Genomic DNA, 115,343 nt, shown 5'->3' on the forward strand with positions numbered 1-115,343 from the left:
AACGTTGCGCAATGATTGTAAAATAATCGCTTCGTTTAAACTATCCAGATTACTCGTCGGCTCATCCAGCAAAATGATCGGGGCATTATGTAAGAAAGCACGGGCAATGCCAATGCGTTGTTTTTCCCCATCGGAAAGATTGCCGCCCAATTCCGTCATTTTAGTTTGATAACCTGCCGGTAAGCTCATAATGAAATCGTGAATTGATGCCTGTTTAGCGGCTTCAATAATTTGGTCTTGCGTCGCAGAACGGTGCGCAAGGCGAATATTTTCTTCAATCGTGTCATTAAAAATATAGGTTTGTTGGGTTATATACGCCATATTGTCACGCAGGCTCGCCGTATTAATATCACCAAGCGATGTACCGTTAATGCAAATTTTTCCTTGTTGCGGATCGTAAAAACGCATTAAAAGCTTTAATAACGTGCTTTTTCCGCTACCGCTTCTGCCATGAATACCTAAAATGTGTCCTTTCTGTAACTGCAAATTAATGTCCGAGAGAATTGGTTCGTCACCATAAGTAAAACTCAGGTTTTCTACGCGAATTTCAGAAACATTGTCTAAATTGACCGCACTTTCTACCTCTTTTAATACGGGCTGTTCCGCCAACAAACTCAATACCCGCTCACCGGATGCCAAAGTTTGCAATAAATTACTGGAAAGATTACTCAAGGCAATAACCGGGCCGTAACTCGACATTAATAAAATCGTGCCTATCAAAAAATTGGCAAAATTGATTTCCTCTAAATAGAACAAAATCACGCCGGTAAATAGAATGATGATATTGAAGGCAGACACAGCTATTTCTGTATAAATTCGTACTTTGCTTTCTTGATCTTTAATTTTACGAAAAACCTTATCAATGGCTTGGCTACGCTGTTGGATTTCCTCTAAACGATTCTGCTCATAACCGAAAAGCTGAATTTCTTTCATGCCACGAATGCTATCGAGGAAAAAATCATTCATTTCCCCCACAAGTTCGCGATATTGTCTGCCGTCTTCACGGGCTAATTTAGTCGTGATGATCGGTAAAACCACGCCAATACAAAGATATGCAGCAAGCGCTATTAAGGCAAACCATAGGGAAAAATGAGCAAAGACCGCCACTAAAATAGCAGAAGTAAAGAAGGCAATCATAATCGGTGCAATGGTGTGAGCGTAGAATACTTCAAGCAGCTCAATATCATTTGTGACTAAAGATACAAGCTGACCTGCTTGTTTATCTTGCAATTTAACAAATGCCAGACGGCGTAAAGCGGAAAAGACTTTATCACGTAATAATGCCAGTAATTTAAAGGCAATATAATGACCGGACATTTGTTCTAAATAACGTAATATGCCACGGGCAACAGCAAGTGTGATAAGTGCGGTCAGAATTTGGGTTAAATTTAAATGCCCATTAAAACCAAGTAAATGAACCAACCCCATTGCACCCAGCACCATAATAAAAATCGCACTTAGAAAGCCGAGCGTTCCCATCGTAATGGTAAACAGCATAATATGGGCAAGCGGTTTGACCAAGCGGAGTAATTGCCACATCACTAAAAATCCGTTTTTACGCATTTGCCACCTCACTAATTTGCTCTAAAGATTTTTGTTGTTCGAACATTTCCGCATAGGCGCCACTTTCTGCCATTAATTCGGTGTGAGTCCCTTGTTCAATCAATCTGCCTTTATCCAACACATAAATATTATCTGCATTCACCGCGTTAGCAAGGCGATGAGAAATCATCACAATAGTTTTGTGTTGTTTAAATTGTCGGATAAATTTCAAGATCACTTCTTCGCTTTCTACATCAATATTACTGGTGGCTTCGTCAAAAATATAAAAATTCGCATTATGCAACAACGCTCTAGCCAAGGCTAAACGCTGAATTTGACCGCCGGATAAATTTGCCCCCCGGCTTAATAAAGGCATATCCAAACCGCCATTTTCACGCACAAAGTCGGCTAAATTGACTTGTTCCAAACATTGGTAAATTTGTTCATCGGAGGCATCGGTTTTTGCCATTTGCATATTTTCACGCAAAGAACCTTTAAACACATAGCTGCTATGGCTAACCAGTGAAACCTTTTCGTAAAAGGAAGTGCGGTTAATTTCAACGACATTTTGCCCATTAAATAAAATCTCACCTTTCTGCGGTTTGTAAAATCCCATTAATAACGATACCAGTGTGGATTTTCCACAACCGCTTTTACCGACAAAAACCGTGAGTTGATTTGCCGGAATCGTTAAATTCAAACCTTGAATCGCTGGTTTTTCCTCGGAATAGGCAAAATGTAAATCCTGTATTTCTACTTGCACATTATTTTTTGCAGCAAAACCGACCGCACTTTTTTGTATTTCTACCGGCGTATCAAGCAAAGTAAAAATCTTATCGGACGCGGCTTTACCGTTCATTGCCACATGGAAAAAAGAACCCAATAAACGCAAGGGAATAAAAAATTCAGAGGCGAGCAAAATAAATAAAATCACCCCCAAAATACTAATTTGATTGTCTTGATATTGCAAAAGTGCGGTTAAAATCCCGACTGCTGCGCCACCATAGGCGAGTAAATCCATTAATGAAACGGAATTGAGCTGCATTGTCAACACTTTCATTGTGATAGTGCGAAATTGTTCCGCTTCCGCATCCATTTGTTTGGCTTTATAGCCGTCATCTTGATAGATTTTTAGTGTAATCAAACCCTGTAAATTATCTAAAAAACTACTTCCCAGCCCGACATAGATCGCCCAATATTTCGCCAAGAGCTTTTTGGCGATTTTATTCACAGCAATAATAGACATTGGGATAAGCGGTACGCATACCAACAAAATTAACGCAGTCGGTGCATTAAAAAAGACCAAGAAAAAGAATAAGGTGAGGGGGGCAAGCAAGCTATAAAATAACTGGGGTAAATAACGCCCAAAATAGATTTCTAATTGCTCCACACCTTCTGAGGCAACCTGAATAATACTCGAAGTAGATTGTTGATTAACTTGATTAAGCGGCATTCCCGCCAATTTACGATAAATCAAACTGCGTAATTCATGCTTCACCCTTGTGCTGGCAAAATAAGATGCCTGTACGGATTTTTTACCGGCAAATACCCGCAGAGCCAGTGCAGCCAGCAAAATTGCGCCCAAACCAACCGCACTTGGTATGCGAAGATCGCCTAACAATGAGGCTTGTAAGATATATGAAAATACTACCGCCGTGACAATACCGCCGACTAAAGCAAGCCAGTTCCAAAGTACGGTAACTGCAATCCATTTTTTACTCTCCGCCACAGTATTAATCAGACGTTTATCTATCATCATAACGATTACTCCTAAAACGAAAATAAGTACGCCTAACAAAATGCGTACTTTCGGTATAACGATTTAAAAAATACTAGAAACGAATCTCAACGGAAGCGGCAAAGTTTCTGCCCGGTGCGTAGAAACGTTGAAGCCCATGCCCCTCACGGTCAACGGCATTTGTTGTGCTATGCGCATTAATTCCCCGTAACGCATCCCAAGTGTGGTATTTTTTATTAAATAGGTTATAAACGCCCGCACGCAACGTAATGCTATCCGTTGGGTTGTAATAACCGAATAAATCGGTAATAAAAGCGGATTTATTGAGATATTTGTAAGTCACAATTTCTTGTTTAAAATCATGCTCTTTACAGATAGAAGTGCCGAACCAATAATCAAATTCTTCTCGAACACAATATCGATTATTTTGAATCGTTTTTGCCTCTTTTGCTTTTTTACCGCCTAAATAAGTGAAACGGCTAAAGATTCCCCATTTCCCGTTCGGATCTTCATAATCTAACCCAAATACGGTTTTTATTGGTTGGATAGAGAGTAAATCGGTTCCGTTTGAAAGTTTACCTTTGCTATAACCTAATGAACCATAAAATTTAAATCCTTTTGGAATAAATGAAGCAACTTGATCTAAATTTAAGTGGGTTTTTATTTCAATGCCACTCACTCGCGCACGATCAACATTAACCATTTGTTGTTCCAAACTCTGAAATTTTTTCCCATAAGAATAAGAGGTAATAACACTCTCTTGTTCAAATAGGAAATTGTGATAGCGGGACTGATAAACACTGATATCAAATAATCCCACATCACTACGGGATTGCGCAAAAATGGTATGGCTAACGCTACGTTCTGATTTTAAATCCGGATTTGCCCGCCAAGAACCATAAGCATTTTGAAAAGTGAAATACATTTCCGATGCCGTTGGAATACGATAACCGGTGGAGAGCTGATAACCTAGTTTCCATATTTCCGTAACCTGAGCATTTAATCCAATAAAACCGCTCCAATTAGCAAAACTACTTGGGTTTAGTTCTCCACCTTCCAAGCAAGCTTTAGAACATTGTGCATTAAGGGCTTTAGGTTTTAATTTGGCATAGTCATAACGAATACCTAAATCAGCAGAAAAAATAGGATTCCATACAATGTGATCTTTTAAAGAAACGCCATACATTGTTGTTTTAACCGGACGTTGAATCGTGTACCAATCATCGCTTTCATAATTTTTCCCAATGCCGATTCTATCGTGGTTAATATTTTTAAATTCACGTTCACTGATATAACTTTTTAACGTGAGCGTATGCTCTCCCAATAAATTAAACGATAGACTTTCAAATTCTAGATTTGCACGTTTAAACTCGGTTTTCATTCTTCTGTCAAAAATTTCATCAAGTTCTTTTTCTTTCGTTAACCAGTTAGAACCACCTTTATAATTAACTGCTGCAAGATCCGTTTTTTGATAATCCAAATCCAGTTTCGCAAAAGCCAACCAATTTGATTCGGGAGCATAGGTATAATTCAGATTAATATTGTAGCGTTTATTTTGATCATCCGCTTCGCGCCAAGCGCCGCCATAAAGCGTATAACTACGTTCATCCGTATAACGGTTTCCTTTTTGACCATTTATCGCAAAAGCAATCCGATGATGATCATTAATCTGATAACCTAATTTCGCTAAATAACTATGAAAACGATGTGTTGACGGATCGGGGTGCTGACTTTCACTACTGTAATATAAATCCCCATCACCATTACTTTTCATTTCATGACCCGTACGTTGGGAATACATAAGTAATGCATCAAACTTATCACCAACATAACCTATGCCAAAAGTACGAACCCATTCACTATTTTTTCCGGCATAGCCACCACGTAATAGCGCACCAAATTTTTTGCCGGGCTTAACTATATCAATTGCTTCAAGTGTACGATAAGCCACAACGCCACCCAACGCACCGCTTCCTGAGTTAAACGCATCCGCACCTCTCACAATATCGATCTCACGAACTAATTCGGAATCAATCGATAAACGTGAACTATTAAAGTTGCCATAACGGGCATATAAAGAATTTTCTTCGCTATCCGGTAAATTAATACCATCAATGCTTATGCCAACTCGGTTCCCTTCAACACCTCGAATAGAAAAACCTTTCAAAAAACGACCGTTATCACTAATACCAACATCGGAGGTATAACGAACTAAATCTCGAGTATCGCGAATCAACTCTTTTTGAATAGTTTCTGTATTTTTGTGAATTACTGAGGATTGGGTTTGACGGGTTGAAACCAGTTCATCTTGAACTCTAATTTCATCTAATATCTCTTCCGCATTTGATAAATTAGCGCTTAGTAAAGACATACTAATAAACAATAGCTTATGTTTTCTCATCATCATTTTCTCATCATTATTTAAATGAGAATGATTATAAAGAATGAAATTAAATAAAAATAGATTTAATTGAGAATAATTTTCATTTTGTGATCTTTATCAAAAAAAACCGCACCCTATAAGAATAAAAGTGCGGTCATTTTTTTCCTGTTTTTTTGATTAAATATCAAGATTTGCTCTTAATGCATTTAATTCAATGAACTCACGGCGTGGCTCCACTTCATCGCCCATTAAGGTGGTGAAAAGTTGATCTGCTGCAACAGCATCTTTAATAGATACTTTCAGCATACGGCGGGCATTTGGATCCATCGTGGTTTCCCAAAGCTGATCAGCGTTCATTTCACCTAATCCTTTGTAGCGTTGCACTTCCAAACCTTTGCGAGATTCTTTCACTAACCATTCTACCGCTTGTTCAAAGGTGCGTACCGGCTGTACTTTTTCACCACGAGCAACATAGGCTCCGTCCTCTAACAAGCCATTTAATTGATTATTGAGTGAAACAATTTTTGCATATTCATTACCGCTCACAAAATCAAAGTTAATAAAGTAATCGTTATCTATACCGTGTTTACGAACAGTAATGATGGCTTCATAAATCTGACGTTCAGCATTAAATTGGGTACGCATCGTATATTGATGAGCTTCGGTTTCTTTTTCTTCCAGTTGTTGAATAAAAGATTTACCCCAATTTTCAACCGCACTTTCGTTACGCATCATCTCAATAGTAAGCGGAACTTGATAAATTAATCCTTGTAATAATGGCGTTGGATAATGACGACTTAAACGCACAATTAATTTTTGTACGCTGTTATATTCCGCCACCAATTTTTCAAAAACAAGGCTATTCATTGCCGGCGCGTTTTCACTGATATGCAACGCTGCACCATCAAGCGCAAGGGTTAGTTCATATTGCTCCATTTCCTCTGCATCTTTAATGTAACGCTCTTGTTTGCCTTTTTTCACTTTATAAAGGGGTGGCTGGGCAATATACACATAACCACGTTCAATAAGCTCCGGCATTTGGCGATAGAAAAAAGTGAGTAAAAGGGTGCGAATATGTGAGCCATCCACATCCGCATCAGTCATAATAATGATATGGTGGTAACGCAATTTATCCGGGTTATATTCATCACGCCCGATACCACAACCCAATGCAGTAATTAACGTTCCTACTTCTTGAGAAGAAAGCATTTTGTCAAAACGGGCTTTTTCAACGTTTAGAATTTTCCCTTTTAATGGCAAAATGGCTTGAGTCTTACGATCACGCCCTACTTTCGCCGAACCGCCTGCGGAATCCCCCTCCACTAAGTAAAGTTCTGAAAGCGCAGGGTCTTTTTCTTGGCAATCCGCAAGTTTACCCGGTAGTCCGGCAATATCTAATGCCCCTTTACGGCGTGTCATCTCACGGGCTTTACGTGCTGCTTCACGAGCCCGTGCCGCCATAATAATTTGATTAACAATGATTTTCGCATCTGCAGGGTTTTCCAATAAGTATTCCTGCATTTTCTCATTCATTGCCGATTCCACTGCACTCTTCACTTCAGAAGAAACTAATTTATCTTTCGTTTGCGAAGAAAATTTTGGGTCAGGCACTTTCACAGAAATAATCGCCACTAAACCTTCACGAGCATCATCGCCTGAAGTTGCAACTTTTTCTTTTTTCAATAAACCTTCATTTTCCATATAGCTGTTCAGGCTACGGGTTAATGCGCCACGGAAACCGGCTAAGTGCGTACCACCATCACGTTGTGGAATATTATTGGTAAAACAATAGACGTTTTCATTCACACCATCGTTCCATTGTAACGCTACTTCCACACCAATGCCGTCTTTTTCTGCAGTGAAGTAAAAAGGTTTTGGATGAATCGGGTTTTTATTTTTGTTTAAATATTCAACAAAGGCTTGAATTCCACCTTCGTAGTGGAAATGATCTTCCGTACCATCACGTTTATCGACCAAACGAATGGATACGCCAGAATTCAAAAATGAAAGCTCACGTAAACGTTTTGCCAGAATTTTGTAATCAAAGGTTGTGATGGCAAAAATATCCGGACTTGGCCAGAAACGCACGGTCGTACCACTGACATCAGTATCACCAATCACGGCTAATGGCGCTTGCGGTTCACCTAAATGATAGAACTGTTCATGCACATGACCTTGACGGCGAATAGTAAGCTGTAATTTGTCAGAAAGCGCATTAACGACCGATACCCCCACGCCGTGCAAACCACCTGATACTTTATAAGAGTTATCGTCGAATTTACCGCCTGCGTGAAGCACTGTCATAATCACTTCCGCTGCTGAAACCCCTTCTTCAGGGTGAATATCCACCGGAATACCACGCCCATCATCTTGAACAGAAACGGAGTTATCATCGTGAATAGTGACAATAATGTCAGAACAATGACCTGCCAATGCTTCATCAATCGCATTATCCACCACTTCAAATACCATATGATGTAATCCCGTGCCATCATCGGTATCACCAATATACATCCCTGGGCGTTTACGGACGGCATCAAGCCCTTTTAATACTTTAATGCTGGATGCACCATAGTTATCGGTTGTGGTCGTTTCTGACATAATTAATCTCTATTTTGTAAATGAAAATTGGGCGGGATTATAGCAAAAAATGGGCTAATTAGCGAATAATAACCAAAAAGGCAATTATTCTAAAAATCTGTTCCTTGAGGTGAAAATTATCCCGTATGATATTCTTTCAATTTACCAATCACATCTGCCAATAAAACAATGAGGTGATAGGTTAGATCGACGGCTTCGCAAATGGTTTCTTCGCGATCCTGAACCGTGTCAGCCAAGTCGGTTTACTTTCTTCTTCCCCGACTTTTTGCACACTCCATTTTATGCCTTTCATGTACAGCTGAGTGATGTAGGAAATTTGCGGGTCAGTCCCTTTGTAACTGGCTATCAGTTATACTAATTTAATGAATAAAACCTAATCGGGTTCTGAAGTTTGTTCAAACGGATGAAAATAGCTCTCTTTACCTACATGACAGGTTTCACAGACTGACCAACAAGAATGAACAGGCTGCTATTATCACAATCTAAGCTCATATCCACTATTATAAAATCTCATAATAACTTTTTGATTCACTATTCATTTCTCCAATTTTTCAAATAACAATCCTTGCTATGCTAATTTATTAAACTCAGGAGCAAGAATTTTTCATCTAAGGATCTAACAAATTGTATAGCTAAACTTTCGTGCAAAAGAATCACTAAATAACCGATTTGGGCATAGATCATAGGTTTCAATAGCAGGTGTGGTGATTTCTATAAATAAGATAAAAATACCGGTAAGGTGGACTGTAACGGCATGACCAATAGCTTTTTTCTCTAATAGAAATGAACTTTTAGAGATAAATTGTATTTTTCATGTTAAAAAAATGTGAAATACCTCATATTTTTGAAAGAAAACGATTGCGCATATTGGTGCACAAGTATATGTTGTCAGGGTTATTGAATAAAAATAACACAACATCTTACTAAATTTTCTACAATCCACGATAAGAGGGCTTTACAATGAAAAAATATTCCACTCTTTCTCTTGCTGCATTATTAGCAATGGGCACATTCTCTGCTCAAGCCGCAGAAAAATTTGTCACCATCGGTACAGGTGGACAAACCGGTGTTTATTATGTGGTGGGTCAATCAATCTGCCAATTAGTAAACCGAGATACGGCAAAAACCCAAATTAAGTGTAATGCCCCTTCTACCGGTGCGTCTGTTGCCAATTTGAATGCGATTGCGGCAAATCAAATGGAAATGGGGATCGCCCAATCCGATTGGCAATATCACGCTTATAACGGCACAAGTTCATTTGCCGGCAAGAAAAATGATAAATTACGTGCTGTTTTTTCTATTCACCCTGAACCTTTTACGCTAATGGCCCGCGACGATTCGGGGATTCAACAATTTGATGATTTAAAAGGCAAACGTGTCAATGTGGGCGATCCGGGTTCCGGTACGCGGGCAACAATGAATGTGATTTTAGCCGCGAAAGGTTGGACGGATAAAGAATTTAAAGTCGCGTCAGAATTAAAACCGGCAGAAATGGCATCGGTAATGTGTGATAACAATTTAGACGCGATTACTTATAATGTCGGTCATCCGAATGGGGCGTTAAAAGAAGCGGCGGCTTCGTGCAATGCACATTTAGTGCCGATTACCGGTACGGAAATTGACAAATTGGTTGCTGATAATCCGTATTATGCGAAAGCAACCATTCCGGGCGGTTTGTATAAAGGCACGGATAATCCGGTGGATACCTTTGGGGTGTATGCAACTTTAGTGACCTCCTCCGATGTGGATGCGGACAGTGTTTATGCCATTGTTAAAGCCGTTTTTGACAATTTTGATCGCTTTAAACGTCTCCATCCGGCATTTGCTCATTTAAAACAGGAAGATATGATCAAAAATGCGCTATCCGCACCATTACATGAAGGCGCAGTACGTTATTACAAAGAAAAAGGCTGGTTAAAATAGCCGAGCATATTAAATTTAGGCTGGTGTTATCCTGCCTTTCCTGTTTTAATCGGTAATATTTATTTTCGGAGGTTTTATGTCGGTAAAATCTGAAAAATCGGATTATGACGATCTGCAAGATATGGTTGCATCTAATGATGCGGGAGGACGAAATCCAAAAGGCTTAACCAAAAATTTAATTATTGTTACGGCTATTTTGTGGTCAATCTTCCAGCTTTATTACACCTCGCCATTTCCATTTTGGTTGCAAGAAGTGATCCGCAGTTGGGGTTGGGAATGGAATGTGGTAGTTGATGATACCAAAGCGCGTTCCATTCACTTAGCTTTTGCTCTATTTCTGGCTTACTTGGCATTTCCGGCGTTTGCCGCTTCTCCAAAACACCGTGTTCCTTATCAAGATTGGTTGTTTGCCGTTTTAGGCGCATTTTTAGGGGCATATTATATTTTCTTTTACGAGGGATTAGTTACCCGTTTCGGCGCACCCAATACATCGGATATTATCGCCGGCTGTTTAGGGATTATTTTGCTACTGGAGGCTTGTCGGCGTAGTTTGGGATTACCTTTGGTTATTATCGCTTCCGTCTTTTTACTGTATAACTATTTCGGACAATTTTTACCGACAGATTGGATTATCAGCCACCGTTCAGGCTCACTTTCTCAAATAGTCAATCAGCAATGGGTAACCACAGAGGGCGTATTTGGCGTGGCATTGGGCGTTTCCACGAAATATGTGTTTTTATTTGTCTTATTCGGTGCGTTACTGGATAAAGCTGGTGCGGGCAACTATTTTATAAAAACCGCCTTTGCCTATTTAGGGCATTTACGCGGTGGCCCGGCGAAAGCAGCTGTCGTATCCTCAGGCTTAACCGGATTAATTTCCGGTTCATCTATTGCCAATGTGGTAACGACGGGGACATTTACTATTCCGATGATGAAGCGGGTCGGCTTTTCCGCCGAAAAAGCAGGCGCGGTTGAAGTCGCCTCCTCCGTAAATGGGCAGATTATGCCACCGGTTATGGGTGCTGCCGCCTTTTTGATGATTGAATATGTGAATATGCCGTATAGCCAATTAATCACCCACGCGGCGTTACCGGCATTAATTTCATATATAGCCTTGGTTTATATCGTTCATTTGGAAGCCTTAAAAATGAATTTACAAGGTTTACCGAGAACCGATCCACCTAATCCGATTTTAATCGTTTTATTAAAAATATTGACCGCACTTTTAGTTGTCATTGGCTTAACCGGCGTGGTTCATTTTGGTTTAGGGTGGATTAAAACCGTTGCGCCGAATTACGCTTTCCTTATTGTTTGCGTATTGCTTACAGCGGTTTATTTATTACTTATCCGCCGAGTCGCAACATTTCCTGATTTGGAAGTCGATGATCCTAATGCACCGATGGTCGCACTGCCATCAGCCAAACCGACGGTGAATGCAGGGCTGCATTTTCTCATTCCCGTCGTGGTATTAATTTGGTGTTTAATGGTGGAAATGTTATCGCCGGGGCTTTCCGCATTCTGGGGAACAATGGCGCTTGCGGTGATTTTACTCACACAAAAACCGCTGCTACATTATTTCCGTAAGCAACCGATTAACTCCTCGCTTTTCATTGAAGGTGCAAAAACCTTAATCGACGGATTAGAAACTGGGGCGAGAAATATGATTGGTATCGGCATTGCAACGGCAACCGCCGGAATTATCGTCGGCGTGGTTTCTTTAACCGGATTTGGCGTACAGCTATCCGGCATTATTGAAGTGTTGTCGATGGGCAATATTTTATTAATGCTGATTCTCGTCGCCATATTCAGTTTGATTTTGGGAATGGGATTGCCGACAACCGCTAACTATATTGTTGTTTCCTCATTAATGGCATTGGTTATCGTTGAAGTCGGTAAACAAAACGGGTTGATTGTGCCACTCATCGCCGTGCATTTATTTGTATTCTATTTCGGCATTATGGCGGATGTAACCCCCCCTGTTGGATTAGCCTCATTTGCCGCTGCCGCAGTTTCGGGCGGAAATCCGATAAAAACCGGAATGATCGCGTTCTTTTATAGCCTGCGTACGGCAACTCTTCCTTTCTTGTTTATTTTTAATACGGATTTATTGTTACTGGATGTCGGTTGGGTAAAAGGAACCCTAGTCGCGGTGGTTTCGACATTGGCTATATTGGCATTTACCGCAGCAACGATGAATCATTTCTTTGTGAAAAACAAATGGTGGGAAACGGCACTATTAATTTTGGGCGCATTTGTCATTTTCCGACCGGGCTTTTTTATGGAGTATATTTCACCGACTTCTCATCATATTGAGCCGTCATATTTAGTACAAGAGCTGGAAAAAACACCGGTAGGGCAAAATCTACTGCTCAAACTATCGGGAATGAATCCTTACGGTAAACAAATCGAATTTTACTCACAACTTTCCGTGCCACAGGGAGAAACAGGCGAACAACGTTTGCAAAATCTCGGTTTAACCCTGTTGCATACACAGGAAAAAATTGAGGTGGACGGAAAACAAATTGATAAAGTCGTGATTGATATGGTGGAAACGGATTCTCCGGCGGCAAAAGCAGGGTTAAATTGGGATCAAACCATTATTGATATTTCTTTACCACTTGTTTCATTGGAAAAAGAATGGATGTTTATTCCGGGATTAATGATAATTTTCTTGGTTGGCTGGAATCAACGAAGAAGAGCAAAATCTTAATAGAAAGTTCGGTCATTTTTGAATGTGTTTCAATTAATATTAAGAATGTCCGCCATACTGATGAAAAGGATAAATTATGTATAACAAATTACTGCTCGCCATTGATCTGAACAATCCAAAAGGTTCAGAAAAAGTAGTTGAAACAGCATTACGCTTGGTTGAACATCATCCCAATGCACTATTTCGTGTCGTTACCATTGTTGAGCCGGTAGATGATAGCTTTATTTCCGCTTTCCTACCAAAAAATTTTGATAAATCCCTGATTGCAGAAGTGAATAAAGCGTTACACGATTTTACCGCCAAACATTTTCCGGCAAATGCTAAGGTGCAACACATCGTCGCACACGGCACAATTTATGAGGAAATTAATCGAATTGCGGAGGAAAAATCGGTAGATTTAATCATTATGCTTGCCAGTAGCAAGCCTCACACGAAAGGGTTAAGTAATAATACCCGACGAGTGGCAAAATATGGGAACAAACCGATATTGATTTTGAAATAACAAAAATCCCTGCCTGAAATACTCACGCAGGGATTTTTATATTTATTAGAATCCTAATGTTTTTCCATCAGGATTACGAGGGTCGGAATAACCATAGAAGCCACCGTCGCGCGCTTGAATAATTTGCACTCGTCCCATTGGAGCTTTTAGCTTGATTTTATGTCCTTTAGCGGTGAGTAATGCGAGGGTGTCGGGGCTAATACCTTCCTCAATGCGTAATTCATCCGGTAACCATTGATGATGAATTCTTGGCGCAACAATTGCTTCCGCAGGGTTCATATTATGGTCAATAGTATTAGAAATACTTTGTAGAACCGTCGTAATAATTCGAGCCCCACCCGGACTACCTGTCACTAGCCAAGGTTTATTATCTTTTAGCACGATAGTCGGTGTCATTGACGAAAGCGGACGTTTTTTCGCTTCAATTGCATTTGCATCACCGCCGATTAAGCCGAATGCATTGGCCACTCCGGGTTTAGCAGAAAAATCATCCATTTCATTGTTTAGTAAAATGCCAGTTCCTTCAGCAACAATACCGCTACCAAAATTCAGATTTAGTGTATAAGTAACGGCAACGGCATTACCGGCGTTATCCATAACCGAATAGTGCGTGGTTTGATCACTTTCATAGGGTTGAGGTTTACCGGGCTTAATTTCCGTTGCAGGACGGGCATAATTTTCCCTAATATTTTGAATTAAGGATTTAGCATAATTTTTTGAAGTTAAACCGGATACGGGAATCTTCACAAAATCCGGATCACCAAGATATTCGGAACGATCCGCATAAGCCAATTTCATTGATTCAGCTAAATAATGAATAGTTTTTGCACTGTTTGCACCGAATTCATCAAGCGGATAATTTTCCAACATATTAAATAATTGCACTAAATGGATACCGCCCGAGCTTGGTGGAGGCATAGTTACAACTTTATAACCGCGATAATTCCCCACGATCGGCCGGCGCTCAATCGCTTTATAGTTGCGCATATCTTCAAGGCTGATTAAACCATTATGTTGCTTCATTTCTTGTACGATTTTTTCCGCAATTTCTCCCTCATAAAAGGCCTTAGCGCCTTCTTTAGCAATGAGTTTTAAAGAATTAGCCAAATCTTTTTGGATTAACAGTTCACCGGCAGCTAAAGTGCGGTTGTTTTTAAAGAAGATTTTGCGGCTACTCTGCCATTTACCTAACACTTCTTTCTCCGTATCAAGTAGGTTGGCAAGTGTTTGGCTGATAGGAAAACCTTCCTCCGCTAACTTGATTGCTGGCTCTAACACTTTATGCAAAGGCATTGTTCCCCATTTTTTTAAAGCCAGCTCCATCCCAGCTACTGTACCCGGTACGCCGACAGCAAAATGTGTAAACAATGATTTACCGTCTTCAACTTGCCCGTTTGCATCCAAATACATATCACGAGAGGCTTTTAATGGTGCTGTTTCTCTAAAATCAAGGGCTAAATCCTCCCCTGTTTTCTCATTATGCAATACCATAAAACCTCCGCCGCCGATATTACCGGCATTTGGTAGCACAACGGCCAACGCAAATCCGACGGCAACTGCTGCATCTACCGCATTACCGCCCTGTTTCAGTATTTCAACACCGACTTTAGTCGCAATAGCCTGTTCTGAAGCTACCATGCCATTTTTCGCATAGATAGGTTGGAAAATATCGGTACTGCTGTCATAGCGTGCGGCGGTATTTGTGGTTAGCCCAGAGTTACTTGCCCAACTGACTTGAGAAAGGCTAATTACAGAAGTAAATAACCCGGCAAATAATATTTTTTTGAACTGCATTTGCATATTTTATCTCCTTTTTGATGAATAATTCATCAACAAGACTATGCTTTTATTTACCCAAATACAATAAAAAATTTCACGCAATATTAACAAGTATAAGAGAATAAACGTTGAGAAGAGAGTTATTAAAAAACTTGTGCTACCCCAGATAATTAATAAATTTTTTGTTTATCCAAATGAGAAACAATGAAGCCTGATAGCATTGTTTATAGCGATTTCCATCGAAGGTATGATATGCTTAATATGAGAAAATTTAACCATTTTCGCATTAATCGCAACATACACTTTGTCGAAAACAAAATCACATTAAAACAGGATTAATAATTTTTAGCATCAAGCAAAACTGCATTTAAAGAAGTTTAAAGGTATTTCTCAAAGCTCATTTTGAGTATATGTGTGATGGAGCGTGAACAGCGTACTAACAATAGGGACTTAAACTGCTAGTTAATTTTAGTCGTTCAAGACAGTCCCTATTTTTAAAGTTATGAGTAATGCAAAAACGCATTAAATTTTAACCGCACTTTTATTGTTACTAGCTTCTCAAAATATTATAAATTTCGAAATCTTTGCGATCCAAATAATGAGTAGATTGAATTTTACGAATAGTGCGTGATTTCCCCCTAATTAATAGGGTTTCAGTGGTAGCAAGATTGCCTCGACGGGAAATTCCTTTAAGTAATTCGCCGTGGGTAATACCGGTGGCAGCAAACACCAGATTATCATCACGAACAAGATCTTCTAATTTTAATATTTCATTCACTTTAACGCCTAATTCTTCACAACGTTGAATTTCTTCTGCAGCAATTTTTCGATTTTCTTCCGTATCACCTTTCACCTCATGATGGGGAACTAAACGTGCTTGCATATCGCCACCTAATGCTCGAACAGCCGCTGCGGCAGCAACACCTTCAGGCGCCCCGCCAATGCCATAAACCATATCCACTTCAGCATCGGGTAAACAGCATAAAACGGAAGCCGCAACATCGCCATCCGGAATTGCCATAACACGGACACCTAAATCATGCATTTGTTGAATAATGACATCGTGGCGAGGCTTAGCTAGCACCATTACTGTTAGATCGGATAAGGATTTTCCTAAACGTGAAGCGGTACGACGAAGATTTTGCTCAATAGGTAAATTGAGATCAATCATTCCTTTGACTTCCGGCCCTACCACAATTTTTTCCATATACATATCCGGTGCTTTTAAGAAAGTTCTTTTTCCTCCGGCAGCCAATACAGAAATGGCATTGGATTGTCCCATTGCCGTCATGCGTGTGCCATCAATGGGATCAACAGCAACAGAAACAAGCTCCCCATTACCGGAACCGACTTTTTCACCGATATAGAGCATAGGGGCTTTATCAATTTCACCTTCTCCAATAACAATTTCACCATCCATATGAATAAGGTTCAGCATATAACGCATTGCTTTCACTGCCGCCTCATCTGCGGCATTTTTATCACCACGTCCAAGCCAAGTATAAGCCGCTAATGCAGCGGCTTCCGTAACACGAGAAAATTCAATAGCCAATGCACGATTCATTTTTATCTCCGTTGTTATTCCAAGCAAAAAATCGTGCTATTCTAACACTATGCAAACGTTTGCATAATAAATTTTTACTGAAGGCTTTAAAAAGAAAAGTGAAGTGGGTACAATAAAGCCGTTTCGGACGTTATTTTAAAAGGAAATCACTATGTCATTAGAAATCTTAAACCAGCTTGAAGATAAAATTAAGCAAGCGGTAGAAACCATTCAATTACTTCAACTTGAAGTAGAAGAATTAAAAGAACAAAACGGTCAATCTCAGCAAACTATAGAAGCATTACAAAGTGAAAATGAACAATTAAAAAATGAGCACCGTAACTGGCAAGAGCATATTCGTTCATTACTTGGTAAATTTGACAATGTATAATCATATCAAAGGCTTAGTTTTCTAAGCCTTTTTCTTTGGGTAATATCAACTATGAAAATTTGTATTCTTTCGGGCAGCACCCTTGGTACTGCAGAATATGTCGCTGAACATTTGGAAGATTTTTTAAAAAAACAAGGATTTTTAACCGCACTTTTTCACGGCGCACAGTATGATGAGGTGATTAATGAGCCTCTGTGGTTGATCGTCACTTCTACCCATGGTGCAGGTGAAATCCCTGATAATTTACACCCACTTTTCGATCAAATAATGCAATCCGATCTCGATCTTTCATATTTGCGTTTTGCCATCGTTGGTTTAGGTAATTCAGATTATGATACTTTTTGTTATGCCACAAATCATATTGAAAAAATTCTAACGCAGAAAAGTGCGGTTAAACTTTGTGAAACCTTGAAGATTGATGTACTAAATGTTGATGATCCTGAACACTATAGCGAAGAATGGCTCCCTAAATTTATTCAAACACTCTAAGTATTAAGGAAAATAACGATTATCTTAAAATCATCGTTTTATTATCTGTGGATAACTAGAGAAAAACCTGTCAAAAAGCTGTATTTTATCACTGAATAATATCTAATTTTTTCTTGTCTGTGGATAACTAAGCAAATTATCCACAATAAATACTGATGATGTTTACCATTGATCAACATATTTCAATGAGATCTAACTTATTCATTTATAAAGCTAAAAAGATCTTATTCACAATCTAAAAGGATCTTAATAGTAACAATAATAAGATCTTTATCTATAAATAGAGATCTTATATTTACTACAAGAACCATTTTCGATCTTTTTATCCATATCATTTAGGATCAAATTTCTTGCTTTCAAGCAAAATCGAATTTTTGTAGAATAGCACGCATTTTAAGATCCGAATAAAATAGAGAAAACCAATGTTTTATACTGAAACTTACGATGTGATAGTAATTGGCGGTGGTCATGCCGGAACAGAAGCGGCATTAGCACCTGCCCGTATGGGATTAAAAACCCTTTTATTAACACATAACGTCGATACTTTAGGACAAATGTCTTGTAATCCCGCTATTGGTGGGATCGGAAAAGGTCATTTAGTGAAAGAAATTGATGCGATGGGTGGATTAATGGCACATGCCGCGGATAAAGCGGGGATCCAATTTCGTACGCTAAACAGTAGTAAAGGTCCTGCTGTGCGTGCAACTCGTGCGCAAGCAGATCGTGTGTTATATCGACAAGCTGTCAGGATTGCATTAGAAAATCAATCTAATTTAGACATTTTCCAGCAGGAAGTGACCGATATTTTGATCGAAAATGATCGCGTTAGCGGTGTCATGACTAAAATGGGATTAAAATTCCACGCGAAATCAGTCGTTTTAACTGCCGGTACTTTCTTAGCAGGTAAGCTCCACATTGGTTTGAAAAATTATGAAGGGGGACGAGCAGGTGATCCTGCTTCAATGACTCTTGCAGAACGTTTGCGTGATCTCGGTTTACGTGTTGATCGTCTTAAAACAGGCACACCACCCCGTATTGATGCCCGTACGATCAATTTTAATATACTCACCAAACAGCATGGGGACGCCGTATTACCGGTGTTTTCATTTATGGGATCTGTTTCGGATCATCCACAACAAATTCCTTGTTATATCACCCATACAAATGATCAAACTCATGAAGTCATTCGTAATAATTTGGATCGTAGTCCAATGTACACCGGTGTGATCGAGGGGATCGGACCTCGTTATTGTCCATCTATTGAAGATAAAGTGATGCGCTTTGCGGATCGTAATTCTCATCAAATCTATTTAGAACCGGAAGGATTAACCAGTAATGAAGTTTATCCAAACGGTATATCAACCAGTCTTCCGTTTGATGTTCAAGTGAAGATCGTTAATTCCATGAAAGGCTTAGAAAATGCCAGAATTATCAAACCGGGCTATGCCATTGAATACGATTATTTTGATCCACGTGATCTAAAACCTACTTTAGAAACTAAAGCAATCTCAGGATTGTTTTTTGCCGGTCAAATTAATGGAACGACCGGGTATGAAGAGGCGGGCGCACAAGGATTACTTGCAGGGATCAACGCAGGACTTTATGTGCAAGAGAAAGAAGCATGGTTCCCACGTCGTGATCAGGCCTATATTGGCGTGTTGGTTGATGATCTCTGCACGCTAGGGACGAAAGAACCTTACCGGGTATTTACTTCTCGTGCAGAATATCGCTTATTACTGCGTGAAGATAATGCAGATATTCGTTTAACACCGATTGCCCATAAGTTTGGTTTAATTGATGAGGCTCGCTGGGCCCGCTTTAATCAAAAAATGGAAAATATTGAGCTTGAACGTCAACGTTTGCGCAGTATTTGGTTACATCCTCGCTCGGAATATTTAGAAGAAGCCAATAAAGTGCTAAGCAGTCCGCTTGTACGTGAGGCCAATGGGGAAGATTTATTACGCCGCCCTGAAATGAATTACGAGATTTTAACCACCTTAACCCCTTATCAACCGGCAATGGCTGATAAAGAAGCGGTGGAACAAGTGGAAATCGCCATAAAATATCAAGGTTATATTGAACATCAGGAAGAAGAAATCGAAAAACAAAAACGTCATGAAAATACGGCAATTCCACCACAATTTGATTATTCCAAAGTATCGGGCTTGTCTAATGAAGTCCGTGCCAAATTGGAGCAACATCGTCCGGTATCTATCGGGCAGGCAAGCCGGATTTCGGGTATTACCCCGGCGGCAATTTCAATTATCTTAGTTAATTTGAAAAAACAAGGAATGCTGAAGCGAGGGGAACTGTAAAATCAAAAAGTGCGGTTGAATTTTTGCTTATTTTTATGACGAAATAGCCCTTTCGTGAAAATTAATTTGGGGATAGAAAAATGCCTTTAACTTTTAGTAAGTAAAGGCATTTTTGTTTGTAAAAGTGGAATTATCCACTCAATAGAAACTAGAATGTGTAGTTGACACCTAAGCGGTATTCACGACCACGAGCAGGCAGATCCCCACGTTGACCGTGAGCGATATAAAGCTTGTTAGCGATATTATCAATTGCAAAATTGACATTCATTTGATCATTATTGAATGGTTTCCAATTTAATGTAATGTCTGTGACATTATAGCCATCTTTGCCTTTATCTGCGCCGGTTTTTAATGTTCCGCCTGTGATAAAGTAATTATCGGATGCTTTGACTTTTTCTACAATGCGATGATGTACGCCAATTTCTAAATTTGGTTGTTCAAAGCGATAGCTTAAAGAAGCAGTCCAAGTTCTACCGATTGCAGAAGCATATTCAGGATTACCACTTAACAGGCTAATTTCTTGAGGTTGTCCCTGACGATTTGTTCCCCATCTCGTTTGTGAATAGAAACGAGGTTTACTGTGTGCAACACCGATACGAGCGGTAAAGCCATTATTATGGTATCCCGCATTTAACTCATAACCACGATTTTTAATTTTACCTGCATTGACTATCTCCTGCGCATCATTGCCATGATTATCACGCCCGTTAGTTGTACCTAGTGCATCTTTAATATGTTGCCAGAAATAGCTCCCATCGAAACTAAATGTACCGTCATTATAATTAAAGCCAATCTCAGTATTGCGGGCTTGCTCTGCTTTAGTGTTATCGCCAATTGTAACAATACTGCCGCCACCATGAGACATAATCGCATCGTGCATACGTGGGCTACGGGTGGCATAGTTATGGCTTGCACTTAAGCTTAAGTGTTCAATAGGTTCATAAATAATTCCCACACTTGGATTGAACGCACCATCATGACGTTTCTTACCATCCATCGCTTTAAAGTTAAAATGATCGTAACGCAAACCAGTTGTTAAGATAATTTTGTCAATAGGCGTTGTAATGGCTTCAATATAAATACCTGTGTCTGTTTTTTCCTGATTAACAATTTGAGGACTAAATTTAGCGTGAGGTTTCACCTCTTGATGACGATAATTGATACCGTATTTGAGTAATATATTTTCATGAAGTGAGGAATCAAAATTAAGATTTGCACCATGAGTCACCACTTTTGCTTTCGTTGAACCACTATTTCGATTACCGCCAGCATAGCCGTTACCTTTATCATCTGCAGACCAACGACTATGAATTAAACGATAAACATTCGCTGTTGCTTCTTGTGCAAATCCTAAATTTTTACCTGTCCATTCTAAGTTAGTATTAGTGACAGACATTTTACGGTTAGTAGGTGCTTGTCTTGCTGCGTTTAAACGAGGATTTGACTCATCAATAGGGAATTCTTCACGCACTGTGCGTTCACCTTCGTGTTGTTCATTTAAATGGCTTAACACGAAACGCTGATCACCAATAGTTGCACCTAATTTTACTAAATAGCTCATTTTATCAAGTGCAGAATTAGGAACACGATTTGAACTTGGATTTGCTCCGCTTTGATAATTTTTACCGCCTCGATAATCACTCTCTTTTACACGATTACCAGCTATGAGCGCATCAAAAATTTCACCCTTACCAAATACTGAAGCATTATAGTTGTGAGCATAGTTAGTACTTATGCCTCCACCTATTTTTGCTCCAATGTTTTTATTGCTTTCTTTCAATAAATCTAGTGCATCTAAAGTTTTCGCAACGATTGCACCATTGGTTTGCCCGATACCTGCTGAAGCACTTCCCGCACCTTTTTGTACAGAGACTATTTTTACTAAGGCAGGATCAAGCATATGACGCCCTTGGTGATAATGAATTTGACTATCTGAGTAGGCATTATCAATTTTGACATCAATAGAATTTTGTCCCATACCACGAATATAAAGGAATTGGGAGGTGCCGTTACCCCCTCCTAAACTAATGGCTGGTTCGTATTTGAATAATCCTCGCAAATCGGTTTCAGTGCTTTCATCTTTTAGTTTAGTCGTAACAACATTGCTTTGCACTTTTAAACCTTGATTGGTTGTAACAACGACTGTATCAAGTGTTTCAACATCATTATTTTCTGCTGAGGCATTGCCTACGTATAATGCACCCATTATTGCAGTAGTGAGAGGAAGTAATTTGAGGTTTCTCATTTAAGGTTCCTTTTAGTTAACTTAATGATAATAATTATCATAATTATTGTTAATATTGTATTAAATGTCAACTTCATAAATTAAATAAAATGTACAGGAATAAAGGAAAGCAGATATTTGAAATAGTCTATTGGATAGTAAAGGAGAGAAAACGAAAAAAGACATAGAATAACAACCGCACTTTCAAGTAGAATGGGGCATATTCTTACATAGAGAAGTAATCATCAATGAAAACAAAGCTAGATCGATTGCTTATGCAGGCAAATATTCAACTAAGCGATCAACAAAAACAGCAACTAATTGATTTCGTCAATTTATTGAACAAGTGGAACAAAGCTTATAATTTAACCTCAGTGCGTGATCCACAAGAAATGTTGGTAAAACATATTTTAGACAGTCTTGTAGTCAGCCCTTATTTGCAGGGGGAATTTTTTATCGATGTTGGTACAGGCCCTGGTTTACCCGGTTTGCCCTTGGCAATTGCGAATCCGGATAAACAATTTGTTTTGTTGGATAGCCTTGGTAAAAGAATTAGTTTTATTCGAAACGCTGTGCGTGAGCTAAAATTGACAAATGTGACGCCAATATTAAGCCGTGTAGAAGAATATCAACCCAATGAAAAATTTGATGGCGTATTAAGTCGGGCATTTGCTTCACTTAAAGATATGACAAATTGGTGTCACCATCTTCCGAGAAAAAATGGATATTTTTATGCATTAAAAGGGATTTATCACATCGAAGAAGTTAAAGAATTGAATGATAAATATACCGTGCAACAAATAATACCATTACAGGTTCCGGAATTAGTGGGTGAACGACATTTAATCATTTTGCAGTAAATCGTTACATTTTTGTAAATTTTTTTCAAAACTGTGATTTAGTTAACGTTTTTTTGGTAGTTTTTAAGTTGAATCTGATTTTTTCAAGAGTATAATTGCCAAGGTTTAAGGTTATTGAAAATAATGTCGAGAATTGTACAACAAGCGAAAACGCAGTATCGAAAAGCTATTCAGATTGAAATAGCCATCATGTTACTACTTGCTTGTTTTTTTGCTTTTTGGCAAATAAGAAATTCACTTGATTTTTTATTAGGATTTCTTTCGGCATTGCTTCCTTTCAGCGTTTTTGTATATATTGTGTTTTATCGAAAGCAATATTTATCTGCAAAATTGACCGCACTTTATAGAGGTGAAGCCATTAAGTTTGTGCTAACTATCATATTGATCATTGCATCGTTAAAGTGGTTTTTTGTGACAAACTTTGTGATTTTCTTTAGTGGTTTTTTTATGGCATTAATGTTGAATAATTTGATTCCATTTTTATTTCGCCGAATTTGATTTTTTTCTATCATTCTAAAGGATTCGCTATGTCTGGACAAACAACATCGGAATATATTAGTCACCATCTATCTTTTCTAAAAACAGGAGATGGGTTTTGGCATGTTCATGTGGATACTTTGTTCTTTTCTATTTTAGCCGCAGTCATTTTTCTTTTTATTTTTTCTCGTGTAGCAAAAAAAGCCACAACTGGAGTACCCGGAAAAATGCAATGTATGGTTGAAATTGTGGTGGAATGGATCAATGGTATTGTTAAGGAAAATTTCCATGGTTCACGTGATGTTATTGCTCCCCTTGCATTAACTATTTTTTGCTGGGTATTTGTGATGAATGCGATTGACTTAATTCCGGTTGATTTCTTACCACAGTTAGCCGGCTTATTTGGTATCCATTATTTGCGAGCAGTACCAACCGCTGATATTAGTGCAACGCTTGGTATGTCGCTCTGCGTTTTCTTCTTAATTCTTTTCTACACCGTTAAGTCCAAAGGTTTCAAGGGATTAGTGAAAGAATACACCCTTCATCCATTTAATCATTGGGCATTTATTCCTGTTAACTTTATTTTGGAAACAGTCACCTTACTCGCTAAACCTATTTCTCTTGCGTTCCGTCTATTTGGTAATATGTATGCGGGTGAATTAATCTTTATCCTTATTGCCGTGATGTATTCAGCTAATATGGCTATCGCTGCATTGGGTATTCCTTTACACCTTGCTTGGGCAATTTTCCATATTTTGGTTATTACCTTACAAGCGTTTATTTTTATGATGTTGACGGTCGTTTATTTAAGCATTGCTTACAATAAAGCAGATCATTAATCGTTTTTTTTATTAACCGGCTCTAGGGCTAAAACTTAACTTCTATTGGAGAACATTATGGAAACTGTAATTACAGCTACAATCATCGGAGCATCGATTCTTCTTGCATTTGCTGCATTAGGTACTGCAATTGGTTTTGCTATCTTAGGTGGTAAATTCTTAGAATCTTCAGCGCGTCAGCCTGAACTTGCGTCAAGCCTACAAACTAAAATGTTTATCGTAGCAGGTCTTTTAGATGCGATTGCGATGATTGCGGTTGGTATTTCCTTACTATTCATCTTTGCAAATCCATTTATCGGTTTATTACAATAATCCCTTATTTGCTTATCAACGTGAAACAAGCATTTTAAGGAGGACGTTGTGAATTTAAATGCAACATTAATTGGTCAACTTATTTCATTTGCACTATTCGTGTGGTTCTGCATGAAATTTGTATGGCCGCCAATTATTAAAGCAATTGAAACACGTCAAAGCCAAATTGCCAATGCATTAGCGTCTGCGGAAGCTGCGAAAAAAGAGCAAGCAGATACTAAACTACTTGCTGAAGAAGAAATTTCAAAAGCGAAAATTCAGGCTCAAGAAATTTTAGATGCTGCAAACAAGCGACGTAATGAAGTGCTTGACGAAGTGAAAACTGAAGCAGAAGAACTTAAAGCAAAAATTATTGAACAAGGATATGCTGAAGTGGAAGCTGAACGTAAACGTGTTCAAGAGGAATTACGTCTTAAAGTGGCTTCATTAGCAATTGCCGGTGCCGAGAAAATTGTGGGTCGCACAATTGATGAAGCGGCAAACAATGACATTATTGATAAATTAGTTGCAGAACTATAAGAGGCTTTAGCTTATGTCAGAATTAACTACGATAGCTCGCCCTTATGCCAAAGCAGCATTTGATTTTGCCATAGAGCAATCCGTGAATGATAGAAGTGCGGTAGAAAAATGGACAGAAATGTTGAAATTTTTGACCGCTCTTGTGGAAGATGAACAAATGAAAGCATTTCTCGTTAGTTCACTTTCTTCACAAAAAGTTGCAGATGTGGTGATTTCAATTTGTGGTGAACAGCTAGATCAATATGGGCAAAATCTTATTCGGTTAATGGCTGAAAATAAGCGTTTGAGTGCTATTCCTGCGGTATTTTCCGAATTTACCCATTATGTGGAAGAACATCAAGCCATAGCAGAGGTACAAGTAACTTCTGCACAACCATTGAATGCAACTCAAATTGAAAAAATTGTGGCGGCAATGGAAAAAAGATTAGCTCGCAAAGTGAAAGTAAATTGCAACGTGGATAATTCACTTATTGCTGGTGTAATTATCCGTACGGAAGATTTTGTGATTGATGGCAGTAGTCGTGGACAGCTCGACCGTCTCGCAAATGAGTTGCAATGATAAGAGGAATAAAAAATGCAACTAAATTCAACAGAAATTAGTGAATTGATTAAAAAACGAATTGCTCAGTTTGACGTAGTGAGTGAAGCTCGCAATACTGGGACAATTGTTTCCGTAAGTGACGGTATTATTCGTATTCACGGTTTGAGCGATGTAATGCAAGGGGAAATGATTGCATTACCGGGGAATCGCTATGCAATGGCACTTAACCTTGAGCGTGACTCGGTTGGGGCGGTTGTAATGGGACCTTATGCTGATTTAGCTGAAGGTATGGAAGTTCAATGTACCGGTCGTATTTTAGAAGTGCCGGTAGGTCGTGGCTTATTAGGTCGTGTTGTTAATACTCTTGGTGAACCGATTGATGGTAAAGGTGAGATCGAAAACGATGGATTTTCACCGGTTGAAGTGATTGCACCGGGTGTTATCGAACGTAAATCAGTCGATCAACCGGTACAAACCGGTTATAAAGCGGTGGACTCTATGGTGCCGATTGGTCGAGGTCAGCGTGAATTGATCATTGGAGACCGTCAAACAGGTAAAACAGCTCTAGCCATTGATGCAATTATTAATCAACGTGATTCAGGTATTAAATGTATCTATGTTGCAATTGGTCAAAAAGCATCGACTATCGCAAACGTTGTGCGTAAACTAGAAGAACATGGTGCATTGGCAAATACTATTGTGGTTGCTGCATCAGCATCTGAATCTGCCGCATTACAATACCTTGCACCTTATGCAGGTTGTGCGATGGGCGAATATTTCCGTGATCGTGGTGAAGACGCGTTAATTGTTTATGATGATTTGTCAAAACAAGCGGTAGCCTATCGTCAAATTTCATTATTACTACGTCGTCCGCCGGGTCGTGAAGCTTACCCTGGAGATGTTTTCTATTTACATTCACGTTTACTTGAGCGTGCAGCACGTGTTAATGAAGAATATGTAGAAAAATTTACCAATGGTGAAGTAAAAGGAAAAACCGGTTCTTTAACTGCTCTTCCTATTATTGAAACCCAAGCCGGTGACGTGTCTGCATTCGTACCAACCAACGTTATTTCTATTACCGATGGTCAGATTTTCTTAGAATCTAACTTATTTAACTCTGGTATTCGCCCTGCGGTAAACCCTGGTATTTCGGTATCTCGCGTAGGGGGTGCTGCACAAACTAAAGTGGTGAAAAAATTAGCCGGTGGGATTCGTACCGCATTAGCACAATATCGTGAATTAGCTGCATTTGCACAATTTGCCTCTGACCTTGATGATGCAACCCGTAAACAGCTTTCTCATGGTGAAAAAGTGACAGAATTATTGAAACAAAAGCAATATTCACCACTTAGTGTTGCGGAGCAATCTGTGTTGCTTTTTGCTGTTGAGTTTGGTTACTTGGAAGATGTAGAACTACAAAAAATTGCAAGTTTTGAGACCGCTCTTTTAGACTATGCTCACCGTAACCATGGCGACTTTATGGCAGAATTAACCAAAACAGGTAATTACAATGATGAGATAAAAGGCACATTGAAAACGATTTTGGATAGTTTTAAAGCCAACGGTGCTTGGTAAGATAACGGAGAAAGAAGATGGCAGGTGCAAAAGAGATAAAAACCAAAATTGCCAGTGTACAAAGTACACAGAAGATTACTAAGGCAATGGAAATGGTTGCTACCTCGAAAATGCGTAAAACGCAAGATCGTATGGCAGCTTCTCGCCCGTATTCTGAAACAATACGAAATGTTATCAGCCACGTATCTAAAGCCAATATCGGTTATAAACATCCATTTTTAGTTCAACGAGAAGTGAAAAAGGTTGGGATTTTAGTTGTCTCAACAGACCGTGGAATGTGTGGTGGGTTGAATATTAATTTATTCAAAGCCGTAATGACAGAAATCAAGCAATGGAAGGATAAAGGTGTTTCCGTAGAACTAGGTTTAATTGGTTCAAAAGGGATTAACTTTTTCCGTTCGTTAGGATTATCTGTGCGTGGACAACTTTCTGGTTTGGGTGACAATCCATCAATGGAAGACTTAATTGGTGTAGCAAATGGGATGTTTGATGTTTATAAAAATGGTGAAGTAGATGCTGTTTATATCGCCTACAATAAATTCATCAATACGATGGCACAATCACCTGTTTATCAGCAATTAGTTCCATTGCCGGAGTTAGAAACCGATAATTTAGAACAAAAACAAAATACTTGGGATTACCTTTACGAGCCGGAGCCAAAAGTTTTATTAGATAGTTTGCTTACTCGTTATTTGGAATCACAAGTATATCAATCTGTGGTGGATAACCTTGCTTCCGAGCAAGCTGCCCGTATGGTAGCAATGAAAGCGGCAACTGATAACGCAGGAAATTTAATTAATGACTTGCAATTAGTTTATAACAAAGCCCGTCAAGCAAGTATTACAAATGAATTAAATGAAATCGTTGCCGGTGCGGCTGCGATTTAAGGAAAGAGGAAAGGTAATGTCAGCAGGAAAAATTGTACAAATCATCGGTGCGGTGATTGACGTTGAATTCCCACAAGATGCAGTACCAAAAGTTTACGATGCATTAAAAGTTGAATCCGGTTTAACCCTTGAAGTTCAACAACAATTAGGTGGCGGTGTTGTTCGCTGTATCGCATTGGGTACATCTGACGGCTTGAAACGTGGTTTAAAAGTAGAAAATACTGGAAATCCAATTCAAGTACCGGTGGGGACTAAAACCCTAGGGCGTATTATGAATGTGTTAGGTGAACCAATTGATGAGCGCGGTGAAATTGGTGCAGAAGAAAATTGGTCTATTCACCGTGCAGCGCCAAGTTATGAAGAACAATCAAATAGTACGGAATTACTTGAGACCGGTATTAAAGTTATCGACTTAATTTGTCCTTTTGCAAAAGGGGGGAAAGTGGGGCTCTTCGGTGGTGCGGGTGTAGGTAAAACCGTGAATATGATGGAATTAATCCGTAACATTGCGATTGAACACTCCGGTTATTCCGTCTTTGCCGGTGTAGGTGAACGTACTCGTGAAGGTAACGATTTCTATCACGAAATGACAGAATCTAACGTATTAGATAAAGTATCGTTGGTTTATGGTCAAATGAATGAGCCACCAGGTAACCGTTTACGTGTTGCATTAACAGGCTTAACTATGGCTGAAAAATTCCGTGATGAAGGTCGTGACGTATTATTCTTCGTGGATAATATTTATCGTTATACCCTTGCAGGTACTGAAGTTTCGGCACTTTTAGGTCGTATGCCGTCAGCAGTAGGTTATCAGCCGACCCTTGCAGAAGAGATGGGTGTATTGCAAGAACGTATTACATCAACTAAAACAGGTTCTATCACTTCCGTACAAGCAGTTTATGTACCTGCGGATGACTTAACCGACCCTTCTCCGGCTACGACCTTCGCACACTTGGATTCAACGGTGGTATTAAGTCGCCAAATTGCCTCTTTAGGTATTTATCCGGCGGTTGACCCATTAGATTCCACATCACGTCAATTAGATCCGCTTGTAGTTGGTCAAGAACATTATGATGTTGCACGTGGCGTACAAGGTATCTTACAGCGCTATAAAGAGTTGAAAGATATTATTGCTATTCTTGGTATGGATGAACTATCTGAAGAAGATAAACTTGTGGTAGCACGTGCTCGTAAAATTGAACGTTTCTTATCACAACCGTTCTTCGTTGCAGAAGTCTTTACAGGTTCACCGGGTAAATATGTGTCATTAAAAGACACCATTCGTGGTTTCAAAGGTATCTTAGAGGGTGAATACGACCATATTCCAGAACAAGCGTTCTATATGGTGGGTTCAATTGAAGAAGTGCTAGAAAAAGCCAAAAATATGTAATCACTTCAAGTCATTTGAAGGAGAACAAAAATGGCGACATTTAACCTAACAATAGTCAGTGCAGAACGAAAAATTTTTGAAGGGGCAGTGAAACAAATCCAAGCAACAGGCGTGGAAGGTGAACTTGGTATTTTACCTAACCATACACCATTGTTAACGGCGATTAAGCCGGGAATTGTGAAATTCACTCTTGAAGATGATAAAGAAGAAGTGATCTACGTGTCAGGCGGCTTTTTAGAAGTCCAACCAAAAGTCGTTACTGTTCTGGCTGATGTAGCAATTCGTGGCAGTGAATTGGATGCTGGTCGTATTCAAGAAGCAAAACGCAAAGCTGAGGAAAATATTGTAGCACATGTAGCTGATGTTGATCATGAGCTACTGGTAGCAAAACTTTCCAAGGAATTGGCAAAACTTCGAGCCTATGAGTTGACAGAAAAACTTGTGAAATCAAAAAGATAATAAAAAGTGCGGTTAAATTTAACCGCACTTTTTGTATCTGTGGTAGTCATTCATCAAAAGCGATTAAATTTCCTTTCTTTTTATGGTATTTTACCGGCTGTTTCACAGTTAATTTGGATGAATTATGGAAAAGATCATTATTGATGAAAATCAGTTTCATCGCACGATTTCTCGTATATCTCATGAAATTATTGAAAAACACCCTAGCCTAGACAATATTGTCATTGTTGGCATTAAACGTCGTGGTGCTGAAATTGCGACGTTAATCAAACGTAAAATTATGGACTTGATTAATGTGGATCTCCCTTCAATGGAATTAGATATCACATTTTATCGTGATGATTTACAGCATATTGAGCCTGAAAATTCAATGCCGGTGTATAGTGGTGCATCACAATATTTAAATGTGAAAGATAAAGATGTGATTTTAATTGATGATGTTTTATTTACAGGGAGAACCATCCGTGCGGCAATGGATGCACTCACCGATTTTGGTCGTGCTGCAAAAATTGAATTGGTTATTTTTGTTGATCGTGGACATCGTGAATTACCTATTCGGGCAGATTATGTAGGTAAAAATGTACCAACCAGCCGAGAAGAAAAAGTACAAGTTCGAACTCAAAAATATGATGGATGCTATGAAGTGGCGCTATTATCAAAATAATCCTAATCTATTGTGAACCTTGTTTAAAATTGATACTCTAACGAGCGTTGTTGACTTATTTAAAGAACGATGAAGATGAAAAAATCAGGACTAAAATCTCTTTTTATTACTGTATTGGGTATATTTGCATTTTCCTTTGTTAATGCTGAAGAACGTGTTGTTGCAACGGTGGATGGTGAGCCTATATTAGAAAGTCAGGTGCGTGCAGCAATGGGTAAAAAAGGTAATTACCAAGCATCATTAGATAAAGTTATTGATGATATTTTGGTTCAGAAAGCGATTAAAGAATCTGGTGTGAAGGTTAATCCTCGTGAGATTGATTTTATTGTGGAAGATATTGCAGCGAAAAATGGTTTAACCTATGGTCAGTTCTTAGATGCCTTGGATTATCAGGGAATTTCCCTTAACGCATTTCGCCAACAAATTGCGAATCAAATGATAATGTCGGGAGTACGTAATCATGCGATTAGCAACAGCGTACAAATCTCACGGGAAGAAGTGGATACGCTTGGACAAAAAATGTTAGACGAAGCAAGAGCTAATGGAACAGAACAAAAAGTGACCGGAAAACAATATGAAGTTCGCCATATCCTCTTAAAACTCAACCCTTTATTAAATGATGCGCAAGCAAAGGCAGAGCTTAATAAAATTCGTGCGGATATTCTTTCCGGTAAAACGACTTTCGCCGATGCCGCATTAAAATATTCTAAAGATTATTTATCAGGCGCTAATGGTGGGAGTTTAGGTTATGCTTTCCCTGAAGCCTATGTAGAGCCTTTCGCAAAAGCGGTAAAAACGACTAAACAAGGTAGCATTTCCGTACCTTTTAAATCGGAATTTGGTTGGCATATTTTAGAAGTAACCGGTACACGTGATGGCGATCGTACAGAAGATGCATACCGTCAAAAAGCATATGAGAAAATAGTGAATAGCCAGTTACAAGAAGCCACCAAAGATTGGGTAAAAGCATTACGTAAAACGGCAGATATTCAATATTTTAATCAATAATTTCGCATTTTATATGAGAGGGGCGTTTTGCCCCTTTTGTTGTTTTTACTTTATTGTCTTAATTCTATGAAAAAATTTTTTATTAGCTTATTTATTTTTATTTTGATTTTTATGAGTGCCGGATTTTTTGGCTATCAAAAACTCACTGCTTTTCAACAAGAAACCATCAAGGTACAACCCGATCAGCTTTTGTTTGTTGAACGTGGCACAACAGGAAAAAAATTGACCGCACTTTTTGAACAAGAAAAATTAATTGAGAATGCTCAGCTTCTTCCTTATTTATTAAAATTCAAGCCGGAATTAAACAAAATTAAAGCAGGTGTTTATTCTTTAAATGGAATTAAAACCGTACAAGAGCTATTAATTCTCCTTAATTCGGGAAAAGAGGCACAATTTAACGTACAATTTATTGAGGGAAAAACCTTCAAAGAGTGGCGAAAAAACCTCGAAAATGCACGGCACTTAATGCAAACTTTAAAAGATAAAAGTGATCAAGAAATTTTTAATTTACTTAATATTCCTCATATCGTAAAAAATATTGATGAATACAAAAATCTTGATGGTTGGTTATATCCCGATACCTATAATTACACACCAAACTCAACTGATTTAGAATTGCTCCAACGATCAGCGGAACGTTTGAAAAAAGCCTTGAATAAGGCATGGAATGAACGTGATGAGAATCTCCCCTTAGCAAACCCTCACGAGATGTTAGTGTTGGCTTCTATTGTAGAAAAGGAGACAGGTATTGCGGCTGAACGGGCTAAAGTGGCTTCTGTGTTTATTAATCGTCTCAATGCAAAAATGAAATTACAAACAGATCCAACTGTAATTTACGGTATGGGAGATAATTATCAGGGAAATATTCGTAAAAAAGATTTAGAGACACCTACACCATATAATACCTATATTATTGATGGATTACCTCCAACCCCCATTGCGATGGTGAGTGAAAGTGCTTTGCAGGCAGTTGCACATCCTGAAAAAACGGATTTCTACTATTTTGTCGCTGATGGAAGTGGTGGACATAAATTTACACGTAATTTAAATGAACATAATAAAGCGGTACAAGACTATTTGCGCTGGTATCGTAGCCAAAAGAATGGAAAATAATATGACCGGAAAATTTATAGTCATTGAAGGATTAGAAGGGGCGGGAAAAAGTACCGCACATCAATCAGTCGTGGATGTATTAAATGAATTGGGAATTGACGATGTTGTGTTTACCCGAGAACCGGGGGGAACGCCTTTGGCGGAAAAATTACGTCAGCTGATAAAACACGAAAAAGAAGAGCCGGTAACTGATAAAGCGGAATTATTAATGATCTATGCTGCTCGAATTCAATTAGTCGAAAATGTGATTAAGCCGGCACTTGCTCAAGGCAAATGGGTGGTGGGTGATCGCCACGATATGTCATCACAAGCTTATCAAGGTGGCGGGCGTCAGCTTGATTCATATTTAATGAAAACTTTGAAAGAGACCATTCTAGGGGATTTTGAGCCGGATCTGACCCTCTATTTAGATATTGATCCTACTATTGGTTTAGCACGTGCGCGTGGGAGGGGGGAGCTGGATCGCATTGAACAAATGAATCTTGATTTTTTCTACCGTACCCGAGCCCGTTATTTGGAATTGGTGAAAGATAATCCAAAAGCCGTTACTATCAACGCAGAACAGCGCATTGAACAAGTGCGTGCGGATATTGAAAGTGCAGTTAAAAATTGGTGGAAACATAACGAAAAATGACCGCACTTTACCCCTGGCTTGTGCCGACTTATACCAAAATAGTCCAAACCTTCTCGGAAGGTTTAGGACATCATGCTATGCTAATAAAATCCGATTCGGGATTAGGCGTAGAACACCTCTTTGAGACGCTTTCTCACTATATTATGTGTCTGGCTCCTCAAAATACTGAACCTTGTGGGCAATGCCATGCTTGCCATTTGATGAAGGCTCAAAGTCACCCTGATTACCACGAATTACGCCCGATAGAAGGAAAAGATATTGGTGTGGATCAAGTGCGCGAAATTAATGAGATTGTCGCACAGCACGCCCAACAAAATGGTAATAAAGTCGTATATATAAAAGAAGCAGAACGCTTGACGGAAGCGGCAGCTAATGCGTTGCTTAAAACTTTGGAAGAACCTCGCCCAAATACTTATTTTTTGTTGCAGGCGGACAGTTCTGCGAGTTTGTTAGCGACAATTTACAGCCGTTGTCAGGTATGGAATTTGCCTGCTCCTTCAGAGCAAGTGGCTCATGATTGGCTGAAAACGCAATGTGAGGCAGAAATACAAGAAATTTCTACCGCACTTTCAATGAGCTTAGGTCGCCCGCTGTTTGCCTTAGAGGTACTACAACAGGGGTTGATTGAACAGCGGAAAGATCTTCTTCGCCAATTTTGGCGTTTTTATCGCCGTCGCTCCCCTTTGGAACTTCTCCCTCTATTTGACAAAGAACATTATGTTCGCCAACTGGATTGGATTTTGGCGTTTCTTGCCGACAGCCTAAAACATAAACTTGACATTAATAGCCATCGTCAAGTGACAGATTTAGTGAGAGGCGTTCAACAATTTAGTGATGAACAAACACCACTTAGTTTGTTGCAAGCCATCCAAATTATGCAAAAAGTGCGGTCAGATCTCCTTTCCATTAATGGTGTGAACGTAGAATTAATGCTGCTAGACGGATTAACCAAACTTGTCACGGATGTGTTTGAAAAGTAATAATAGAAGGGTATTTCCCGTTGAAAATTGAAATATAAAGGAAAAAATTGATGTTTATTGTTGATTCTCACTGCCATTTAGATGCATTGGATTATGAAAATTTACACAAAAATATTGCTGATGTGGTAGAAAAAGCCTATGCACGTGATGTGAAACATCTACTTGCGATTGGTGTGACATTAAGTCGTTTTGAAAAAGCCTATAAGACATTGTGCCAATTTGACAATATTTCACTGGCGTGTGGTGTTCATCCGCTGGATTTTGAAGAAGAACCTTACGATGCCGCACGTTTATTGCGTTTGGCACAAGATAAAAAAGTGATTGCTATTGGTGAAATTGGATTGGATTATTATTACAGTATAGATAATAAAACAGAACAGCAAGAGATATTTGCCAACCAAATTGACATTGCAAATCAACTCAATAAACCGGTGATTATTCATACCCGTTCAGCCGGAGATGATACAATTTCTATGTTGCGTGAGCATCATGCAGAAAAGTGCGGTGGAGTGATTCATTGTTTTACCGAAACCTTAGATTTTGCCAAAAAAGCGTTAGATTTAGGATTTTATATTTCTTGTTCCGGCATTATTACGTTTAAAAATGCTGAAGCGATTCGTGAAGCGATTCGTTATGTCCCGGTCGATCGTTTATTGGTAGAAACAGATTCGCCTTATCTTGCACCGGTGCCTTATCGTGGTAAGGAAAATCAACCGGCTTATACACGTGAAGTGTGTGAATATGTAGCAACCTTAAAAGGTGTGTCTATGGAAGAATTTGCACAGATCACCACACAAAATTTCGAGCGTTTATTTAAAATTAATGTACAATAAATGCCCAAATTCAAGAGAGAAACCATGATGCGTAAATTTTTCAAATATTTTCTATTTTTAGTGTTGTTTGCTTTCCACGGTTTTATGTTTTCCGTGGTGAACTATGTTTTCCCCCACTATGATGTGACCCGTGTGACGGGTGTGGAAGTGAAACGTGTTGATAAAGACGGGCCGATTACCAAATCCAATCCGGCAGATGGTCCAACACGTGATGTGTATTACATCAATACACAAAATGATGAGGGGAAAATTATGGTTTACCGCAACGAAGATACTCGTTGGGGTTTTCCTTTCTATTTTAAATTTGGTTCTGCTAATTTACAGGCTCAAGCACAAGCCATGGGCAATGAAAATAAATTGGTACAAATCAAATATTATGGTTGGCGTCTCACCATGTTTGATGAATTCCGTAATGCTGTCTCCGTGAAAGAAATCAGTGGTGAGGTTACCCCAAGCCATCCGATTTTAGCTTGGATGTTTTATGCGTTCTTACTGGTAACATTATTCCTTTCCATTCAATTTGTTCGCGGCTGGTTTGACAGCGAAAATTAAGATTTCATTTCTTTCAAAGTACGGTCAAAAATAACGGTATTATTCAATACTAATGTAGGGACACACTGCGTGTGTCCGTTATAAAATCAAATGATTTCAATATGTTAGCGGAAACACGCAGTGTGTCCCTACTAAACCCCATCAAGTTTACGAGAAAATTATGAGTTTATTTACAGCGATTTTAGTCATAATCGTATTAATTATTATTAGTGCTATTGTTTCATCCGCCGAAATTTCTCTTGCTGGTGCCCGCCGTATAAAATTACAAAATATGGCAAATGAAGGTAATCTGAAAGCCGCACAAGTCTTGAAATTGCAAGAACAGCCCGGACGATTTATCACCGTAGTGCAAATTGGATTAAATATGGTTGCGGTGCTTGGAGGAATGATTGGTGAAGCAAACCTTAGTATTCATTTACAACATCTTTTGAGTGGACATATTCAAGAAGCTTGGGTTGACTCCGCTTCATCTTGGATTGCTTTTCTGCTTGTGACTTGCTCTTTTATTCTTTTAGCGGATTTAATGCCGAAACGGCTTGCACTGATTAATCCTGAAGCCGTTGCATTACGGACTGTTGGCATTATGCAGGTACTTATTTTTCTATTAAAACCAATCGTTTGGGTGTTTGATGGATTATCAAATTTACTTTTCAAACTTTTTGGTGTGTCAACACTACGTGATGATAATATGACCCCGGAAGATATTGTTGCCGTTGTTGAAGCCGGTGCAGAAGCCGGTGTATTAAAGACCCAACAGCATTATCTTATTGAAAATATTTTTGATATGCAGGAACGTACCGTTACCTCCACGATGACGACACGTGAAAATATCGTATATTTAGACCGTACTTTTAGCCGTCAAGAAGTCATGGATACCCTCTCGCGTGACTCCCACTCTAAGATTGTCATTTGTGATAATGGGCTTGATAAAATTTTAGGCTATGTCGAATCTCACACCTTACTGACAATGTATCTGCAAAATGCGAATGTCTCATTGACGGATCCTAAGTTATTACGCAAATCTTTATTTGTGCCGGATACCCTTTCGCTTTATGAAGTGCTGGAGCTTTTTAAATCTACCGGTGAGGATTTTGCTATTATCGTTAATGAATATGCGTTAGTCGTGGGGATTGTCACACTCAATGATGTAATGAGTATTGTGATGGGAGAATTGGTTTCCAGTGAAGAAGAACAAATCGTCAGCCGTGATGAAAATTCTTGGTTGATTGATGGCGCAACGCCTCTTGAAGATGTTATGCGTGTATTGGATATAGAATCATTTCCCGATGAAGAAAATTACGAAACAATCAGCGGCTTTATGATGTATATGTTACGTAAAATTCCTAAAAAGACCGATTTTGTCATTTATGGCAAATATAAATTTGAAGTGATTGATACAGAGAACTTTAAAATTGACCAAATTTTAGTGTCTTTTGTGAAAGAAAGTGAATAAACCTCAGCTTTCTTGCGTAATCCCTCGCAGTCAGTATAATGGCGGCGATTTATCTCAGATCCTAATTAAATAGGAATGACTATGTTAAAAAAAATCTCAGTATTGCTGTTTTCCATTATTTTGACAGCTTGTTCTTCCGTCACATCCTATATCCCATTTATGGATAGTGATAAAAAAGTGATTAATTTAGATAAAGACAAGATTGATCAGAAATCTTATGCGGCGGCGTATGAAGCAACGGTAGCGACTTATAAAGGCCGTGTGAATGAATACTTCTATGTCGATAATTTTGCCAGTGGTGCCAATGATTGGTATTTAGGTCGTATTTTAGTGCCGATTAAACAAATCCAAGACAACCTTTATAATACCGGTGGGCATGATTCCGATATTTATGCTTATCAAAGTGGCGTACTACATGCAGAAGCTCTACAAAACAATTTCAACCGCTTAAGTCAAACTTGTTGGAGCAAATTAGATTCACCAAGTATCACCCAAGGGATTTATGACGCTATGCGTGATTTGAAGAAAGGTAAAGCTCGAGATGAAAATGATGAATACATCGCAAAAGGCAGCGATGAACTGTTAAAAATTTGTACATCTCAATAATAAATTAAACTGTTGATAAAAATTGTTTTATCAACAGTTTTTCTTTTTCTAAATCTTAGACTAAGGAGTAAGAATGTTAGAACTTTCGGAAAGCAACATTCATTTAAATATTCGCGTAGAAACCAAGCTACAAGCCATTGAAATGGCTGCTCAAGCATTGGAAACTGCGGGCAATGTAGAATCAGGCTATTTACAGGGAATGTTGGCGCGTGAGCAACAAACCTCCACGTTTCTCGGTAATGGTATTGCCATTCCTCATGGAACCTTGGAAACCCGTGAAATGGTGAAAAAAACCGGTGTGCAAGTGTTTCAATTTCCCCAAGGGATTGAATGGGGGGAAGGCAATATTGCCTATGTGGTAATTGGGATTGCCGCACGTTCTGATGAACATTTGGCGTTATTACGTCAATTAACTCACGTGCTTGGTGATGAGGATACCTCAGTAAAATTAGCGAAAATAACGGATGTGGCACAGTTTCGAGCCATTTTAATGGGCGAAACGACAGAAGATTTTTGTCTTCCTAAAGAAAATATTCATTTAGATGTTGATACCCAAAGTTTACTGACTTTGGTAGCAATGAATGCCGGTCAATTACAAACACAAAGTGCGGTAGAAAATCGCTTTGTTTCTGAAGTGATTGGTAATGCGGCATTACCATTGGGTAAAGGATTATGGGTCACTGATGCGGTTTCGGGTAATCTAAAAAATTCATTAGTATTTAGCCGAGCAAAAACTATTTTTAATCATAATGGCAAGCCGGTAAAAGGTGTCATCACCATTTCTGCTGTGAGTGATGCGATTGCTCCGGTATTATCCCGTTTGCTTGAAGAAAATGTGCAAACAGCACTATTAAATGGAAATTCTACTGAGATTTTGACCGCTCTTTCAGGCGGTGATGTTTCTGTTTCGGAGAAAATTCAGACTGCACAGGTTTCAAATACTGTGGTAGGAACTTTTACGATTCGTAATGAACACGGTTTACACGCTCGTCCAAGTGCGGTGTTAGTCAATGAAGTGAAAAAATTTGCGGCAAAAATCACCGTACAAAATATAACTCGTGGTAGTGAGGTGGTGAGTGCGAAAAGCCTGATGAAAATCGTGGCATTGGGGGTGATACAAGGACATCGTCTGCGTTTTGTGGCGGAAGGTGATGATGCCAAACAAGCGATTGAATCCCTTGGTCAGGCGATTGCCGAGGGCTTAGGTGAAAATGTTTCTTCAGTTCCGCCGGCAGAACCGGATACGATTGAAGTGATGGATGAACAAAGTCATGCACCGGCGGTAGCGGAAGATAGTGGGTTACCTTCCGATGCTATTGAAGCGGTATTTATGATTAATAACGAACACGGCTTACATGCCCGCCCAAGTGCCGTATTAGTCAATGAAGTGAAAAAATACAATGCTTCAGTCGCCGTACAAAATCTTGATCGTGATTCCCAATTAGTGAGTGCGAAAAGCCTGATGAAAATTGTAGCGTTAGGGGTGGTGAAAGGTTCCCGTTTACGTTTCGTGGCAACAGGTGAGCAAGCAAAAGAAGCTATTGAAGGTATTCGTCTTGCCATTGAATCAGGTCTTGGCGAAGGGAAAGGGGAAGAATGATGGCAAAGGTTGCAACTATAACCTTAAACACTGCCTATGATTTAGTCGGTCGTTTATCACGTATAGAATTAGGTGAAGTCAATACCGTTGAAACCCTAGGGATTTTCCCAGCCGGTAAAGGCATTAATGTGGCAAAAGTGCTGAAGGATTTAGACGTTGATGTCGCAGTCGGCGGATTTCTTGGCGAAGACAATGCCGGTGATTTTGAACAAATGTTTAATAAACAGGGTTTGCAAGATAAATTTCATCGCGTTGCCGGAAAAACCCGTATTAATGTCAAAATCACCGAAACCGAAGCAGATGTTACGGATTTAAATTTTCTTGGTTATGACATTAATCCACAGGCTTGGCAGCAATTTGCAGCGGATTCTTTAGCCTATTGTTTGGATTACGATATTGTCGCTGTGTGTGGCAGTTTACCTCGTGGTGTTACACCGGAATTGTTTGCTGAATGGTTAAATCAATTGCATCAGGAAGGCGTAAAAGTGGTGTTAGATACAAGCAATGCAGCGCTGAATGCTGGTTTGAAGGCGCATCCTTGGTTGGTAAAACCTAATCATCGTGAATTAGAAAGTTGGATTGGTCATCGGCTTAATACAGAAGAAGAGATTATCAATGCTGCACAGCAGTTAAAAGCACAAGGAATTGAAAATGTGATCATTTCCATGGGGGCTGAAGGCTCATTATGGATTAACAATGAAGGTGTGATAAAAGCACAGCCGCCAAAATGTGAGAATATTGTCAGCACCGTGGGGGCGGGTGATTCTATGGTGGCAGGGTTAATTTATGGCATTGAAAAAGGTTTATCAAAATCAGAAACCTTAGCCTTTGCCAGTGCGGTTTCTGCGTTTGCCGTTTCGCAAAGTAATGTGGGAGTAAGCGATCCTACACGACTTGACCCAATTTTAAACCAAGTGAAGATTACAGAGATTGAAGGATAATAAAATGAAGTTATTTTTAACCCAATCACCCGATATAGGCAGAGCAAAATTCTATTTATTACGTGAAGTATTTCGTGCGGCTGCACAGAAAGCAAATGTTTCACTGGTAGAAAATATCATAGAGGCTGATTTAGCCCTCGTATTCGGTTCACAATTACCAAATAATCCCGCATTAATGGGCAAAAAAGTGTTTATGGTGGGCGTTGATATTGCGATGAATTCACCGGAAGTGACTTTGGCGAATGCTTTAGCAAATGGTGTTGATTATGTTGCACCTGAAAGTGCGGTCAATTTTGCCGGTATTTCTGGCGTGAAAAATATCGTGGCTGTTACTGCTTGTCCAACAGGTGTAGCACATACTTTTATGTCCGCAGAGGCGATAGAAGCTTATGCGAAAAAACAGGGTTGGAATGTAAAAGTAGAAACCCGAGGTCAGGTGGGTGCTGGCAACGAAATTACCCCTGAAGAAGTGGCGACGGCTGATCTTGTTTTTGTGGCAGCAGATATTGATGTGCCGTTGGACAAATTTAAAGGCAAACCGATGTATCGTACTTCTACGGGGCTAGCTTTGAAGAAAACAGCACAAGAGTTCGACAAGGCCTTTAAAGAAGCCAAAGTATTTGAGGGAGGGAATACAAAAAATACGAGTGCTGATGAAACTGGTGAGAAAAAAGGTATATATAAGCACTTGATGACAGGCGTATCCCATATGCTGCCTTTGGTTGTTGCTGGTGGCTTATTAATTGCTATTTCTTTTATGTTTGGTATTGAAGCCTTTAAAGATGAAACTATTTTCCATGGTATTCCAAAAGCCTTGATGGATATTGGCGGTGGCGCAGCTTTCCATCTAATGATCGCCGTATTTGCCGGTTATGTGGCATTTTCTATTGCTGATAGACCGGGGCTTGCTGTGGGGTTGATTGGCGGTATGCTTGCTACAACGGCCGGAGCCGGGATTTTAGGGGGAATTGTTGCCGGTTTCCTTGCCGGTTATGTAGTAAAAGGGTTGAACGTTGCGATTAAATTACCGGCAAGTTTAACCTCCCTAAAACCGATTTTAATATTACCGCTTTTAGGCTCATTAATTGTGGGATTGGCGATGATCTATGTGATCAATCCGCCGGTTTCACAAGTGATGAGTGCTTTAAGCGAATGGTTAAAATCGATGGGCGAAGTGAATGCCATTGTATTGGGGACTCTAATCGGTGCAATGATGTGTATTGATATGGGCGGACCTGTCAATAAAGCGGCTTATACCTTCTCAGTAGGAATGATCGCTTCGCAAATTTACACACCAATGGCAGCGGCGATGGCGGCAGGTATGGTGCCACCAATCGGTATGGCGATTGCCACTTGGATTGCCCGCAATAAATTTACCGCCAACCAACGGGACGCAGGTAAAGCTTCTTTTGTGTTAGGGTTATGTTTTATTTCAGAAGGAGCATTGCCTTTTGTGGCGGCGGATCCGATTCGCGTGATTATTAGCTCCGTTATTGGTGGTGCAACAGCAGGGGCAATTTCCATGGCTTCGGATATCACATTGCAGGCGCCACACGGCGGATTATTTGTGATTCCATTCGTTTCCGAACCAATGCGCTATTTAGCCGCTATTGCAGCAGGGGCTTTGGTGACCGGCGTGATTTATGCGGTGATTAAACCGAAATCAGCAACGGAATAATCCAACTAAAGTGCGGTTGGCTTTTTGGGTATTTTTAGCACTATGTAATAAATACACAAAATGAAAAATGTGGGACACACTGTGTGTCCCTACAAATAAACCAAAAATCTTTGAAAAAATTGACCGCACTTTTATAGACAGAGGGCAATATGGAAAAATATAACAAACTTCGCATTGAATGGGATTGCCGACGTGGTATGTTGGAACTGGATAACATCATTATGCCATTTTACAAACAGCATTTTGAGCATCTCTCAGATAACCAAAAAGATGCGTTTATTCGCTTACTTGCCTGCACGGATTTGCAACTTTTCTCTTGGTTTTTTAACCGAGGTAAATCTGAAGATATTGAGATTCAAAATATGGTGGAATATATTCAAATCATACAAAAAATGCCCACTACTTAAATTTATTTTTAACCTTTGAACTTTTTAACCCCCCCTATGTCAGATAAAACAGTGAGAGCTTGCTGTCTTGGATATTAAGGCGTGTTAGACATAGCATTAGGAGAAATATGGCTGAACAGCTAACAGATCAAGCTTTGGTAGAAAGGGTACAGCAAGGCGATAAAAAAGCCTTTAACTTATTGGTTTCGCGTTATCAAAATAAAGTTGCGGGGTTACTTACCCGCTATGTTTCGCGTAATGACATTCCCGATGTTGTACAAGAATCCTTTATAAAAGCCTATCGTTCCATAGAATCTTTTCGTGGTGATAGTGCGTTCTACACTTGGCTATATCGAATTGCCGTGAATACGGCGAAAAATTATTTAACGGCGCAGGGGCGTCGTCCACCAAGCGAAGATATTTTAGCAGAAGATGCTGAAAGCTATGATGTGGGAACTCATCTCCGTGAGGTGGATACCCCAGAAAATGAAATGTTATCCGGTGAACTGGAAAAAATTGTGTTTGATACGATTAACGGTATGCCGGAGGATTTAAAAACAGCGATTACACTTCGTGAATTAGAAGGCTTAAGTTATGAAGATATCGCACAAATTATGGATTGTCCCGTAGGCACTGTGCGTTCTCGAATTTTCCGTGCACGTGAAATTATCGAAAACAAGATACAACCGCTTATGCAACGTTAAAAAGTTGGAGTTTAAAATGCAAAAAGAGTTACTTTCAGCCTATATGGATGGCGAGCAAGTTGATGCCTCATTTACGGAAAAGTTATGTTGTGATAAATCATTGAGCCGGTCTTGGGCTGCTTATCATATGGCACGAGCAGTAATTCGGAAAGAAAGTGCGGTTATTTTAGGCACGGATTTTACTGCAAAAATGGCTGATTTAATTGAACATGAAGAAATTGAAAGGGTAGAAATCACCACTTCTCAGCCAACAGTTGAGGATGTGAAAAACTTACCATTTATGCGTAAATTCAAGTCTTTCTTTGCGCCAGTTGCTCAAATTGCCGTGGCAGCGAGTGTATGTTTGGTGGCGGTATTTGGCGTACAATCATTTAATGCCAAAAATGATGTAAATAATGCACCGGAAACGCCGGTTTTACAAACCTTGCCTTTTAATAATTCGGTTCAAGAAGTCAGCTATAATGCACCGACCAAAGATGTTGCAAAGGCTGATCAGATGGAACAAAAAAATCGCCGTATTGGTGCAATGTTGCAAAACTATGAATTACAACGCCGTATGCATGCCGATGCTTTGAATGTTGGTAGCAATCAGGCAAAATAATTATTTAATAAACCGAGATAATTCACCACCAATCGCTTTGATGTGGTGAATTTTTTTATGAATCATCAGGTTATGAAAAAAATATCGTTAAACTTGGGCGCTCTTTTGTTGACTTTTCTTTTCAGTTTTTCTGCTATAGCGGAGGACGTTTCTGCAAGGCAAACTTTGGAAAGAATGGCACAAGCGGCGAATCATCTCAATTATGAAATTGCTTTTGTGCAAACTTCTCCGGCAAATATGGATTCTTTTCGTTATCGTCATATCAAACGTGATAATAAAACTTATGCACAATTAGTTACGCTTGATGGAGAGCAACAGGAAATTATTCAGCGTGATAATTTGGTCAGCTATTTCCAGTTAGGGTCTCGAGCTTTCACGCTCAATAGTGGCAGTATTGTTGATGCATTGCCGTCTGTGATTCGCAGTAATTTTGATAAATTAGCGGAAAACTATGACTTTATTGTGTTAGGAAAAAACCGGGTAGCCGGTCGCTTTGTCGATACCATTCGGATTGTGCCAAAAGATGATTTTCGCTATCAATATGTCGTTTTTGTCGATGAAGAAAACGGTTTATTGCTTCGCAGCGATATGCTTGATCGTGATGGTAAATTGTTGGATCAATTTCGAGTTGTGACACTTTATATTGATGATCGTCTAAAAGGATTAACAGATTATTTAAATAAGGTTTCAACGCCACCATTACTCAATGAAGCACAAAATACTGTCGCCACACTTAGCTGGAAAGCCGGTTGGTTACCACATGGATTTGAAAGTATTCGCTATAGCCAAGATTTGTTTGATGGTGAAATTATTGATAGTGCTTTATTCAGCGATGGCTTGTTCACCTTCACTTTATATGTCACCAAGGCGGAAAGCCCACAACCTCACCAAGATCAAACGTGGAAACAGGGCGAATATACGTTATATAGTGAAGTGATTGGTGATAAAGAAATCACATTTATTGGGCAATTACCTATTGCCACCGCAAAGCGTATTGTGCAGGAAGTAAAATTTTCCAATCATTAACAGAAAAAAGTGCGGTTGATTTCAACCGCATTTTTATACTCTGGTTTTCAATTAATTAAAAAGTTTTAAAAAATATTCAAAGCCTTTGGGTTTATTAGGTAAACTAGCATGGCTTAATCATCAATTTTTAATAATGTTTAGCTAACAAAAATGAAAAAATATCCTCTCAAATTAACCGCACTTTTATTTTCTTTCTCGGCATTTTCTGTGTTTGCTGAGCAAACCGTAGATATTGAAATTCGGGGGATCAAGGGGGAGCGTGCTATTCGCAACACAGAACTTAATGTCGAGCTGATCAATAAAGAAGAAATGGATGGCTCAGATCGTTATAAGCAACTTGTTACTGATGCCGTAGATAAAGGTTTGCGTGTATTTGGTTATTATGATTCTTCGGTCACTTTTGAATTAAAAAAGCAAAAAAAAGGGCGGGATCTACTTATTGCCTATGTCAAACCGGGGGAACCTACGCGAATTGCAGGTACGGATGTCCAGATTGAAGGGGAGGCTGCGCAAGATGAGGCATTTGATGATTTGCGTAAAAATTTACCAAAAGAGGGCGAGTTAGTTGAACATCAAAAATATGATGATTATAAAAGTAGCCTTTCCAGCCTTGCTCTCGCTCGTGGTTATTTAGAGGGGAAATTTGCGGTTTCCCGTTTAGAGATTAGCCCGGAAACCCATCAGGCTTGGTGGCGAATGCTATTTGATAGTGGCGTGCGTTACCATTATGGCGAAATAAAATTCAATAGTACGCAAATTCGTGAAGATTATTTGCAAAATATGTTAAAGATTAAATCGGGCGATCCTTATTTACTAAATCAACTTTCTGAGCTGAGCAATGATTTTTCTTCGACGAATTGGTTTAGCTCCGTGTTATTACAGCCTCAAGTCGATGAAGAAAATAAAGTCGTAAATTTAGATGTCTTAATGTATCCCCGTAAAAAAAATGCGATGGAATTAGGGGTTGGATTTGCTACAGATACCGGTCCTCATTTACAAATTGGTTGGACAAAACCCTGGATTAATGATCGTGGACACAGTTTTCGTAACAATCTTTATGTATCTTCACCAAAGCAAACTCTTGAAGTGATATATAAAGTCCCACTCTTGAAAAATCCCTTGAATTATTATTACGAATTTTCTGCCGGTTTAGAAAATGAGGATAAAAATGACACTAAAACCACCTCCATGACATTAGCTGGACTACGTTACTGGAATAATGCCGAAGGTTGGCAATATTTTGCCGGTGTGAGGGCGCGTTATGATAAATTTATCCAAGCAGATGTTGATGATAAAACCCTTTTGGTTTATCCAACTGGTGGTTTTAATCGAACCCGCTTGCGTGGTGGAATGTTTCCGACTTGGGGGGATTCACAAAAAATCACTGTAGATGTGGCTTATAAAGGGTTACTGTCTGATGCAAGTTTTTTTAAAGTGCAAGCTTCAACGGGGTGGATTCGCACTTATGCGGAAAATCACCGTATTATCACTCGTGCCGAAATAGGTTATTTAAACACTAAAGATATTAATAAAATCCCACCGACATTACGTTTTTTTGCTGGGGGTGATCGCAGCGTACGTGGTTACGGTTATAAAAAAATTTCACCGAGAGATCATAATAACAAACTTGTGGGTGGTTCTCGTTTGCTAACAGGATCTTTTGAATATCAATATCAAGTTTATCCTTCTTGGTGGGGGGCAACTTTCGTGGATGCCGGGTTTGCAGCAAATCGTTTTACTCATGAAGAATTACGCTATGGTGCGGGTCTCGGTGTCCGTTGGGCATCACCTGTGGGGGCGATTAAATTTGATATTGCGACCCCAATACGAGACAAAGATAAGAGTAGTAACATTCAATTCTACATTGGCTTAGGTACAGAAATTTAGGTGAAATTATGTCGAAACAAGAAATAAAAACGGAAGATACACCACCTCAATCCATACCCGAGAAGAAAAAAAGTGGTTTCCGTAAAGCCATTTGTATAGGAAGTGCGGTCATTTTTGTACCTGTTGTTGCTCTTGTCGGAATGCTCTCTTTTGATGCCGGGCAGCGAGGACTAATTCGGGTGGTGGATAACCTGCTTGATGATCTTTCTATCGAACATATTGAAGGAGGGTTACAACAAGGGTTAATTTTGCAAAATATAGGTTATCAAACGGCAGGCGTTGATACTAAAATTGCTCAAGCTCGCTTACAGCTGGATTTTGGCTGTTTACTTTCTCGTAAAATTTGTGTAGAAGATGTGGATATTAAATCTCCCGAGATTTTTCTAGATACCACTAAATTAGCGCCATCAGAACAAAAACAGACGGGATCTTCTCCGATGAAAAAACTGAGTTTACCAATCAGTCTTGATGTGAAAAATGTCACTGTGGATAAACTCAGATTCCAACTTGATCAAACTCATATTGACCTTGAGCATTTTCAAAGCGCGGTCAGTTTAAATAATGAATCGGGCTTGATATTAGCACCGACTGAACTTAATAAGCTTAATGTTAAACATGTTCAACCCAACCCAACAAAAAAGCCGGCTGAACCGAAAAATCATCAACCGGTGGATTGGGATGCCATTGAACAAAATCTTACTCCTGCATTTTTAGGCAATTTAAATGAAGTGAATTTGCCTTTTGATATTCATATTCCAAGCCTTGTTGCGAAGGATTGGCAATATCTCTTACAAAATGAACAATCTGAAGAATTACAACGTATTGGTCTGTCTCATTTGATGTTACAAGCCGATGCCACAGGATATGAGGTTCAACTTAAAAAATTAGCCTTAGAAAGTTCATTAGGTAATTTAGATTCACAGGGTTCATTACAACTTAATGGTGATTTTCCGGTTGATTTGAGCTTAACTTCCGCACTTAATGCGATTCAATCCGAAGGAAAAGATATCCTTTCTAAAACAGATGTGCAATTTTCTCTTTCAGGATCGCTGAAAAAAACAACCGCACTTTCTCTCACAACAAAGGGGGGGCTGGATGCACAGCTAGATGGTGAGGTGAAATTAGCAGAAGATAAAATGCCATTAAATCTCACCTTAAAGGTCTCTAAGGGGCAATATAGTTTTGCCGAAAATTTAATGCCGCTCAAAATTAACGATGTGGCATTAACCTTAAGTGGTGATTTGCTTGATTATCAAGCAAAATTAGTGGGTGATGTGGAGGGGATGACGCATATTCCTCACACACATTTATCACTTGATGCGGGGGGGAAATTATATGAAGCGAAGATTAATGAGTTTAATCTCAAGACGTTAGACGGTTCGGCAATATTAAAGGGATCGGCAAGCTGGAAATATGGTGTGAAATGGGAGGCAAAAGCGGATTTAAGCAACATGAATATTCGCCCTTATGTTCCTGAGATGCCGGCGGTGCTGTCTGGTAAATTGGCCGTATCGGGTGCGGAGGGGAGTGCCGGTTGGCATGTGGATATCCCAACATTGGATTTAAGCGGTAAGCTTTCCAATCGTCCACTAAGTTTGAAAGGTAATTTGCTCTTAAGTGATAAGGTATTGGTGAATATTCCGGTGCTCTTGCTGAATTACGGAGAGAATCGGCTTCATGCCAAGGGTGAATTGAGTGAGCAATCGGATCTCACATTAGATATTCATGCACCAAATTTACGGGGGTTATATGCTGATGTGGCAGGTTCGGTGGTAGGAAAAGCCACAATAAAAGGTAAATTGAGCGAACCTCATGTGATAGTTGATCTCAATACACAAAATCTCCATTGGCAGACTCTAAATATTGCCGGTGCAACGATTAAAGGCAATCTTTTGAGTGCTCCCCTATTGAAAGGAGAGCTAAGCGTAAAAGGCGGAAATATTCGTTATGGCGATACGGTAGCAATACATTCCGTCAATTTAACGCTGACAGGTGATGAAAAAAATCACAAATTAGTTTTCGCTTCTCAAGGTAAACCAGCGGCAGCAAATTTACAAATCTCCGGGAATTTTGACCGCACTTCACAGCAATGGAAGGGCACGTTGAGCCAAGTAAAAATTGATACGCCGATTGGTGAGATAAAACCAAATCAATCTATTTCTGTCACCTATGATAATAACTTAACACAAGCTTCAATTGGCACACATTGTTGGGTAAATAGCGATGTGGATTTGTGTTTCCCTCAGGACTTTAGAGTGGGAGAAAAAGGGGAAATTCCATTTAGCGTCAAACGTCTTAATTTGAATTTAGTAAATAAATTGACTGAGCAAGATATGTTGAAGGGACAGTTGCGTAGTGAAGGAAAAGTGGCTTGGTTTAGCGATAAACCGTTCATGCTAAATGTATCACTGAACGGTGATAACCTTTTGGTGACGCAAAAATTAGATTACCGCACATTTAAACTTGCTATTCCAAAGTTGACATTAAATACAGATATTCAAAATAACAATCTGACATTAAAATCGGATATCAGTGTGCAAAATCAAGGCCGTATCCACACGGATTTGAAATTGAATGATTTAAGTGGCGCACGTCATCTTGGCGGAACATTCCGTATTGAACGATTAAATTTAGCCTTATTAAATCAGTTATTCAGTCATGGAGAAAACATCAATGGTGAAATTGTTTCGACACTCACACTAGGAGGAAATCTTGAAAAACCGTTGTTAAACGGGCATTTCGATCTTCGTCACCTGAAAACCAAACTAAAAATGCTCCCTTTTGAAGTGACAAATGGTGAAATGGCACTTCGTTTTGATGGCACTCATTCCACTTTACAAGGCAATATACAAACACCCGCAGGCAGTTTAAGAATGAATGGTCGTGCAAATTGGACAAATTTATCGGTGTGGAGCACGGAGGTGAGAGCCGAAACCGAAAACTTTAAACTTGATCTCCCCTCAATAGGAAAACTTCGCCTTTCTACTAACGTGTTAGCAAAGGCTACGCCAAAGTTATTGGAATTATCGGGAAATGTGGATATTCCATGGGCACGGATTAAGGTGGATGCTTTACCGGAGAATGCCGAGCCGGTAAGTGAAGATGAAGTGATTTTAAATGGCCCGCGTAAAAGTAAAGAAGTGTTGATTAATCGAGAGTTTGCCTCCACTACCCAATCCGGTATGGAAATTCGTTCTGATTTAAAGATTAATATCGGCAATGATGTCCATTTCGATGCTTACGGTTTTAAATCTAATTTGGACGGATTACTTGCTGTTAAACAAGAAAAAGGGCGCTTGGGTTTATATGGTCAAATTGATTTAAAAAATGGGCGTTACGCCTCTTTTGGACAGGATTTAATCATCCGTAAAGGACAAATTCATTTTGCCGGCTTGGCTTCACAGCCAATGTTGAATATTGAAGCTATTCGTAATCCGGATGCTATGGAAGATAGCAAGATCACGGCTGGGGTAAAAGTGGTAGGTGTGGCAACCAATCCGGAAGTAACGGTTTTTTCTAATCCAACGAAACCGCAAGATCAGGCGCTTTCTTATTTACTCACAGGGCGTTCTTTAGAAGACAGTGGGCAAGCCGGATCAGGCGGCTCGGTGGGAGCGGCATTACTTGGCATGGGATTGGCAAAAAGCAGTAAACTTGTAGGTGGCATTGGCGAAGCCTTTGGTATTCAAGATTTAAATCTTGGCACGGCTGGAGTGGGTGATAGCTCAAAAGTGCAAGTAAGCGGTAATATTGGTAAACGCTTGCAGGTAAAATATGGGGTCGGCCTATTTGATGGCTTAGCGGAGGTGACTTTACGTTATCGATTACTCCCACAACTTTATTTCCAATCGGTTTCTAGTACAAACCAAGTATTTGATTTACTTTATCAATTTGAATTTTAGGAATGATTTTATGAATAACGAATTGCAAGCCGAACAAGAGATTTTGTCTTATCCTCGAACGAATACCCGTGAAATTGCGGCGATTGATCTTGGCTCAAATAGTTTCCATATGATTGTGGCCAGAATTATGAATGGCTCTATTCAGGTGTTATCACGTTTAAAACAAAAAGTGAAATTAGCGGAAGGATTGGACGAAAATGCCGTATTAAGCCAAGAAGCTATTAGTCGAGGTGTAAATTGTTTGGCATTATTTGCTGAGCGTTTGCAGGGATTTACGCCGGAAAATGTGAATGTTGTCGGCACCTATACTTTGCGAAGAGCGGTCAATAATGACGAATTTTTACGCCAAGCGGCGGCAGTTTTCCCTTATCCGATTAATATTATTAGTGGGCAAACTGAGGCAAAAACTATCTATGCCGGGGTGTGTCATACGCAGCCGGAGAAAGGCAGAAAATTGGTAGTGGATATTGGTGGTGGCTCTACTGAAATGATTGTAGGCGATGATTTCACACCGATTGTTGCAGAGAGTCGCCATATGGGGTGTGTGAGTTTTGCATCAAAATATTTCAAGGATGGCAAAATTTCTCAAGAAAATTTTGAAAAAGCCTATCAAAGTGCGGTCAATAAAATTGAAGATCTAGGTTGGGAATACCGTAATCTTGGCTGGCAATCCGTATTGGGTTCTTCCGGTACGATTAAAACCGTGCATCAAGTAATTGTGGCTACTTTAGATCCGAATGGCATTATTACTAAAGCCCGTTTAGAGGATTTAATTGAGCAAACATTGCGGGCGCAGCATTTTGATGAATTAAATATGATTGGATTGAATCCGGAGCGAGTGGACGTTTTTGTCCCGGGATTGGCGATTTTAAGTGCGGTGTTTGATGTGTTTCACATTGGGCAGATGCGTTATTCCGATGGTGCATTGCGTGAAGGAATGATTTACAGTCTTGAGAGAAATTTCCAAGTCGCAGATATCCGAGCACGTACAGCATGGGGACTAACAGAACAATTTGATATTGATACTGAGCAGGCTCATCGCACCGCAGGCAGTGCAAATCTACTGGCACATCAATATACCCAATGGATTAAACCGGCACAGGCAGAGGAAATGAAAAGTGTATTGCTTTGGGCTGCACGCCTACATGAAGTGGGGATTGTGATTAACCATAAAGGTATGCAAAAACATTCGGCATATATTCTACAAAATATGGAACTGCCGGGATTTGATCGGGAGCAACAACGTTTGCTCGCATTGCTTGTACGCTTACACATCGGCACATTAAAAATCACCGATTTAACGCAATTTGCCCGTTATGATGAACAAGATGTACTGGCATTAATTCGTTTATTACGTCTTGCGGTGATGTTGAATAAATCTCGCCAAGCCACAGAGAAAACCCAAAAAATTATGCTTAAGACCAGTCGTATTTCTACAGATTGGATATTAGAATTTGAACAAGGCTATCTTGAACGAAATCCACTGATTTGGAATGAACTTCGTCAAGAAAGTCATAGTTTGAAAGAGTTGGAATTGGGGCTGGTGTTTAATTAACCTGAGGGCGTGATTGACCGCATCTCGTAAATTTGTTTTTGCTCTAACAATAACGAATAAAGATTTGCTAAAAAATAGGTTTGTTCCGCATGGGGAATGTCAAAAGGCATAAAAGAGAGCAAATCTTTGTGAATTCTTAAAACTTGCGGAAAAATGACCGCACTTTGGATTTCTTTAAACATCTCTTGGTAGAGGGGAGACGCGCAGCCTCCACGTTCAATGCGCCCAAGGCTACAAGCGACATGGAACAATAACATATCGACCAACTTAGAATTGACATCTGCTTTCCAATAATGCTCTAGACGATCACGCAACTGAAATATCACATCAATAATCGGCTGATTAATCTGTTTACGTAATTTCCAGCGTTCAAGTTGATTAAGCAGTCGCATTTTGGCTCCTGTTCCTCTAAAATTATCTCCCATAATCTACCGCACTTTATGTAAAGAAAACAGTGCATAGATCACAAATTGGTAACAAATCATAAAATTCATAAGGAATTAACAAAGATGATAGACAATACCGTTTTCAATCGCTATGAGGGGTTGATTTTTGATATGGATGGCACATTGATTGATACGATGCCGGTACATGCCCGTGCTTGGGGAAGGGTGGGAGAACAATTCGGCTATGAGTTTGACAGCCAAATTATGTATCAACTGGGCGGGGCGACAGTGCGAACTATTGCTTCGGCGATTATGGAAAAAGCCGGTATGCCGCAACGCTACCTTGATGAAGTGATTGAGGCAAAACGAGCACTTTCTTATCAATTAATTCCTACCGAATCAAAATTACTTCCCACTTTTGAGATTGTTCGACATTTTCATCAAAAAAAGCCGATTTCATTAGGTTCCGGCTCTCATCGCCATTTAATTGATATGTTAATGGAGAAACTTGCGATTGCGGATTATTTTGATGCGATTGTCAGTGCCGATGATGTAAAACAACATAAACCTCATCCGGAAACATTCTTACGATGTGCAGAATTAACAGGTGTGAATCCGGCAAATTGTATTGTGTTTGAAGATGCCGATTTAGGCGTTCAGGCAGGATTAAATGCAGGAATGGATGTATTTGATGTGCGTACGCAGCAACTGATTAAAGCATAAAGAATGACTGAATATGAAAAAATGATGGCCGGATTGGCGCATTTACCTGAAAAAGCGGAATTAAAACGTATGCGCCAACAGGCTCGAGAAATCTTGTTTGAATTTAACCGCACTTCACCGAATGATGATGACACGCAAAATAGGTTGATCAGAAAATTGTTTGGTCAAGCGGATAAAACGACCGCTATTAATGCCCCTTTTCACTGTGATTATGGGATAAACATCAAAGTGGGGAAGAATTTCTTTGCTAATTATCATTGTGTGATGTTGGATAATGGTGGTATCACCATTGGTGATGATGTGATGTTCGCACCCAATGTTAGCCTTTATACCGTGGGACACCCTTTAGATGTCGAATTGCGTAATATGGGGTGGGAGCAAGCCAAGCCGATTACTATTGGCAATAATGTTTGGATTGGCGGCAGTGTCGTGATTTTACCGGGGGTGACGATAGGCGATAATGTTGTAGTGGGTGCCGGTAGTGTCGTGAATAAAGATTTACCGAATAATGTTTTAGCATTTGGTAATCCTTGTCGTGTTGTACGGGAAATAACCGAACAAGATCGCGAAAATTATATACGAACTTATCAACCCAATTTCTAATATGGATTGGTTTTCCTTTAGTTTTTGGGCTGAAACTTGGCAAAATCATTCACTATGGTTAATGTTTGCCAGTGCTTTTTTAAGTGCCACCGTGCTACCCGGTAATTCGGAAGTCGTATTTATAACATTGGCTATTCCAAAATTAACTTTCAATTCCGTGTTCGGTTCGGATATTTTAGGACTTGTTTTTATTGCCACATTGGGAAACGGTTTAGGCAGTCTTACGACTTATGCGATTGGTCGTTGGTTTCCTAAATTTGAAAGTAAAAATGACCGCACTTTGTGGGTTATGGAAAAGCTGCAACGTTATGGTGCAGGGGTGCTGTTGCTGAGTTGGTTACCGATTATCGGCGATTTATTTTGTGCGGTCGCAGGTTGGCTACGTTTAAACTTTACAGCAAGTTGCCTATTTATTTTTATAGGCAAATTGATTCGTTATACATTGTTATTGTTTTTAAGTACGCCGTTCTTATAAAATGCCTAAAAAAAGCCCTTCAACGAGTGAAGGGCAAATAACCTAAGGAACCAATTTTATTAAAACAACTGCAAGTTGCTCGTATTCTAAGACCCAATACTTGCCGGAAAGTTCAGGAATAAATTGAAAAAATTGACAATTTCTTGAATAAAATTTACAACCAAATGATTTATAAGGAAAAGTTTATGCCATTACTTGATAGTTTTAAAGTGGATCACACGAAAATGAATGCTCCTGCAGTACGTATTGCAAAAATAATGAAAACGCCAAAGGGCGATGACATTACCATTTTTGATTTACGTTTCTGTATTCCAAATAAAGAAATTCTTCCACCAAAAGGGATTCATACCCTAGAACATTTATTTGCCGGTTTTATGCGTGATCATTTAAATAGTGATAGCGTAGAAATTATTGATATTTCACCAATGGGCTGTCGTACCGGTTTTTATATGTCGTTAATCGGTACGCCAAACGAACAACAAGTCGCGCAAGCATGGTTAGCATCTATGCAAGATATTCTGAATGTCAAAGATCAAGCGGCGATCCCTGAATTAAATATTTACCAATGCGGCACTTATACAGAACATTCTCTTGATGAAGCGCACGAGATTGCTAAAAATGTTATTGCTCGTGGTGTTGGGGTGAATAAAAATGCTGAACTTTCCCTTGATGAATCGTTATTAAAATAAGGAGACAATATGACAACCCTTGGCACCGCATTAAGCCCGAATGCAACGAAAGTGATGATGCTTGGCTCTGGTGAGTTAGGTAAAGAAGTGGTGATTGAACTGCAACGTTTAGGTGTAGAAGTCATCGCAGTCGATCGTTACGAAAATGCACCCGCACAGCAAGTGGCACATCGTGCTTATACGATTTCTATGTTAGATGGTGATGCGCTGAAAGCGTTGGTGGAAAAAGAAAAACCTGATTATATTGTGCCGGAAGTGGAGGCGATTGCCACAGCGACCTTAGTGGAATTGGAACAAGCCGGTTTTAATGTTGTCCCAACGGCAAAAGCCACGCAACTCACCATGAACAGGGAAGGCATTCGCCGTTTGGCGTCAGAAGAATTAGGTTTACCAACCTCCGCTTACCAATTTGTGGATAACTTTGACGATTTCCAACGTGCGGTAGAAAAAATCGGTATTCCATGCGTGGTAAAACCGATTATGTCTTCATCCGGTCATGGACAGAGTATTTTGAAGTCAAAAGACGATCTACAAAAAGCGTGGGACTATGCGCAGGAGGGGGGACGTGCCGGTGCAGGACGTGTCATTGTTGAAGGTTTTGTTAAATTTGATTATGAAATCACCTTACTAACGGTTCGCCACATTAATGGAACGAGTTTCCTTGCCCCTATCGGACATCGCCAAGAAGATGGTGATTATCGCGAATCTTGGCAACCGCAAGCTATGTCTGATAGTGCATTACAAAAGGCGCAGACCATTGCAGAAAAAATCACCGGTGCATTAGGTGGACGAGGCATTTTTGGCGTGGAAATGTTTGTTTGTGGTGATGAGGTGATTTTTAATGAAGTTTCTCCCCGCCCTCATGATACCGGTATGGTGACTTTAATTTCACAGGAATTATCTGAATTTGCCCTTCACGCTCGAGCAATTTTAGGTTTACCAATTCCTGACATCACGCTTATCAGCCCATCGGCATCCAAAGCCATTGTGGTGGAAGGAAAATCAAAAAATATCCAATTTAGTGGAATTGATAAAGCCCTTGCAGAACAGCACACCAATATCCGATTATTTGGTAAAGGCGAAGTCAACGGGCATCGACGCTTAGGGGTGTTGTTAGCACGGGATATTTCCGTTGAAAAAGCGTTGGAGAAAACAAAACGGGCTTATGCGCAGTTGGACATTAAGTTGTAGTTTTGCGAATTTTTAAATGATAAAGTGCGGCCAATTTTGACCGCACTTTTGCTTTGGATTACCATTGATAGCGATATAATGCTTGGATTTGATAGGGTTTGTCGTAACGTTTTCCATCTGCACGGCTGATTTCTAAACCGAAACGATGGTTTGTTACACCTGCATTCACACCGAAAACACTTTCAAAACGCCCACGGCTGTCTTCAACATTTAGTGCCGCATTTGCATAATGAATTTTGCTGTTGTTATTGCGACTGGTGATAGCATTAATTTCTGCATAAGGTTGTAAATTCCAACCGTTGGCTAGAGCGAAATTTTTCGCTGCACGCAAACCGACACGGGAGTAAACGGAAGAAAGGCTATCTTCATTTTCTTTACTTTGAATGTATGTCCAACCTAATTGTGCTTGTGGCGTGATGATCCAATCGCCACTCAATTTGAATTGTTTACCGAGCTCACTTGACAGCGTATAGGCATTGTAACGATGTTTTTCTGTGTGATCGGATTGTGCTTTCAAGCGGCTATATTTCACAATGTTATCCACATAAATGCCGTTGTTAGCGAGATAAGTGGTGTATAGGCCCACCGTATTACTACGTACTTTGCCTTCTCCATAATTGCCATTGAAATCAACGTCGGCTTGGCTACGTCCGATAAATCCACCTAGTCGGAAATTATCATTTACAGCAGCGTCCGCTCCCACTTGTAAGCTATGAATATTTTGTTTAAAGCCGGAAGTTTGGCTTTCACCGGTAGAAAGTGCGGTCAATTTTTCACGAGAATTCACATTTTGTACCCACACACTGCCTTTCTCTCCGTTTTTCACTTCGCCTAAACGTTGATGAATACCGCTGAGTTCATTTTCGACAAGCAATAATTGGGCTTGGCGGAGTGAGACCTGTGCATTGGCTTTATTGGATAATAAGGCAGTTTGCGGTAAAGTCGGGTTGGTCGGTTGAATCGGGATAATAGGCGCAATAGGTACAGTCGGTATGTTTGGTGTTTCCGGCTGAACGCTAGGATTTGTAGGCTCTATTGGTGTACTCGGTATTTCCGGTTGTACATCGGGATTTGTTGGGGCTATTGGTGTAGGCATTTCCGGTTTTACATCCGGTGTTGTAGGTGGCGTAACCGCACTTTGTGAATTTGCCAAGACCCAGTTATTTCCTTCTTTGGTTAGGAAATACTGATATGCACCTAAATCCACACGGTTATTTGGGTTAGTTAAGTTAAATTTTGCGTTCCCGCCGTTTGTTTCAACGAGAGTCAATTTTTTATTTGCGACTGCTACACCGTGATCTTTCACCCCTAGTTTGTGATTGCCTTCTGCGGTTCCCTCTACAATAATTTTATCGCCTTTATTTTCAGCGATATTGGTATTGAGATTAAATATGCCTGAACCTGTCAGGTTACCTTTGATGGTGAGGGTTTGGAAATTATTGGTTTTTTCTAAATTTATTACGCTATTGTTAAGTGCAAGATTTGTCACGCTGGCAGAATATAATTCACTTTCCCCCTCTTCATCTTCATAAAAATATGGTTTGATTGTCCAAGTGGAATTCGTTAACGTTACGTCGAGCTTACTTTTATTATCCTCAACATTCATTAAACCGGTTAATTTACTATTACTGGCTGTGAACGTAATATTTTCAGTGATAGAAAAACTATCCACAATATCGGTTTCTGCTCTAATAATTCTAGGAGCATCGAATATTGAATTATTAATATTCACCCGGAATCGACCTTCAGTATTTTGATCGGCTCTTGTAACCATTCCAAATAAAACTTCATCTGCTTTTAATGTGGAATTCGAAATATTAATACCTGAGCGGGTATTATTGTTGTCTGCATCGTAAAATACTGCATCTGCTCCATTGATTGCGGTAATTGTGACATTCTCCAAATTGGCAATGCTATTATTTTCTAATGATAAACCACTACCGGCTTCTCCACTGAGGGAAATGGTTGCATTTTTTACATTTAAAGTAGAATTATTTAAACGAAGGCTTCACTTGTTTCTTGAGCGGTCTCTGTTTTATAGTGTCCCCCATTAATATTCACCGCCGAGTTTATTGCTTCAACTGCGACTTGGCTTATTTGTTTCGCTTCAATAAGCGTTGCGGATAAAGTTACATTATTGAGCTCTACATCAGAATTCATAATGTGGATACCTGAAAATATATCATTTGGAACAGAAATTTGGGTATTATTGACAACCGTATTTGGGCTATTTTCGATGTGGATTTTCCCGTATTTAGCGGGTTGATCGATTACACAGTTATTTAGCATAGCTCCATTTTGTCCGATAATCTCAACACGACTATTATTACAAGCCACCTCACCAGCCCATGCCAAATTCGTCATACTTAATGCCACTGCTACTAAACTCAGTTTAAAAGTGCGGTCATATTTCTTATTGTTTTTCATTTTTGGTTTCCTTTAAATATAAAAAAGCCGATTTCATACTAAATCGGCTTGAATTTTATCTATTTAGTTACTAACCCGCAACGGCAATACGTTTCATATCCGTCATATAGCCACGTAACTCTTGACCGATTAATTCAACCGGATGGTTACGGATTGCATCGTTTACATCACGTAAGGTAATGTTGTCGATTTCAACGGTTGGAGTTGGTTCGCCTAAGTCACCTTTTTGCAAGGTTGGGATAATTTCTTTGGCAAGAATTGGGGTCGCTACGTTAGAGAATAAGTAGTTACCGTATTCTGCGGTGTCGGAAATTACCACGTTCATTTCATATAAACGTTTACGTGCGATCGTGTTTGCAATTAATGGTAATTCGTGAAGTGATTCATAGTAAGCAGATTCTTCATAAATGCCACTTTCTACCATGGCATCAAAGGCTAGTTCAACACCGGCTTTCACCATGGCGATCATTAATACACCATTATCAAAATATTCTTGCTCGCTGATTTTGCCATCATATTTTGGTGCATTTTCAAAGGCGGTTTTAGCGGTTGCTTCACGCCATGCCAATAAATCTTTATCGCCGGTTGCCCAGTCTGCCATCATGGTTTCAGAGAAGTGACCGCTAATGATGTCATCCATATGTTTGTAGTATAAGAACCCGAGTTTTTCTTTAATTTGTTCAGAAAGCTCGAATGCACGTAATTTTGCACTGTTGGATAAGCGATCCATCATTAACGTGATACCGCCTTGTTTTAAGGCTTCGGTGATGGTTTCCCAACCATATTGGATTAATTTCCCGGCATAGGCAGGATCTTTGCCGTCAGCCACTAATTTGTCGTAGCACACGATAGAACCGGCTTGCAACATACCGCAAAGAATGGTTTGCTCGCCCATTAAATCGGATTTCACTTCTGCGACAAATGAAGACTCTAACACACCCGCACGATGACCGCCGGTTGCTGCTGCCCACGCTTTGGCAATTGCCATACCCTCACCTTTCGGGTCATTTTCAGGGTGAACGGCGATTAAGGTTGGTACACCAAAACCACGTTTGTATTCTTCACGCACTTCCGTACCCGGGCATTTTGGCGCGACCATAACAACGGTTAAATCAGAGCGAATTTGCTCGCCTTGTTCAACGATGTTGAAACCATGGGAATAGCCGAATGCTGCACCTTGTTTCATTAATGGCATTACATCTGCCACCACTTTTGAGTGTTGTTTATCCGGTGTGAGGTTCACTACTAAATCGGCGGTTGGAATTAATTCTGCATAAGTGCCAACCTTGAAACCGTTTTCCGTTGCACGTTGAAATGAAGCGCGTTTTTCTGCAATGGCTTCAGGGCGTAACGCATAGCTTACATCTAAACCGGAATCACGCATATTTAAACCTTGGTTTAAACCTTGCGCACCACAGCCTACGATGACAATTTTTTTACCTTTTAGAAAATTTGCTTCATCGGCAAATTCTTCACGATCCATAAAACGACAACGACCTAATTGGTCTAATTTTTGACGTAAATTCAATGTGTTGAAATAGTTAGCCATATAGTTTCCTTAATGTTGTAAGGGTGAATGATTGTATGATGTTGTGTTTGCATAGTTTTTATTTTGAATGGGATTATAAGGTTTTTTGTGGTTGCGTAAAGTGATATTATAGGAATATGATATTGTGGTTTTTGCAATGATATTTGTCTTATTTGACATAGGCTTTCGCCGATGGGCGACCTACTTTCTTTTACTCGTGTAAAAGAAAGTAGGCAAAGAAAACACGCCCCAGTTAAATCGCTAATCTTTGCTTTATTGTCATTTTCTTAACGCTAAATTTGTAAACTCGCTACGCTCAAACAGTACAAATTTAGCTAAAAATGCCAAGTCGCAAAGGCGATTTATATGGGACTCCCAAGTTTATCCGTTACATTATTTGAGAGTGAGGTTGGTTGTAGAAAAGTTTCAAAAATACTCGGTGTTATGCAAAAACAGAAATTTCAACAATATGTAGGGACACGCTGCGTGTGTCCGTTATAAAAATTAAATTATTTCAATAGGTTAAAATTCGGACACACGCAGTGTGTCCCTACAAGAGAACAAAAAACTTTGTGTAACTGCCACACAATACTAAAGTTTTTAACCGCACTTTATTTATAAAAAAGTAGGTCGCCATCGGCGAAACCCGATATTAATTTATAAAAAATTAAGAGAAAAAATAATGGAATTTAATGATCTCAACGTATTCATCAAACTAGCGGAAACCAAAAACTTCGCCAAAACCGCCACTCAAAATCACATGTCCCCCTCCACTCTTTCACGCCAAATTCAACGTATGGAAGAAGAATTGGGGAAAACCCTTTTCATTCGTGATAACCGCCAAGTTAATCTCACCGAATATGGTGAGAGGTTTCTCCAATTTGCTAAGACGGAATGGCAAAATTGGCAACAATTAAAACAACAACTCAATGACGAGTCGGACGAACTGAGCGGTGAACTCAAACTGTTTTGTTCCGTCACGGCATCTTATAGCCATTTGCCACAGGTGTTAAAACAATTTCGCCAACGTTATCCAAAAGTGGAAATTCAGCTCACCACGGGTGATCCTGCTCTTGCTTTGGAATTTATTCAAACCCAACAAGCGGATCTTGCCCTTGCAGGGAAACCGAATAATCTGCCGACCAGTGTAGCATTTCACAAAATTGACGATATTCATCTTTCATTGATTGCACCACGTGTTGCCTGTTTGGCGACACAATTATTGCAAGAGAAACCTATTAATTGGCAACAAATGCCTTTTATTTTTCCAGTGGAAGGTCATGCAAGACAACGGATTGAGCAATGGTTACGTGAAAAGCAGATTAAACATCCGAAAATTTACGCCACGGTGGCGGGGCATGAAGGTATCGTGCCAATGGTAGGGTTAGGTTTTGGTTTAGCGATGTTACCTGATGAGGTGATTGATAACAGCCCAATGCGTGATCAAATTTCCCGTTTAAATTTAGATGTGCCTGTTAAACCTTTTGAATTAGGGATTTGTACACAAAAAAGACATTTAGCCCAACCCTTAATTCGTGCCTTTTGGTCAATGTTGGAATAGAATGGTGTGGATTATTTCGATTAAGGATTTCCTATGTTAAAAGGTATTCTCGTTTCGCTTTTCGCCTCTTTTTTATTTGGTTATATGTATTATTTTTCCACCTTGCTTAAACCCTTAAGCGGTACGGATATTTTCGGTTATCGAATGATTTTCACGTTCCCCTTTGTGGTGCTGGCTGTATTGATGTTCAAACAAAAGAATGCCCTGATCGAACGTTTAAAACACCTTCAAAAACGACCGCACTTTGCCTTTTCCTATATTTTTTGTGGCGCATTAATGGGCGTTCAAATGTGGCTATTTTTATGGGCGCCGAATAATGGGAGTTCGCTGAGTGTCTCTTTTGGCTATTTATTGTTACCCATTGTGATGGTGGCAGCCGGACGGTTAATTTTTAAAGAACGGATTTCCACTTTTAAGTTTATCGCAGTGTTAATTGCCGCGCTTGGTGTGATTTCAAATATTGTAATTAAAGGCGGGCTATCTTGGGAAGCCATTGTGATTTGTATCGGCTATACTTCATATTTCTCTATTCGGAAAGCGTTAAAAAATACCGATCTTGCCTCCTTTTGCCTTGAGATGTTGAGTTTAATCCCGATTAGTATTTATTTTGCCTTACAAACAGATTTTGCGGTGGTGGAACAAAGCAATCCGAATATCTGGGCATTATTGGTGCTGCTTGGGTTGATTAGCGGCACAGCGTTGATTGCTTATGTGATTGCCAGCAATATGTTGCCGATGAATTTACTCGGACTATTGGGCTATGTGGAAACCATTATGATGGTGTTTGTTTCCTTCTTTATTGGTGAAAAAATTGAGGCGGAAAGCTATCCGCTTTTTATTTGTTTAGTATTGGCGATGAGCCTTGTGATTATTGATGGCGTGTATAAACAGCACGCAAAGGGATCTTTATAATGTCTTTTAAAGAAATTACCCCACAACAAGCGTGGGAAATGGCGCAACAGGGCGCCATACTTGCCGATGTGCGTGATGCACAGCGTTATACCTACTCACACCCTAAAGGGGCCTTTCATTTAACCAATCAAACCTTTTTACAATTTGAAGAATTGGTGGATTTTGATACCCCTATTATTATCAGTTGCTATCACGGGATTAGTAGCCGCAACGTCGCGACATTTTTAGTAGAACAAGGCTATGAAAATGTCTATAGCGTGATAGGCGGATTTGATGGCTGGATGAGGGCAGAATTGCCGATTGATGCGATCTATTAAAAGTAAAATACATTTTGTATCTTTCATACAATGTTGCAAAATAGCCAAAATTTGAGATATACCTTAGAAAAATGATTGTATTTAATAATATTTCCTTAAAACGCGGGCAAACCGAATTACTTGAGAATGCAACGGCAACCATTAATCCGAAACAAAAAGTGGGATTGGTGGGGAAAAACGGTTGTGGCAAATCTTCTTTGTTTGCTTTATTGAGAAAAGAACTTCAGCCGGAGGGCGGTGAGGTTTCTTATCCTTCAAATTGGGCGGTATCATGGGTGAATCAGGAAACGCCGGCATTAGAAATATCCGCATTGGATTATGTGATTCAAGGGGATCGTGAATATTGCCGTTTACAGGCAGAATTGAAGCAAGCAAATGAACGCAATGATGGCAATGCGATTGCCCGTATTCACGACAGGCTAGATGCGATTAATGCTTGGACAATTCAATCCCGAGCGGAAACGCTGTTGCACGGTTTAGGATTTACACAGGCGGAAACGCAGCATACTGTCAAGTCGTTCTCGGGTGGTTGGCGGATGCGGTTGAATTTAGCACAGGCGTTGATTTGTCCGTCAGATTTGTTATTGCTTGATGAACCCACTAACCATTTAGATTTGGATGCGGTGATTTGGCTTGAACGTTGGTTGGTTAATTATCAAGGCACGTTAGTGCTGATTTCTCACGACCGAGATTTTCTTGATCCTATCGTGAATAAAATTCTTCATATTGAACATCAAAAACTAAACGAATACACGGGGGATTATTCCTCTTTTGAAGTGCAACGTGCCACCAAACTTGCTCAACAAGCGGCAATGTATCGTCAGCAGCAACAAAAAATTGCCCATTTACAAAGCTATATCGATCGCTTTAGAGCCAAAGCGACCAAAGCAAAACAGGCGCAAAGTCGAGTGAAAGCCCTAGAACGAATGGAATTAATTGCACCGGCCTATGCGGATAATCCTTTCACTTTTGCTTTTCGCCCGCCTGCTTCCTTGCCGAATCCTTTGGTGATGATTGAACAAGCGAGCGCTGGCTACGGCAGCGGGGAAAGTGCGGTTGAAATTTTGACTAAAATTAAACTTAATCTTGTGCCGGGTTCTCGCATTGGATTACTTGGTCAAAATGGGGCGGGAAAATCCACTTTGATTAAACTTTTGGCACAAGAACTGACCGCACTTTCCGGTACGGTACAGCTTGCCAAAGGTGTGCAATTAGGTTATTTCGCCCAACATCAGCTTGATACGCTCCGTGCGGAAGAATCTGCTTTGTGGCATATACAAAAACTCGCACCGGAGCAGACGGAGCAACAACTACGGGATTACCTCGGTAGTTTTGCTTTTCATGGTGATAAGGTGAATCAGCCTGTTTCCTCTTTTTCCGGTGGCGAAAAAGCGCGGTTGGTTTTAGCATTGATTGTGTGGCAACGCCCGAATTTACTGTTACTGGATGAACCGACCAACCATTTGGATCTTGATATGCGTCAAGCCTTGACGGAAGCCTTGGTGGATTATGAGGGATCATTGGTGGTGGTATCGCACGACCGCCATTTGTTACGCAATACGGTGGAAGAATTTTACTTAGTCCATGATAAACAAGTCGAACCTTTTAAAGGCGATTTAGAGGATTACCAAAAATGGCTGATGGAACAAAATAGCCAATCTTCTACAAAATCAGCAGAAGAAAATACTGCGTCAGAAACTGCTCATTCCAATCAAAGTCGCAAAGAACAAAAACGTCGAGAAGCCGAATTGCGCCAGCAAACCGCCCCACTTCGTAAAAAAATCACGCAGTTGGAAGAAAAAATGAATATATTGAGCGACCAACTGGCGGAAATTGAAAATAATCTTGCGGATTCTGCGCTTTACAGTGCAGAAAATAAAGAAAAACTGACCGCACTTTTAGCACAACAGGTGGAGACTAAAAAAGTCTTGGAAATCGTCGAGACGGATTGGATGGAGGCACAAGAGACATTGGAAGAAATGTTATCGAATGCCTAACTTGAAAAAAATAAAGGTTGCGCATACAATAACCAAGAAAGGGAGCAGATTGCTCCGCTCCCTAGGTTGGGTTGCTACCTTGCGATAGTGGTGTCCGAAGTTAGCAACAGGATAATGATTAAGATTAAGATTAAGATTAGGATTAATCTAAAACATTTCACTCAAAATCACCTCCTTAGATCGGTAAGATTTGGGAGGATAGCTAACCCGAGGTCCAGTCGGGAAAGCTATACACCCGACCAACCAGAGTGAATCATATCATAGAAACCGCCTTTTGGCGGTTTTTTTATAACAACCAGGTTTATGTGAGCACGAAATGAATCAATCCCTTTTTCATCATACTAAACAAGAAGAATACTGCCCGAAGTGCGGTTCGATTTTGCAAATGAAACAAGGCAAAAAATGGTTGTTTCTTGGTTGTAGCGGCTATCCTCAATGCGATTATTTACGTCCTCTACATCGAGTGGAACATAAAGTATTGAAAACCCTTGATGAACCCTGTCCGCAATGTGGCGATTTGTTACATTTGAAACAAGGGGCATTTGGGATGTTTATCGGTTGCAGTAATTATCCGCAATGCGATTTTGTCGTACACGAAGAACAAAAAATCGAGGAGAAAATCCCTTGCCCTGAATGTCGGAAAGGACATTTGGTGACACGTCGTGGACGACAAGGCAAAACATTTTACGGTTGCGACAACTTTCCCCGTTGTAAATTTTCTTTGCCGACACGACCCTATGAAATGCCTTGCCCGCAATGCAATTTTCCTCTTGCTTTATTAAAAAGTGAAAATGAAAAAGGGCAACAAATGCAATGTGCCAATAAAACTTGCCGCCATATTTTTGAGATTTCCAAATGACGTTACAACAAATTACCGCCTGTTTATTACAAGATCAAGTTGTCGCCTACCCTACTGAAGCCGTGTTTGGTTTGGGCTGTAATCCGCTTAGCGAAAGTGCGGTCAAAAAATTACTCAATTTAAAGCAACGTCCTGTGGAAAAAGGGATAATTTTGATTGCGCCGAGTTTGACATTTTTACAGCCCTTTATTGATTTTGCAGAGGTGACGGAAACACAAATGGCAAGGTTGACTGCCCGTTATGATCGCCCGATCACTTGGGTTGTGCCGGCAAAACAGGATATTTCGCCCTTCCTTACCGGAAAATTTAACACAATTGCGGTGCGTTTAAGCGATCATTTGGCGGTAAAAGCCTTATGCGAGGCAACAGGTTTTGCATTGACTTCAACGAGTGCGAATTTAACGGGGCAGCCCCCCTGCCGCACCTCCACAGAAGTGCGGTCGCAATTTGGCGAGGATTTTCCTGTCTTAGATTTAGCTGTAGGCAAAGCGAAAAATCCCTCGGAGATTCGTGATTTGATGACTAACCAATTGTTTAGACAAGGATAAGATATGGATTACTATGCGGTGTGGGGTAACCCCATTTCACAAAGTTTATCGCCGTTGATTCAGGGCAAATTTGCGGCACAAACCCAACAAGCGATGACCTATGAGGCAAAATTAGGGGATCTTGATACCTTTGAGCAACAGCTTGCCACATTTTTCTCGCAGGGAGCAAAAGGCTGTAATGTGACCGCACCTTTTAAAACCCGAGCCTATCAACTTGCCGATGAACACAGTGAACGGGCGAGACTTGCGCAGGCTTGTAATACGATGAAAAAATTAGCGGACGGTCGGCTTTATGCGGATAATACGGACGGCATCGGGCTTGTGACGGATTTGGAACGTTTAAATTGGATTAAACCGAATCAGCGTATTTTGATTTTAGGAGCTGGCGGTGCAACTCAAGGTGTATTACTCCCCTTATTGCAAGCCCAACAAAATATTGTGTTAGCCAACCGCACTTTGGCGAAAGCCGAAGCCTTGGCGGAGATATTTCAGCCTTATGGTGAGATTCAAGCGGTGGCGATGGATAAGATTCCTCGTCAATCTTATAATTTGATTATTAATGCCACTTCTGCGGGTTTAAGCGGAAGTACTGCCCCTGTTTCGGCAGATATCCTTAAATTGGGACACGCCTTTTATGATATGCAATACGCCAAAGGATCAGATACGCCGTTTGTTGTATTTTGTAAAAGTTTAGGTTTGACGAATATCAGTGATGGATTGGGGATGTTGGTAGCGCAAGCCGCACACTCATTCCATTTGTGGCGGGGAGTGATGCCAGATTTTTTGAAGGTTTATAGCGAAGTCACAAGGGAGATTCAATGACAAGATGTTCATGGGTGGGGGATTTACCGATTTATATAGCTTATCACGACAATGAATGGGGTAAGCCGGAGTTTGATAGCCAAAAATTATTTGAGAAAATCTGTTTAGAAGGGCAACAAGCCGGCTTGTCGTGGATTACAGTATTAAAAAAGCGTGAAGCCTATCGTGCAGCATTTCATCAATTTGATCCTAAAAAAGTGGCAAAAATGACCGCACTTGATATTGATGTTTGTATGAAAAATGAGGGATTGATTCGTCATCGTGCGAAATTGGAGGCCATTGTCAAAAATGCCAAGGCTTATTTGGCGATGGAAAAGTGCGGTGAAAATTTTAGTGATTTTATTTGGTCTTTTGTCAATCATCAGCCTATTGTGAATGATGTGCCGGATTTATCCGTTATACCGACTAGAACCGATATATCCAAAGCCATGTCAAAAGCCTTGAAAAAACGCGGTTTTGTATTTGTAGGTGAAACCACTTGTTATGCTTTTATGCAATCAATGGGATTAGTCAATGACCATATAAATGATTGTTGTTGTAAATGATCTTCCAGTATAATCGCCCAGATTTTCTTGTTAAAAAGAATGAAATTATGAATAAAAAATATACTTTAATTTTCCTTTCTATTTTGACCGCACTTTATAGCCAAACGACTTTGGCGGATTTACGTGCTCAATGCCTGGTGGGCGTGCCAAGGTTTTCCGGTGAAGAGGTATCGGGTAATCCGAATGATTTACCCGTTTATATTGAAGCAGACGAGGCAGAAATTAACCAGCCGACAAGTGCAATTTATAAAGGTAAGGCAGATCTCAAGCAGGGGAATCGTCATTTGATTGCTGATTCTGTGGAGGTGAAGCAACTCGGTGAAGGGACGGCATTGCAACGTTTTGCTTATGTGCGTGGTGGATTTGATTATAAAGACAATCAAATCAATATGTTGGGGAAAAATGCGGATTTTAATTTAGATTCAAAAGACGGTCATGTGACGGAAGCCGATTATCAGTTGGTCGGCCGTCAAGGTCGAGGTAAAGCACAAGAGATTGAATTGCGCAATAATACCCGTGTAATGAAAAATGCCACCTTTACCTCCTGTTTGCCGAATGATAATGCCTGGGCGGTGGATGCTTCGGAGATCACCCAACATATAAAAGAGGAATATGCGGAAATGTGGCATGCTCGTTTTAAAGTGCTGGGTGTGCCGATATTTTATACCCCTTATTTACAACTTCCCATTGGTGATCGTCGCCGTTCTGGTTTATTAATGCCAAGTGCCGGAAGTTCGAGTCGTGACGGTTATTGGTATTCCCAACCAATTTATTGGAATATCGCACCAAATTACGATGCGACCATGACGCCAAAATATATGTCTCATCGTGGTTGGCAATTAAACGGTGAATTTCGTTATTTAACAGCGGTTGGGGAAGGTAAAATTGCCGGTGAGTATTTAGAGCGTGATCGATATGATGAATACTATGGCGAGAATCGTAAACGCCATTTATTTTATTGGAATCACAGCTCATCTTTCCTTGAAAATTGGCGTTTAAATGTGGATTACACGCGTGTTAGCGATAAACGCTATTTCACTGATTTTACCTCGGATTATGGTAACAGTACGGACGGTTATGCCAACCAATATGCCCGTATCGCCTACTATCAACCAAACTATAACTTCGCCATTTCTGCACGGCAATTCCAAATTTTTGATGAAGTAGATATCGGACCATATCGTGCAATTCCACAAATTGATTTGAATTATTATAAAAATGATTTAGCGAATGGTTGGCTAGACTTCAAATTATTCTCACAAGCGGTACGTTTTGATAATGACAGTAGCTTGATGCCAACGGCTTGGCGTTTTCATCTTGAGCCAAGCTTAGCCACGGCAATGTCGAATAAATATGGTAGCCTGAATATTGAAACCAAACTTTATGCGACCCATTACCAACAGAAAAAAGGAAAAGGGGTAAGCGCAGAAGAGGTGGAAAGTCGGGTTAATCGAGTCATTCCGCAAATTAAAGTAGATTTACAAACTGTCTTAGCCCGTGATACGACGTTCCTAAAGGATTACATGCAAACTTTTGAGCCTCGTGTACAGTATTTATACCGTCCATATCGTGACCAAAGTCATATTGGTTCAAGTCGGACTAATGATTATTTAGGGTATGGCTATGATTCCTCGTTGGTTCAGCAAGATTATTATTCTTTGTTCCGTGATCGTCGTTATAGTGGATTAGACCGAATTTCTTCTGCTAACCAAGTGACGCTAGGGGGAACGACCCGTTTTTATGATCGTCATTCAATGGAGCGTTTTAATTTCTCTGCCGGACAGACTTACTACTTAACGAATTCCCGAATTGACAGTAATCCGGCAAACAGTACGCAACGTTCTTCTTCCTCTTGGACATTAGAGTCAAATTGGAAACTCAATGATTCTTGGAACTGGCATGGAAGTTATCAATATGATACGCAGTTGAATAAAACCTCATTAGCCAATACCAGTGTTGAATATAACCCGATAAAAAATAATTTAATTCAGTTAAATTATCGTTATGCAAGCCAAGCTTATATTGACCAAAATTTAGGGCGTTCCGCCAATGCCTATAATCAAGATATTAAACAGTTAGGTTTGGTCGCTGCTTGGGAAATGACGGATAATTGGGCGGTGGTCGGAAAATATTATCAAGACTTAGCCCTAAAAAAACCGGTAGAACAATATCTTGGCGTACAATATAACAGCTGCTGTTGGGCGGTTGGTGTCGGCGCAAGACGTTATGTGACAAACCGTCAAAATCAAGGGCAAGATGATGTAGTCTATGATCACAGTATCGGTGTGACCTTTGAATTACGTGGCTTAGGCACAAATGATCACCAAAGCGGCATTCAAGAAATGCTCAAAAAAGGGAAATTGCCGTATATTAAGGCGTATAGTTTATAAGTTGGCTATCAGATAGGATACTGAATGAAAAAACAAACAATTTTAACCGCACTTTTGGGAGCGATGATATTAAGTGGATGCGCAACCAAACCAAATGGCGAGCGTAATGATCCGATGGAAGGATTTAACCGCACCATGTGGGATTTTAACTATAATGTGGTGGATCGCTATGTATTAGAACCAGCCGCGAAAGGTTGGCGTGATTATGTGCCGACACCTGTCACCAAAGGGCTGACTAATGTGGCAAATAATTTAGACGAGCCGGTGAGTTTTGTGAATCGTATGATTGAAGGTGAACCGAAAAAAGCGTTCGTGCATTTTAATCGTTTTTGGATTAATACCGTGTTTGGTATTGGCGGCTTATTTGATTTTGCCAGTGCGAGCAAAGAATTACAGGTTTACGAAAAACGTGGATTTGGTGAGACATTAGGGAGTTATGGGGTTGATGCCGGTGCTTATATGGTGCTTCCGCTTTACAATGCAACAACCCCTCGCCAATTAACCGGTGCGGTGGTAGATGCCGCTTATATGTATCCGTTCTGGGAATGGGTAGCAGGTAACCCGATTTCCTTAGTGAAATATGGTGTGCAAGTGTTGGATACTCGGGCAAAAAATTTGGATAATGCCGAATTGCTAAATCAAGCACAGGATCCGTATGTCACCTTCCGTGAAGCCTATTATCAAAATTTAGACTTTAAGGTGAGTGACGGAAAAGTGAAAGAAAGTTCACAGAAAGAACTTTCTGATGATGTGTTAAAAGAAATTGATTAATAAAAAGTGCGGTTGATTTTACAGCCTTTTTCTCGGTAAACAGTAAGAAAGGAGAACTGACAATGACAAAAATTATTCATACTGAAAAAGCCCCAACGGCAATAGGACCTTATGTTCAGGCGGTGGATTTAGGGAATTTGGTTTTGACCTCGGGTCAAATTCCGGTGAATCCGGCAACGGGCGAAGTGCCGGCTGATATTGTGGCACAAGCCCGTCAATCGTTAGAAAATGTTAAAGCGATTGTGGAACAAGCCGGCTTAAGCGTGGCGGATATTATAAAAACCACCGTATTCGTGAAAGATTTAAATGATTTTGCCGTGGTGAATGCGGAATATGAGCGTTTCTTTAAAGAGAATAATCATCCGACTTTTCCAGCCCGCTCTTGTGTGGAAGTGGCACGTTTACCAAAAGATGTTGGGCTGGAAATTGAAGCCATCGCGGTAAGAAAATAATATAGGGCGCAGTTTTGGATCTTTTTTCGCCAAATGGCTTTACAAGAAAAAAGATTCACTTTATAATTTCGCACCTTTGTTATGGCTTTAGGCTATAACCACATTTCTGGTTGGTGCTTGACCTATTCAAGCCCCGTCCAAGACCGTAGGGGAGCAATCTTAATCATCCTACGTAGATGGTGTACAGAATAAGAATTTTTCTTGCTTCTGGGCACCGAAGTCGTCCTAGTCTTAGATTAGGTAAATTAATTCCGAGCAATCGGAGTGTATTCAGGAGCTAAAAGCCAATGGCATTAAATCTTCAAGACAAACAAGCAATTGTTGCTGAAGTAAATGAAGCAGCCAAAGGTGCACTTTCAGCGGTTATCGCGGATTCACGCGGTGTAACTGTTGATAAAATGACTGAATTACGTAAATCAGCTCGTGAATCTGGTGTAACAATGCGTGTGGTTCGTAATACTTTATTACGCCGTGCGGTTGAAGGCACAGATTACGAATGCTTAAAAGATACGTTTGTAGGTCCAACACTTATCGCGTTCTCTAACGAACACCCGGGCGCAGCTGCTCGTTTGTTCAAAGAGTTTGCTAAAGCAAACGATAAGTTTGAAATTAAAGGTGCAGCCTTTGAAGGTAAGATCCAAGATGTTGAATTCTTAGCAACATTACCAACTTACGAAGAAGCAATTGCACGTTTAATGGGCACAATGAAAGAAGCAGCGGCAGGCAAACTTGCTCGCACTTTTGCAGCATTACGCGACAAATTACAAGAAGCGGCTTAATTGTTAAGCGTTTCTTACTTCATTTAACTTTATTTATTTTAGGAATTGATTGTTATGTCATTAACTAACGAACAAATCATTGAAGCGATTGCTTCTAAAACTGTAACTGAAATCGTTGAATTAATCGCAGCGATGGAAGAAAAATTCGGCGTTTCAGCAGCGGCAGCAGTAGCAGCAGCACCGGCAGGTGGCGCAGCAGCAGCGGCAGAAGAAAAAACTGAATTTGACGTAGTACTTGCTGAAGCTGGTGCAAACAAAGTAGCAGTAATCAAAGCAGTACGTGGTGCAACCGGTTTAGGCTTGAAAGAAGCGAAAGACTTAGTTGAATCTGCACCTGCAGCGTTAAAAGAAGGCATCTCTAAAGAAGAAGCTGAAGCTCTTAAGAAAGAATTAGAAGAAGCCGGTGCAAAAGTAGAAATCAAATAATTTTTGATTCTCTTATGTCCTGTTTCTCAGGCTTAATGGCTGGTGGTTTACCATCAGCCATTTTGTGCTATCAAAATAGGCACAAAAAACAGATAACTATTTTCCGTTTAATCTTATCTGTTTCCACTTAAATTAATCATAGACATTTTAATTTGAGTAGCCCACTACAGAAGTAAGGTTCAGAGTGCGGTTTCTGAAAACGGTGTCCATACTTTGGTATAAGTAAAAATTCGGTCAAAACTGACCGCACTTTTTCTTATGTCAGCTCAGTCTCACTAAAATTGATAGAGGAAAACCAACCAATGGGTCTCTCCTATTCTGAGAAAAAACGAATTCGTAAAGACTTCGGCAAGCGTCCGCAAGTTTTAAATGTACCTTATTTATTAACCATCCAATTAGATTCGTTTGATAAATTTATTCAAAAAGATCCTGAAGGTCAGCAAGGTTTAGAAGCTGCTTTCCGTTCAGTCTTTCCAATTGTTAGCAACAATGGTTATACCGAATTACAATATGTTGACTACCGTTTAGAAGAACCGGAATTTGATGTACGTGAGTGCCAAATCCGTGGTTCGACTTATGCTGCAGGTTTACGTGTTAAATTACGTCTTGTAAGTTACGATAAAGAGTCATCTTCACGCGCAATTAAAGATATTAAAGAAAATGAAGTGTATATGGGTGAAATCCCATTAATGACGGATAATGGTACTTTCGTGATTAATGGTACCGAGCGTGTTATCGTTTCACAATTACACCGTAGCCCAGGCGTATTCTTTGATTCCGATAAAGGTAAAACCCATTCATCGGGTAAGGTGCTTTATAACGCACGTATTATTCCTTACCGCGGGTCTTGGTTGGATTTTGAATTTGATCCGAAAGATAATCTTTATGCACGTATTGACCGTCGTCGTAAATTACCGGCAACGATTATTCTTCGGGCATTAGGTTATAATACCGAAGAAATCTTAAATTTATTCTTTGATAAAGTCACGTTTGAAATCGCCGATAATCAACTATTAATGACTCTTGTGCCGGAACGTTTACGTGGTGAAACGGCGTCCTTTGATATTGAAGCGAACGGTAAAGTCTATGTCGAGCGGGGTCGTCGTATTACTGCCCGTCATATTAAGGCATTAGAAAAAGATAATGTTACACAAGTTGTAGTGCCTACTGAGTACATTGTAGGTAAAGTGGCGGCAAAAGATTATGTGGATTTAGAATCCGGTGAAATTATTTGTTCGGCAAATGGTGAAATTTCTTTAGAGGTTTTAGCCAAGTTAGCACAAGCCGGTTATCACATCATTGAGACATTGTTTACCAATGATTTAGATTACGGTCCTTATATTTCTGAGACTTTACGTGTTGATCCGACTTACGACAAAGTGAGTGCTTTATACGAAATTTATCGTATGATGCGTCCGGGTGAACCACCAACACCTGAATCTTCCGAAGCGTTATTCAATAACTTATTCTTTTCTGCGGAACGTTATGACCTATCCGCAGTAGGTCGTATGAAATTTAACCGTTCTTTAGGCATTCCAGAGGGCGTAGGCAGTGGTATTTTAAGCCATGAAGATATTATTGCTGTTATGCGTAAGCTCATTGAGATCCGTAACGGGCGTGGTGAAGTCGATGATATTGACCACTTAGGTAACCGCCGTATCCGTTCTGTGGGAGAAATGGCTGAAAACCAATTCCGTATTGGTTTGGTACGTGTAGAAAGAGCGGTCAAAGAACGCTTATCTTTAGGCGATTTAGATGCGATTACACCACAAGATTTAATTAACCCAAAACCAATTTCTGCGGCAGTGAAAGAATTCTTCGGTTCTTCACAACTTTCACAGTTTATGGACCAAAACAACCCGTTATCGGAAGTGACTCATAAACGTCGTATTTCTGCCTTAGGCCCGGGTGGTTTAACCCGTGAACGTGCCGGCTTTGAAGTGCGTGACGTCCATAACACTCACTATGGTCGTTTATGTCCAATCGAAACGCCTGAAGGTCCGAACATTGGTTTGATCAACTCTCTTTCCGCCTTTGCCCGTACCAATGATTACGGTTTCTTAGAAACCCCGTATCGTAAAGTCATTGATGGTCAAGTGACGGAAGAAATTGAATATTTATCTGCTATTGATGAAGCAAATTATATTATCGCTCAGGCAAACTCAAATCTAGACGAGAACAATCGCTTTACTGATGCCTTTGTTACCGCACGTGGTGAGCGTGGCGAGTCCGGTTTATATAAACCGGAAGACATCCACTATATGGACGTTTCAACACAGCAAGTGGTATCTGTGGCGGCGGCATTGATTCCATTCCTTGAGCATGACGATGCGAACCGTGCATTGATGGGCGCAAACATGCAACGTCAGGCGGTTCCAACATTACGTGCAGATAAGCCGTTGGTGGGAACGGGCATGGAAAAACCAATTGCCCTTGATTCCGGTGTAGCGGTTGTCGCAAAACGTGGTGGTACGGTTCAATATGTGGATGCGTCACGTATCGTGATTAAAGTGAATGAGGATGAAACTATTGCAGGTGAAGCGGGGATTGATATTTATAACTTAATTAAATACACCCGTTCCAACCAAAATACCTGTATTAACCAAATTCCTTGTGTGAATTTAGGCGATCCGATTAATCGTGGTGAAGTCTTAGCTGATGGCCCTTCAACGGATTTAGGGGAATTGGCATTAGGTCAAAATATTCGCGTGGCGTTTATGCCATGGAATGGTTATAACTTTGAAGACTCTATGCTCGTGTCTGAGCGTGTGGTTCAACAAGATCGCTTTACCACGATTCATATTCAAGAGCTTTCTTGTGTAGCTCGTGATACCAAACTTGGTTCAGAAGAAATTACCGCAGATATTCCAAATGTGGGTGAATCGGCGTTAAGCAAATTAGATGAATCTGGTATCGTTTATGTGGGCGCAGAAGTGAAAGGTGGCGATATCCTAGTTGGTAAAGTGACGCCTAAAGGTGAAACCCAATTGACACCGGAAGAAAAATTGTTACGTGCAATTTTTGGTGAAAAAGCCTCTGATGTAAAAGATTCTTCATTGCGTGTACCAAACAGCGTAAGCGGTACGGTTATTGACGTACAAGTCTTCACTCGTGATGGTGTGGAAAAAGACAAACGTGCGTTAGAAATTGAAGAAATGCAATTAAAACAAGCGAAAAAAGACCTTTCTGATGAATTAGAAATCTTAGAGGCGGGTTTATTCGCACGTGTTCGTAATCTTCTTATCGCCGGTGGTTTCGATACGGCACAGTTAGACAAATTAGATCGGACTAAATGGTTAGAACAAACCATTGCCGATGAAGATAAACAAAATCAGTTAGAACAGCTTGCCGAGCAATACGAAGAGCTTCGTAAAGAGTTTGAACTCAAACTTGAAGTGAAACGTAAGAAAATTATCAAAGGTGATGATCTTGCACCGGGCGTATTGAAAGTGGTTAAAGTTTATCTTGCGGTGAAACGTCAAATCCAACCGGGTGATAAAATGGCCGGTCGTCACGGTAACAAAGGGGTTATCTCAAAAATTAACCCTGTTGAGGATATGCCGTACGATGAAAACGGTCAACCGGTTGAAATCGTATTGAACCCGCTGGGCGTACCATCCCGTATGAATATCGGTCAGATCCTTGAAACTCACTTAGGTTTAGCGGCGAAAGGTATTGGTGATCAAATCAATGCGATGCTTAAACAAAAACAAGAAGTGGAAAAATTACGTAGCTATATGCAAAAAGCCTATGACTTAGGCAATGGTTCACAAAAAGTGGATTTAAGTAGCTTCACCGATGAAGAAGTGCTACGTCTAGCAGATAACTTACGTAAAGGTTTGCCGGTTGCGACTCCTGTGTTCGATGGTGCGGATGAAACGGAAATCAAAGAGTTATTAAAACTCGGTGGTTTACCGACCTCCGGTCAGATCACCTTATACGACGGACGTACCGGCGAGAAATTTGAGCGTCCGGTAACTGTGGGTTATATGTATATGCTCAAATTGAACCACTTGGTTGACGACAAAATGCACGCTCGTTCAACAGGTTCTTATAGCCTCGTCACACAACAACCATTAGGTGGTAAAGCACAATTCGGGGGACAACGTTTCGGTGAGATGGAGGTATGGGCGCTTGAAGCATATGGCGCAGCTTACACGCTACAAGAAATGCTCACTGTGAAATCCGATGATGTGAACGGTCGTACGAAGATGTATAAAAACATCGTCAGCGGTAACCAACAAATGGATCCGGGTACACCGGAATCTTTCAACGTAATTATGAAAGAAATCCGTTCACTTGGTTTAAATATCGAGTTAGACGAAGAGTAATGAAAAGTAAGGTGTGTGGATGGTAAAAATCTACACACCCTACAAAAGAAATCGCCGAAGTGCGGTCAAAATTCTCGGTAATTTTTAACCGCGCTTTAAACCTTTAACTCCGACAGGAGAACATTTGTGAAAGACTTAGTTAAGTTTTTAAAAGCACAGTCAAAAACCAGTGAAGATTTTGATGTGATTAAAATTGGGTTAGCCTCACCGGATATGATCCGTTCTTGGTCATTTGGTGAAGTGAAAAAACCTGAAACCATTAACTACCGTACGTTCAAACCTGAACGTGATGGTCTTTTCTGTGCGCGTATCTTTGGGCCGGTAAAAGATTATGAATGTTTATGTGGTAAATATAAACGTTTAAAACACCGTGGTGTGATTTGTGAAAAATGTGGCGTTGAAGTGACGCAAACCAAAGTTCGTCGTGAACGTATGGGACACATTGAATTAGCCTCACCGGTGGCACACATTTGGTTCTTAAAATCCCTTCCGTCCCGTATCGGTTTATTACTTGATATGCCGTTGCGTGATATTGAGCGTGTCCTTTATTTTGAAATGTATATTGTGACCGAACCCGGGATGACGGATTTAGAACGTGGTCAATTATTAACGGAAGAACAATACCTTGATGCAGAAGATCGTTGGCAGGATGAATTTGAAGCCAAAATGGGTGCGGAAGCAATCCAAGATCTGTTAAAAGGTATGGATCTTGACGTGGAATGTGAAAAATTACGTGAAGAGTTACAAGAAACCAATTCTGAAACCAAACGTAAGAAAATCACCAAGCGCTTAAAATTATTAGAAGCCTTTATTCAATCCGGCAATAAACCGGAATGGATGGTGATGACGGTATTACCGGTACTTCCACCGGATTTACGTCCGTTAGTGCCACTTGATGGTGGTCGTTTTGCCACCTCTGATTTGAATGATTTATACCGTCGTGTGATCAATCGTAACAATCGTTTAAAACGTTTATTAGATTTAATTGCGCCGGATATTATTGTACGCAATGAAAAACGGATGTTGCAAGAGTCGGTCGATGCGTTATTAGATAATGGTCGCCGTGGTCGTGCGATTACCGGTTCTAACCGCCGTCCGTTAAAATCCCTTGCGGATATGATTAAAGGTAAACAAGGTCGTTTCCGTCAAAACTTATTGGGTAAACGTGTTGACTACTCCGGTCGTTCTGTAATTACCGTAGGTCCATACTTACACTTACATCAATGCGGTTTACCGAAGAAAATGGCGTTGGAATTATTCCGTCCGTTTATTTATGCGAAATTAGAAAGCCGTGGCTATGCAACGACAATCAAAGCGGCGAAAAAAATGGTTGAGCGTGAAGATGCGATCGTTTGGGATATCCTCGCGGAAGTTATTCGTGAGCACCCGATTCTATTGAACCGTGCACCAACGCTTCACCGTTTGGGTATTCAAGCATTTGAACCGATCTTAATTGAAGGTAAAGCGATTCAATTACACCCGCTCGTTTGTGCGGCGTTTAACGCGGACTTCGATGGTGACCAAATGGCGGTTCATGTACCATTAACCCTTGAAGCACAATTAGAAGCCCGTGCATTGATGATGTCAACCAACAACGTGCTTTCTCCGGCGAACGGTGAGCCGATTATCGTGCCATCGCAAGACGTGGTGTTGGGTCTTTATTATATGACCCGTGAAAAAGTCAACGGTAAAGGCGAAGGCATGTTATTGCAAGACCCACGTGAGGCTGAAAAGGCTTATCGTACCGGTCAGGCTGAATTACATTCTCGTGTAAGAGTGCGTATTACTGAATATGTGAAAAATGAAGCGGGTGAGTTTGAAACGAAAACGACACTGACCGATACCACGATTGGTCGTGCTATTTTATGGATGATCGCACCGAAAGGTATGCCATATTCATTATTCAATCAAACATTAGGTAAAAAAGCGATTTCAAAATTAATTAATGAAGCTTATCGCCGTTTAGGTTTGAAAGAATCCGTGATGTTTGCCGACCAAATTATGTACACCGGTTTTGCTTATGCGGCTCGTTCCGGCTCATCAGTGGGTATTGATGATATGGTAATTCCTGAGAAGAAATATGAAATTATTTCTGCAGCAGAAGAGGAAGTGGCGGAAATTCAGGAACAGTTCCAATCTGGTCTTGTGACGGCAGGTGAACGTTACAACAAAGTGATCGATATTTGGGCTGCAGCAAATGAACGCGTAGCCAAAGCGATGATGGAAAACCTGTCTCAAGAAGAAGTGATTAACCGTGAAGGTAAACCGGAAAAACAAGTTTCTTTCAACAGCATCTTTATGATGGCAGATTCCGGTGCTCGTGGTTCTGCAGCACAGATTCGTCAGCTTGCAGGGATGCGTGGTTTGATGGCGCGTCCGGACGGTTCGATCATTGAAACGCCAATCACTGCAAACTTCCGTGAAGGCTTGAATGTTCTTCAGTACTTTATTTCAACTCACGGTGCACGTAAAGGTTTGGCGGATACCGCATTGAAAACAGCGAACTCAGGTTATTTGACCCGTCGTTTAGTTGATGTGGCACAAGACTTGGTGATTGTAGAAGACGACTGTGGTACCCATGAAGGCTTGGTGATGACTCCATTAATTGAAGGGGGCGATGAAAAAGTGCCACTTCGTGAGTTAGTATTAGGTCGTGTGGCTGCGGAAGATATTTATAAACCGGGTACGGAAGAGGTCTTAATTACTCGTAATACATTATTAGATGAAAAACTCTGTGATGTATTAGATGAAAACTCCGTGGACAGCGTGAAAGTACGCTCTGTGGTAACCTGTGATACCGATTATGGTGTGTGTGCAAAATGTTATGGTCGTGACTTAGCACGTGGTCACCTAATTAACCAAGGTGAGGCTGTAGGTGTTATTGCTGCACAATCTATCGGTGAACCGGGAACACAGTTAACCATGCGTACGTTCCATATCGGTGGTGCGGCGTCAGCAGCAGCGAAAGAGTCTAGCGTACAGGTGAAAAACACCGGTACATTGCACTTGATTAATGCAAAATTCGTCACAAATGATGAAGGTAAATTAGTTTTAACCTCCCGTAATACTGAATTAACCGTAACTGATGCGTTTGGTCGTACCAAAGAACACTATAAAGTGCCTTATGGTGCCGTGTTAAATAAAGGCGATGGTCAAGATGTCGAGGCAGGTGAAACAGTCGCAAACTGGGATCCACATACCATGCCTGTTGTGTCTGAAGTGGCAGGTTTCGTGAAATTCGTGGATATTGTGGATGGTTTAACTGTCACACGCCAAACCGATGAACTGACCGGCTTATCTTCAGTTGTTGTACAAGATGTGGGTGAACGTGCAACCGCAGGTAAAGATTTACGTCCAACCATTAAATTGGTGGATGCAAATGGTGATGATATCTTCTTACCTGAAACCGATGTGATCGCACAATATTTCTTACCGGGTAAAGCAATCGTAAGTTTAGACGATGGTGCCGCGGTGAAAGTGGGTGAACCATTAGCCCGTATTCCGCAAGAATCGGTGGGAACCAAAGATATTACCGGTGGTCTTCCACGCGTTGCAGACTTGTTTGAAGCCCGTAAACCGAAAGAGCCGGCAATTTTGGCGGAGATTTCAGGTATTGTATCCTTCGGTAAAGAAACCAAAGGTAAACGCCGCTTACTGATTACGCCGGCAGAAGGTGAAGTATACGAAGAAATGATCCCAAAATGGCGTCAGCTCAACGTATTTGAAGGTGAGATGGTACAACGTGGTGATGTGATTTCTGATGGTGCAGAAACACCACATGATATTTTACGTTTACGTGGCGTACGTGCCGTAACCGAATATATCGTCAATGAAGTGCAAGATGTTTACCGCTTACAAGGGGTAAAAATTAACGATAAACACATTGAAGTCATTGTTCGCCAAATGTTGCGTAAAGCGGTGATTACTAACGCTTACGACTCTGAATTCCTTGAAGGAGAACAAGTTGAAGTGGCACGTGTGAAAATCGTAAACCGTAAACGTGAAGCGGAAGGCAAACCGGCGGTTGAATTTGAGCGCGAATTGTTGGGTATTACCAAAGCATCTCTTGCAACGGAATCCTTCATTTCTGCAGCATCGTTCCAAGAAACTACACGTGTTCTTACCGAAGCAGCTGTAGCAGGCAAACGTGATGAGTTACGTGGCTTGAAAGAAAACGTAATCGTTGGTCGCTTAATTCCAGCAGGTACCGGTTTCGCCTATCACCAAAACCGCATTAAAAACCGCCAAAAAGCAGCGGAATTAGCGGTGGAGGCAATAGAACAACCAATTTCTGCTTTCGCAAGTGACGCGGATATCGAAGCCGAATTTGAGTTCGTTGCTGATGATGCCACGCAAAACCTTGCTGCATTATTAAATTCCGAAATGGAAGATTAATATTGCAAAACACATAAATAAAGAAAAGCCCCGAAAGGGGCTTTTTTGTTCGTATTTATTAGGTTTAGCAGTATCTAAAGTGCGGTCATTTTTACAAAATTTTAGGACTTTTTAGAAATAGGTTAGAACTTTTTAGAATTATTTCTATTTTTTATCCTATGCTAAACTTTTCTCAAGTTTTTTATCGTGAGGAGCTTTGTAATGAAAACCATAAGATCTTTCCCTTTACCCTCCGCCTATTTTGCTATTCCCCTTGGCTTAGCTGCGTTATCTCTAGCATGGTGGCATTTGGCAAATCTCTTCCCTTGGGCACAAACTATCAGTGACACGATAGGCACTACGGCGATTATTGTGTGGTTAATTTTTATTGCTATGTATGGGTATAAACTTCGTTACTATTTCCACGAAGTGAAAGAAGAATATCGCTGTCCTATTCGTTTTTCTTTTATTTCCCTTATCCCAATTACGATAATGTTGGTTGGCGATATTATTTATCGCTGGAATCCTGTGATAGCGGAAGTGATGATTTGGTTAGGGACAATTGGGCAATTGCTATTTTCCTCCATAAGAATCGGCGAGCTTTGGAAAGGCGGTGTTTTTGAGCAAAAATCAACACGCCCACCTTTTTATTTACCCTCTGTCGCCGCGAACTTCACCAGTGCAAGTTCACTTGCTTTATTAGGCTATCATGATCTTGGCTATTTATTTTTCGGTGCGGGTTTCATCGCATGGATAATGTTTGAACCGGTACTACTCCAGCATTTACGCATTTCTTCCTTAGAACCGCCTTTCCGTGCCACTATGGGCATTATTCTTGCTCCCGCATTTGTCGGGGCATCGGCGTATTTAGCAGTAAATCAAGGCGAAGTGGATACTTTCGCCAAAATCCTATGGGGCTATGGCTTTTTACAAATGTTCTTTCTATTGAGAATTTTCCCTTGGATTATCGAAAAAGGCTTAAACATCGGTTTATGGGCATTCTCATTCGGCTTAGCCTCCATGGCAAATAGTGCGGTTGTTTTTTACCATAATCAAGTGCTATCCGGCATTGCCATGTTTGCCTTTATTTTTTCAAATTTGATGATTGGAGCACTTGTGTTGATGACATTGTGGAAGTTGGTGAAGGGGGAGTGAAATAAGATTAGCTTGGAGAAATTTCTCTTATTTTTTGTGACGGTAGGCAATTATAGTGAAATTTAAATTTATCGTTGATGATACAGTTTAAACTTAGCTGTGTTATTTACCACATAATATTATGTTTTCAGATTTTTATTTGAAAATCTAAATTTTTTAGCTAAGTTTGACTTGTTAATTTGTAAAATTGTTTTAAATACTTAATGCTTTTTAGGAAAATGTGATATTATTTTCAACGTTAGGATAATTTCTGTATGAACCTTGAGGGGATATGTACACTATTATTGGATTCCATACTTGTGAGGATCGTGGGGAGAGTAATGAAGAAATTAAATCTAAAGTGCCAATTAAAAGCGAACAGGAAGGTCAATGGTTAGGGGCGGGATATTATTTCTGGACTGATTCCTACCGTTATGCTAGAACTTGGGGGACTTATAATAAAAGGGTTGTGTCTGAGTTTGACATTAATTTTTCTACACAGAAGGAAATATTTGATTTAGTAGGAAATGCTTCACACCAAGAAGAATTTGAAAATATGCTTACAGAAATGGTAAAGAAAAACCCTAAATTGTATAATATGGATATGTCGGCTATCTTCTATTTCTTTAGAGACAAAGATGTCTTTGAGCAGTATAAAGCGATCAAGGCTTGTAACAGATGTGAATTTAAGGAACGTTTTTTTACCAATAGGCCAGAACGTTTAATGTTTCCAACTAGGATTCAATTGTGCCTTTTTGAGAAAAATGTTGAATTAATATTGAAGGATATTATTCGAGATGGGGGAGATTAAATATGAAAAAATCTAGTAGTTTAGAAAAGTTAAAACAGGTGTTAAATAGTTACGATAGTGATGAATTATATCAATGCATATCATCGTATCCATTAGTATCGGGTTTTACTATATCAGATTACTTAGCAAATACTCTAGTTTACTCCTTACAGTTTATAGGTAGTGTTTGTTATATAGATAGTAAGCAAGATTCATCAAATGATGAATATTATGAGATCAATGATGTTTCCAATATGGGATTAGCAGCATAATGAAACTTTTTTTAGAGTCAACAAAAGTATTGGGTCTTCAGTTTCTGAGTGATAGTATCAAAGATATGTTTGGTTATGAACCTAAAATTTTAGATAAGCAAACTTTTGCTATTAATTTTAAATTCTCACATTCTCACAAAGATGGGATATCAATAGAGCTTGAATATCAAGCAATATTTAAAGTTGATAGTGAAAGCCATGTCGATGAGACTTTATTAGATAATCCTTTTTTGCATGTTAATGCCCCTGCTATTGCTTACCCATTTTTACGTGCATATGTATCAAATTTATTTTTAATGTCAGGATATGCCCCTTTGATGTTACCAAGCGTTAATTTTGATGAGGCTTGGAAAAAACGTAAGAAGGGATAAAATGGCTTATTTCACAGGCACAAATCTTATTCCCAGCTTGTACTTTTTATTTACTCTACACTCTATCATTTTTTATCTATATGGCAGGTAAAACCTGCCATGTAATAATAGTGGTCTATTTACTTGGCATCCCCCCCAACACTCTCACCAACACCTCCCAATAAGTCTCCACCGCTGAAATCTGCACTTTTTCATCCGGTGAGTGGGCGTTGCGGATCGTAGGGCCTAAAGACACCATATCAATATGCGGATAATGTTCTTTTAGCAGCCCACATTCCAAACCTGCGTGGATCACTTTGATTTCTGGTTCTTTGCCTAATACTTCGGTGTAATGTTTTTTAGTTAGGTCAAGAATGGCGGAGTCGTTCACCGGTTTCCAGCCTGGATAAGGGGCGGAAAATTCGATTTTTGCACCGGCTAAGGTGGCAACGGAGCTTAATAATTCCGTCACATAAGCCTTACCGCTTTCAATCAATGAACGCACTAAAATCGTGCCTTTTACTTTGTCGCCTTCAGTTTTTAGCACACCGATGCTGAGTGAGCTTTCCACCACGTTTTTAATTACATCGCTATTGCGGATCACACCGTTTGGCAAGGCGTTTAGTAAATGAATGACGGTTTTTGTGCTTTGTGCGGTAAATGTCGTTTCTGTTTTGGCGGTAGGTTCAGCAGAAAGGGTTAAATTAGGTTCGGCGATTGCCAATTCTTCTTTCAGTAAAACTTCAAGATTTTTGACCGCACTTTCAAAGGCTTGAATATCGCCGTTAAACGCCAATACTGCTACCGCTTCACGAGGAATCGCATTGCGAATAGAACCGCCACGGATTTCGGCTAAAACAAAGTGCGGTTGGTTTTGAGCAAGTTTTGCTAATACACGGGCAAGTAATTTAATCGCATTAACTCTGCCGGTGTGAATATCACAACCGGAATGACCGCCGCGCAAGCCTTTTAGAAAAAGCTGAGCACTATGCTCAAAAGTATTGGTTTGACGCTCCAAAGGGATTTCCAAATCCCCATTGATACCGCCGGCACAGCCGATATAAATTTCACCGATTTCTTCGGTATCCGTATTAATAAGAATATCCGATTGCAACCAATTACGGCGAAGATTTAATGCACCGTCCATACCGGTTTCTTCGGTCATTGTGAGTAACACTTCAAGAGGCGGATGTGCCACATCATCACTTTCTAACACCGCAAGGGCAGAGGCTAAACCAATTCCGTTGTCCGCTCCCAATGTGGTGCCTTGTGCTTTCACCCAATCGCCGTCAATGTATGGACGAATCGGATCTTGGGTGAAATTTTGCGGATTGCCTTCATTGGCTTGCGGCACCATATCCAAATGGGCCTGCAATGCTACCGGTGTACGGTTTTCCATTCCCGTCGTTGCCGGTTTACGAATCAGCACATTGCCCGCTTCATCACGTTCCACAAAAAATTGTTTTTCTTTCGCCCAATTCACAATGAAATTTGCCAATTCCTCCTCATGATGGGAAGGGTGAGGGATGGCACAAATTTGATCAAACCATTTCCATAATAATTGTGGTTGTAGTGTAGTAATTTCAGACATATTCGCTCCTTTTTTACGAAAAATTTCACGAAATAATAGCATAAAACCTTGTTTCAGGTTATCCTTACGCAATTTTTATTTATTGATATTAAGGTGTAATTATGAGCGAAAAATATGTGGTGACTTGGGATATGTTCCAAATGCACGCCCGCAAATTATCAGAACGTTTACTTCCCGCTTCCCAATGGAAAGGCATTATTGCGGTGAGCCGTGGTGGTCTATTTCCGGCAGCGGTATTAGCGCGTGAATTAAGCATTCGCCACGTAGAAACCGTTTGTATCGCCAGTTATCACGATCACACAAGCCAAGGCGAACTCCAAGTTTTACACGCGGCGGAAGTACCAAACGGTGGAGAAGGCTTTATCGTTGTTGATGATTTGGTCGATACCGGCAACACCGCTCGTGCAATTCGTGAAATGTATCCTAATGCAAAATTTGTCACCGTTTTCGCCAAACCGGCAGGGGCAAAATTAGTGGACGATTATATCATCGACATTCCGCAAAACACATGGATTGAACAACCTTGGGATTTAGGTTTAGCGTTTGTTCCTCCTCTTGCGAGAAAATAAGACTTTTAAAATAAAAGTGCGGTCGAAAATCCTTAAGATTTTACGACCGCTTTTCATTATAGGTTTTAATTTGAAAAGGATAGACAGAATTTCGTCTAACTCATTTCTTACCCTGCATTAATATTTCAAGACTTCACTCTCTTTTGGCACAGCAACTTTGCTCAAATTGTTTTCCTTCACGAATTTTCGCATTTCATCGGATGTCACCGAAGCATGATTGACCGCATCCATATGGACGGTAATAATATCGGCTTTTGGCGCAACCTGACGGGCTTTCGCCACATCGGCTTTCCCCATAATAATACTATCTGAATTACCTTCCATTTGTGCATAACCCGTATTCATAACAATCACTTCGGGTTTATAACGGTTGAGTGCAAAATCCACTTCTTCATTCCAAATGGTATCACCTACGATATACAGTGTTTTTTCTCCGTCCGCTTGCATTACTACGCCCATTGCTTCACCTAAAATTTCAGCAAATTGTGGGTTAGAGTACATTTGATCCGTACCGTGTTGTCCGCCGGTCTTGCTTAATTTTACTTGGTTAAATTCTGTATTTTTACCTACGACTCTAACATCTTTAAAGCCTTGTGAACGGATAATTTGTGCATCACCGGCATTTTGTACAAAAATCGGTAAGGTTTTCGGTAACATTTTTTGTGCATATTCGTCCCAATGATCAGCGTGGGTATGTGTCACAATCACCGCATCAACGCCTTCTAATACTTTCTCAACCGGTTCTGCCATATCAATCAACGGATTACGTTTTTGACTGTTAATCGTGCCTTCAAAGCCTGCATAAGTGCCTTTAGGGGCAAGATAGGGATCGACTAAAAACGTGCTACCTGCCATTTCAATTTTGGCGGTCGCATTACGGATATGCTGATAGCTGATTTCGGCATGAGCTGTTGTCGCTAAGGTTGCTGCCATGAGTGTTAATAAGATAGGTTTTAGTTTCATTTTGTTTCCTCTTTTAAAAATAAGATAAATTAAACCGCTTGTGTGCGGTGTGATTATTATGAAAGAGAGATAAAATAAAAAATATTGACTTATTATTCAAATATCGAAAAAATTGGGTCAAATTTATTCGCATGAGAAAAAAATGCCTATTCCAACTGTTGCACTTGTACTTTATCCCCAATTTAACCCTTTTCAGTTTTCTGTGCCTTATATGGTTTTTTCAACAGAAATTGAGGGCAAACCTTTATTTAATGTCAAGATTGTGGCGGAAAATCCAAGGGTGGCACAGTCCTATCCTGCTACGATTGTAGCTGATGGCGATTTGGGTTTGTTAGCTCAAGCTGATTTTATTGTGATACCGGGTTGGGATAATGTTGATCAACCTCCCTCCGAGGCTTTAATACTGGCATTACAACAAGCGGCACAACGTGGAGCGATGATTGTGGGGCTGTGTTATGGGGCATATTCACTGGCTTATGCCGGATTGCTGAATGGTAAAAAGGCCACGACACATTGGTTAGGTGAAACGGATTTTAAACAACGTTTCCCACAGGTAAAATTAGACTGCAATGCAATTTATATTGAAGATGAAAACATCATCACCTCTGCAGGAACGTCTGCAGGGTTAGATTGCTGTCTTGCGATTGTTCGCCGCCAATATGGTGTAAAAATTGCCAATCAACTGGCACGTTTGTTGGTGATTTCTCCTCATCGGGAAGGAGGACAAGCACAATTTATTGAACAACCCATTGCTCGTAAAACCGCTAATAAGAATATCAATGAATGGCTAGATATTATACGAACTAATCTAACAGGAAATTATTCGATTGATGAGTTAGCCAAACAATTAATGATGAGCCGCAGCACATTCACTCGTCATTTTCGTCAAGCAACGGGAATGGCATTCACCGAATGGTTGATTGAGGTACGGCTACAAAAAGGGCGGGAATTACTCGAAAGTACCAAATTAACGATTGACGAAATTGCTCACCAAATTGGCTTCCATTCCACAACGGCATTCCGCCAACATTTTAAAGCCAAACATCATATCAGCCCAAAACAATGGCAAAAGCGGTTTTCTATGTAAATAAAATAGATTAGCTTGCTTGCTCAAAGTGCGGTTGTTTTTTGACGAAATTTACAATCGCGCTTTTAGCAAAAATCCTATTTCTCATCAGCATAATTATTTTTTTGCGTGCGACACAACCTGTCACGACAACCTATTACATAGCCGTTATACTTGGTTTTGCTTATTACAGCATAATCTATTTATTAAGGAGGAATTATGTTAGGCGCAATTGTTGGCGATATTGTGGGTTCTCGTTTTTAGTTTAGAAATTACCGAGCAACAGATTTTGAATTGATTACGTCAAGAAGTGAATTTACCGATGACACGATATGTACGGTTGCCGTGGCGGATTGGGTTCAGCAGGGTTGCCAAGATAATTTGGTAGAAATTATGCGTCATTGGTGTCAGAAATACCCTTATGCCGGCTATGGCGGAATGTTTGATAAATGGATCAGTACGAAAGTTAATCCACAACCTTACAACAGTTGGGGAAATGGTTCGGCAATGCGGGTATCGCCGGTGGGTTGGGCATTTGATACAATCGAAGAAACCCTTGAATATGCTAAACGTTCGGCTGAAATCACACATAATCATCCCGAAGGCATTAAAGGAGCACAAGCTACCGCAGCGGCGATTTTTTTAGCCCGTACAACGAAAGATAAAGGCAAAATCAAACGCTATATTGAAGAAACTTTTGGTTACGATTTATCACAGACGTGTGATGAAATCCGTCCGACATATAAGTTTAACGAAAGCTGTCAAGGTACTGTTCCCCAAGCGATAGTCGCATTTTTAGAAAGCGAAAACTTTGAACATGCCATTCGTCTTGCCGTTTCGCTCGGGGGCGACAGCGACACCCTTGCTGCGATTACGGGGAGCATTGCTGAAGCATTCTATGGTGAAATCCCCAATGAAATTATCAAACAGATCCTGCCTAAGCTGCCACGAGAGTTTTTGGCTATTCTAGCCAGATCCCATTTGGAAGAATGATGAGCCAAGACAAATAACCATATTGGTAAAAGTGCGGTTGTTTTTTTATGAAATTGGCAACCGCTATTTTGGCGGAATATATCATATTTATCAGGAGTAATTTATGTTAGGTGCGATTGTTGGCGATGTTGTAGGTTCGCGTTTTGAGTGCAATAACTACCGTGCAACAGATTTTAAATTGATTGTTCCTCAATGTCGTTTTACCGATGATACTGTTTGTACTATTGCGGTGGCAGATTGGTTGAATCAGGGGGTAAAAGAGAATCTTGTTGAAATTATGCGTTACTGGGGACTTCGTTATTACAATGCCGGTTATGGAGGAATGTTTTATCGTTGGTTAAATCCGGCTATTGAACCTGAGCCATACAACAGTTGGGGAAACGGATCGGCAATGCGTGTATCGCCGGTGGGTTGGGCATTTGATACTCTTGAAGAAACCCTTGAATATGCTAAACGCTCGGCTGAAATCACACATAATCATCCTGAGGGCATTAAAGGGGCACAGGCTACCGCAACGGCAATTTTTTTAGCCCGAACCACAAAAGATAAAACAAAAATCAAAGCCTATATTGAAGAGACCTTTGGGTATAATTTATCACAAACCTGCGATGAGATTCGCCCTGAGTATAAGTTTGATGTGAGCTGTCAGGGATCTGTTCCACAGGCGATAGTCGCATTTTTAGAAAGTGAAAACTTTGAACATGCCATTCGTCTTGCCGTTTCTCTTGGAGGTGACAGTGATACCATTGCGGCGATTACCGGATCCATTTCGGAGGCTTTCTATGGTGAGATTCCATCTGAGATTGTCTCTCAAGTCATTCCCAAATTGCCTCAAGAATTTTTAACCGTATTGGAACAACACAAAATGTTGCGTAAGTCACGATAAGCTAAAACAGGGTTGAATGAGTGTTGATCATTCAGCCCTTTATTTTCCCTTCATCTTAAATTTCCGTATAATACACGCCCGTAAAAAACATTCAAATCAACCGCACTTTCAAGGATTTTCAATGACACAACCCCGTTTCGTCCATCTCCGTACACACAGTGATTTCTCCATGATTGATGGGATTGCCAAGGTGAAACCTTTAGTCAAAACCTGTGCAGCGAATAATATGGTGGCGATGGCGCTGACGGATTTCACCAATTTTTGCGGTGTCGTGCGTTTTTATGGGGAAACATTGTCTGCCGGTATTAAACCGATTATCGGGGCGGATGTACGGGTACGCAGTGAGCTATGTGGCGATGAATTATTTGAGCTGACCTTGTTGGCGAAAAATAATACGGGCTATAAAAATATCACATTGCTCTTGTCGAAGGCTTACCAACGGGGCTACGACGATTTGCCTTATATCGATCAAGATTGGTTGATCGAACACCGTGAGGGCGTGATTATTTTATCCGGTGGGACAAAAGGTGACGTGGGTAAAAAATTATTGAAAGAAAATGCTTCGGAAACACAAAGTGCGGTCGATTTCTACCAAGAATTTTTTCCGGATCATTTTTATCTGTCATTAACCCGAACCGGCAAGCCTGATGAAGAACGTTATATCAAAGCCGCCTGTGCCTTAGCTGAAGATCAAAATCTCCCTCTTGTGGCGACCAATGATGTAGTCTTTTTAACACCTGATGATGCGGAAGCCCATGAAATTCGTGTAGCGATTCATGATGGCTATACTTTAGATGATCCTAAACGCCCTAAACTTTACACGGCACAGCAGTATTTCCGCACGGAAGAAGAAATGTGTGCCTTATTTGCCGATATTCCTTCCGCCCTTGAAAATACCTTATTAATCGCACAGCGTTGTAGCGTTACTTTACGCCTTGGGCAATATTTCTTACCGCAATTCCCAACAGGGGAACTGAGTACGGAAGACTATTTGGTGATGAAATCAAAAGAGGGGTTGGAAGAGCGGCTGGCATTTTTATTTCCTGATGAAAAAGTGCGGTCGGAAAAACGTGGGGAATATGATGAACGCTTGCAAGTGGAACTCGACGTCATTAACCAAATGGGGTTTCCGGGTTACTTCTTGATCGTGATGGAGTTTATTCAGTGGTCGAAAGATAACGATATTCCCGTGGGGCCGGGACGGGGTTCAGGTGCAGGCTCATTGGTGGCGTACGCGTTAAAAATTACCGATCTCGATCCCTTAGAATTTGATTTGCTTTTTGAACGTTTCTTAAACCCTGAACGTGTGTCTATGCCTGATTTTGACGTGGATTTCTGTATGGACGGGCGAGATCGCGTGATTGAGCATGTGGCGGACACCTATGGGCGTGGTGCGGTATCGCAAATTATCACCTTCGGTACCATGGCGGCGAAAGCGGTAATCCGTGATGTGGGTAGGGTATTAGGTCATCCCTATGGTTTTGTGGATCGCATCTCTAAATTGATTCCTCTCGATCCGGGTATGACCCTTGCCAAAGCCTTTGAAGTTGAGCCTCAATTACAAGCTGCTTATGACAGCGATGAGGAAGTGCAAGCCCTGATCGATATGGCACGCAAGCTGGAAGGAGTCACCCGAAATGCCGGTAAGCACGCCGGTGGTGTGGTGATTTCACCGTCACTCATCACGGATTTCTCACCACTTTATTGCGACAGTGAAGGGCTTCATCCCGTTACTCATTTCGATAAAAATGATGTGGAATATGCTGGTTTAGTCAAATTTGACTTCTTGGGGTTACGCACCCTGACCATCATCAAATGGGCATTGGATATGGTCAATGCCCGTATGGTTCGGGAAGGGAAACCTATGGTAGATATTGCCTCTATTCCCTTGGATGATCCGGAATCTTTTGAATTGCTCAAACGTGCCGAAACCACCGCTGTGTTCCAGTTGGAATCACGGGGTATGAAAGATTTGATTAAACGTCTCCAACCGGACTGTTTTGAAGATATTATTGCTTTGGTGGCACTGTTTCGTCCCGGCCCGCTACAATCGGGCATGGTGGATAACTTTATCGACCGTAAACACGGTCGTGAAGAGGTTTCGTATCCCGATGTGAACTATCAGCACGAAAGCCTGAAACCGATTTTAGAACCGACTTACGGCATTATTTTATATCAAGAACAAGTGATGCAAATTGCACAGGTTTTAGCCGGTTATACATTGGGCGGTGCGGATTTATTACGCCGTGCAATGGGTAAGAAAAAACCGGAAGAAATGGCGAAACAACGCTCTGTGTTTGAAGCGGGCGCGATCAAAAATGGCGTTGACGGTGAACTTGCTATGAAGATTTTCGACTTGGTGGAAAAATTTGCCGGTTATGGTTTTAATAAATCCCACTCGGCAGCCTATGCCTTGGTTTCTTATCAAACCCTTTGGTTGAAAACCCATTTCCCGGCGGAATTTATGGCAGCGGTGATGACATCGGAAATGGACAATACCGATAAAATTGTCGGCTTATATGATGAATGTTTGCGAATGGGATTAAAAGTCACCCCACCGGATATTAATGTGGGCAAACATCATTTCAGCGTGAATGAAAACGGTGAAATTGTGTATGGTATCGGGGCGATTAAAGGTGTGGGTGAAGGGCCGATTGAGGCATTAATTACGGCACGCAATGCAGGGGGATTTTTTAAAGATTTATTTGATTTATGCGCCCGTGTTGATTTGAAAAAAATCAATAGACGTACTTTTGAAAGCCTGATTATGTCTGGTGCATTTGATAAATTAGGGCCGCATCGTGCGGCGCTTTCTAAAAATTTGGAAGACGCATTAAAAGCCTCCGATCAACACTCTAAAGACGAAGCTATGGGGCAATCGGATATGTTTGGCGTATTGACTGAAACCTATGAAGAAGTGGAAAACGCCTATGCCAATACGCCGCCTTACACGGAAAAACAAATCCTAGATGGCGAGCGTGAAACCCTAGGGCTGTACTTAACCAGTCATCCGGTTAGCCGTTATCTGAAAGAACTTTCCCATTACAGTTCAACACGCTTAAAGGAACTCACACCAAACCGTCGTGGGCAAATCAGTACGGCGGCAGGCTTAATTGTGTCATCACGCATTGCGATTACCAAAAAGGGGAATAGACTGGGCATTGCGACATTAGATGATCGCTCAGGTCGCTTGGATATCACCTTATTTGGTGAAAGTTTAGAGCAATTTGGTGAAAAATTGCAGAAAGATACGGTTGTGGTGGTATCCGGACAAGTGAGTTTTGATGATTTTTCCGGTGGTTTAAAAATGACCGTACGGGATATGATGACATTAGATGAAGCCCGTTCACGCTATGCGAAATCCCTTGCTATTTGTTTATCGGACGAGCAAATTACCCCAATTTTCATTAAACAGCTAAAAGAAAAGCTGACACCGGTGAGTGGGGGGGGGCTACCGATTAACGTTTACTACCAAAGCCCGAAAGGCAGAGCGTTACTACGTCTCGGGATTCAATGGTCAATTACACCGACTGATGAAATTTTAACGGAATTAGCGAATATGTTGGGGGAAAGCTCGGTTGAATTGGAGTTTGCATAATGGCTTTTGTGTCAATCACCCTAATTAAGGACATAAATACCTTCCTGTGCTACAATTACGCAACAAATTACAATTTAAAAAATAAGAGAAATTATGACCGCACTTAATGTATTAATTTATCCTGACGAACATTTAAAAGTTGTTTGTGAGCCTGTTTCCGAAGTTAATGATGCTATTCGAAAAATTGTAGATGATATGTTTGATACGATGTATCAACAAGAAGGCATTGGTTTAGCCGCACCGCAAGTGGATATTTTACAACGTATTATTACCATTGATATTGAGGGAGATAAACAAAACCAATTGGTATTAATTAATCCGGAAATTTTGGCGTCTGAAGGTGAAACCGGTATTGAAGAAGGTTGTTTGTCGATTCCCGGTTTTCGTGCCTTAGTACCACGGAAAGAAAAAGTGACTGTAAAGGCGCTAGACCGTGACGGCAAAGAATTTACCTTAAACGCAGACGGCTTACTTGCCATTTGTATTCAACACGAAATTGATCACCTCAACGGCATTTTGTTTGTAGATTATCTTTCACCGCTTAAACGCCAACGTATTAAAGAAAAATTGGTTAAATACAAAAAACAAATGGCAAAACAATAACCGATATTATGTAGCCAATGTACAGGGATTTCAACGAAACGTAGGGACACACTGCGTGTGTCCGCTTATCATATATATTGAAAGTTGATTTTATAACAGATGAGTCCCTACAGTTTTCCACCCTGTGCAACAGCGATATAATCACGAAAAGTGCGGTTAATTTTGACCGCATTTTATTTTCTCTCCCGTACTATCGGGAACATTATTCAACATAACGCAGAACATGATGAAACCACTTAATATTATCTTCGCAGGTACGCCTGATTTCGCGGCACAGCATTTACAAGCCTTAATAAATTCTCAACATAATGTGATCGCAGTTTATACCCAACCAGATAAACCGGCGGGACGTGGTAAAAAATTACAGGCCAGCCCGGTGAAACAGCTTGCCGAACAACATCATATTCCTGTTTATCAGCCTAAATCCTTACGCAATGCTGAGGCACAAGCAAAATTACAAGCCCTGAACGCCGATGTGATGGTGGTGGTGGCTTATGGCTTAATTCTCCCCAAAGCGGTTCTAGACGCGCCACGTTTGGGCTGTTTGAACGTACACGGTTCTATTTTGCCCCGTTGGCGTGGTGCCGCACCGATTCAGCGTGCGATTTGGGCGGGTGATGTTCAAACCGGCGTGACCATTATGCAAATGGATGAAGGTTTGGATACCGGTGATATGTTGCACAAAGTGTATTGTGATATTTTGCCAACCGAAACCTCAGCAAGTCTTTATGATAAATTGGCTGAATTAGCACCACCGGCACTCATTGAGGTGCTTGATCAGCTCGAAACCGGAAAATTTATTGCCGAGAAACAAGATAACAGCCAAAGCAACTATGCGGATAAACTTTCTAAAGAAGAAGCTAAACTGGATTGGTCACTTTCTGCTACACAACTTGAACGGAATATTCGGGCATTTAAGCCTTGGCCGATGGCGTATTTCAGCACGGAAGATAAAGCAGGAAGTCCACAAACTTTGAAAGTGTATCAGGCGGAAGTGCTATCTCATCAAGATAAACCGGTGGGGATGATTCTGTGTGCGGATAAAACCGGTATTCAAATTGCCACGGCTGAAGGTGTTCTAAATATTCTGCAATTGCAACCGGCAGGTAAAAAGCCGATGTCGGCACAGGATTTGTTAAACGGACGAGCAGATTGGTTTCCTGTTGGTAAGGTGCTAGCCTAATGAAAAATGAACGCTCACCGCAAAAAGCGGCAAGAAATAAACCAACGAAAAAAACGACCGCACTTTCCACTAGAGCGGTGGCAGCACAGGTCATTTTACAAGTGCTTGATGAGGGAAAATCTCTTTCGAGCTTAATTCCCGATGTGCAACCTATGCTGAAAACACAAGACTTACCCTTACTCCAAGAAATTTGTTTCGGTGTATGTCGTGTGCTGCCTCGTTTGGAGAGAATTATCCAATGTCTTGTGGATAAACCGCTAAAAGGCAAAACTCGGGTTGTACATTGTTTATTACTTGTTGGGCTGTATCAGTTGCTTTATATGCGAGTCCCGACCCACGCCGCCGTGGATGAAGTGGTAAATGCAACAAAAACCTTGAAATCAGACAGTTTCCGTGGGTTAGTCAATGGTGTGCTACGCCGTTTTTTACGTGAAAAAGAAAGTATTTTGGCGCAAGTGGATAAACATTGGCAGACCTTACATCCCGAATGGTTTGTCAACAAGTTGAAAAAGGCTTATCCGAATTGGCGTGACATCATTAATGCGAATAATCAAAAACCGCCGATGTGGCTACGGGTTAATGCACAAAAAAATAGCGTGGAACGCTACCGGACTTTATTGGCGGAGTCGGGCATTTTGGCAGAAATCAGCTCTCACCCTCAGGCATTACGCCTGGCTTCACCAATGGCGGTACAAAAATTACCTCATTTTTCGGAAGGGGCGGTAACGGTACAGGATTTGAGTGCTCAATGGGCAGCAACGTTGCTTGAACCTCAAAATGGTGAATGGATTTTAGATGCCTGTGCTGCGCCTGGTGGAAAAACAACCCATATTTTGGAACTCGCTCCGCAAGCGAATGTGATTGCATTAGATGTGGAATCCCATCGTTTGAAACGGGTGACGGAAAATCTGGCACGTTTGAATCAGCAAGCAGTAGTAGTTTGCGGTGATGCAACTAAACCGGATCAATGGCTGGCGGAAATCGGGCAAAGTGCGGTGAAATTTGACCGTATTTTACTCGATGCACCTTGTTCTGCCACCGGTGTGATTCGCCGTCACCCTGATATTAAATGGTTACGCCAAGAAACGGACATTGCACAACTTACAGCATTACAAAAAAATATTTTAAAAGCCCTTTGGGCGAAATTGAAACCAAATGGCATTTTATTATATGCCACCTGCTCCGTTTTACCGGAAGAAAATAATGAACAAATTCGTGCGTTCTTATCGGAGCAACCGGATGCTGAATTATTGTCGCTCCCTTTTGAAGATAATGTGAGTGATAATAAAAGTGCGGTCGGTTTTCAGTTTATTCCGCAAGACAATGGCGGAGACGGATTTTATTATGCCAAGTTACGTAAGCGTGCCTAACGTAAAAGAAAGGAGATCATCATGTTTCCTAACATTGACGTGATCATTCCTTGTTATAACGCAGAAACAACATTAACACGGGCAGTGGAATCTGTTTTAAATCAACCCTGTTTAGGCAAAATTTGGTTGGTGGATGATGCGTCTACCGACAGTACTTTGACACTGGCGAATCAGTTTTCCACTCAGTATCCGGAACGGATTTTTGTGGAGTCAATGAGTAAAAACGGTGGTGTCGCAAAAGCACGAAATTAGGGGGCGTTACAATCTACGAATGAATTGATCGCTTTTTTAGATGCGGACGATGCCTATGAGCAAGGCGCATTAGAAGTGGCAGCGGCAACCTTCCATTTTCAACCGGACACCTCTGTGGTACGTTTAGCTTTAAAACCCATAGGATTAGCGAGCCATTATGCGGAACACCCTAATTTTGATTTTGCTTGGCAGCATATGAGAATGACATGCGGTGGCAATGTAGTGTTTCGCCGTGCTTTTTTCTTGGCTTGCGGCGGATTTCCGCAGCATGCGTTATTCCGAGAATTAGGCGGTGAAGATGGGGCATTGGGTATTGCAACCACAAAAATTGCGAAAGTGGCAACCCTATTTGATGAGGCGGGCGTGTTACATTATTGCCGTGACGGTATGCACGCAGAGCGATTATTAGATTCAATTTTATTCCAAAAATCACCTGAAGGGGTAACAGAAGAAAAGATGGCTCAGGCAAATGCAGTAACAGATGAAATCTGTCGCCAAGTGAATGCGTTAAAGTGCGGTCTAAATTCAGCGCAAATTGGTATTCGTTCTCTTATTTTAACAAGGAGTGACGCGTGAAAATTATGATTCTTGGTGCCGGACAAGTCGGTACAACATTGGCAGAGAATCTTGTCAGCGAGGATAATGATATTACCTTAGTGGACAATGAATCACCACAGCTTCAGGCTTTGCAGGAGAAGCATGATTTAAGCGTGATTCAGGGTTCACCTTCTTCTCCAAAAGTGTTACGTGATGCCGGTGCGGCGGATGCGGACTTAATGGTGGCGGTGACCTCATCAGATGAAATCAATATGGTGGCGTGCCAAATGGGATATACATTATTTAACACGCCAACACGTATTGCACGTATTCGGAATTCAGAGTATTTGCGTGAAAAAGATAAATTGTTTAATGATGAAAACATTCCTATCAATCATCTTATTTCACCGGAAAATTTAGTGACGGATGAAATCACTCGTCTCATCACTTATCCCGGTGCATTACAAGTAGCACATTTTGCTAAAAATCGTATCAGTGTAGTGGTGGTAAACGCTTATTATGGTGGGGCATTAGTAGGACATGCTTTGTCAGCGTTTAAGGAACATATGCCACATATTGAATGCCGTATTGTGTCTATTTTGCGTAATGACAAAACGATTCGCCCACAAGGTTCCACGATCATCGAAGCCGGTGATGAAATCACCTTTATTTGTGCGACAGAGCATATTAAAGCGGTAATTAGCGAGTTGCAACGTCTTGAAAAGCCCTATAAAAGAATCATGATTGTTGGAGGAGGGAATATTGCGTCAGGCGTGGCAAAGCAATTGGAAGATCATTGCATTGTAAAATTAATTGAGCGAAATGCAGAGCGGGCGCAGATTTTAGCAGAAAAATTAGCGAAAACGTTGGTTTTTCATGGTGATGCATCAGACCAAAATTTATTATTTGAAGAACATATTGAAAACATAGATGTATTTCTTTCTTTGAGCAGTGATGATGAAGCTAATATTATGTCTGCATTATTAGCAAAACGCTCAGGGGCAAAGAAAGCCATGGTTCTGATTCAACGTATGGCATATATCAACCTTATTCAAGGTGGGACAATCGATATTGCCGTTTCACCACAGCAAGCCACGATTTCTGCTCTATTAGGCTATGTGAGAAAAGGCGATGTAAAAAATGTGGCGAGTTTACATCATGGGACTGCCGAGGCGATTGAAATTGTTGCGCATGGTGATTTGAATTCTTCTCATATTATTGGCAGAAAAATTCGCGATATTCGTTTACCGACAGGTTGTATTATTGGTGCAATTTTGCGTCATAATGACGTTATTATTGGACATAAAAATATTGAAATTCAGGATGGCGATCATGTTGTCGTATATTTAAGTGACAAAAAAGCTGTTTCTGAAATTGAGAAATTGTTCCAACCGAGCGTATTCTTTATTTAAAAGGTTTACATTTTAGATAGCTCATATAGAATACGAACCCCATTTATTAATTTAACAAAAGGAAAATTTATGAGCTTTATAAAGGAATTTCGCGAATTCGCGATGCGTGGTAATGTTGTTGATATGGCTGTGGGTGTCATTATTGGCGGGGCATTTGGTAAAATTGTTAGTTCACTTGTTAGTGATGTTGTGATGCCTGTATTAGGGGTATTAACCGGTGGGGTAGATTTCAAAGATCTGAAATTTATTTTAGAGCCAGCAAATGGTGACATTCCTGCTGTAACATTAAATTATGGTATGTTCATTCAAAATGTCTTCGATTTTGTTATCATTGCCTTTGCTATCTTCTTAATGGTGAAAGCTATTAATAAATTGAAGAAACCTGTTGAAAAAGCGGCAGCAGAGCCATCAAATGAAGAGAAGTTACTTACTGAGATTCGTGATTTATTGAAAAAGTAATTCCTATTCACTCTAGGTAAAAAAAGTTGGTATAAATGAATTATGCCAACTTTTTTATTTTTTATAATCTTACATTATTTTACTCCTGTATAAGAAAATAATCGTTGTTATTTTTTACCAGATTTAGAAGGAAAATAAGTGTATTGATATTTATGAGTAAGGGAATTTATTTCAGCCACGAAGGATATTTTGTTGGATTTTTAGTAAGTGATAATACTTTTCAGTAATAAAAAAGTGCGGTTTGAACCGCACTTTTTGAGAAATATAAATATGATATTTCGGTATTATTTGATGATCTTGGCAACAACACCCGCACCAACGGTACGACCACCCTCACGGATAGCAAAACGTAAACCTTGGTCCATCGCAATCGGGTGGATTAAGGATACAGTCATTTTGATGTTATCACCAGGCATTACCATTTCCACACCTTCCGGTAACTCGATAGTACCGGTTACGTCTGTTGTACGGAAATAGAATTGTGGACGGTAACCTTTGAAGAATGGCGTATGACGACCACCTTCATCTTTTGATAATACGTACACTTCTGATTCGAAGTCAGTGTGTGGCGTGATTGAACCCGGTTTCGCTAACACTTGACCACGTTCGATTTCTTCACGTTTGGTACCACGTAATAATGCACCGATGTTTTCACCTGCACGACCTTCGTCAAGTAATTTACGGAACATCTCAACACCGGTTACAGTTGTTTTCGCGGTATCTTTGATACCTACGATTTCAACTTCATCACCGGTACGGATAATACCACGCTCTACACGACCGGTAACTACTGTACCACGACCTGAGATTGAGAACACGTCTTCAATTGGAAGAAGGAACGGTTGGTCAATCGCACGCTCAGGTTCTGGGATGTAAGTATCTAAGTGGTTAGCTAACTCAAGAATTTTCTCTTCCCATGCAGCATCGCCTTCTAACGCTTTTAATGCTGAACCACGTACGATTGGGGTATCATCACCAGGGAAGTCATATTGAGAAAGAAGTTCACGAACTTCCATTTCAACTAATTCTAATAACTCTTCATCATCCACCATATCGCATTTGTTTAAGAATACGATGATGTAAGGTACACCTACTTGGCGACCTAATAAGATGTGCTCACGAGTTTGTGGCATAGGACCGTCAGTTGCTGCTACAACAAGAATAGCACCATCCATTTGTGCCGCACCGGTAATCATGTTTTTAACATAGTCGGCGTGTCCCGGACAGTCAACGTGTGCGTAGTGACGGGTTGGGGTATCGTATTCTACGTGTGAAGTATTGATGGTAATACCACGCGCTTTTTCTTCCGGTGCGTTATCAATTTGGTCAAATGCACGAGCTGAACCACCGTAGTGTTTTGCTAATACTGTGGTGATTGCAGCTGTTAAAGTTGTTTTACCGTGGTCAACGTGGCCGATTGTACCCACGTTTACGTGCGGTTTTGTACGTTCAAATTTTTCTTTAGACATTGCTAATATTTCCTAAAAGTGCGGTACAAAATCGAAATATTCTATACCGCTGGTTTACAAAAATTATTTTTTACGCGCTTCAATAACTGCAGCAGCAACGCTTGTTGGTGCTTCAGCATATTTTAACGGTTCCATTGAGTATGATGCACGACCTTGGGTTTGTGAACGTAAGTCTGTTGCATAACCGAACATTTCAGAAAGTGGAACTTCTGCGTCAATTTTAACAACAAATTCGTTCGCTTCTTGACCGTTAACCATTGCACGACGACGGCTTAAATCACCGATTACGTCACCAACATACTCTGGTGGTGTTTCAACTTCTACTTTCATGATTGGCTCTAGTAGAACCGGGTTTGCTTTTGCGAATGCCGCTTTAAAGGCTAAAGACGCAGCAAGTTTAAACGCAAGTTCGGATGAGTCCACATCATGGTATGAACCGAAGTGTAAACGAACACCAAGGTCAACTACCGGATAACCTGCTAATGGACCAGATTTAAGTTGTTCTTGAATACCTTTGTCAACAGCTGGGATGTATTCACCAGGAATGACACCACCTTTGATTTCATTAACAAATTCGTAACCCGGACCTTCAGGCTCTAATGGATACAAGTCGATAACAACATGACCGTATTGACCACGACCACCAGATTGTTTTGCGTGTTTACCTTCTACATCATTAACACGGGTACGGATAGTCTCACGGTAAGATACTTGTGGTTTACCGATATTCGCTTCTACTTTGAATTCACGTTTCATACGGTCAACGATGATATCCAAGTGTAATTCACCCATACCTGAAATGATGGTTTCACCGGATTCTTCGTCAGTATGAACACGGAATGAAGGGTCTTCTTGTGCAAGACGACCTAATGCAATACCCATTTTTTCTTGGTCTGCTTTTGTTTTTGGTTCTACCGCAACAGAGATTACCGGCTCTGGGAATTCCATACGTTCAAGGATGATTGGTGCTTCAATTGCACACAATGTATCACCGGTAGTCACATCTTTTAAGCCGATTGCCGCAGCGATATCGCCGGCACGAACTTCTTTGATTTCTTCGCGTTTGTTAGCATGCATTTGAACGATACGACCAAAACGCTCACGTTTTTGACGCACTGAGTTTAATACGGTATCACCAGAGTTAATGACACCAGAGTAAACACGGAAGAAGGTTAAGTTACCTACGAATGGGTCAGTTGCAATTTTAAACGCTAATGAAGAGAATGGCTCCTCATCGCTTGCATGACGTTCACCTTCAGTTTCATCCGGATTAATACCTTTAATTGCTGGAATATCTGTTGGTGCCGGTAAGTATTCAACCACAGCATCAAGCATTGCTTGAACACCTTTGTTTTTAAACGCAGAACCACAGGTTACTAAGATGATTTCATTCGCTAATACACGTTGACGAAGACCTGCTTTGATTTCTTCTTCAGTTAAGTCTTCACCGCCAAGGTATTTTTCCATTAATTCTTCAGAAGCTTCAGCTGCAGCATCCACAAGATTTTGACGCCACTCTTCACAGTCAGCAAGCATGTTTGCAGGGATGTCTTCATAAGTGAAGGTCATACCTTGGTCAGCCTCGTTCCAGTTGATCGCTTTCATTTTGATCAAATCAACAACACCGGTAAAGTTTTCTTCTGCACCAATTGGAAGTTGAAGAGGTACAGCGTTAGCACCTAAACGGGTTTTTAACTGTTCAACTACACGTAAGAAATTTGCACCGGTACGGTCCATTTTGTTAACAAACGCAATACGCGGAACTTCATACTTATTCGCTTGACGCCATACGGTTTCTGATTGTGGTTGGACACCGCCTACGGCACAGTAAACCATCACCGCGCCATCAAGAACACGCATAGAACGTTCTACTTCAACAGTAAAGTCTACGTGTCCCGGCGTGTCGATAACGTTAATACGGTGTTGTGGGAATTGTTGAGACATACCAGACCAGAAAGCGGTGGTTGCCGCTGAGGTGATGGTGATACCGCGTTCCTGTTCTTGTTCCATCCAGTCCATTGTTGCCGCACCATCGTGTACTTCACCGATTTTGTGGCTCACACCTGTATAGAATAAGATACGTTCAGTAGTAGTCGTTTTACCCGCATCAATGTGCGCACTAATACCGATATTGCGATATCTTTCAATAGGAGTTGTACGTGCCATTATTATAACCTTGTTTAGTTTAATATCTGTTTATATAAGGGTAAGGCTTCATCAATGATGAAGCCCTTTAAATTCAAAAGCTTATTACCAACGGTAGTGAGCAAATGCTTTGTTCGCTTCAGCCATGCGGTGAACGTCTTCACGTTTTTTCACTGCTGCACCTTTGTTATCAGACGCATCTGATAATTCATTTGCAAGGCGTAAAGCCATTGATTTATCACCACGTTTACGTGCTGCTTCTACAATCCAACGCATACCTAATGCGTTACGACGAACCGGACGAACTTCAACCGGTACTTGGTAGGTCGAACCACCAACACGACGAGATTTAACCTCTACTGTTGGACGCACATTTTCAAGTGCGATTTCAAACGCTTCTAAAGGTTCTTTACCTGTACGCTCAGATAGGGTTTCTAATGCACCGTAAACGATGGATTCAGCAACGGATTTTTTACCGTCTACCATGATTACATTAATAAATTTTGCAAGTAATTCTGAACCGAATTTCGGATCTGGAAGAATCTTGCGTGGTTCAATACTACGACGACGTGGCATTGCGAATTTCTCCGTATTTTAATCTTCAGGATATCCAAAACTCATCAGCAATCTTCCTTTTAAGGAATTTTGCAGCGCGGTGCGCTTTTGACTGGAGTTTATGGTTTAAATTTTTTTGCTAATTTAGACGTTTGGCCTTACTTAACGGAGAACCATTAAGCTTTAGGACGTTTAACGCCGTATTTAGAACGACCTTGTTTACGATCTTTCACGCCTGCGCAGTCTAATGCGCCGCGTACTGTGTGGTAACGCACACCCGGTAAGTCTTTAACACGACCGCCACGGATTAACACAACGCTGTGCTCTTGAAGGTTGTGACCTTCACCACCGATATAAGAAGTTACTTCAAAACCGTTTGTTAAGCGGATACGACATACTTTACGTAACGCTGAGTTAGGTTTTTTAGGAGTTGTAGTATATACACGAGTACATACACCACGTTTCTGCGGGCAAGCCTCTAATGCAGGAACGTTGCTTTTTACAACCTTTTTCACACGCGGTTTGCGTACTAGCTGGTTGATAGTTGCCATTAAAAAAGCTCCAGTTTAAATGTTATTCAATAATAGAATGTTGTTCAAAAAATCTACTTCAATACAGAAATAGACGGCAAATTCTAATCATTATGGCATTGCTTGTCAATAAACAATGAGGAGGATCGTTATTAGGATCCTTGAGCTTGGTGACCCAAAAGAGCGGTCAAATTTTAATGATTTTTACGGTATTATGCAGCAGTTGCACAAATCTGTTTTTGGGTAGATTGTAGGGACACACTGTGTGTCCGTTATCAAATCATTTCAATAGATTAAAATTCGGACACACGCAGTGTGTCCCTACAATGTCGGTGAAATTTCTATTTTGTGTATTTGTTACATAATACCGGATTTTTCACTGTCTATTTTAGGTGCTAAGGAGAGTATTGGTTGAGTTCTCATACTTACTTAATACGTCATCAAGCCCGACTATTTTTCAATCCAGCTTTACCGCTTTGCCAAAGTGTGCGGAATAAAATATACCATGCAGAGACCGTTGGTTTCGGTGATTTACCCCTGCCAAGACGTTCCATTTGGTACATATACCACCCCATTTCTAAAATTGAACCCAGTTGGCCATCAATTCTCTTTACACCGGTACGAATAGGACGTAGTTTTACCGTTTGATAAATGCCTTGTTCAATTTGATTAGGCAGATCAGGCACCAGTGTCAATGGACGGGCAATGCCCACAAAATCTAAATCACCCTGTGTGAGAGCATCGCTCATCGCTGTTTGGGAACGAAAACCACCGGTAATAATGAGTGGCACGTTTGTGACTGCTCGTGCTTTTTTAGCATAATCTAAGAAAAAAGCTTCACGTTTTTGACTGCTTGGCTTGTTAGAAAGCATTGCCGGACTTTCATAGTTTCCACCGGAAATTTCAATAAAATCAATACCGAGTTCACTCATTTTTTCGATCACCAACACGGATTCATCTTCATCAAAGCCCCCTTTTTGAAAATCAGCGGAGTTTAATTTCGCTCCCACTAAAAAATGAGGTGTCGTAGTGGCACGAATAGCATGATAAATTTCCACTAAAAAACGCATTCGGTTAGTTAAACTGCCACCCCATTCATCTGTACGGCGGTTGTGATGGGGCGATAAAAATTGGCTGATTAAATAACCATGTGCACCATGAATTTCCACACCGGAGAAACCGGCTCGTTCGGCTATACGGGCTGTTTCGGCAAATTTTGTGATCAAGTCCCGAATTTCGGTGGTTTGTAATTCTCGTGGATGATGAAAGAAATTCTCCATTCCACTCAGAGGAACCGCACTTGGGGCAACGGGTTGTGGTGATATATTTTTGGGAGATTGTTTGCCAGCGTGATTAATTTGCATAATTAATAATGCATCCTTTTGTATACCGGCAGCCGCCCAACGTTTAAGCATCGGTAAATCACGTTCATTAGTTAATACCACATCATTAGGTGAGCCTTTGCCATCTTCGCTCACCATAACATTACCGGTTAATAGCACACCGGCACCTCCTTTTGCCCATACATCGTATAAGTGAATGAGTTTCTCGCTCGGGCGATTATCTACAGCCAGTTGTTCTTCCGTAGACGCTTTAAAAAAACGATTTTTGGCTTGTGTGCCATTTGTAAAAGTAAAAGAGGTAAATAACATTTGATTTTCCTTTTGTTTATAGGTTTAAAAACATAAACTTATTTAATAAAAAATTTTTCGATATTACGTACAAATACAATGTCATTGTTATAAGCCTTAATATCCTGCCGTGAGTATCTAAAAATAAAGAAATTTCAATGAGCTAATATTTTGGAGGAGAGGTATCACTCCTTACTTTTACCCTAGAATACCCATTGTACAGCTGAGACACATATCAAGTCGTAGGATTAAGAATTGGGGCAGTGAAATGCGAGAAGTTGGGTAAGCTGAGTAAGTTTCATTATAGCATCTTTCATCGCAATACAATAAAAGCGTTCTTTGCCTACGGGTTCCACATTGACAACACCGGCTTGTCGCATAATTTTTAAATGATGTGACACGGCAGGACGTGAAAGATGGAGACGCTCCGTTAAGTCATTCACATTCATTTTTCCATTTTCAAGTAAAAGACGCAGAATATGATGGCGATTTTCATCACTCAATACAGTAAATACAGGGATGCATTCTCGCATTAACATCATCGTTTGTTGAGGCATAAGATTACATTTTAATAGGTTTAAAAATTTAGACTTATTATAATGGCAAAAGGAGAATTAGCAAGCTAAGAATTGAATTTAAAGAAACGATGGGTGCTTTGGCTTCTCTTTTTGAATAGTAGGAAGTCTGTGCTTGATTTCCCCTATTATTGTCTCCATAATTCCGCCTCACTTAACTCCCTTTTATTATTTCGTTGCTCGGTACAAGTATTTTGAACAGCGGATCGTCGCAACGATAAACAAGAGAAATAAAAATGCCTCAAAATCAACCGCACTTTTATCGTGGTCGCTTTTCTGTTGCGCCAATGCTTGATTGGACAACTCGCCATTGTCGTTATTTTCATCGTCAATTTTCGCAACGTGCTTTGCTTTATACAGAAATGGTGACGACACCGGCGATTATTCATGCCAAATATGATCTCTTGGATTTTGATTTGCGTGAAAATCCGGTTGCCTTGCAATTAGGCGGAAGTGATCCCGAACAGCTTAAATATTGCGCAAAACTGGCGGAAGAACGGGGATATCACGAAATCAATCTCAATGTAGGTTGTCCCTCTGATCGGGTACAAAACGGGATGTTTGGTGCTTGTTTAATGGCAAAGGCCGATTTGGTGGCAGAATGTGTTGAAAAAATGCAACAAGCGGTGAATATTCCTGTGACGGTGAAAACCCGTATTGGTATTGATGATCTCGATAGTTACGAATTTTTATGTGATTTTATTGAAAAAATACAAAATAAAGGCTGTCAGGAATTTATTATTCACGCACGTAAAGCATGGCTTTCCGGATTAAGCCCGAAAGAAAATCGTGAAATTCCCCCTCTTGATTATGAACGTGTCTATCAGTTAAAACGCGACTTTCCTCATTTGAAAATCGTCATTAACGGTGGCATTAAAACCATCGAAGAGGTGAAACAGCATTTGCAATTTGTCGATGGGGTGATGGTGGGACGTGAGGCGTATCAAAATCCGAGTTTACTCGGTCTGATTGATCAGGCGTTGTTTGATTCTGATATGCCAATTGTTACTCCAAGGGAAGCGGTGTTGGCAATGTTGCCTTATATTGAAAAACAACTTAGTCAAGGCGTTTATCTCAACCATATCGTTCGTCATATGCTGGGTGCATTTCAACATTGTCAAGGCGCACGCCAATGGCGTCGTTATTTAAGTGAAAATGCCTTCAAGCAAGGGGCTGGAATTGAAGTGGTAGAAAAAGCTCTTGATTTTGTCAAAAATTAAAGAAAATGGGCTAAAAAATGTGACGAGCTTCACAAATTTCAATATTTTCTCTTTTCATCTTTCCTTATCCGCCGGATAATGGGGAGTACGATTTGAGAGGGAATCTCGTCGTATTTCTTGATCTATCAGGCTTTCCTTGACACCTCAAGTATCTTTCCCCCTTACCGATAAATAAGTTTTTTACACAGTTTCGTTGTCTGTTATAACCCTGTTTTGTTTTTTGGGATTGGTCTTAACCGCATTGGTTTGATATGGATATCAAAAAAACAAAAGTGCGGTTAGAAATAACCGCACTTTCTCACTGGCACACCACTAATTTGGTTTGGGTTTCCTGCAAATATTGACTTATAGAAAATGGCACTTTATCGGTAAATAAATATTCCACGTCACTTAGCTCCCCTAAACGTACAATTGCTTGTCGGGTAAATTTTGAATGGTCGGTGACAAGTAATGTTTGACGTGAACTTTCAATAATCGCCCGTTTCACTTGCACTTCGTGGTAATCATAATCAAGTAATGAACCATCGGAATCAATGGCACTGATTCCTAGAATGCCAAAGTCTAAACGGAATTGGGAAATAAAATTTACTGTTGCTTCACCGATAATACCGCCATCCACACGCAATGATCCCCCTGCCATCGTAATTTCAAAACTTTCATTTTGACGGAGAAGATGTGCCGCATTAAGATTATTGGTGACAATGCGTAAACGCTCATGATTCAGTAGCGCATTTGCCACGGCTTCCGGGGTTGTACCGATATCAATAAATAATGATGAACCGTTCGGGATAAACTTCGCCACCGCTTGCGCAATACGGTTTTTTTGTGAAGAAAAGAACTGTTTTCGGTCGGTATAATCGGAATTTTCCGCTGAAGAAGGCGAAGCTGCCCCACCGTGATGACGGCGGATTAAATCCAATTCTGCAAGAATGTTTAGATCTCGACGGATTGTTTGAGGGCTCACTTCCAAGAGATTCACTAAATCTTCGGTACTTAAATAACCATATTGACTGACTAATTCGATAATTTTTTGATGACGAATGGACTGTTTCATTCTTGTATCCTTTCCGTGAAAAACCTTTACACTCTACCTGATTCCGCTAAATTTTACTATCAATGAATCCCCAAACTAAGCCTATGATCAACCCTGAAATATGAGCGGCATTACCAAGGTGAATATCAAATAAAGGGCTCACAAAACCAAATGCCAGTCCGACTAATAACATCATGAAAAAACCTTTGGGGAGCTCAAAAATATTGGCATTAAGTTTATCAACAATAAAAACATAGCCTAATATGGCATAAACCACCCCCGATAGACCAAAAAAATAAGGGCCTGAGAAATAATTTTGTATTACCCCACTGACAATGGCAGAAAACAAAAAAATGAGAAAAAGTTTCATTCCTCCAAAATGGCGTTCAATCATACTGCCAAATAACCAAAACCATGATAAGTTCGCAATAATGTGAATATTCGACAAATGCACAAAAGAATGCGTAATGTAACGCCAAAGTTCCCTATCCTGATCAGCATAAACAGGGTAGTGGAAAATTTCCATCAGGTTTTCTTCAAAACCGATTTGCTGTAACAAATACACGACTAGGCAAATTGCCGTGATGATATGTCGAGGGGTGAAATAACGGGATAAATCAGCGTGTTGCATCATGAATTGAACTCACGGTTTTTTTATGTAAATCATCTAGGGTATTAAAATTGACAAACAGTCCTTCAGCACTGCCAAAGTTGACGGCTTTTCCACCGTTTGCTTGCATAAATTGCAATAATTTGCGTTCGCCAGCGGCAAGATAGAGGCGAAGTTTTTCTTTTAATTGAACAGACATTAAACAAAATGTGGGATGAATACGTTCTTCATCGCTGGCATAAACAACAAAAGTGCGGTCATTTTCTAACGCACTTTTAAATTTTGTCAGTAGATTTTTTGGAAAGAAAGGGCTATCGCAAGGGGTGAATAGCACAAAATCCGTCTTGGCTTTTTCAAGTCCACTCAACATACCGCTTAATGGCCCTTGGAAATCCGCTAATTCATCGCTAAACACGGGAAAACCGAATTTGGCGTAGTTGGGAAGGTTTCGATTAGCGTTAATCGTAATATCAGCGAGCTGAGGTTGTAAACGCTCAATCATATGTTGGATCAACGGTTTTTCATGCCAAAGTTGTAAACCTTTGTCTCTCCCCCCCATTCGCCGAGCCTTTCCTCCAGCTAAAATAACCGCACTTATTGTGATTGTCATATTTTATTCTGTTGCTATTTCAAGTATCATCTAGCCTTATTTTTCTATATAGGAAAGGAAATAGCAATGAAATGTAAGCGTTTAAATGAAGTTTTGGAACTTTTACAGCCCTATTGGTCTAAAGAGCCGGATTTGAGTTTAATGGAAATTTTGCAAAAAATTGCGAATGAGTCCGGTTTCAAAAAGCCATTAAATGAATTAACTGATGAAGTGATTATTTATCAGTTAAAAATGGACGGCACGGATAAATACGAACCTATCCCCGGGCTCAAAAAAGACTATGAAGAAGATTTTAAAACGGCACTGTTAAAGGCTCGTGGCATTATTAAATAAGGAAAGAAAATGAAAAAATTTTTACTTGCATTAGGTGCATTAATTTCAGTAAACGTACTGGCGGCAGACTTACAAGAAGGTAAACAATATATTCAAGTGAGCCAACAAGCCACAGTACAAAAAGAAGTGATTGAATTTTTCTCTTTTTATTGCCCTCATTGTTACTCTTTTGAAATGGAGTACCATATTCCTCAACAAGTCAAAGATAGTTTGCCGGAAGGCGTTGTCTTTAAACAATACCACGTGAATTTTTTAGGACGCGAGTCTGAAAACTTAACCCGAGCTTGGGCGTTAGCCATGGCGTTAGGGGTAGAGAATAACGTCAAAGCCCCTTTATTTGAAGCCGCACAAAAAGATCGTTTAAAATCAATGGACGATATTCGTGCTATTTTCTTAGATAACGGTGTAACAGCAGAACAATTCGATGGGGGAATCAATAGTTTTGCGGTAAATGGATTAGTGAACAAGCAAGTGAATGCGGCTACTCAATTTGATGTACGTGGCGTGCCGGATTTTTATGTCAATGGAAAATTCCGTGTGAATCCTCAAGGCTTAAATTATGATGATTTTGTCAAGGATTATGTCGAAACCGTAAAAGGTTTATTGCAAAAATAACGAAAAATTGGTTTAATGCGTGCCGTTTTTAACCAATGAAATAAAGAGAGATGATCATGGCTGCAAGTTTTAGTGTTACTCGTCGTTTTTTTGACGATAAAAACTATCCACGCGGATTTTCGCGTCACGGAGATTACACCATCAAAGAATCACAAGTGCTTGAACAATACGGTCAAGCGTTTAAAGCCTTGGATTTAGGTGAACGTGAACCGGCAACAAAAGAAGAAAAAGAGTTTGTTGCATTCTGTCGTGGAGAACGTGCTCCGGAGACTTTCTTTGAAAAAACATGGCATAAATACTGCACTCGCATTAGCACGACCAAACGTGTTTACACCCTCTCGGGGGATGTGAGTGAGGCGGCATCCGGTGGTGATGATTATTCCGGCGAATAAGATTCATACAAAGGCAGGCGGAAGCCTGCCTTTTGTTTTTTAGATAAGCGTGAAATTCACAATTGATAATTTCTATCGCCTATTTCTCATACGTGAATGAAGTTATCTGGCACATTCTACTGATACTATATAAATTGCTATGCAACTCCCTATTTCCCAATACATCGAATTACTGCAAAAAAAACAAGAGAAACTGACCGCACTTTTGCGTCCATTTAATGCGCCAACAATCCGGCTATTCGGTTCTCCGGTCAGCCACTATCGTATGCGGGCTGAATTTCGCATTTGGCATGAACAAGATGATTTTTATCATATTATGTTTGATCAAAGCACACGTAAACCTTACCGAGTGGACGAATTTCCTATCGCAAGTCGGCTCATTAACCAAATGATGCAAACCTTGCTTCCTTTGCTCAAACAACAAGAAATTTTGCACAAAAAATTGTTCCAAATTGATTATCTCAGCACGTTGAGTAATCAAATGATTGTCAGCCTTTTGTATCACAAATCGCTTACAGAGGAATGGCGACAATCAGCGGAAAAGTTAAGAGGGCAGCTTATTGAGCTAGGTTTTGATGTTCAATTGATTGGGCGAGCAAGTAAACAAAAAATTTGCCTTGAACAAGATTATGTCGATGAAATCCTACCGGTGGCGGGGCGAAATTATGTGTATCGTCAAGTAGAAAACAGTTTCACCCAACCAAACGCCGTGGTGAATTGTAAAATGTTAGAATGGGCAATAGATTGCACTGCAGGGAGTGAAGGCGATTTACTTGAACTTTATTGTGGGAATGGCAATTTCTCGATTGCCTTAGCACAAAACTTCCGTAAAGTCCTTGCCACGGAAATAGCGAAACCCTCTGTGGCAGCGGCACAATTTAATATTGCAGCAAATGACGTCAATAATTTGCAGATTATTCGCATGTCCGCCGAAGAATTTACCCAAGCGATGAACGGTGTTCGTGAATTTAATCGCTTGAAAGGTATTGATCTCAAATCCTACGAATGCAATACGATTTTTGTCGATCCCCCTCGTGCGGGGCTTGATCCTGACACGATAAGATTAGTGCAAAATTACGATCGCATTTTGTATATTTCCTGCAATCCATACACCTTATGCGATAATTTGCAAGAACTGTCTAAAACCCACCGTATTGAAAAAGCAGCGTTGTTCGATCAATTCCCTTATACCGATCATATGGAAAGCGGCGTATGGCTAATTCGCAAGTAGGTATTCAACTTATTTCGGCATCTACCGAAAAAACATGGGCAGAATTGACCGCACTTTGTGCGGAAAAAGGCATTGTTCACGATGATAAAAGCCCCCTTGCCCTAGTACAAACAAATGAACGTTTGGAATTACGTAAATTAGATGAACCCAAACTAGGGGCAGTTTATGTGGATTTTGTGGGGGGAGCGATGGCACATCGCCGAAAATTTGGCGGGGGACGTGGTGAAGCGGTAGTCAAAGCAGTCGGAATTAAAGGGAATGAATTGCCAACAGTGATTGATGCCACTGCGGGATTAGGGCGTGATGCCTTTGTCTTAGCCACTATTGGTTGCCAAGTGCGTTTGGTCGAACGTCACCCCGTTGTGCATTTACTGTTGCAAGATGGCTTACATCGTGCCTATCAAGATGAAGAAATTGGGCAAATGCTACAGCAAAATTTGCGTTTATTAACGGTTCGCCATATCAATGAATTAACTTCTGAAACGGCGTATGCCGATGTGGTTTATCTTGATCCTATGTATCCACACAAACAAAAATCCGCCTTAGTAAAAAAAGAAATGCGAGTGTTTCAGCATTTAGTTGGAGCAGATTTGGATGCAGACGAACTGCTAACCCCTGCGTTACGATTAGCTCGAAAACGAGTGGTAGTAAAACGCCCTGACTATGCGGAATTCCTCGCCAAAAAATCACCGCACTTTAGCCGTGAAACGAAAAATCACCGTTTTGATATTTATTTGGGAGAAGCGCAATGTTAAAAGAAAGTGCGGTTGTCATCAGCTATGAAAATGGTATAGCAAAAGTAAAATGCCAATCTCAAAGTGCTTGCGGACAATGTGCGGCAAAAAACAGCTGTGGCACGTCAAGCCTGTCCGAACTCAACGGCAAACGTGGCGAACATATTTTCTATATAGAAACCATCATACCTCTGCGAGAAGGGCAAACCGTAGAAATTGGCTTAGAAGAGAAATCCATGCTCTATTCCGCCTTATTGATGTACATTGTGCCACTCATTGCTTTACTTATCGCGACCCTATTATCCCATTACATCAGCGAAAATGAATTGATCCAAGCCCTTGTTATTTTTCTTTTTACCGCCCTTTCTTTTATTTTCATTAAACGCTATACCAAAAAACTAGGGCGACAAACAGAATTTCAGCCGACCTTATTACGTGTACTTTCCGGCACTATGTAGCAAATGCACAAAAATAGAAATTTCACCGACATTGTAGGGACACACTGCGTGTATCCGAATTTTAGTATATTGAAATGATTTGATTTTATAACGGACACACGCAGTGTGTCCCGACAAGCTAACCCAAAAACAGATTCGTGCAACTGCTACATAATGCCGGTACTTTCTTGAAAATGTGGAAAAATTTAACCGCACTTTTAATTTTTTCTGCGAAGTTCCTCGCAAATTTGAATATTGGGTAGAGTAAAAGAACATAAAATTAAGCAAAATTCCGCTTTTATTTAAAACGGAGAAAATCATGTTTAATTTATTCCGCTCAACCATTGAGAAAAGCTCATTATCAGCTTGGTCAAAATTCACAGATGATATTGCAAAAGTTGTTATTCTAGCGATGCCTGTTATACTCTGTGACGAAAACTCCCTTTCTTTTAAATGGGTTAATATTGCTTTTTTACTTATCATTACTTATTTTTGTTTAGTGATGGGACGAGAACTTCGCCGATTATCGGGGAAAAATAGTATGGGGCTTACAATTGGTCTTGGCATTATTGCATGAATGGCTGTTGTTAGTGCTATTTGGGTAAAGCATCTCGCAAAAATTCACGATAAATATCATCAACCCCGATTTATCGTTTTTTTACTGTTTGAAAATCGTTAAAGTGTGGTCATTTCTAAGGTTATTTTTATATGCGTGTTCAAATTCCCCTTCTTGGTATCACCGGTTATAGCGGTAGTGGTAAAACGACATTATTAGAAAAACTGATTCCCGAGTTAATCACTCGTGGGTTCCGTGTTTCCGTGATTAAACACAGCCATCATAATGCCCAAGTGGATAAGGAAGGGAAAGACAGTTGGCGAATGAAAGAAGCCGGCTCTGTCCAAGTGATAATGGCTTGCGATAACCGTTGGGCGATGATGACAGAAACGCCCTCACCTGTTTCACTTGATTATTTGGCTCAACAATTTGATCGCACATTAACAGATTTAATTCTCGTGGAAGGATTTAAACAAGAACCGATCCCGAAAATTCTTTTACATCGCCAAGAAATGGAAAAGCCTTTGCCAGAAATTGACAGCGATGTCCTTGCCCTTGCCACCAATTATGCTCTTGAAACCGACCGCACTTTGTTAGATATTAACCGAGTTTCACAGATTGCTGATTTTATTGAAACTTGGTTCAAGTCACAGGAAGTAAAATGACAGAGATTCGCCCTTATCGAGGTTTAGCCAGAGTGGCAGCAATGGCACTTTTTATGCAAAGTCTTGATGCCACTATTTTAAATACGGCATTGCCGACCATCGCCGCTGATTTACACGCCCCGGCGTTTGAAATGCAAATGGCGATCATTGCTTATTCCTTGGCTGTCGCATTATTTATTCCCCTTACCGCATGGGCAGCAGCAAAATTTGGCACACTCACGGTATTTCGCAGTGCGGTTTTTATATTCACCTTCGGTTCAGCAGTTTGTGCCGCCGCTCCTAACTTGGACATACTCATTCTTGCTCGAGTGATTCAGGGCATTGGGGGCGCATTTATGATGCCGGTTGCCCGCTTAGCGATCATTCAATCTGTTCCTAAACATCAGCTTCTCAACGCTTGGAATTTAATGGCAACGGCAGGGTTAATCGGCCCAATCCTCGGCCCTATCTTAGGTGGCTGGTTGGTCATTCATGCAACTTGGCACTGGATTTTTTTAATTAATATTCCCATTGGTATATTAGGCATTTTCACCTCCGGTCGCGTAATGGACAATATCAAAGGCGGTGAAGAAAGGCTGGATTGGAGCGGTTTTTTATTATTTGCCCTAGGCTTAGTGGGATTAACGCTCGGTTTGGATTTAATGGGAGAAAGTCAGCGAAATTTGGTTTTGACTTATGGTTCGCTTATTCTCGGTATGGGTTTATTGACTCTTTATGTTATGTATGCAAAAGGGAATGAACGGGCA

General features: G+C 40.4%; 101 protein-coding genes and 2 pseudogenes (2 of these 103 cut by a window edge). 80 read left to right on the forward strand and 23 right to left on the reverse strand.

Features of this window, described 5'->3' with window-relative positions:
• The 5 genes and pseudogenes from E4T92_RS07340 to hisE form a co-directional block, all read right to left on the reverse strand.
• A protein-coding gene (locus tag E4T92_RS07340; RefSeq protein ID WP_135094096.1) for an ABC transporter ATP-binding protein crosses the window boundary here: on the reverse strand, positions 1-1,563 show its 5' portion. 96 nt of this gene lie to the left of the window's left edge; only the first 1,563 of its 1,659 coding nucleotides appear in the window; the start codon lies at positions 1,561-1,563; the stop codon falls past the left edge of the window.
• A complete protein-coding gene (locus E4T92_RS07345; protein WP_135094097.1) occupies positions 1,556-3,301 on the reverse strand; it encodes an ABC transporter ATP-binding protein/permease in 1,746 nt (581 codons plus the stop codon). The genes E4T92_RS07340 and E4T92_RS07345 overlap by 8 nt, the downstream gene beginning before the upstream one ends.
• A gap of 73 nt (positions 3,302-3,374) precedes the next feature.
• Entirely contained in the window at positions 3,375-5,681 is a 2,307-nt protein-coding gene (locus E4T92_RS07350; RefSeq protein ID WP_135094166.1) for a TonB-dependent hemoglobin/transferrin/lactoferrin family receptor, read from the reverse strand.
• Positions 5,682-5,840: 159 nt separating this feature from the next.
• Complete coding sequence (gene gyrB / locus E4T92_RS07355) at positions 5,841-8,264, reverse strand: DNA topoisomerase (ATP-hydrolyzing) subunit B (RefSeq protein ID WP_135094098.1); 2,424 nt, start codon at positions 8,262-8,264, stop codon at positions 5,841-5,843.
• A gap of 116 nt (positions 8,265-8,380) precedes the next feature.
• A pseudogene (hisE, locus tag E4T92_RS11365) lies at positions 8,381-8,771 on the reverse strand (phosphoribosyl-ATP diphosphatase); the annotation flags it as partial.
• Positions 8,772-9,224: 453 nt separating this feature from the next.
• On the opposite strand from hisE, the gene E4T92_RS07360 reads away from it, so the two are divergent.
• From E4T92_RS07360 to E4T92_RS07370, 3 genes are all read left to right on the forward strand, one after another.
• The gene (locus tag E4T92_RS07360) at positions 9,225-10,187 is read left to right on the forward strand and encodes a TAXI family TRAP transporter solute-binding subunit (RefSeq protein WP_135094099.1); all 963 of its coding nucleotides are present in this window, start codon (positions 9,225-9,227) and stop codon (positions 10,185-10,187) included.
• 76 nt (positions 10,188-10,263) lie between these two features.
• A complete protein-coding gene (locus tag E4T92_RS07365) occupies positions 10,264-12,897 on the forward strand; it encodes a TRAP transporter permease (protein ID WP_135094100.1) in 2,634 nt (877 codons plus the stop codon).
• A 76-nt stretch (positions 12,898-12,973) separates the two neighbouring features.
• Positions 12,974-13,399, forward strand: a complete 426-nt coding sequence (locus E4T92_RS07370; RefSeq protein WP_135094101.1) for a universal stress protein — start codon at positions 12,974-12,976, stop codon at positions 13,397-13,399.
• Between the two features lie 45 nt (positions 13,400-13,444).
• Here E4T92_RS07370 and ggt read toward each other — a convergent pair whose 3' ends face one another.
• Together ggt and glpX are read right to left on the reverse strand one after the other, a co-directional pair.
• A complete protein-coding gene (ggt, locus tag E4T92_RS07375; RefSeq protein WP_135094102.1) occupies positions 13,445-15,199 on the reverse strand; it encodes a gamma-glutamyltransferase in 1,755 nt (584 codons plus the stop codon).
• Positions 15,200-15,728: 529 nt separating this feature from the next.
• The gene (gene glpX / locus E4T92_RS07380) at positions 15,729-16,742 is read right to left on the reverse strand and encodes a class II fructose-bisphosphatase (protein WP_077493142.1); all 1,014 of its coding nucleotides are present in this window, start codon (positions 16,740-16,742) and stop codon (positions 15,729-15,731) included.
• A gap of 151 nt (positions 16,743-16,893) precedes the next feature.
• On the opposite strand from glpX, the gene zapB reads away from it, so the two are divergent.
• The 3 genes from zapB to mnmG all read left to right on the forward strand — a co-directional run bounded on the left by zapB (position 16,894) and on the right by mnmG (position 19,916).
• Positions 16,894-17,112 carry a cell division protein ZapB gene (gene zapB / locus E4T92_RS07385; RefSeq protein ID WP_077541333.1) on the forward strand — a complete coding sequence of 73 codons (219 nt, stop codon included), beginning with the start codon at positions 16,894-16,896 and terminating at the stop codon, positions 17,110-17,112.
• 51 nt (positions 17,113-17,163) lie between these two features.
• The gene (mioC, locus tag E4T92_RS07390; RefSeq protein ID WP_135094103.1) at positions 17,164-17,601 is read left to right on the forward strand and encodes an FMN-binding protein MioC; all 438 of its coding nucleotides are present in this window, start codon (positions 17,164-17,166) and stop codon (positions 17,599-17,601) included.
• Positions 17,602-18,023: 422 nt separating this feature from the next.
• Positions 18,024-19,916 (forward strand): tRNA uridine-5-carboxymethylaminomethyl(34) synthesis enzyme MnmG, encoded by a 1,893-nt coding sequence (gene mnmG / locus E4T92_RS07395; RefSeq protein ID WP_135094104.1) that lies wholly within the window; start codon positions 18,024-18,026, stop codon positions 19,914-19,916.
• A 148-nt stretch (positions 19,917-20,064) separates the two neighbouring features.
• On the opposite strand, the gene E4T92_RS07400 is transcribed toward mnmG, so the two are convergent.
• On the reverse strand, positions 20,065-22,161 hold the full coding sequence (locus tag E4T92_RS07400; RefSeq protein WP_135094105.1) for a TonB-dependent receptor: 2,097 nt from the start codon (positions 22,159-22,161) through the stop codon (positions 20,065-20,067).
• A 227-nt stretch (positions 22,162-22,388) separates the two neighbouring features.
• Between E4T92_RS07400 and rsmG the strand changes: the two genes are divergently transcribed.
• From rsmG to ppx, 29 genes are all read left to right on the forward strand, one after another.
• Positions 22,389-23,000 (forward strand): 16S rRNA (guanine(527)-N(7))-methyltransferase RsmG, encoded by a 612-nt coding sequence (gene rsmG / locus E4T92_RS07405; RefSeq protein ID WP_135094106.1) that lies wholly within the window; start codon positions 22,389-22,391, stop codon positions 22,998-23,000.
• A gap of 123 nt (positions 23,001-23,123) precedes the next feature.
• Complete coding sequence (locus E4T92_RS07410) at positions 23,124-23,498, forward strand: ATP synthase subunit I (protein ID WP_135094107.1); 375 nt, start codon at positions 23,124-23,126, stop codon at positions 23,496-23,498.
• Positions 23,499-23,527: 29 nt separating this feature from the next.
• On the forward strand, positions 23,528-24,316 hold the full coding sequence (gene atpB / locus E4T92_RS07415; protein ID WP_077541322.1) for a F0F1 ATP synthase subunit A: 789 nt from the start codon (positions 23,528-23,530) through the stop codon (positions 24,314-24,316).
• A 57-nt stretch (positions 24,317-24,373) separates the two neighbouring features.
• A complete protein-coding gene (atpE, locus tag E4T92_RS07420; RefSeq protein WP_005539567.1) occupies positions 24,374-24,628 on the forward strand; it encodes a F0F1 ATP synthase subunit C in 255 nt (84 codons plus the stop codon).
• A gap of 48 nt (positions 24,629-24,676) precedes the next feature.
• Entirely contained in the window at positions 24,677-25,147 is a 471-nt protein-coding gene (gene atpF, locus E4T92_RS07425; protein ID WP_077495785.1) for a F0F1 ATP synthase subunit B, read from the forward strand.
• Positions 25,148-25,160: 13 nt separating this feature from the next.
• On the forward strand, positions 25,161-25,706 hold the full coding sequence (gene atpH / locus E4T92_RS07430; RefSeq protein ID WP_135094108.1) for a F0F1 ATP synthase subunit delta: 546 nt from the start codon (positions 25,161-25,163) through the stop codon (positions 25,704-25,706).
• Positions 25,707-25,721: 15 nt separating this feature from the next.
• Positions 25,722-27,263, forward strand: a complete 1,542-nt coding sequence (atpA, locus tag E4T92_RS07435; RefSeq protein WP_135094109.1) for a F0F1 ATP synthase subunit alpha — start codon at positions 25,722-25,724, stop codon at positions 27,261-27,263.
• Between the two features lie 17 nt (positions 27,264-27,280).
• Entirely contained in the window at positions 27,281-28,150 is an 870-nt protein-coding gene (gene atpG / locus E4T92_RS07440; protein ID WP_135094110.1) for a F0F1 ATP synthase subunit gamma, read from the forward strand.
• 16 nt (positions 28,151-28,166) lie between these two features.
• Entirely contained in the window at positions 28,167-29,540 is a 1,374-nt protein-coding gene (atpD, locus tag E4T92_RS07445; protein WP_018355849.1) for a F0F1 ATP synthase subunit beta, read from the forward strand.
• 30 nt (positions 29,541-29,570) lie between these two features.
• A complete protein-coding gene (locus tag E4T92_RS07450) occupies positions 29,571-29,999 on the forward strand; it encodes a F0F1 ATP synthase subunit epsilon (RefSeq protein ID WP_135094111.1) in 429 nt (142 codons plus the stop codon).
• Positions 30,000-30,123: 124 nt separating this feature from the next.
• Entirely contained in the window at positions 30,124-30,663 is a 540-nt protein-coding gene (gene pyrR / locus E4T92_RS07455; protein WP_077541310.1) for a bifunctional pyr operon transcriptional regulator/uracil phosphoribosyltransferase PyrR, read from the forward strand.
• Positions 30,664-30,738: 75 nt separating this feature from the next.
• Positions 30,739-31,671, forward strand: coding sequence for a peptidylprolyl isomerase (locus tag E4T92_RS07460; RefSeq protein WP_167754028.1), 933 nt, complete (start codon positions 30,739-30,741; stop codon positions 31,669-31,671).
• Between the two features lie 66 nt (positions 31,672-31,737).
• Positions 31,738-32,784: an endolytic transglycosylase MltG gene (gene mltG, locus E4T92_RS07465; RefSeq protein ID WP_135094113.1), complete on the forward strand. Its 1,047-nt coding sequence runs from the start codon at positions 31,738-31,740 to the stop codon at positions 32,782-32,784.
• A 1-nt stretch (position 32,785) separates the two neighbouring features.
• Positions 32,786-33,418, forward strand: coding sequence for a dTMP kinase (gene tmk / locus E4T92_RS07470; RefSeq protein ID WP_167754030.1), 633 nt, complete (start codon positions 32,786-32,788; stop codon positions 33,416-33,418).
• On the forward strand, positions 33,415-34,398 hold the full coding sequence (locus E4T92_RS07475) for a DNA polymerase III subunit delta' (protein WP_135094115.1): 984 nt from the start codon (positions 33,415-33,417) through the stop codon (positions 34,396-34,398). The genes tmk and E4T92_RS07475 overlap by 4 nt, the downstream gene beginning before the upstream one ends.
• A 50-nt stretch (positions 34,399-34,448) precedes the next feature.
• On the forward strand, positions 34,449-35,231 hold the full coding sequence (locus E4T92_RS07480; RefSeq protein WP_135094116.1) for a YchF/TatD family DNA exonuclease: 783 nt from the start codon (positions 34,449-34,451) through the stop codon (positions 35,229-35,231).
• A gap of 27 nt (positions 35,232-35,258) precedes the next feature.
• A complete protein-coding gene (locus tag E4T92_RS07485; protein WP_135094167.1) occupies positions 35,259-35,783 on the forward strand; it encodes a DUF1523 family protein in 525 nt (174 codons plus the stop codon).
• Positions 35,784-35,943: 160 nt separating this feature from the next.
• Entirely contained in the window at positions 35,944-37,236 is a 1,293-nt protein-coding gene (locus tag E4T92_RS07490; RefSeq protein WP_135094117.1) for a hemolysin family protein, read from the forward strand.
• An 81-nt stretch (positions 37,237-37,317) separates the two neighbouring features.
• Positions 37,318-37,842 carry a hypothetical protein gene (locus E4T92_RS07495; protein WP_167754031.1) on the forward strand — a complete coding sequence of 175 codons (525 nt, stop codon included), beginning with the start codon at positions 37,318-37,320 and terminating at the stop codon, positions 37,840-37,842.
• Between the two features lie 73 nt (positions 37,843-37,915).
• The gene (gene fruB, locus E4T92_RS07500; protein ID WP_135094119.1) at positions 37,916-39,442 is read left to right on the forward strand and encodes a fused PTS fructose transporter subunit IIA/HPr protein; all 1,527 of its coding nucleotides are present in this window, start codon (positions 37,916-37,918) and stop codon (positions 39,440-39,442) included.
• On the forward strand, positions 39,442-40,383 hold the full coding sequence (gene fruK, locus E4T92_RS07505) for a 1-phosphofructokinase (RefSeq protein ID WP_135094120.1): 942 nt from the start codon (positions 39,442-39,444) through the stop codon (positions 40,381-40,383). The genes fruB and fruK overlap by 1 nt, the downstream gene beginning before the upstream one ends.
• Positions 40,384-40,387: 4 nt before the next feature.
• Entirely contained in the window at positions 40,388-42,061 is a 1,674-nt protein-coding gene (locus E4T92_RS07510) for a fructose-specific PTS transporter subunit EIIC (RefSeq protein WP_135094121.1), read from the forward strand.
• Positions 42,062-42,210: 149 nt separating this feature from the next.
• Complete coding sequence (locus E4T92_RS07515; RefSeq protein WP_135094122.1) at positions 42,211-42,468, forward strand: succinate dehydrogenase assembly factor 2; 258 nt, start codon at positions 42,211-42,213, stop codon at positions 42,466-42,468.
• 107 nt (positions 42,469-42,575) lie between these two features.
• Positions 42,576-43,151, forward strand: a complete 576-nt coding sequence (gene rpoE / locus E4T92_RS07520) for an RNA polymerase sigma factor RpoE (RefSeq protein WP_077541290.1) — start codon at positions 42,576-42,578, stop codon at positions 43,149-43,151.
• A 16-nt stretch (positions 43,152-43,167) separates the two neighbouring features.
• Positions 43,168-43,752 (forward strand): sigma-E factor negative regulatory protein, encoded by a 585-nt coding sequence (locus E4T92_RS07525; protein ID WP_135094123.1) that lies wholly within the window; start codon positions 43,168-43,170, stop codon positions 43,750-43,752.
• 72 nt (positions 43,753-43,824) lie between these two features.
• On the forward strand, positions 43,825-44,778 hold the full coding sequence (gene rseB / locus E4T92_RS07530) for a sigma-E factor regulatory protein RseB (protein ID WP_135094168.1): 954 nt from the start codon (positions 43,825-43,827) through the stop codon (positions 44,776-44,778).
• 150 nt (positions 44,779-44,928) lie between these two features.
• Positions 44,929-46,665 (forward strand): autotransporter assembly complex family protein, encoded by a 1,737-nt coding sequence (locus E4T92_RS07535; RefSeq protein ID WP_135094124.1) that lies wholly within the window; start codon positions 44,929-44,931, stop codon positions 46,663-46,665.
• Between the two features lie 8 nt (positions 46,666-46,673).
• The gene (locus tag E4T92_RS07540; RefSeq protein ID WP_135094125.1) at positions 46,674-50,567 is read left to right on the forward strand and encodes a translocation/assembly module TamB domain-containing protein; all 3,894 of its coding nucleotides are present in this window, start codon (positions 46,674-46,676) and stop codon (positions 50,565-50,567) included.
• A 10-nt stretch (positions 50,568-50,577) separates the two neighbouring features.
• Positions 50,578-52,122, forward strand: coding sequence for an exopolyphosphatase (gene ppx / locus E4T92_RS07545; RefSeq protein ID WP_135094126.1), 1,545 nt, complete (start codon positions 50,578-50,580; stop codon positions 52,120-52,122).
• Here the strand turns inward: ppx and E4T92_RS07550 are convergent.
• Positions 52,119-52,514, reverse strand: a complete 396-nt coding sequence (locus tag E4T92_RS07550) for a PRD domain-containing protein (protein ID WP_077541278.1) — start codon at positions 52,512-52,514, stop codon at positions 52,119-52,121. The two genes, ppx and E4T92_RS07550, sit on opposite strands and share 4 nt — an antisense overlap.
• Positions 52,515-52,631: 117 nt before the next feature.
• Here E4T92_RS07550 and E4T92_RS07555 point away from each other — a divergent pair, with 117 nt between their 5' ends.
• From E4T92_RS07555 to purT, 5 genes are all read left to right on the forward strand, one after another.
• On the forward strand, positions 52,632-53,231 hold the full coding sequence (locus E4T92_RS07555) for a beta-phosphoglucomutase family hydrolase (protein ID WP_077541276.1): 600 nt from the start codon (positions 52,632-52,634) through the stop codon (positions 53,229-53,231).
• Between the two features lie 3 nt (positions 53,232-53,234).
• Entirely contained in the window at positions 53,235-53,834 is a 600-nt protein-coding gene (locus E4T92_RS07560; RefSeq protein ID WP_077541274.1) for a sugar O-acetyltransferase, read from the forward strand.
• A gap of 1 nt (position 53,835) precedes the next feature.
• On the forward strand, positions 53,836-54,309 hold the full coding sequence (locus E4T92_RS07565) for a YqaA family protein (RefSeq protein ID WP_077541272.1): 474 nt from the start codon (positions 53,836-53,838) through the stop codon (positions 54,307-54,309).
• 185 nt (positions 54,310-54,494) lie between these two features.
• A complete protein-coding gene (luxS, locus tag E4T92_RS07570) occupies positions 54,495-54,998 on the forward strand; it encodes an S-ribosylhomocysteine lyase (RefSeq protein WP_135094127.1) in 504 nt (167 codons plus the stop codon).
• Positions 54,999-55,007: 9 nt separating this feature from the next.
• Positions 55,008-56,189, forward strand: coding sequence for a formate-dependent phosphoribosylglycinamide formyltransferase (gene purT, locus E4T92_RS07575; protein ID WP_135094128.1), 1,182 nt, complete (start codon positions 55,008-55,010; stop codon positions 56,187-56,189).
• 58 nt (positions 56,190-56,247) lie between these two features.
• On the opposite strand, the gene E4T92_RS07580 is transcribed toward purT, so the two are convergent.
• The 3 genes from E4T92_RS07580 to ilvC all read right to left on the reverse strand — a co-directional run bounded on the left by E4T92_RS07580 (position 56,248) and on the right by ilvC (position 60,165).
• On the reverse strand, positions 56,248-58,092 hold the full coding sequence (locus E4T92_RS07580) for an autotransporter outer membrane beta-barrel domain-containing protein (protein WP_228063578.1): 1,845 nt from the start codon (positions 58,090-58,092) through the stop codon (positions 56,248-56,250).
• A gap of 92 nt (positions 58,093-58,184) precedes the next feature.
• Positions 58,185-58,616 (reverse strand): hypothetical protein, encoded by a 432-nt coding sequence (locus E4T92_RS07585; RefSeq protein WP_135094129.1) that lies wholly within the window; start codon positions 58,614-58,616, stop codon positions 58,185-58,187.
• Positions 58,617-58,686: 70 nt separating this feature from the next.
• Positions 58,687-60,165, reverse strand: a complete 1,479-nt coding sequence (ilvC, locus tag E4T92_RS07590) for a ketol-acid reductoisomerase (protein ID WP_135094130.1) — start codon at positions 60,163-60,165, stop codon at positions 58,687-58,689.
• A 661-nt stretch (positions 60,166-60,826) separates the two neighbouring features.
• Between ilvC and ilvY the strand changes: the two genes are divergently transcribed.
• The 19 genes from ilvY to E4T92_RS07690 all read left to right on the forward strand — a co-directional run bounded on the left by ilvY (position 60,827) and on the right by E4T92_RS07690 (position 83,795).
• Entirely contained in the window at positions 60,827-61,705 is an 879-nt protein-coding gene (gene ilvY / locus E4T92_RS07600) for an HTH-type transcriptional activator IlvY (RefSeq protein WP_135094131.1), read from the forward strand.
• A gap of 33 nt (positions 61,706-61,738) precedes the next feature.
• Entirely contained in the window at positions 61,739-62,617 is an 879-nt protein-coding gene (rarD, locus tag E4T92_RS07605; RefSeq protein ID WP_135094132.1) for an EamA family transporter RarD, read from the forward strand.
• Positions 62,617-62,934, forward strand: coding sequence for a thiosulfate sulfurtransferase GlpE (gene glpE / locus E4T92_RS07610; protein WP_135094133.1), 318 nt, complete (start codon positions 62,617-62,619; stop codon positions 62,932-62,934). The genes rarD and glpE overlap by 1 nt, the downstream gene beginning before the upstream one ends.
• Positions 62,935-63,005: 71 nt before the next feature.
• The gene (locus E4T92_RS07615) at positions 63,006-64,931 is read left to right on the forward strand and encodes an ABC transporter ATP-binding protein (protein ID WP_135094134.1); all 1,926 of its coding nucleotides are present in this window, start codon (positions 63,006-63,008) and stop codon (positions 64,929-64,931) included.
• 316 nt (positions 64,932-65,247) lie between these two features.
• Positions 65,248-65,790: a topoisomerase DNA-binding C4 zinc finger domain-containing protein gene (locus E4T92_RS07620; RefSeq protein WP_135094135.1), complete on the forward strand. Its 543-nt coding sequence runs from the start codon at positions 65,248-65,250 to the stop codon at positions 65,788-65,790.
• Entirely contained in the window at positions 65,787-66,338 is a 552-nt protein-coding gene (locus tag E4T92_RS07625; RefSeq protein WP_135094136.1) for a Sua5/YciO/YrdC/YwlC family protein, read from the forward strand. The genes E4T92_RS07620 and E4T92_RS07625 overlap by 4 nt, the downstream gene beginning before the upstream one ends.
• Before the next feature lie 3 nt (positions 66,339-66,341).
• Positions 66,342-67,160 carry a shikimate dehydrogenase gene (gene aroE / locus E4T92_RS07630; protein WP_135094137.1) on the forward strand — a complete coding sequence of 273 codons (819 nt, stop codon included), beginning with the start codon at positions 66,342-66,344 and terminating at the stop codon, positions 67,158-67,160.
• Positions 67,157-67,705 carry a DNA-3-methyladenine glycosylase I gene (locus E4T92_RS07635; RefSeq protein ID WP_135094138.1) on the forward strand — a complete coding sequence of 183 codons (549 nt, stop codon included), beginning with the start codon at positions 67,157-67,159 and terminating at the stop codon, positions 67,703-67,705. The genes aroE and E4T92_RS07635 overlap by 4 nt, the downstream gene beginning before the upstream one ends.
• Before the next feature lie 47 nt (positions 67,706-67,752).
• On the forward strand, positions 67,753-70,095 hold the full coding sequence (gene lptD, locus E4T92_RS07640; RefSeq protein ID WP_135094139.1) for an LPS assembly protein LptD: 2,343 nt from the start codon (positions 67,753-67,755) through the stop codon (positions 70,093-70,095).
• A gap of 24 nt (positions 70,096-70,119) precedes the next feature.
• Positions 70,120-70,866: a VacJ family lipoprotein gene (locus E4T92_RS07645; protein WP_077541245.1), complete on the forward strand. Its 747-nt coding sequence runs from the start codon at positions 70,120-70,122 to the stop codon at positions 70,864-70,866.
• Between the two features lie 62 nt (positions 70,867-70,928).
• Positions 70,929-71,318: a RidA family protein gene (locus tag E4T92_RS07650; RefSeq protein WP_135094140.1), complete on the forward strand. Its 390-nt coding sequence runs from the start codon at positions 70,929-70,931 to the stop codon at positions 71,316-71,318.
• Positions 71,319-71,605: 287 nt separating this feature from the next.
• Entirely contained in the window at positions 71,606-72,097 is a 492-nt protein-coding gene (rplJ, locus tag E4T92_RS07655) for a 50S ribosomal protein L10 (RefSeq protein WP_135094141.1), read from the forward strand.
• 54 nt (positions 72,098-72,151) lie between these two features.
• Positions 72,152-72,523, forward strand: a complete 372-nt coding sequence (gene rplL / locus E4T92_RS07660) for a 50S ribosomal protein L7/L12 (RefSeq protein WP_077414190.1) — start codon at positions 72,152-72,154, stop codon at positions 72,521-72,523.
• A gap of 302 nt (positions 72,524-72,825) precedes the next feature.
• Complete coding sequence (rpoB, locus tag E4T92_RS07665) at positions 72,826-76,854, forward strand: DNA-directed RNA polymerase subunit beta (RefSeq protein WP_135094142.1); 4,029 nt, start codon at positions 72,826-72,828, stop codon at positions 76,852-76,854.
• A gap of 126 nt (positions 76,855-76,980) precedes the next feature.
• Positions 76,981-81,249, forward strand: coding sequence for a DNA-directed RNA polymerase subunit beta' (gene rpoC, locus E4T92_RS07670; protein WP_077541239.1), 4,269 nt, complete (start codon positions 76,981-76,983; stop codon positions 81,247-81,249).
• 201 nt (positions 81,250-81,450) lie between these two features.
• Positions 81,451-82,383, forward strand: a complete 933-nt coding sequence (gene tehA, locus E4T92_RS07675) for a dicarboxylate transporter/tellurite-resistance protein TehA (RefSeq protein WP_135094143.1) — start codon at positions 81,451-81,453, stop codon at positions 82,381-82,383.
• 271 nt (positions 82,384-82,654) lie between these two features.
• Positions 82,655-83,173: a hypothetical protein gene (locus E4T92_RS07680; protein WP_135094144.1), complete on the forward strand. Its 519-nt coding sequence runs from the start codon at positions 82,655-82,657 to the stop codon at positions 83,171-83,173.
• Between the two features lie 2 nt (positions 83,174-83,175).
• Positions 83,176-83,424, forward strand: coding sequence for a hypothetical protein (locus tag E4T92_RS07685; protein ID WP_135094145.1), 249 nt, complete (start codon positions 83,176-83,178; stop codon positions 83,422-83,424).
• Positions 83,424-83,795: a protein-export chaperone SecB gene (locus tag E4T92_RS07690; RefSeq protein ID WP_135094146.1), complete on the forward strand. Its 372-nt coding sequence runs from the start codon at positions 83,424-83,426 to the stop codon at positions 83,793-83,795. Before E4T92_RS07685 ends, E4T92_RS07690 begins: the two co-directional genes overlap by 1 nt.
• A 115-nt stretch (positions 83,796-83,910) precedes the next feature.
• Here the strand turns inward: E4T92_RS07690 and E4T92_RS07695 are convergent, their stop codons facing one another.
• Positions 83,911-85,365: an aminoacyl-histidine dipeptidase gene (locus E4T92_RS07695; RefSeq protein ID WP_135094147.1), complete on the reverse strand. Its 1,455-nt coding sequence runs from the start codon at positions 85,363-85,365 to the stop codon at positions 83,911-83,913.
• 101 nt (positions 85,366-85,466) lie between these two features.
• Between E4T92_RS07695 and gpt the strand changes: the two genes are divergently transcribed.
• Positions 85,467-85,934, forward strand: a complete 468-nt coding sequence (gene gpt / locus E4T92_RS07700; protein WP_059368639.1) for a xanthine phosphoribosyltransferase — start codon at positions 85,467-85,469, stop codon at positions 85,932-85,934.
• A gap of 117 nt (positions 85,935-86,051) precedes the next feature.
• On the opposite strand, the gene E4T92_RS07705 is transcribed toward gpt, so the two are convergent.
• Positions 86,052-86,897 carry an MBL fold metallo-hydrolase gene (locus tag E4T92_RS07705; protein ID WP_135094148.1) on the reverse strand — a complete coding sequence of 282 codons (846 nt, stop codon included), beginning with the start codon at positions 86,895-86,897 and terminating at the stop codon, positions 86,052-86,054.
• A gap of 142 nt (positions 86,898-87,039) precedes the next feature.
• Here E4T92_RS07705 and E4T92_RS07710 point away from each other — a divergent pair, with 142 nt between their 5' ends.
• The 10 genes and pseudogenes from E4T92_RS07710 to mscL all read left to right on the forward strand — a co-directional run bounded on the left by E4T92_RS07710 (position 87,040) and on the right by mscL (position 99,256).
• Positions 87,040-87,984: a helix-turn-helix domain-containing protein gene (locus E4T92_RS07710; protein WP_135094149.1), complete on the forward strand. Its 945-nt coding sequence runs from the start codon at positions 87,040-87,042 to the stop codon at positions 87,982-87,984.
• Between the two features lie 273 nt (positions 87,985-88,257).
• Positions 88,258-88,956, forward strand: a complete 699-nt coding sequence (locus tag E4T92_RS07715; protein ID WP_209307348.1) for an ADP-ribosylglycohydrolase family protein — start codon at positions 88,258-88,260, stop codon at positions 88,954-88,956.
• Positions 88,957-89,059: 103 nt separating this feature from the next.
• On the forward strand, positions 89,060-89,842 hold the full coding sequence (locus tag E4T92_RS07720) for an ADP-ribosylglycohydrolase family protein (protein ID WP_077550154.1): 783 nt from the start codon (positions 89,060-89,062) through the stop codon (positions 89,840-89,842).
• Positions 89,843-89,963: 121 nt separating this feature from the next.
• The gene (gene dnaE, locus E4T92_RS07725) at positions 89,964-93,440 is read left to right on the forward strand and encodes a DNA polymerase III subunit alpha (protein ID WP_135094150.1); all 3,477 of its coding nucleotides are present in this window, start codon (positions 89,964-89,966) and stop codon (positions 93,438-93,440) included.
• 93 nt (positions 93,441-93,533) lie between these two features.
• Positions 93,534-94,043: a peptide deformylase gene (gene def, locus E4T92_RS07730; RefSeq protein WP_135094151.1), complete on the forward strand. Its 510-nt coding sequence runs from the start codon at positions 93,534-93,536 to the stop codon at positions 94,041-94,043.
• Positions 94,044-94,269: 226 nt separating this feature from the next.
• Positions 94,270-95,226 (forward strand): methionyl-tRNA formyltransferase, encoded by a 957-nt coding sequence (gene fmt, locus E4T92_RS07735; RefSeq protein ID WP_135094170.1) that lies wholly within the window; start codon positions 94,270-94,272, stop codon positions 95,224-95,226.
• Complete coding sequence (rsmB, locus tag E4T92_RS07740) at positions 95,226-96,596, forward strand: 16S rRNA (cytosine(967)-C(5))-methyltransferase RsmB (RefSeq protein WP_135094152.1); 1,371 nt, start codon at positions 95,226-95,228, stop codon at positions 96,594-96,596. Before fmt ends, rsmB begins: the two co-directional genes overlap by 1 nt.
• 21 nt (positions 96,597-96,617) lie before the next feature.
• Positions 96,618-97,424: pseudogene (locus tag E4T92_RS07745) on the forward strand (glycosyltransferase family A protein).
• On the forward strand, positions 97,421-98,797 hold the full coding sequence (trkA, locus tag E4T92_RS07750; protein ID WP_135094153.1) for a Trk system potassium transporter TrkA: 1,377 nt from the start codon (positions 97,421-97,423) through the stop codon (positions 98,795-98,797). Before E4T92_RS07745 ends, trkA begins: the two are co-directional and overlap by 4 nt.
• Before the next feature lie 69 nt (positions 98,798-98,866).
• Entirely contained in the window at positions 98,867-99,256 is a 390-nt protein-coding gene (gene mscL, locus E4T92_RS07755) for a large-conductance mechanosensitive channel protein MscL (protein WP_077541214.1), read from the forward strand.
• A gap of 284 nt (positions 99,257-99,540) precedes the next feature.
• Here the strand turns inward: mscL and tuf are convergent, their stop codons facing one another.
• The 6 genes from tuf to E4T92_RS07785 form a co-directional block, all read right to left on the reverse strand.
• Positions 99,541-100,725, reverse strand: a complete 1,185-nt coding sequence (gene tuf, locus E4T92_RS07760; RefSeq protein ID WP_077419639.1) for an elongation factor Tu — start codon at positions 100,723-100,725, stop codon at positions 99,541-99,543.
• 63 nt (positions 100,726-100,788) lie between these two features.
• Positions 100,789-102,891, reverse strand: coding sequence for an elongation factor G (gene fusA, locus E4T92_RS07765; protein WP_135094154.1), 2,103 nt, complete (start codon positions 102,889-102,891; stop codon positions 100,789-100,791).
• 84 nt (positions 102,892-102,975) lie between these two features.
• Positions 102,976-103,446 (reverse strand): 30S ribosomal protein S7, encoded by a 471-nt coding sequence (gene rpsG, locus E4T92_RS07770; protein ID WP_018356117.1) that lies wholly within the window; start codon positions 103,444-103,446, stop codon positions 102,976-102,978.
• A 155-nt stretch (positions 103,447-103,601) separates the two neighbouring features.
• Positions 103,602-103,976: a 30S ribosomal protein S12 gene (rpsL, locus tag E4T92_RS07775; protein ID WP_005543325.1), complete on the reverse strand. Its 375-nt coding sequence runs from the start codon at positions 103,974-103,976 to the stop codon at positions 103,602-103,604.
• 419 nt (positions 103,977-104,395) lie between these two features.
• A complete protein-coding gene (locus tag E4T92_RS07780; RefSeq protein WP_135094155.1) occupies positions 104,396-105,607 on the reverse strand; it encodes an NADH:flavin oxidoreductase/NADH oxidase family protein in 1,212 nt (403 codons plus the stop codon).
• Between the two features lie 227 nt (positions 105,608-105,834).
• A complete protein-coding gene (locus E4T92_RS07785; protein WP_077543017.1) occupies positions 105,835-106,143 on the reverse strand; it encodes a metalloregulator ArsR/SmtB family transcription factor in 309 nt (102 codons plus the stop codon).
• Between the two features lie 254 nt (positions 106,144-106,397).
• Between E4T92_RS07785 and dusA the strand changes: the two genes are divergently transcribed.
• Positions 106,398-107,381: a tRNA dihydrouridine(20/20a) synthase DusA gene (gene dusA / locus E4T92_RS07790; protein ID WP_135094156.1), complete on the forward strand. Its 984-nt coding sequence runs from the start codon at positions 106,398-106,400 to the stop codon at positions 107,379-107,381.
• Between the two features lie 298 nt (positions 107,382-107,679).
• On the opposite strand, the gene E4T92_RS07795 is transcribed toward dusA, so the two are convergent.
• From E4T92_RS07795 to mobA, 3 genes are read right to left on the reverse strand one after another with little or no spacing between them, the layout of a single operon-like run.
• Positions 107,680-108,435 (reverse strand): DeoR/GlpR family transcriptional regulator, encoded by a 756-nt coding sequence (locus tag E4T92_RS07795; protein ID WP_077543015.1) that lies wholly within the window; start codon positions 108,433-108,435, stop codon positions 107,680-107,682.
• A gap of 46 nt (positions 108,436-108,481) precedes the next feature.
• Positions 108,482-109,045 (reverse strand): rhomboid family intramembrane serine protease, encoded by a 564-nt coding sequence (locus E4T92_RS07800; RefSeq protein ID WP_135094171.1) that lies wholly within the window; start codon positions 109,043-109,045, stop codon positions 108,482-108,484.
• Entirely contained in the window at positions 109,032-109,634 is a 603-nt protein-coding gene (gene mobA, locus E4T92_RS07805; protein WP_135094157.1) for a molybdenum cofactor guanylyltransferase MobA, read from the reverse strand. The genes E4T92_RS07800 and mobA overlap by 14 nt, the downstream gene beginning before the upstream one ends.
• A 66-nt stretch (positions 109,635-109,700) precedes the next feature.
• On the opposite strand from mobA, the gene E4T92_RS07810 reads away from it, so the two are divergent.
• The 9 genes from E4T92_RS07810 to E4T92_RS07850 form a co-directional block, all read left to right on the forward strand.
• Positions 109,701-109,967, forward strand: coding sequence for a YihD family protein (locus E4T92_RS07810; protein ID WP_077543013.1), 267 nt, complete (start codon positions 109,701-109,703; stop codon positions 109,965-109,967).
• 9 nt (positions 109,968-109,976) lie between these two features.
• Entirely contained in the window at positions 109,977-110,582 is a 606-nt protein-coding gene (locus tag E4T92_RS07815; protein ID WP_077543012.1) for a DsbA family protein, read from the forward strand.
• A 56-nt stretch (positions 110,583-110,638) separates the two neighbouring features.
• On the forward strand, positions 110,639-110,974 hold the full coding sequence (locus E4T92_RS07820) for a DUF413 domain-containing protein (RefSeq protein WP_077543011.1): 336 nt from the start codon (positions 110,639-110,641) through the stop codon (positions 110,972-110,974).
• A gap of 139 nt (positions 110,975-111,113) precedes the next feature.
• Positions 111,114-112,205, forward strand: coding sequence for a tRNA (uridine(54)-C5)-methyltransferase TrmA (gene trmA, locus E4T92_RS07825; RefSeq protein ID WP_135094158.1), 1,092 nt, complete (start codon positions 111,114-111,116; stop codon positions 112,203-112,205).
• A complete protein-coding gene (locus E4T92_RS07830) occupies positions 112,187-112,960 on the forward strand; it encodes a class I SAM-dependent methyltransferase (RefSeq protein ID WP_135094159.1) in 774 nt (257 codons plus the stop codon). Before trmA ends, E4T92_RS07830 begins: the two co-directional genes overlap by 19 nt.
• The gene (locus E4T92_RS07835) at positions 112,954-113,397 is read left to right on the forward strand and encodes a SoxR reducing system RseC family protein (protein WP_135094160.1); all 444 of its coding nucleotides are present in this window, start codon (positions 112,954-112,956) and stop codon (positions 113,395-113,397) included. Before E4T92_RS07830 ends, E4T92_RS07835 begins: the two co-directional genes overlap by 7 nt.
• 298 nt (positions 113,398-113,695) lie before the next feature.
• Complete coding sequence (locus E4T92_RS07840) at positions 113,696-113,953, forward strand: hypothetical protein (protein WP_135094161.1); 258 nt, start codon at positions 113,696-113,698, stop codon at positions 113,951-113,953.
• A 131-nt stretch (positions 113,954-114,084) separates the two neighbouring features.
• Positions 114,085-114,597, forward strand: a complete 513-nt coding sequence (mobB, locus tag E4T92_RS07845; RefSeq protein WP_135094162.1) for a molybdopterin-guanine dinucleotide biosynthesis protein MobB — start codon at positions 114,085-114,087, stop codon at positions 114,595-114,597.
• On the forward strand, positions 114,594-115,343 hold the 5' portion of the coding sequence (locus E4T92_RS07850; RefSeq protein ID WP_135094163.1) for an MDR family MFS transporter. 642 nt of this gene lie beyond the right edge of the window; the window shows 750 of its 1,392 coding nt (coding positions 1-750); its start codon is at positions 114,594-114,596; the stop codon falls past the right edge of the window. Before mobB ends, E4T92_RS07850 begins: the two co-directional genes overlap by 4 nt.

Source organism: Pasteurella sp. WM03 (genome assembly GCF_004570945.1).
Lineage (GTDB): Bacteria > Pseudomonadota > Gammaproteobacteria > Enterobacterales > Pasteurellaceae > Rodentibacter.

Bases quoted from the DNA above. Each gene is read 5' to 3' on its own strand.
- E4T92_RS07345 (WP_135094097.1), bottom strand. From the start codon at position 3,301: ATGATGATAGATAAACGTCTGATTAATACTGTGGCGGAGAGTAAAAAA.
- E4T92_RS07350 (WP_135094166.1), bottom strand. From the start codon at position 5,681: ATGAGAAAACATAAGCTATTGTTTATTAGTATGTCTTTACTAAGCGCT.
- gyrB (WP_135094098.1), bottom strand. From the start codon at position 8,264: ATGTCAGAAACGACCACAACCGATAACTATGGTGCATCCAGCATTAAA.
- E4T92_RS07360 (WP_135094099.1), top strand. From the start codon at position 9,225: ATGAAAAAATATTCCACTCTTTCTCTTGCTGCATTATTAGCAATGGGC.
- E4T92_RS07365 (WP_135094100.1), top strand. From the start codon at position 10,264: ATGTCGGTAAAATCTGAAAAATCGGATTATGACGATCTGCAAGATATG.
- E4T92_RS07370 (WP_135094101.1), top strand. From the start codon at position 12,974: ATGTATAACAAATTACTGCTCGCCATTGATCTGAACAATCCAAAAGGT.
- ggt (WP_135094102.1), bottom strand. From the start codon at position 15,199: ATGCAAATGCAGTTCAAAAAAATATTATTTGCCGGGTTATTTACTTCT.
- glpX (WP_077493142.1), bottom strand. From the start codon at position 16,742: ATGAATCGTGCATTGGCTATTGAATTTTCTCGTGTTACGGAAGCCGCT.
- zapB (WP_077541333.1), top strand. From the start codon at position 16,894: ATGTCATTAGAAATCTTAAACCAGCTTGAAGATAAAATTAAGCAAGCG.
- mioC (WP_135094103.1), top strand. From the start codon at position 17,164: ATGAAAATTTGTATTCTTTCGGGCAGCACCCTTGGTACTGCAGAATAT.
- mnmG (WP_135094104.1), top strand. From the start codon at position 18,024: ATGTTTTATACTGAAACTTACGATGTGATAGTAATTGGCGGTGGTCAT.
- E4T92_RS07400 (WP_135094105.1), bottom strand. From the start codon at position 22,161: ATGAGAAACCTCAAATTACTTCCTCTCACTACTGCAATAATGGGTGCA.
- rsmG (WP_135094106.1), top strand. From the start codon at position 22,389: ATGAAAACAAAGCTAGATCGATTGCTTATGCAGGCAAATATTCAACTA.
- E4T92_RS07410 (WP_135094107.1), top strand. From the start codon at position 23,124: ATGTCGAGAATTGTACAACAAGCGAAAACGCAGTATCGAAAAGCTATT.
- atpB (WP_077541322.1), top strand. From the start codon at position 23,528: ATGTCTGGACAAACAACATCGGAATATATTAGTCACCATCTATCTTTT.
- atpE (WP_005539567.1), top strand. From the start codon at position 24,374: ATGGAAACTGTAATTACAGCTACAATCATCGGAGCATCGATTCTTCTT.
- atpH (WP_135094108.1), top strand. From the start codon at position 25,161: ATGTCAGAATTAACTACGATAGCTCGCCCTTATGCCAAAGCAGCATTT.
- atpA (WP_135094109.1), top strand. From the start codon at position 25,722: ATGCAACTAAATTCAACAGAAATTAGTGAATTGATTAAAAAACGAATT.
- atpG (WP_135094110.1), top strand. From the start codon at position 27,281: ATGGCAGGTGCAAAAGAGATAAAAACCAAAATTGCCAGTGTACAAAGT.
- atpD (WP_018355849.1), top strand. From the start codon at position 28,167: ATGTCAGCAGGAAAAATTGTACAAATCATCGGTGCGGTGATTGACGTT.
- E4T92_RS07450 (WP_135094111.1), top strand. From the start codon at position 29,571: ATGGCGACATTTAACCTAACAATAGTCAGTGCAGAACGAAAAATTTTT.
- pyrR (WP_077541310.1), top strand. From the start codon at position 30,124: ATGGAAAAGATCATTATTGATGAAAATCAGTTTCATCGCACGATTTCT.
- E4T92_RS07460 (WP_167754028.1), top strand. From the start codon at position 30,739: ATGAAAAAATCAGGACTAAAATCTCTTTTTATTACTGTATTGGGTATA.
- mltG (WP_135094113.1), top strand. From the start codon at position 31,738: ATGAAAAAATTTTTTATTAGCTTATTTATTTTTATTTTGATTTTTATG.
- tmk (WP_167754030.1), top strand. From the start codon at position 32,786: ATGACCGGAAAATTTATAGTCATTGAAGGATTAGAAGGGGCGGGAAAA.
- E4T92_RS07475 (WP_135094115.1), top strand. From the start codon at position 33,415: ATGACCGCACTTTACCCCTGGCTTGTGCCGACTTATACCAAAATAGTC.
- E4T92_RS07480 (WP_135094116.1), top strand. From the start codon at position 34,449: ATGTTTATTGTTGATTCTCACTGCCATTTAGATGCATTGGATTATGAA.
- E4T92_RS07485 (WP_135094167.1), top strand. From the start codon at position 35,259: ATGCGTAAATTTTTCAAATATTTTCTATTTTTAGTGTTGTTTGCTTTC.
- E4T92_RS07490 (WP_135094117.1), top strand. From the start codon at position 35,944: ATGAGTTTATTTACAGCGATTTTAGTCATAATCGTATTAATTATTATT.
- E4T92_RS07495 (WP_167754031.1), top strand. From the start codon at position 37,318: ATGTTAAAAAAAATCTCAGTATTGCTGTTTTCCATTATTTTGACAGCT.
- fruB (WP_135094119.1), top strand. From the start codon at position 37,916: ATGTTAGAACTTTCGGAAAGCAACATTCATTTAAATATTCGCGTAGAA.
- fruK (WP_135094120.1), top strand. From the start codon at position 39,442: ATGGCAAAGGTTGCAACTATAACCTTAAACACTGCCTATGATTTAGTC.
- E4T92_RS07510 (WP_135094121.1), top strand. From the start codon at position 40,388: ATGAAGTTATTTTTAACCCAATCACCCGATATAGGCAGAGCAAAATTC.
- E4T92_RS07515 (WP_135094122.1), top strand. From the start codon at position 42,211: ATGGAAAAATATAACAAACTTCGCATTGAATGGGATTGCCGACGTGGT.
- rpoE (WP_077541290.1), top strand. From the start codon at position 42,576: ATGGCTGAACAGCTAACAGATCAAGCTTTGGTAGAAAGGGTACAGCAA.
- E4T92_RS07525 (WP_135094123.1), top strand. From the start codon at position 43,168: ATGCAAAAAGAGTTACTTTCAGCCTATATGGATGGCGAGCAAGTTGAT.
- rseB (WP_135094168.1), top strand. From the start codon at position 43,825: ATGAAAAAAATATCGTTAAACTTGGGCGCTCTTTTGTTGACTTTTCTT.
- E4T92_RS07535 (WP_135094124.1), top strand. From the start codon at position 44,929: ATGAAAAAATATCCTCTCAAATTAACCGCACTTTTATTTTCTTTCTCG.
- E4T92_RS07540 (WP_135094125.1), top strand. From the start codon at position 46,674: ATGTCGAAACAAGAAATAAAAACGGAAGATACACCACCTCAATCCATA.
- ppx (WP_135094126.1), top strand. From the start codon at position 50,578: ATGAATAACGAATTGCAAGCCGAACAAGAGATTTTGTCTTATCCTCGA.
- E4T92_RS07550 (WP_077541278.1), bottom strand. From the start codon at position 52,514: ATGCGACTGCTTAATCAACTTGAACGCTGGAAATTACGTAAACAGATT.
- E4T92_RS07555 (WP_077541276.1), top strand. From the start codon at position 52,632: ATGATAGACAATACCGTTTTCAATCGCTATGAGGGGTTGATTTTTGAT.
- E4T92_RS07560 (WP_077541274.1), top strand. From the start codon at position 53,235: ATGACTGAATATGAAAAAATGATGGCCGGATTGGCGCATTTACCTGAA.
- E4T92_RS07565 (WP_077541272.1), top strand. From the start codon at position 53,836: ATGGATTGGTTTTCCTTTAGTTTTTGGGCTGAAACTTGGCAAAATCAT.
- luxS (WP_135094127.1), top strand. From the start codon at position 54,495: ATGCCATTACTTGATAGTTTTAAAGTGGATCACACGAAAATGAATGCT.
- purT (WP_135094128.1), top strand. From the start codon at position 55,008: ATGACAACCCTTGGCACCGCATTAAGCCCGAATGCAACGAAAGTGATG.
- E4T92_RS07585 (WP_135094129.1), bottom strand. From the start codon at position 58,616: ATGAAAAACAATAAGAAATATGACCGCACTTTTAAACTGAGTTTAGTA.
- ilvC (WP_135094130.1), bottom strand. From the start codon at position 60,165: ATGGCTAACTATTTCAACACATTGAATTTACGTCAAAAATTAGACCAA.
- ilvY (WP_135094131.1), top strand. From the start codon at position 60,827: ATGGAATTTAATGATCTCAACGTATTCATCAAACTAGCGGAAACCAAA.
- rarD (WP_135094132.1), top strand. From the start codon at position 61,739: ATGTTAAAAGGTATTCTCGTTTCGCTTTTCGCCTCTTTTTTATTTGGT.
- glpE (WP_135094133.1), top strand. From the start codon at position 62,617: ATGTCTTTTAAAGAAATTACCCCACAACAAGCGTGGGAAATGGCGCAA.
- E4T92_RS07615 (WP_135094134.1), top strand. From the start codon at position 63,006: ATGATTGTATTTAATAATATTTCCTTAAAACGCGGGCAAACCGAATTA.
- E4T92_RS07620 (WP_135094135.1), top strand. From the start codon at position 65,248: ATGAATCAATCCCTTTTTCATCATACTAAACAAGAAGAATACTGCCCG.
- E4T92_RS07625 (WP_135094136.1), top strand. From the start codon at position 65,787: ATGACGTTACAACAAATTACCGCCTGTTTATTACAAGATCAAGTTGTC.
- aroE (WP_135094137.1), top strand. From the start codon at position 66,342: ATGGATTACTATGCGGTGTGGGGTAACCCCATTTCACAAAGTTTATCG.
- E4T92_RS07635 (WP_135094138.1), top strand. From the start codon at position 67,157: ATGACAAGATGTTCATGGGTGGGGGATTTACCGATTTATATAGCTTAT.
- lptD (WP_135094139.1), top strand. From the start codon at position 67,753: ATGAATAAAAAATATACTTTAATTTTCCTTTCTATTTTGACCGCACTT.
- E4T92_RS07645 (WP_077541245.1), top strand. From the start codon at position 70,120: ATGAAAAAACAAACAATTTTAACCGCACTTTTGGGAGCGATGATATTA.
- E4T92_RS07650 (WP_135094140.1), top strand. From the start codon at position 70,929: ATGACAAAAATTATTCATACTGAAAAAGCCCCAACGGCAATAGGACCT.
- rplJ (WP_135094141.1), top strand. From the start codon at position 71,606: ATGGCATTAAATCTTCAAGACAAACAAGCAATTGTTGCTGAAGTAAAT.
- rplL (WP_077414190.1), top strand. From the start codon at position 72,152: ATGTCATTAACTAACGAACAAATCATTGAAGCGATTGCTTCTAAAACT.
- rpoB (WP_135094142.1), top strand. From the start codon at position 72,826: ATGGGTCTCTCCTATTCTGAGAAAAAACGAATTCGTAAAGACTTCGGC.
- tehA (WP_135094143.1), top strand. From the start codon at position 81,451: ATGAAAACCATAAGATCTTTCCCTTTACCCTCCGCCTATTTTGCTATT.
- E4T92_RS07680 (WP_135094144.1), top strand. From the start codon at position 82,655: ATGTACACTATTATTGGATTCCATACTTGTGAGGATCGTGGGGAGAGT.
- E4T92_RS07685 (WP_135094145.1), top strand. From the start codon at position 83,176: ATGAAAAAATCTAGTAGTTTAGAAAAGTTAAAACAGGTGTTAAATAGT.
- E4T92_RS07690 (WP_135094146.1), top strand. From the start codon at position 83,424: ATGAAACTTTTTTTAGAGTCAACAAAAGTATTGGGTCTTCAGTTTCTG.
- E4T92_RS07695 (WP_135094147.1), bottom strand. From the start codon at position 85,365: ATGTCTGAAATTACTACACTACAACCACAATTATTATGGAAATGGTTT.
- gpt (WP_059368639.1), top strand. From the start codon at position 85,467: ATGAGCGAAAAATATGTGGTGACTTGGGATATGTTCCAAATGCACGCC.
- E4T92_RS07705 (WP_135094148.1), bottom strand. From the start codon at position 86,897: ATGAAACTAAAACCTATCTTATTAACACTCATGGCAGCAACCTTAGCG.
- E4T92_RS07710 (WP_135094149.1), top strand. From the start codon at position 87,040: ATGCCTATTCCAACTGTTGCACTTGTACTTTATCCCCAATTTAACCCT.
- E4T92_RS07720 (WP_077550154.1), top strand. From the start codon at position 89,060: ATGTTAGGTGCGATTGTTGGCGATGTTGTAGGTTCGCGTTTTGAGTGC.
- dnaE (WP_135094150.1), top strand. From the start codon at position 89,964: ATGACACAACCCCGTTTCGTCCATCTCCGTACACACAGTGATTTCTCC.
- def (WP_135094151.1), top strand. From the start codon at position 93,534: ATGACCGCACTTAATGTATTAATTTATCCTGACGAACATTTAAAAGTT.
- fmt (WP_135094170.1), top strand. From the start codon at position 94,270: ATGAAACCACTTAATATTATCTTCGCAGGTACGCCTGATTTCGCGGCA.
- rsmB (WP_135094152.1), top strand. From the start codon at position 95,226: ATGAAAAATGAACGCTCACCGCAAAAAGCGGCAAGAAATAAACCAACG.
- mscL (WP_077541214.1), top strand. From the start codon at position 98,867: ATGAGCTTTATAAAGGAATTTCGCGAATTCGCGATGCGTGGTAATGTT.
- tuf (WP_077419639.1), bottom strand. From the start codon at position 100,725: ATGTCTAAAGAAAAATTTGAACGTACAAAACCGCACGTAAACGTGGGT.
- fusA (WP_135094154.1), bottom strand. From the start codon at position 102,891: ATGGCACGTACAACTCCTATTGAAAGATATCGCAATATCGGTATTAGT.
- rpsG (WP_018356117.1), bottom strand. From the start codon at position 103,446: ATGCCACGTCGTCGTAGTATTGAACCACGCAAGATTCTTCCAGATCCG.
- rpsL (WP_005543325.1), bottom strand. From the start codon at position 103,976: ATGGCAACTATCAACCAGCTAGTACGCAAACCGCGTGTGAAAAAGGTT.
- E4T92_RS07780 (WP_135094155.1), bottom strand. From the start codon at position 105,607: ATGTTATTTACCTCTTTTACTTTTACAAATGGCACACAAGCCAAAAAT.
- E4T92_RS07785 (WP_077543017.1), bottom strand. From the start codon at position 106,143: ATGCCTCAACAAACGATGATGTTAATGCGAGAATGCATCCCTGTATTT.
- dusA (WP_135094156.1), top strand. From the start codon at position 106,398: ATGCCTCAAAATCAACCGCACTTTTATCGTGGTCGCTTTTCTGTTGCG.
- E4T92_RS07795 (WP_077543015.1), bottom strand. From the start codon at position 108,435: ATGAAACAGTCCATTCGTCATCAAAAAATTATCGAATTAGTCAGTCAA.
- E4T92_RS07800 (WP_135094171.1), bottom strand. From the start codon at position 109,045: ATGCAACACGCTGATTTATCCCGTTATTTCACCCCTCGACATATCATC.
- mobA (WP_135094157.1), bottom strand. From the start codon at position 109,634: ATGACAATCACAATAAGTGCGGTTATTTTAGCTGGAGGAAAGGCTCGG.
- E4T92_RS07810 (WP_077543013.1), top strand. From the start codon at position 109,701: ATGAAATGTAAGCGTTTAAATGAAGTTTTGGAACTTTTACAGCCCTAT.
- E4T92_RS07815 (WP_077543012.1), top strand. From the start codon at position 109,977: ATGAAAAAATTTTTACTTGCATTAGGTGCATTAATTTCAGTAAACGTA.
- E4T92_RS07820 (WP_077543011.1), top strand. From the start codon at position 110,639: ATGGCTGCAAGTTTTAGTGTTACTCGTCGTTTTTTTGACGATAAAAAC.
- trmA (WP_135094158.1), top strand. From the start codon at position 111,114: ATGCAACTCCCTATTTCCCAATACATCGAATTACTGCAAAAAAAACAA.
- E4T92_RS07830 (WP_135094159.1), top strand. From the start codon at position 112,187: ATGGCTAATTCGCAAGTAGGTATTCAACTTATTTCGGCATCTACCGAA.
- E4T92_RS07835 (WP_135094160.1), top strand. From the start codon at position 112,954: ATGTTAAAAGAAAGTGCGGTTGTCATCAGCTATGAAAATGGTATAGCA.
- E4T92_RS07840 (WP_135094161.1), top strand. From the start codon at position 113,696: ATGTTTAATTTATTCCGCTCAACCATTGAGAAAAGCTCATTATCAGCT.
- mobB (WP_135094162.1), top strand. From the start codon at position 114,085: ATGCGTGTTCAAATTCCCCTTCTTGGTATCACCGGTTATAGCGGTAGT.